Annotated in this window: 97 protein-coding genes, 1 tRNA gene, 3 rRNA genes and 2 pseudogenes (2 of these 103 running past the window's edge); 41 read left to right on the top strand and 62 right to left on the bottom strand. The window is 68.3% G+C overall.

The window, feature by feature from the left end; translation table 11 throughout:
• The 3 genes from QF027_RS35170 to QF027_RS35160 all read left to right on the top strand — a co-directional run.
• Positions 1-210 carry the final stretch of a cation:proton antiporter regulatory subunit gene (locus QF027_RS35170; protein WP_059207261.1) on the top strand. 276 nt of this gene lie to the left of the window's left edge, so the window shows 210 of its 486 coding nt (coding positions 277-486); the start codon falls outside the window, past its left edge; the stop codon is at positions 208-210.
• A gap of 4 nt (positions 211-214) precedes the next feature.
• Positions 215-1,438, top strand: a complete 1,224-nt coding sequence (locus tag QF027_RS35165) for a cation:proton antiporter (protein WP_307079149.1) — start codon at positions 215-217, stop codon at positions 1,436-1,438.
• A gap of 435 nt (positions 1,439-1,873) precedes the next feature.
• Entirely contained in the window at positions 1,874-2,869 is a 996-nt protein-coding gene (locus QF027_RS35160; RefSeq protein WP_306975525.1) for a TAXI family TRAP transporter solute-binding subunit, read from the top strand.
• Here QF027_RS35160 and QF027_RS35155 read toward each other — a convergent pair.
• Both QF027_RS35155 and QF027_RS35150 read right to left on the bottom strand, forming a co-directional pair.
• Positions 2,859-4,241: a sensor histidine kinase gene (locus QF027_RS35155; RefSeq protein ID WP_307079147.1), complete on the bottom strand. Its 1,383-nt coding sequence runs from the start codon at positions 4,239-4,241 to the stop codon at positions 2,859-2,861. The two genes, QF027_RS35160 and QF027_RS35155, sit on opposite strands and share 11 nt — an antisense overlap.
• Positions 4,242-4,706: 465 nt before the next feature.
• Positions 4,707-5,393 carry a response regulator transcription factor gene (locus tag QF027_RS35150; RefSeq protein ID WP_306975529.1) on the bottom strand — a complete coding sequence of 229 codons (687 nt, stop codon included), beginning with the start codon at positions 5,391-5,393 and terminating at the stop codon, positions 4,707-4,709.
• Positions 5,394-5,694: 301 nt separating this feature from the next.
• Here QF027_RS35150 and QF027_RS35145 point away from each other — a divergent pair, with 301 nt between their 5' ends.
• The 8 genes and pseudogenes from QF027_RS35145 to QF027_RS35115 all read left to right on the top strand — a co-directional run.
• Positions 5,695-6,471, top strand: a complete 777-nt coding sequence (locus QF027_RS35145) for an amino acid ABC transporter ATP-binding protein (protein WP_007385132.1) — start codon at positions 5,695-5,697, stop codon at positions 6,469-6,471.
• Between the two features lie 61 nt (positions 6,472-6,532).
• Positions 6,533-7,378: a glutamate ABC transporter substrate-binding protein gene (locus QF027_RS35140; RefSeq protein WP_306975532.1), complete on the top strand. Its 846-nt coding sequence runs from the start codon at positions 6,533-6,535 to the stop codon at positions 7,376-7,378.
• 108 nt (positions 7,379-7,486) lie between these two features.
• Positions 7,487-8,155 (top strand): amino acid ABC transporter permease, encoded by a 669-nt coding sequence (locus tag QF027_RS35135; RefSeq protein ID WP_306975533.1) that lies wholly within the window; start codon positions 7,487-7,489, stop codon positions 8,153-8,155.
• Positions 8,152-9,063, top strand: a complete 912-nt coding sequence (locus QF027_RS35130) for an amino acid ABC transporter permease (protein ID WP_306975536.1) — start codon at positions 8,152-8,154, stop codon at positions 9,061-9,063. Before QF027_RS35135 ends, QF027_RS35130 begins: the two co-directional genes overlap by 4 nt.
• A gap of 188 nt (positions 9,064-9,251) precedes the next feature.
• Complete coding sequence (locus QF027_RS35125) at positions 9,252-10,856, top strand: FAD-dependent monooxygenase (RefSeq protein ID WP_307079145.1); 1,605 nt, start codon at positions 9,252-9,254, stop codon at positions 10,854-10,856.
• Between the two features lie 116 nt (positions 10,857-10,972).
• Positions 10,973-11,020, top strand: coding sequence for a hypothetical protein (locus QF027_RS49740; protein WP_309506048.1), 48 nt, complete (start codon positions 10,973-10,975; stop codon positions 11,018-11,020).
• A 76-nt stretch (positions 11,021-11,096) separates the two neighbouring features.
• Positions 11,097-11,630 (top strand): cysteine dioxygenase, encoded by a 534-nt coding sequence (locus QF027_RS35120; RefSeq protein WP_307079144.1) that lies wholly within the window; start codon positions 11,097-11,099, stop codon positions 11,628-11,630.
• A gap of 535 nt (positions 11,631-12,165) precedes the next feature.
• Positions 12,166-12,315, top strand: a pseudogene (locus QF027_RS35115) (rhodanese-like domain-containing protein); the annotation flags it as partial.
• Here QF027_RS35115 and QF027_RS35110 read toward each other — a convergent pair.
• From QF027_RS35110 to recA, 3 genes are read right to left on the bottom strand one after another with little or no spacing between them, the layout of a single operon-like run.
• Positions 12,291-12,527: a hypothetical protein gene (locus tag QF027_RS35110; protein WP_306975544.1), complete on the bottom strand. Its 237-nt coding sequence runs from the start codon at positions 12,525-12,527 to the stop codon at positions 12,291-12,293. The pseudogene QF027_RS35115 and the gene QF027_RS35110 sit on opposite strands and share 25 nt — an antisense overlap.
• A gap of 46 nt (positions 12,528-12,573) precedes the next feature.
• Positions 12,574-13,548 (bottom strand): recombination regulator RecX, encoded by a 975-nt coding sequence (recX, locus tag QF027_RS35105; protein WP_307079142.1) that lies wholly within the window; start codon positions 13,546-13,548, stop codon positions 12,574-12,576.
• A gap of 4 nt (positions 13,549-13,552) precedes the next feature.
• On the bottom strand, positions 13,553-14,677 hold the full coding sequence (recA, locus tag QF027_RS35100; RefSeq protein WP_306975548.1) for a recombinase RecA: 1,125 nt from the start codon (positions 14,675-14,677) through the stop codon (positions 13,553-13,555).
• A gap of 332 nt (positions 14,678-15,009) precedes the next feature.
• On the opposite strand from recA, the gene QF027_RS35095 reads away from it, so the two are divergent.
• On the top strand, positions 15,010-15,414 hold the full coding sequence (locus QF027_RS35095; RefSeq protein WP_306975550.1) for a hypothetical protein: 405 nt from the start codon (positions 15,010-15,012) through the stop codon (positions 15,412-15,414).
• A complete protein-coding gene (locus QF027_RS35090; RefSeq protein WP_307079140.1) occupies positions 15,414-16,214 on the top strand; it encodes a hypothetical protein in 801 nt (266 codons plus the stop codon). Before QF027_RS35095 ends, QF027_RS35090 begins: the two co-directional genes overlap by 1 nt.
• 11 nt (positions 16,215-16,225) lie before the next feature.
• Here the strand turns inward: QF027_RS35090 and QF027_RS35085 are convergent, their stop codons facing one another.
• A complete protein-coding gene (locus tag QF027_RS35085) occupies positions 16,226-17,485 on the bottom strand; it encodes an AI-2E family transporter (RefSeq protein WP_306975554.1) in 1,260 nt (419 codons plus the stop codon).
• Between the two features lie 125 nt (positions 17,486-17,610).
• Positions 17,611-17,805, bottom strand: coding sequence for a DUF3046 domain-containing protein (locus QF027_RS35080; RefSeq protein ID WP_306975556.1), 195 nt, complete (start codon positions 17,803-17,805; stop codon positions 17,611-17,613).
• A gap of 80 nt (positions 17,806-17,885) precedes the next feature.
• On the opposite strand from QF027_RS35080, the gene QF027_RS35075 reads away from it, so the two are divergent.
• The gene (locus tag QF027_RS35075; RefSeq protein ID WP_307079138.1) at positions 17,886-18,830 is read left to right on the top strand and encodes a hypothetical protein; all 945 of its coding nucleotides are present in this window, start codon (positions 17,886-17,888) and stop codon (positions 18,828-18,830) included.
• Positions 18,831-19,151: 321 nt separating this feature from the next.
• Here the strand turns inward: QF027_RS35075 and QF027_RS35070 are convergent.
• The 3 genes and pseudogenes from QF027_RS35070 to QF027_RS35060 form a co-directional block, all read right to left on the bottom strand.
• Positions 19,152-19,451 (bottom strand): annotated as a pseudogene (locus QF027_RS35070) (AzlD domain-containing protein); the annotation flags it as partial.
• A complete protein-coding gene (locus QF027_RS35065; RefSeq protein WP_373430941.1) occupies positions 19,448-20,089 on the bottom strand; it encodes an AzlC family ABC transporter permease in 642 nt (213 codons plus the stop codon). The pseudogene QF027_RS35070 and the gene QF027_RS35065, both read right to left, overlap by 4 nt.
• Complete coding sequence (locus tag QF027_RS35060) at positions 20,053-21,045, bottom strand: AraC family transcriptional regulator (RefSeq protein ID WP_373432450.1); 993 nt, start codon at positions 21,043-21,045, stop codon at positions 20,053-20,055. Before QF027_RS35060 ends, QF027_RS35065 begins: the two co-directional genes overlap by 37 nt.
• A gap of 176 nt (positions 21,046-21,221) precedes the next feature.
• Between QF027_RS35060 and QF027_RS35055 the strand changes: the two genes are divergently transcribed.
• From QF027_RS35055 to QF027_RS35045, 3 genes are all read left to right on the top strand, one after another.
• Entirely contained in the window at positions 21,222-26,159 is a 4,938-nt protein-coding gene (locus QF027_RS35055) for an ATP-dependent helicase (protein ID WP_307079136.1), read from the top strand.
• Between the two features lie 113 nt (positions 26,160-26,272).
• Entirely contained in the window at positions 26,273-27,127 is an 855-nt protein-coding gene (locus QF027_RS35050; RefSeq protein ID WP_306975565.1) for an Fpg/Nei family DNA glycosylase, read from the top strand.
• 32 nt (positions 27,128-27,159) lie between these two features.
• Entirely contained in the window at positions 27,160-27,924 is a 765-nt protein-coding gene (locus QF027_RS35045; protein WP_307079134.1) for an SDR family NAD(P)-dependent oxidoreductase, read from the top strand.
• A 470-nt stretch (positions 27,925-28,394) separates the two neighbouring features.
• Here the strand turns inward: QF027_RS35045 and QF027_RS35035 are convergent, their stop codons facing one another.
• The 8 genes from QF027_RS35035 to QF027_RS35000 all read right to left on the bottom strand — a co-directional run bounded on the left by QF027_RS35035 (position 28,395) and on the right by QF027_RS35000 (position 42,180).
• Positions 28,395-28,775, bottom strand: a complete 381-nt coding sequence (locus QF027_RS35035) for a helix-turn-helix domain-containing protein (protein WP_266558798.1) — start codon at positions 28,773-28,775, stop codon at positions 28,395-28,397.
• A 109-nt stretch (positions 28,776-28,884) separates the two neighbouring features.
• Positions 28,885-29,430, bottom strand: a complete 546-nt coding sequence (locus tag QF027_RS35030) for a CinA family protein (protein ID WP_306975573.1) — start codon at positions 29,428-29,430, stop codon at positions 28,885-28,887.
• Positions 29,427-30,266, bottom strand: a complete 840-nt coding sequence (gene pgsA, locus QF027_RS35025) for a CDP-diacylglycerol--glycerol-3-phosphate 3-phosphatidyltransferase (protein ID WP_307079130.1) — start codon at positions 30,264-30,266, stop codon at positions 29,427-29,429. Before pgsA ends, QF027_RS35030 begins: the two co-directional genes overlap by 4 nt.
• Positions 30,263-31,759: a 30S ribosomal protein S12 methylthiotransferase RimO gene (gene rimO / locus QF027_RS35020; protein WP_307079127.1), complete on the bottom strand. Its 1,497-nt coding sequence runs from the start codon at positions 31,757-31,759 to the stop codon at positions 30,263-30,265. The genes pgsA and rimO overlap by 4 nt, the downstream gene beginning before the upstream one ends.
• 90 nt (positions 31,760-31,849) lie before the next feature.
• The gene (locus QF027_RS35015) at positions 31,850-32,692 is read right to left on the bottom strand and encodes a helix-turn-helix domain-containing protein (protein WP_306975580.1); all 843 of its coding nucleotides are present in this window, start codon (positions 32,690-32,692) and stop codon (positions 31,850-31,852) included.
• Positions 32,693-32,938: 246 nt separating this feature from the next.
• Positions 32,939-35,662: a DNA translocase FtsK gene (locus tag QF027_RS35010; RefSeq protein WP_307079125.1), complete on the bottom strand. Its 2,724-nt coding sequence runs from the start codon at positions 35,660-35,662 to the stop codon at positions 32,939-32,941.
• 118 nt (positions 35,663-35,780) lie between these two features.
• A complete protein-coding gene (locus tag QF027_RS35005; protein WP_306975584.1) occupies positions 35,781-36,464 on the bottom strand; it encodes a response regulator in 684 nt (227 codons plus the stop codon).
• Between the two features lie 244 nt (positions 36,465-36,708).
• Complete coding sequence (locus tag QF027_RS35000) at positions 36,709-42,180, bottom strand: HAMP domain-containing protein (RefSeq protein ID WP_306975586.1); 5,472 nt, start codon at positions 42,178-42,180, stop codon at positions 36,709-36,711.
• A gap of 396 nt (positions 42,181-42,576) precedes the next feature.
• Here QF027_RS35000 and QF027_RS34995 point away from each other — a divergent pair, with 396 nt between their 5' ends.
• On the top strand, positions 42,577-45,330 hold the full coding sequence (locus tag QF027_RS34995) for a SpoIIE family protein phosphatase (RefSeq protein WP_306975588.1): 2,754 nt from the start codon (positions 42,577-42,579) through the stop codon (positions 45,328-45,330).
• Between the two features lie 47 nt (positions 45,331-45,377).
• On the opposite strand, the gene QF027_RS34990 is transcribed toward QF027_RS34995, so the two are convergent.
• The 8 genes from QF027_RS34990 to thyX all read right to left on the bottom strand — a co-directional run bounded on the left by QF027_RS34990 (position 45,378) and on the right by thyX (position 55,645).
• A tRNA-Thr gene (locus tag QF027_RS34990) sits at positions 45,378-45,453 on the bottom strand.
• 73 nt (positions 45,454-45,526) lie between these two features.
• Positions 45,527-46,189 carry a DegT/DnrJ/EryC1/StrS family aminotransferase gene (locus QF027_RS34985; RefSeq protein ID WP_307082604.1) on the bottom strand — a complete coding sequence of 221 codons (663 nt, stop codon included), beginning with the start codon at positions 46,187-46,189 and terminating at the stop codon, positions 45,527-45,529.
• Between the two features lie 115 nt (positions 46,190-46,304).
• Positions 46,305-46,421: ribosomal RNA gene (gene rrf, locus QF027_RS34980) — 5S ribosomal RNA — on the bottom strand.
• Positions 46,422-46,491: 70 nt separating this feature from the next.
• Positions 46,492-49,614, bottom strand: a 23S ribosomal RNA gene (locus tag QF027_RS34975).
• Between the two features lie 314 nt (positions 49,615-49,928).
• Positions 49,929-51,454 (bottom strand): 16S ribosomal RNA (locus QF027_RS34970).
• The 16S, 23S and 5S rRNA genes sit together here, the layout of an rRNA operon.
• 500 nt (positions 51,455-51,954) lie before the next feature.
• Positions 51,955-53,640: a ribonuclease J gene (locus QF027_RS34965; protein ID WP_306975590.1), complete on the bottom strand. Its 1,686-nt coding sequence runs from the start codon at positions 53,638-53,640 to the stop codon at positions 51,955-51,957.
• Positions 53,641-53,793: 153 nt separating this feature from the next.
• Positions 53,794-54,693 carry a 4-hydroxy-tetrahydrodipicolinate synthase gene (gene dapA / locus QF027_RS34960; RefSeq protein ID WP_307079123.1) on the bottom strand — a complete coding sequence of 300 codons (900 nt, stop codon included), beginning with the start codon at positions 54,691-54,693 and terminating at the stop codon, positions 53,794-53,796.
• A gap of 211 nt (positions 54,694-54,904) precedes the next feature.
• Positions 54,905-55,645 carry an FAD-dependent thymidylate synthase gene (thyX, locus tag QF027_RS34955; protein ID WP_306975594.1) on the bottom strand — a complete coding sequence of 247 codons (741 nt, stop codon included), beginning with the start codon at positions 55,643-55,645 and terminating at the stop codon, positions 54,905-54,907.
• A 178-nt stretch (positions 55,646-55,823) separates the two neighbouring features.
• On the opposite strand from thyX, the gene QF027_RS34950 reads away from it, so the two are divergent.
• Together QF027_RS34950 and QF027_RS34945 are read left to right on the top strand one after the other, a co-directional pair.
• Positions 55,824-56,063: a hypothetical protein gene (locus QF027_RS34950; protein WP_306986513.1), complete on the top strand. Its 240-nt coding sequence runs from the start codon at positions 55,824-55,826 to the stop codon at positions 56,061-56,063.
• Between the two features lie 124 nt (positions 56,064-56,187).
• The gene (locus QF027_RS34945) at positions 56,188-56,742 is read left to right on the top strand and encodes a hypothetical protein (protein WP_306975595.1); all 555 of its coding nucleotides are present in this window, start codon (positions 56,188-56,190) and stop codon (positions 56,740-56,742) included.
• A gap of 70 nt (positions 56,743-56,812) precedes the next feature.
• Here the strand turns inward: QF027_RS34945 and QF027_RS34940 are convergent, their stop codons facing one another.
• The 6 genes from QF027_RS34940 to eccD all read right to left on the bottom strand — a co-directional run bounded on the left by QF027_RS34940 (position 56,813) and on the right by eccD (position 63,972).
• Positions 56,813-57,268 carry a hypothetical protein gene (locus QF027_RS34940; protein ID WP_307079121.1) on the bottom strand — a complete coding sequence of 152 codons (456 nt, stop codon included), beginning with the start codon at positions 57,266-57,268 and terminating at the stop codon, positions 56,813-56,815.
• Positions 57,268-58,020 carry a 4-hydroxy-tetrahydrodipicolinate reductase gene (gene dapB / locus QF027_RS34935; protein ID WP_307079117.1) on the bottom strand — a complete coding sequence of 251 codons (753 nt, stop codon included), beginning with the start codon at positions 58,018-58,020 and terminating at the stop codon, positions 57,268-57,270. The genes QF027_RS34940 and dapB overlap by 1 nt, the downstream gene beginning before the upstream one ends.
• A gap of 35 nt (positions 58,021-58,055) precedes the next feature.
• Positions 58,056-59,435 carry a M16 family metallopeptidase gene (locus QF027_RS34930; protein ID WP_307079116.1) on the bottom strand — a complete coding sequence of 460 codons (1,380 nt, stop codon included), beginning with the start codon at positions 59,433-59,435 and terminating at the stop codon, positions 58,056-58,058.
• Positions 59,432-61,651: a polyribonucleotide nucleotidyltransferase gene (locus tag QF027_RS34925; protein ID WP_307079114.1), complete on the bottom strand. Its 2,220-nt coding sequence runs from the start codon at positions 61,649-61,651 to the stop codon at positions 59,432-59,434. The genes QF027_RS34930 and QF027_RS34925 overlap by 4 nt, the downstream gene beginning before the upstream one ends.
• A 314-nt stretch (positions 61,652-61,965) precedes the next feature.
• Positions 61,966-62,253 carry a 30S ribosomal protein S15 gene (gene rpsO / locus QF027_RS34920; protein WP_005479656.1) on the bottom strand — a complete coding sequence of 96 codons (288 nt, stop codon included), beginning with the start codon at positions 62,251-62,253 and terminating at the stop codon, positions 61,966-61,968.
• Between the two features lie 255 nt (positions 62,254-62,508).
• Positions 62,509-63,972, bottom strand: coding sequence for a type VII secretion integral membrane protein EccD (gene eccD / locus QF027_RS34915; RefSeq protein WP_306975605.1), 1,464 nt, complete (start codon positions 63,970-63,972; stop codon positions 62,509-62,511).
• 260 nt (positions 63,973-64,232) lie between these two features.
• Between eccD and eccCa the strand changes: the two genes are divergently transcribed.
• From eccCa to QF027_RS34900, 3 genes are read left to right on the top strand one after another with little or no spacing between them, the layout of a single operon-like run.
• Positions 64,233-68,171: a type VII secretion protein EccCa gene (eccCa, locus tag QF027_RS34910; protein WP_306975607.1), complete on the top strand. Its 3,939-nt coding sequence runs from the start codon at positions 64,233-64,235 to the stop codon at positions 68,169-68,171.
• Positions 68,172-68,194: 23 nt separating this feature from the next.
• Positions 68,195-68,908 (top strand): hypothetical protein, encoded by a 714-nt coding sequence (locus QF027_RS34905; protein WP_307079112.1) that lies wholly within the window; start codon positions 68,195-68,197, stop codon positions 68,906-68,908.
• Between the two features lie 20 nt (positions 68,909-68,928).
• Positions 68,929-69,531, top strand: a complete 603-nt coding sequence (locus tag QF027_RS34900) for a hypothetical protein (protein WP_306975611.1) — start codon at positions 68,929-68,931, stop codon at positions 69,529-69,531.
• Between the two features lie 71 nt (positions 69,532-69,602).
• Here QF027_RS34900 and QF027_RS34895 read toward each other — a convergent pair whose 3' ends face one another.
• From QF027_RS34895 to QF027_RS34865, 7 genes are all read right to left on the bottom strand, one after another.
• On the bottom strand, positions 69,603-70,472 hold the full coding sequence (locus QF027_RS34895; protein ID WP_307079110.1) for a hypothetical protein: 870 nt from the start codon (positions 70,470-70,472) through the stop codon (positions 69,603-69,605).
• A gap of 25 nt (positions 70,473-70,497) precedes the next feature.
• Positions 70,498-71,619 carry a hypothetical protein gene (locus QF027_RS34890; RefSeq protein WP_307079108.1) on the bottom strand — a complete coding sequence of 374 codons (1,122 nt, stop codon included), beginning with the start codon at positions 71,617-71,619 and terminating at the stop codon, positions 70,498-70,500.
• A gap of 5 nt (positions 71,620-71,624) precedes the next feature.
• Complete coding sequence (locus tag QF027_RS34885) at positions 71,625-72,878, bottom strand: putative T7SS-secreted protein (RefSeq protein ID WP_307079106.1); 1,254 nt, start codon at positions 72,876-72,878, stop codon at positions 71,625-71,627.
• A 54-nt stretch (positions 72,879-72,932) separates the two neighbouring features.
• Positions 72,933-73,220: a WXG100 family type VII secretion target gene (locus QF027_RS34880; RefSeq protein ID WP_280862262.1), complete on the bottom strand. Its 288-nt coding sequence runs from the start codon at positions 73,218-73,220 to the stop codon at positions 72,933-72,935.
• A 110-nt stretch (positions 73,221-73,330) separates the two neighbouring features.
• Entirely contained in the window at positions 73,331-74,107 is a 777-nt protein-coding gene (locus QF027_RS34875; RefSeq protein ID WP_307079104.1) for a hypothetical protein, read from the bottom strand.
• 258 nt (positions 74,108-74,365) lie between these two features.
• Positions 74,366-74,647 carry a hypothetical protein gene (locus tag QF027_RS34870; protein WP_307079102.1) on the bottom strand — a complete coding sequence of 94 codons (282 nt, stop codon included), beginning with the start codon at positions 74,645-74,647 and terminating at the stop codon, positions 74,366-74,368.
• 108 nt (positions 74,648-74,755) lie between these two features.
• The gene (locus tag QF027_RS34865) at positions 74,756-75,475 is read right to left on the bottom strand and encodes a DinB family protein (protein WP_307079100.1); all 720 of its coding nucleotides are present in this window, start codon (positions 75,473-75,475) and stop codon (positions 74,756-74,758) included.
• A gap of 217 nt (positions 75,476-75,692) precedes the next feature.
• On the opposite strand from QF027_RS34865, the gene QF027_RS34860 reads away from it, so the two are divergent.
• From QF027_RS34860 to QF027_RS34845, 4 genes are read left to right on the top strand one after another with little or no spacing between them, the layout of a single operon-like run.
• Positions 75,693-77,423, top strand: coding sequence for a nucleic acid/nucleotide deaminase domain-containing protein (locus tag QF027_RS34860; protein ID WP_307079098.1), 1,731 nt, complete (start codon positions 75,693-75,695; stop codon positions 77,421-77,423).
• 54 nt (positions 77,424-77,477) lie between these two features.
• Positions 77,478-78,050, top strand: a complete 573-nt coding sequence (locus QF027_RS34855; RefSeq protein ID WP_307079096.1) for an SUKH-4 family immunity protein — start codon at positions 77,478-77,480, stop codon at positions 78,048-78,050.
• A 4-nt stretch (positions 78,051-78,054) separates the two neighbouring features.
• Positions 78,055-78,885 (top strand): nucleic acid/nucleotide deaminase domain-containing protein, encoded by an 831-nt coding sequence (locus QF027_RS34850; RefSeq protein ID WP_307079094.1) that lies wholly within the window; start codon positions 78,055-78,057, stop codon positions 78,883-78,885.
• Positions 78,886-78,911: 26 nt separating this feature from the next.
• Positions 78,912-80,699 carry a hypothetical protein gene (locus QF027_RS34845; RefSeq protein ID WP_307079092.1) on the top strand — a complete coding sequence of 596 codons (1,788 nt, stop codon included), beginning with the start codon at positions 78,912-78,914 and terminating at the stop codon, positions 80,697-80,699.
• 6 nt (positions 80,700-80,705) lie between these two features.
• Here the strand turns inward: QF027_RS34845 and QF027_RS34840 are convergent, their stop codons facing one another.
• Genes QF027_RS34840 through QF027_RS34825 form a run of 4 tightly spaced genes read right to left on the bottom strand, consistent with a single transcriptional unit; the run spans position 80,706 to position 83,361 of the window.
• The gene (locus QF027_RS34840; RefSeq protein WP_307079089.1) at positions 80,706-81,377 is read right to left on the bottom strand and encodes a hypothetical protein; all 672 of its coding nucleotides are present in this window, start codon (positions 81,375-81,377) and stop codon (positions 80,706-80,708) included.
• Positions 81,374-82,675 carry a hypothetical protein gene (locus tag QF027_RS34835; protein ID WP_307079087.1) on the bottom strand — a complete coding sequence of 434 codons (1,302 nt, stop codon included), beginning with the start codon at positions 82,673-82,675 and terminating at the stop codon, positions 81,374-81,376. Before QF027_RS34835 ends, QF027_RS34840 begins: the two co-directional genes overlap by 4 nt.
• Entirely contained in the window at positions 82,672-82,986 is a 315-nt protein-coding gene (locus QF027_RS34830) for a hypothetical protein (protein ID WP_306975643.1), read from the bottom strand. Before QF027_RS34830 ends, QF027_RS34835 begins: the two co-directional genes overlap by 4 nt.
• Before the next feature lie 30 nt (positions 82,987-83,016).
• Positions 83,017-83,361: a hypothetical protein gene (locus QF027_RS34825; protein WP_306975645.1), complete on the bottom strand. Its 345-nt coding sequence runs from the start codon at positions 83,359-83,361 to the stop codon at positions 83,017-83,019.
• Between the two features lie 514 nt (positions 83,362-83,875).
• Here QF027_RS34825 and QF027_RS34820 point away from each other — a divergent pair.
• Both QF027_RS34820 and QF027_RS34815 read left to right on the top strand, forming a co-directional pair.
• Positions 83,876-85,378: a hypothetical protein gene (locus tag QF027_RS34820; RefSeq protein ID WP_307079085.1), complete on the top strand. Its 1,503-nt coding sequence runs from the start codon at positions 83,876-83,878 to the stop codon at positions 85,376-85,378.
• Positions 85,378-87,102 (top strand): outer membrane protein assembly factor BamB family protein, encoded by a 1,725-nt coding sequence (locus tag QF027_RS34815; RefSeq protein ID WP_307079083.1) that lies wholly within the window; start codon positions 85,378-85,380, stop codon positions 87,100-87,102. The genes QF027_RS34820 and QF027_RS34815 overlap by 1 nt, the downstream gene beginning before the upstream one ends.
• Before the next feature lie 70 nt (positions 87,103-87,172).
• Here the strand turns inward: QF027_RS34815 and QF027_RS34810 are convergent, their stop codons facing one another.
• Genes QF027_RS34810 through QF027_RS34800 form a run of 3 tightly spaced genes read right to left on the bottom strand, consistent with a single transcriptional unit; the run spans position 87,173 to position 89,159 of the window.
• On the bottom strand, positions 87,173-87,535 hold the full coding sequence (locus tag QF027_RS34810; protein ID WP_307079081.1) for a hypothetical protein: 363 nt from the start codon (positions 87,533-87,535) through the stop codon (positions 87,173-87,175).
• Positions 87,535-88,794, bottom strand: a complete 1,260-nt coding sequence (locus tag QF027_RS34805) for an amidase domain-containing protein (RefSeq protein ID WP_307079079.1) — start codon at positions 88,792-88,794, stop codon at positions 87,535-87,537. Before QF027_RS34805 ends, QF027_RS34810 begins: the two co-directional genes overlap by 1 nt.
• Positions 88,795-88,796: 2 nt before the next feature.
• Complete coding sequence (locus tag QF027_RS34800) at positions 88,797-89,159, bottom strand: type VII secretion target (protein WP_307079077.1); 363 nt, start codon at positions 89,157-89,159, stop codon at positions 88,797-88,799.
• A gap of 159 nt (positions 89,160-89,318) precedes the next feature.
• On the opposite strand from QF027_RS34800, the gene QF027_RS34795 reads away from it, so the two are divergent.
• Positions 89,319-89,975, top strand: a complete 657-nt coding sequence (locus QF027_RS34795; RefSeq protein WP_307079075.1) for a hypothetical protein — start codon at positions 89,319-89,321, stop codon at positions 89,973-89,975.
• 212 nt (positions 89,976-90,187) lie between these two features.
• On the opposite strand, the gene QF027_RS34790 is transcribed toward QF027_RS34795, so the two are convergent.
• The 3 genes from QF027_RS34790 to QF027_RS34780 form a co-directional block, all read right to left on the bottom strand.
• The gene (locus QF027_RS34790; protein ID WP_307079073.1) at positions 90,188-91,045 is read right to left on the bottom strand and encodes a hypothetical protein; all 858 of its coding nucleotides are present in this window, start codon (positions 91,043-91,045) and stop codon (positions 90,188-90,190) included.
• Positions 91,046-91,632: 587 nt separating this feature from the next.
• Complete coding sequence (locus QF027_RS34785) at positions 91,633-92,763, bottom strand: WXG100 family type VII secretion target (protein WP_307079070.1); 1,131 nt, start codon at positions 92,761-92,763, stop codon at positions 91,633-91,635.
• Complete coding sequence (locus QF027_RS34780) at positions 92,760-93,083, bottom strand: hypothetical protein (protein ID WP_307079069.1); 324 nt, start codon at positions 93,081-93,083, stop codon at positions 92,760-92,762. The genes QF027_RS34785 and QF027_RS34780 overlap by 4 nt, the downstream gene beginning before the upstream one ends.
• A 299-nt stretch (positions 93,084-93,382) precedes the next feature.
• Here QF027_RS34780 and QF027_RS34775 point away from each other — a divergent pair, with 299 nt between their 5' ends.
• Entirely contained in the window at positions 93,383-93,508 is a 126-nt protein-coding gene (locus QF027_RS34775) for a hypothetical protein (RefSeq protein ID WP_307079067.1), read from the top strand.
• A 77-nt stretch (positions 93,509-93,585) separates the two neighbouring features.
• Here the strand turns inward: QF027_RS34775 and QF027_RS34770 are convergent, their stop codons facing one another.
• The 6 genes from QF027_RS34770 to QF027_RS34745 all read right to left on the bottom strand — a co-directional run bounded on the left by QF027_RS34770 (position 93,586) and on the right by QF027_RS34745 (position 100,871).
• Positions 93,586-94,698, bottom strand: a complete 1,113-nt coding sequence (locus QF027_RS34770; RefSeq protein ID WP_307079065.1) for a hypothetical protein — start codon at positions 94,696-94,698, stop codon at positions 93,586-93,588.
• Entirely contained in the window at positions 94,689-95,942 is a 1,254-nt protein-coding gene (locus QF027_RS34765; RefSeq protein WP_307079063.1) for a hypothetical protein, read from the bottom strand. Before QF027_RS34765 ends, QF027_RS34770 begins: the two co-directional genes overlap by 10 nt.
• 39 nt (positions 95,943-95,981) lie before the next feature.
• Positions 95,982-97,010 carry a hypothetical protein gene (locus QF027_RS34760; protein WP_307079061.1) on the bottom strand — a complete coding sequence of 343 codons (1,029 nt, stop codon included), beginning with the start codon at positions 97,008-97,010 and terminating at the stop codon, positions 95,982-95,984.
• Positions 97,011-97,135: 125 nt separating this feature from the next.
• Positions 97,136-99,379 carry a hypothetical protein gene (locus QF027_RS34755; protein WP_307079059.1) on the bottom strand — a complete coding sequence of 748 codons (2,244 nt, stop codon included), beginning with the start codon at positions 99,377-99,379 and terminating at the stop codon, positions 97,136-97,138.
• A gap of 86 nt (positions 99,380-99,465) precedes the next feature.
• Complete coding sequence (locus QF027_RS34750; RefSeq protein ID WP_306975665.1) at positions 99,466-99,900, bottom strand: hypothetical protein; 435 nt, start codon at positions 99,898-99,900, stop codon at positions 99,466-99,468.
• A gap of 263 nt (positions 99,901-100,163) precedes the next feature.
• Complete coding sequence (locus QF027_RS34745; protein ID WP_307079057.1) at positions 100,164-100,871, bottom strand: hypothetical protein; 708 nt, start codon at positions 100,869-100,871, stop codon at positions 100,164-100,166.
• A gap of 1,004 nt (positions 100,872-101,875) precedes the next feature.
• Here QF027_RS34745 and QF027_RS34740 point away from each other — a divergent pair.
• The 8 genes from QF027_RS34740 (at position 101,876) to QF027_RS34705 (ending at position 106,133) form a co-directional block, all read left to right on the top strand.
• Complete coding sequence (locus QF027_RS34740) at positions 101,876-102,151, top strand: Scr1 family TA system antitoxin-like transcriptional regulator (protein ID WP_307079055.1); 276 nt, start codon at positions 101,876-101,878, stop codon at positions 102,149-102,151.
• The gene (locus QF027_RS34735) at positions 102,133-102,342 is read left to right on the top strand and encodes a Scr1 family TA system antitoxin-like transcriptional regulator (protein WP_307079053.1); all 210 of its coding nucleotides are present in this window, start codon (positions 102,133-102,135) and stop codon (positions 102,340-102,342) included. The genes QF027_RS34740 and QF027_RS34735 overlap by 19 nt, the downstream gene beginning before the upstream one ends.
• Positions 102,339-102,515 carry a DUF397 domain-containing protein gene (locus tag QF027_RS34730; RefSeq protein ID WP_306975671.1) on the top strand — a complete coding sequence of 59 codons (177 nt, stop codon included), beginning with the start codon at positions 102,339-102,341 and terminating at the stop codon, positions 102,513-102,515. The genes QF027_RS34735 and QF027_RS34730 overlap by 4 nt, the downstream gene beginning before the upstream one ends.
• Positions 102,516-102,723: 208 nt before the next feature.
• Entirely contained in the window at positions 102,724-103,062 is a 339-nt protein-coding gene (locus QF027_RS34725) for a hypothetical protein (RefSeq protein WP_306975673.1), read from the top strand.
• A gap of 232 nt (positions 103,063-103,294) precedes the next feature.
• Positions 103,295-104,434, top strand: coding sequence for a hypothetical protein (locus QF027_RS34720; RefSeq protein WP_307079050.1), 1,140 nt, complete (start codon positions 103,295-103,297; stop codon positions 104,432-104,434).
• Positions 104,435-104,515: 81 nt separating this feature from the next.
• Positions 104,516-105,013, top strand: coding sequence for a hypothetical protein (locus QF027_RS34715; protein WP_306975679.1), 498 nt, complete (start codon positions 104,516-104,518; stop codon positions 105,011-105,013).
• Between the two features lie 48 nt (positions 105,014-105,061).
• The gene (locus QF027_RS34710) at positions 105,062-105,568 is read left to right on the top strand and encodes a hypothetical protein (RefSeq protein WP_307079048.1); all 507 of its coding nucleotides are present in this window, start codon (positions 105,062-105,064) and stop codon (positions 105,566-105,568) included.
• Between the two features lie 214 nt (positions 105,569-105,782).
• Complete coding sequence (locus tag QF027_RS34705; RefSeq protein WP_307079046.1) at positions 105,783-106,133, top strand: DUF4333 domain-containing protein; 351 nt, start codon at positions 105,783-105,785, stop codon at positions 106,131-106,133.
• A gap of 487 nt (positions 106,134-106,620) precedes the next feature.
• Here the strand turns inward: QF027_RS34705 and QF027_RS34700 are convergent, their stop codons facing one another.
• The 7 genes from QF027_RS34700 to eccB all read right to left on the bottom strand — a co-directional run bounded on the left by QF027_RS34700 (position 106,621) and on the right by eccB (position 113,806).
• On the bottom strand, positions 106,621-107,943 hold the full coding sequence (locus QF027_RS34700) for a S8 family serine peptidase (RefSeq protein WP_307079044.1): 1,323 nt from the start codon (positions 107,941-107,943) through the stop codon (positions 106,621-106,623).
• A gap of 94 nt (positions 107,944-108,037) precedes the next feature.
• Complete coding sequence (locus QF027_RS34695; protein WP_307079042.1) at positions 108,038-109,447, bottom strand: WXG100 family type VII secretion target; 1,410 nt, start codon at positions 109,445-109,447, stop codon at positions 108,038-108,040.
• Positions 109,448-109,485: 38 nt separating this feature from the next.
• Positions 109,486-109,800 carry a hypothetical protein gene (locus QF027_RS34690; RefSeq protein WP_307079040.1) on the bottom strand — a complete coding sequence of 105 codons (315 nt, stop codon included), beginning with the start codon at positions 109,798-109,800 and terminating at the stop codon, positions 109,486-109,488.
• Between the two features lie 5 nt (positions 109,801-109,805).
• Positions 109,806-111,101 (bottom strand): type VII secretion-associated serine protease mycosin, encoded by a 1,296-nt coding sequence (gene mycP / locus QF027_RS34685; RefSeq protein ID WP_373432449.1) that lies wholly within the window; start codon positions 111,099-111,101, stop codon positions 109,806-109,808.
• A 133-nt stretch (positions 111,102-111,234) separates the two neighbouring features.
• On the bottom strand, positions 111,235-111,528 hold the full coding sequence (locus tag QF027_RS34680; protein ID WP_057616722.1) for a WXG100 family type VII secretion target: 294 nt from the start codon (positions 111,526-111,528) through the stop codon (positions 111,235-111,237).
• A 67-nt stretch (positions 111,529-111,595) separates the two neighbouring features.
• Positions 111,596-111,916, bottom strand: coding sequence for a WXG100 family type VII secretion target (locus tag QF027_RS34675; protein WP_007385064.1), 321 nt, complete (start codon positions 111,914-111,916; stop codon positions 111,596-111,598).
• Positions 111,917-112,231: 315 nt separating this feature from the next.
• On the bottom strand, positions 112,232-113,806 hold the full coding sequence (gene eccB / locus QF027_RS34670) for a type VII secretion protein EccB (RefSeq protein ID WP_306975695.1): 1,575 nt from the start codon (positions 113,804-113,806) through the stop codon (positions 112,232-112,234).
• Positions 113,807-114,001: 195 nt separating this feature from the next.
• Between eccB and eccE the strand changes: the two genes are divergently transcribed.
• Positions 114,002-115,327: a type VII secretion protein EccE gene (eccE, locus tag QF027_RS34665; RefSeq protein ID WP_306975697.1), complete on the top strand. Its 1,326-nt coding sequence runs from the start codon at positions 114,002-114,004 to the stop codon at positions 115,325-115,327.
• On the top strand, positions 115,327-115,343 hold the 5' portion of the coding sequence (locus tag QF027_RS34660; RefSeq protein WP_306975699.1) for a hypothetical protein. The gene runs 811 nt beyond the window's last position; only the first 17 of its 828 coding nucleotides appear in the window; the start codon lies at positions 115,327-115,329; its stop codon lies off the right edge, out of view. The genes eccE and QF027_RS34660 overlap by 1 nt, the downstream gene beginning before the upstream one ends.

Genomic DNA, 115,343 nt, shown 5'->3' with positions numbered 1-115,343 from the left:
GTGGCGGCCGGCTCCCGCTGGAACGGCCGGGTCCTGGGCGACACGAAGATGCGCACGGACACCGGCGCGTCCGTCGTGGCGGCCCTGCGCCGGGCCGAGGCGATCCCGTCCCCCGCACCGGACTTCCGCCTGGCGGGCGGCGACATCCTCATCGTCGTGGGCACCCGCGAGGGCGTGGACGCCGCCGCGGCGATCCTCGGGCGGGAGTGAACGCGTGCACTCCGCGGTCCTGCTGATCGAGTTCGGCTCGATCATCCTCGGCCTGGGTCTCCTCGGCCGTTTCGCCGCCCGTTTCCGCCTCTCCCCCATCCCCCTCTACCTCCTGGCCGGCCTGGCCTTCGGCGAGGGCGGCCTGCTCCCGCTGGGGGCGAGCGAGGAGTTCGTGTCGATAGGCGCCGAGATAGGCGTCATTCTCCTGCTCCTGATGCTCGGCCTGGAGTACACGGCCGGCGACCTGGTCACCAACCTCAAGGCCCACTACCCCTCCGGCCTGGTCGACGGCGCCCTCAACGCCCTCCCGGGAGCGGCAGCCGCTCTCCTGCTGGGCTGGGGGCCGGTGGCGGCCGTGGTCCTGGCGGGCGTCACCTGGATCTCCTCCTCCGGCGTCATAGCGAAGGTCCTGGGCGACCTGGGCAGGGTCGGCAACAGGGAGACCCCGGTCATCCTGAGCGTCCTGGTCCTGGAGGACCTGGCGATGGCGGTGTACCTGCCCATCGTCACCGCCCTCGTCGCCGGAGCAGGCCTGCTGGCCGGAAGCCTGACCCTGGCCATCGCACTCGGAGCCGCGGGCCTGGTCCTGTTCGTAGCGGTCCGCTACGGCCGCGTCATCTCCCGCTTCGTCTCGAGCGACGACCCGGAGAAGCTCCTGCTGGTGGTCCTGGGCCTGACGATCCTGGTGGCGGGCGTGGCACAGCAACTGCAAGTCTCGGCAGCCGTGGGCGCGTTCCTCGTGGGCATCGCACTCTCGGGCGAGGTGGCAGAGGGCGCCCACACCCTCCTGAGCCCTCTGAGGGACCTCTTCGCCGCGGTCTTCTTCGTCTTCTTCGGCCTCCACACGGACCCGGCGAGCATCCCCCCGGTCCTGCTCCCCGCCCTGGCCCTGGCCCTGGTCACCGCGGCAACCAAGATCGCCACCGGCTACTGGGCGGCCCGCCGTGCCGGGATCTCCCGCAAGGGCCGCTGGCGCACGGGCGGCGCCCTGGTGGCCCGCGGCGAGTTCTCGATCGTCATCGCGGGCCTGGCGGTCTCGGCCGGCATAGAGCCCTCCCTGGGCCCCCTGGCCACGGCCTACGTCCTCATCCTGGTCATCCTCGGACCCCTCACGGCCCGCTACACGGAGCCCCTGGCGACACGACTGACGGCTCGCCGCGAGTCCCCGACGACGACGGAGAGCGGTTCGCGGGTGGCGGAGGCGTCGGTGGGGCGGGACGGCGCCTAAGGGGGCCGGGTGGGGTTGTCGGGCGGCTGCGAGCCGGTGGGGGCTGGTCGCGCAGTTCCCCGCGCCACGACGGACCGTTCGCCGCACCGCGCGCCCCGACGGACCGTTGGCCGCGTACGGCGCGCCGGGGACGGGGCGAGGGGTGTCCGCCCGCAGCGGCCGGCGTCCGTTGCCGAGTACAGCCGAAGCAACAGCAACTGCCGGACCCGGCCCCGACCCACCCACCGCACGCGCTACACCCGCCCCCACCGAACCGAAACGGGCCGCCGCAGGCACTCAGGGGCGCGGGGAACTGCGCAGAACGCCCGCCCCCACCGAGCCGACACAGGCCGCCGCAGGCACTCCCCGCCCAACCCGCACAGGCCGCCGCAGGCACCCCCGCCCAACCGCCGGAGGCACTGGTCAGCCCTCCATCCCCCTGGCAGGATCACCGGCATGCCCAAGCCGTTCCCCCGCCTCAGCCGCCGCCAGGCGCTCCAGACCGCGGCCGCCACGATCGTGGCCCTCGGCCTGCTCCTGTGGTGGCTGCTCCCGCTGGGTGAGGACCCCCCGGCCGGCACGATCACCTTCAGCACGGGCACAAAGGCAGGCGTCTACCAGAAGTACGGCGACCTCCTCCGCAAGGAGATCCGCAAGGACATGCCTGACCTGAAGGTGAAACTGGAGACCAGCGCGGGCTCCCAGGAGAACGTCAGACTCGTGGCGACCGGACAGTCCGACTTCGCCATCGCCGCGGCCGACGCCGTGGAGACCTACCAGCAGAACGGCGACCCCGGCGCCGACCAGCTCCGCGGCGTGGCCCGCCTCTACGACGACTACGTACAGCTCGTCGTCCCGGCCGACTCGGACATCCGCACCGTGGCCGACCTGAAGGGCAAGCGCGTCTCCATCGGCGTCCCCAACTCCGGCGTACGACTGATAGCGGACCGCGTGCTCGACGCCGCCGGCATCGACCCGGACAAGGACATCCGGCCCAGGGCCGCGGGCATCGACACCGGCCCCAAACTCCTCGGCCGCGGCCTGGACGCGTTCTTCTGGTCCGGCGGCCTGCCCACCGACGGTCTGAAGCAGCTGGCCGAACGCTCCGCGTTCCGCTTCATCCCGATCGAGCCCTCCCTCGTGGCGAAGCTGCACGCCGAGGGCGAGCCCACCCGCTACTACCGCGCCACCAACATGCCGGCGTCGGCGTACCCGTCCGTCCAGAACAACACGACCGTCCCGACGATGGCCGTCTCCAACCTGCTGATCACCCGCAAGGACATGGACCCCGAGCTCACCGAATGGCTCACCCGGACCGTGATCAAGAGCAGGGACGGCATCGGCCACGACGTCCACTCCGCCCAGCTGGTGGACGTACGCACAGCGATCTACACCGACCCGGTCCCCCTCCACGAGGGCGCCCGCCGCTACTACCGCTCGGTCAAACCGTAGGGCCGCTACGGGGCACGGAGACGGTCACCACCAGCCCGTGCGGCTCATGGTGGCCGTACGAGATCGCCCCGCCACCGGCAGCCAGCAGCGCCCGCGAGATGGACAGCCCGAGACCGGACCCCTTGATGTTCTGATGCCGCCCGCTGCGCCAGAACCGGTCGCCGACACGCGCGAGTTCCTCATCGGTGAGCCCGGGGCCGCGATCGGCGACCACGACCGTCGAAGTGTCCCCGTCCGCGGCGACCGTGACCTCGACGGTCTCGTCCTTCGGCGTGAACTTGATCGCGTTGTCGATGACCGCGTCGAGGGCGCTGGAGAGCGTGACGGGGTCGGCCCAGGCGGTGGTGGGCGGACAACTCCCCACCAGCCGCACGCCCTTGGCCTCGGCAGTGGGTGTCCAGGCGGCAACCCGTTCGGCGGTGAGCTCCCCGATGTCGGTGATCCTGAGGTCCGCCTCGGTGTGCTCGGCGAGCGCGAGGTCGAGGAGGTCGTCGAGGACCTGGGCCAGCCTCTTGCCCTCCGTCTGCACGGAGGCGATCTCGGTGTTCCCCTCGGGGAGTTCGAAGGCGAGCAGCTCGATACGCAGCAGCAGGGCCGCGAGCGGATTCCTCAACTGGTGGGACGCGTCGGCGACGAACGCCCGCTGCTGCTCCAACACGTCCTCGACGTTGTCCGCCATCTCGTTGAACGAGCGGGCCAGTCTCCTGAGTTCGGGCGGCCCCCCGGCCACCGCCACCCGGGACTTGAGCCGGCCGGTGGCGATGTCGTGGGTGGTGGCGTCGAGGACCCGCACGGGCCTGAGCACCCAGCCGGTCAGCCGCAGCGCGGCGCCGACGGCCAGCAGCATGGCGGCGAGTTCGCCCGCGAAGATGACGAGCCAGTCGTGCAGGATCCGCGAACGCATCGGCCCGGTGGGCGAGTCGGTGACGACGACCGCGATGACGTCGCCGTCCCGGATCACCGGCGAGGCGACGACGAGCCGGCCCCGCTGCCAGGGCCAGACCTGCTTGGGGTCCTGGCTTCGGCGGCTGAGCAGCGCCTCGCCGAACGCGTCGCGCACCTCGCCCTCCCGGGGGAGGAACCATCCGCGGGGCGCGGTGGCCATGGGCACATCACCGTCGTAGAAAACGCCGACACGAATGCCGTAGACCTTGTAGTAGCTGGCGAGTTCACTCTCCAGCGTCTCCAGGCGTTCGTCGGAGGCGTCGGTGACGAACTGGGCGAGGGCGGCGAAGTGCGCGGTGTCGTCGATCCGGTCGACGACGACCTTCTGCTGCTGGGCGGAGGCAACACCGATGGCGAGCGGCACGCCCAGGGCCATCAGCACGGCGGCCATGAGGACGATGAGCAGCGGAAGAAGACGTGTACGCACGGGCCCCGCCTACGCCGCGGTCCGAAGCCGCGAGCTCCGACGCACCCGGGCACCACCGTGGGGCACCACGGCCGCACGGCACACGCGGAGGTTCTGCTTCCGGTTCCCGCCCGCGCCCAGCCTCGGCCGTACCGCGCCCCGGCACGGCCGAACACCGTCACCCGGACCGCCCCGGCCCCCCGCGCCGAGCCGCCCCCGGCCACCACCGTCCACGCGGGCAACCGCGCCCCCGTACTCACCCGCGCCCACAACCACCGTCCCTCGCCGACCCGATTCCCTCCCCCCGAGCCTCGCACAGCTCTGGCCGCACACCTGCGCCCGGAGACTCGTCACACCCTTCGAGTCCCTGCCCCGGGATTCCCTGCCACCTCGCTCCCGCGATCGACCCGGCCTGCTCCCGGCCCGGCCCGCAAGGCCTTCGCGCCCCGGCCCGAGGCGCCACGAAGACCCCTGGGCCCCGCCCTCTCACACCCCCGGCGCCACCAACCGATACCCCACGCCCCGCACCGTCTCGATCAGTGCCGGCATCCGCAGCTTCGCGCGCAGGGACGCCACATGTACCTCCAGCGTGCGGCCGGTCCCCTCCCAGCTGGTGCGCCAGACCTCGCTGATGATCTGCTCGCGCCGGAAGACCACACCGGGCCGCTGTGCGAGCAGCGCCAGGAGGTCGAACTCCTTGCGGGTGAGCTGGACGACCGTGCCGTCGACGGTGACCTGACGGGTCGGCAGTTCGATGCGCACGGCACCGAGGACCAGCGCGGCATCCCCGCCGCCCGGCGCGTCCTCGTGGACGGTGCGCCGGCTGACGGCGTGGATGCGGGCGAGCAACTCCCCGGTGTCGTACGGCTTGACCACGTAGTCGTCGGCGCCGAGGTTGAGACCGTGGATGCGGGAGCGCACGTCGGAGCGAGCGGTGACCATGATCACCGGAGTGCTGGTGCGCTTGCGGATCTTGCCGCAGACCTCGTAGCCGTCCTGGTCGGGCAGTCCGAGGTCCAGGAGCACGACACCGAAGCCGTCCACCTCCGGGACGAGCGCCTGGAGGGCCTCCTCGCCGCTGCGGGCGTGCGTGACGTCGAAACCGTGCCGGGCGAGCACCGCGGACAGCGCGGCGGCCACGTGGTTGTCGTCCTCGACGAGGAGAAGTCTCACCCCGGCCCCCTTTGGTCCATCGGACGTACTATCTGAATGTGCAGTGAACAGGTACAAGTGTGCGTACGCACACACGCGTGCGCATCGAGCAGTCATGCTGATGGATGAGGACGGCGTCAAGGGCGTTCCGGTTGCGGCGCGGTTCCGTTACGCGGCCGATATGGGCACTGGCCGCAAGTGCTACGACACGTGTCCGATTGCTATCGGATCGTGATGCTCAGATTCCCCTCAAGACTGATGACGCTGGTCGCGTGGGGTTACTACTGTCCTCCGAAACCGAGGAGGACGGAGCCAGAGAGCGATGACCGAAGTATCGGTGGCCAAGGAAGATGTGGCCGCGACCGGCGAACTGGTCGTCCTGAAGAGCGTCAACAAGCACTTCGGCGCGTTGCACGTACTCCAGGACATCGACCTGACGATCGCCCGCGGCGAGGTCGTCGTGGTCATCGGACCCTCCGGGTCCGGGAAGTCCACCCTGTGCCGCACCATCAACCGCCTGGAGACGATCGACACGGGTTCGATCGCCATCGACGGCAAGCCGCTGCCCCAGGAGGGCAAGGAACTGGCCCGGCTGCGCGCCGACGTCGGCATGGTCTTCCAGTCCTTCAACCTCTTCGCGCACAAGACCGTGCTCGAGAACGTGATGCTGGGCCAGATCAAGGTCCGCAAGGCCGACAAGAAGCAGGCCGAGGAGAAGGCGCGCGCCCTGCTCGACCGGGTCGGCGTCGCCACGCAGGCGGACAAGTACCCCGCCCAGCTGTCCGGCGGTCAGCAGCAGCGTGTCGCCATCGCCCGCGCCCTGGCAATGGACCCCAAGGTCATGCTCTTCGACGAGCCCACGTCGGCGCTCGACCCTGAGATGATCAACGAGGTGCTGGAGGTCATGCAGCAGCTCGCCCGCGACGGCATGACAATGATCGTCGTCACGCACGAAATGGGTTTCGCACGATCGGCTGCAAACCGCGTGGTCTTCATGGCGGACGGACGGATCGTCGAGGAGGCTGCGCCCGACCAGTTCTTCAGCAATCCGCGCAGCGACCGTGCCAAGGACTTCCTGTCGAAGATCCTGCACCACTGACGTGCCACCCGGATCGACCACCGACGGCCCTCATCTCTTCACCACCCAAAGGATGTTCACCATGAAGCTCCGCAAGGTCACCGCCGCCTCGGCCGCCGTCCTCGCCCTCGCCCTGTCCGCGACCGCCTGCGGCGGCGACAGCAACGACGACAGCTCCGGCTCGGGTTCCGGCGGTGGCGGCAAGATCAAGATCGGTATCAAGTACGACCAGCCCGGCCTCGGTCTGAAGGAGCCCGACGGCTCCTTCTCCGGCTTCGACGTGGACGTGGCGACGTACGTGGCCAAGCAGCTCGGCTACGACGCGAACCAGATCGAGTGGGTCGAGACCAAGAGCGCCGACCGTGAGAACGCCCTCGCCCGTGAGGACGTGAAGCTCATCGCGGCCACCTACTCCATCACCGACGAGCGCAAGCAGAAGGTGGACTTCGCCGGCCCGTACCTGCTGGCCCACCAGGACCTGCTGGTGAAGAAGGACTCCAAGATCAGCGAGGCCACGGACCTCAACGGCGAGAAGCTGTGCTCCGTGACCGGCTCGACCTCGGCGCAGAACGTCAAGGACGACTTCGCCCCGAAGGCCCAGCTGAAGCAGCAGGCCGGCTACTCGGAGTGCATCGCCGCCCTCCAGAGCGGTGCCGTCGACGCGCTGACCACGGACGACTCGATCCTGGCGGGCTTCGCCGCCCAGGACAAGTACAAGGGCCAGTTCAAGCTCGCCGGCCTCAAGCTGAGCAACGAGAACTACGGCATCGGTGTGAAGAAGGGCGACACCGCGACCGTGAACAAGGTGAACACCGCTCTCGAGAAGATGGTCAGCGACGGCTCCTGGCAGAAGGCGGTCGACAAGAACTTCGGCCCGGCCGGCTACAAGAACGAGCCCGCCCCGAAGATCGGCGTCATCGTCAAGTAACGCAGGCACGCACCGGCGCGCCGCCGCCCGCCGCGATCAGGGCGGCGGCGCGCCGCGCCCGTCCACGTACGCCACACACACGCCACACACCCGGAAGCGCGGGAGATCGTGTTCGACTTTCTAGAAGGTTATGACGTCCTCGGGGCGTTCTGGATGACGGTGAAACTCACCGCCCTGTCCGCTGTCGGCTCCCTGATCTGGGGCACCCTGCTGGCCGCGATGCGGGTCAGCCCGGTCCCGTTGATGCGCGGCTTCGGCACCGCCTACGTCAACATCGTCCGGAACATCCCCCTGACGGTCATCATCGTCTTCACCTCGCTCGGCCTCGCCGACATCTTCGGTGTGACGATGGGCGCGGCGGACAACTTCGATGTCCAGGGCTTCCGGCTGGCGGTGCTCGGCTTCATCGTCTACACCGCTTCGTTCGTCTGCGAGGCGATCCGCTCCGGCATCAACACGGTGCCGCTCGGCCAGGCCGAGGCGGCTCGCGCGATCGGCCTGAACTTCAGCCAGACCCTGCGTCTCATCGTGCTCCCGCAGGCCTTCCGCTCGGTCATCGGCCCACTGGCCAACGTACTGATCGCGCTGACCAAGAACACCACCGTGGCGGCCGCGATCGGTGTGGCCGAAGCCGCCGCTCTCATGAAGACGATGATCGAGAACGAAGCCCAGACGCTCGCCATCGGCGCGGTCTTCGCGTTCGGCTTCGTGGTACTGACCCTGCCGACCGGCCTCCTCCTCGGCTGGCTCGCCAAGCGACTGGCGGTGAAGCGATGAGCTCGGTCCTCTACGACACTCCGGGACCCCGCGCCAAACGGCGCAACATCCTCCTGTCCATCGTCTTCACCGTCCTCCTCGCCCTCCTCCTGTGGTGGGTGTGGCAGAAGATGGACGACAAGAACCAGCTGGAGTGGAACCTCTGGGAGCCCTTCACCACCAGCGAGGCCTGGACGACGTACCTGCTGCCCGGCCTCGGTGACACCCTCAAGGCCGCGGCGATCTCCATGCTGATCGCCCTCCCACTGGGTGCGGTCTTCGGCATCGCCCGCATGTCCGACCACGCCTGGGTGCGGGGCGTGGCCGGCACGGTGGTCGAGTTCTTCCGTTCGATCCCGGTCCTGCTGCTGATGCTGTTCGCCAACGAGTTCTACGTCCGCTCCACGGACATCAGCAGCGAACAGCGACCGCTGTACGCCGTCGTCACCGGCCTGGTGCTCTACAACGCGTCGGTGCTCGCCGAGATCGTCCGGGCCGGCATCCTCTCGCTGCCCAAGGGGCAGACGGAGGCGGCCTACGCGGTCGGTCTGCGCAAGGGCCAAACGATGTCCAGCATCCTGCTCCCGCAGGCCGTCACCGCGATGCTGCCGGCCATCGTCAGCCAGCTGGTCGTCATCGTGAAGGACACCGCGCTGGGCGGCGTGATGCTGGGCTTCACCGAGCTGCTCAACTCGCGCAGCACGCTGGCGGCCAACTACGCCAACGTCATCCCGAGCTTCATCGTCGTCGGCATCATCTACATCATCGTCAACTTCCTCCTCACCAGCTTCGCGAGCTGGCTGGAGAAGAGGCTGCGGCGCAGCAAGAAGAGCACGGGCGCGGTGCTCGGTGAGGACACGGTGGAGGTCAACCCCGCCGCGGTGCGCGGCACCTACGGAACCGGCGAGAACACCGGCGGCGGATTCTGACAGTCAGTCAAGTGGGTTGAACGGTCCGCCCGGACGACACGGAGGCAGTGGCATGATCGCCACTGCCTCCGTCACTTGACGCAAGCACCGGCAATGGGTTGCATACGTTCTGTGATCGTGCACCCTGCCCCGACCTCCTGTTCACATACATCTCCCGGCGTTCCGCTGCGGGCAGGGGGCGCCGCGCCGTGGACCCGGTGATCATCGTCGGAGCGGGGCCCGTCGGGCTCACGCTCGCCCTGGCGCTGGCGCGTCAGGAGGTGCCCTCCGTGGTCCTCGACGAGGGTCCGGGCAAGGACGAACCCCGCCTGGCCCGGACCGCCGTACTGCACGAGGGCACCGCCGCTCTCGTGTCGCGGCTGACCGGAGTACCGGTCACCGAGCTCGGAGTGCACTGGGCCGGATGGCGGTCGATGCGCCGCAAGCAGGTGATGCGCGAGGTCGACTTCGGGGAGGCCGGAGACGCCCCCCTGCACCTCGCGCAGCACGTCCTGACCGGCGCCCTGCGCGCCGCTCTGGCCGAGCAGCGGCTGGTCAAGCTCACCACCGACAGCCGTCTCGACACGATCGAGCAGGAGCCCTCGGGCGTCACCGCCCACACCCGCGGCCCCAAGGGCACCTGGTGGCGCGGAAGTTATCTGGTCGGCTGCGACGGCCCGCGTTCCACCGTGCGCAAGCTCGAGGACATTCGGTTCCCGGGCCGTACGGCGGTCGAGCGCCACGCGGTCGCCGCCCTGCGCGCGGAACTCCCCTGGGAGGACCGAGCGGTGCTCCACCGGATGCCACCATGGCGGACATCCGGCCCGTCGGCCGGGGAGATCACCGCCCGCCCGCTCCCCGAGGGCGTGTGGCGCCTTGACTGGCTGCTGCCGCCGGGCAAGGACCTGGTCACCCCCGAACTCCTTGTGGCCCGTGTCCGGGAGACCCTGGCCGGCTGGACGGGCGGCTCGACACCGCCGTACGAACTCCTCGACACCGGAGTCCACACCGTGCACCACCGGCTGGCCCGCCGCTGGCGCGCCGGCCGGGTCTTTCTCGCCGGGGACGCGGCGCACTGCCTCGGGGCGCTCGGCACGCAGGGCCTCGACGAGGGCCTCCAGGACGCCGACAACCTCGCCTGGAAGCTTGCTCTGGCCTGGCACCACGGGTCGCACGAGGCGCTTCTCGACAGCTATCAGACCGAGCGGCGCGCGGTTGTCGCCGGACGGCTGCGCGCCGCCGACCAGGCGCTGCCGCTGCTCCGTGGCGGTGGGGGGCTGCGCTCGGTCGTCCCCGGCTCGGCCCGCGGCCACGACTCCTTGCTCACGGACGGTCACCTGGGGCGCGGCCCGCTCGGCGCGCCGGGGGCGTACGCCGACTCGCCCCTCGCACCCCGGCACCTCGAAGGAGAGGTGCCCGTCGACACCCTGCCGGGGGCCGCGGTCACGGATGTGCGGGTCACCGCCGAGGACGGCTCGTTCGTACGGCTGCGTGAGCGCCTGGGCCGCGGCGCGCTGCTGGTCGTGCTGGTCGCGCCGGGCACCGGAGTGTGGGAGCGCAAGCACTGGGTGACCGCCGGGATCATGCCCCGCCTGGCCGCGTCGGTGACCGCGCTGCCGCACCACGCCGAGCTCCTGGTCGCCGAGGAGTACCCGGGTGCGGCCCCGCACACGGTCCTTCTCGTACGGCCGGACGGTCACCTCGTCACAGCGCTGAGCGGAGTCCGCCCGGCCGACCTGTACTCGGCGGCCGAGACGGCGCTCGGCGGGCCGCCGGCGAAAGCCGAGGCGAGCGCGGGGGCCGGCTCGCGTTGACGTGCTCACCGTCACTGTGTGTCCACATAGTGACGGTGAGTTGAAACGCTCCGGGCCCGCATGGTGTACTCCGCATCGTGACCGACACCTGTGTGCGCCTGTGGCGGAGGGTCCATATGGACCTCGTCCGCTATGCGGGCTGCGTGTGTCGCCCGTCCTGCTGAATTCGCCTCGTCACTTCCCCGCGTGCCGTGTCTGTGCGACGGCACGCTCTCGCGAACTCTTCTCAGGACGGTGTCCGTGTCTGTCTCCCCCGCCCTCCCCTCGGTGTCCTCCGTCGCGCCCCCCACCCAGGCCGACCTCCTCGACTTCGTACGGCGCACCGCCGCCGACACCGAGCTGATCGACTCGCTCCCCCTCGACCCGGAGGGCCGCACCTGGGTGCGCCTGGAGGGGCCCGGCGGCAGCGAGGCCTGGCTGATCGGCTGGCCGCCCGGCACCGGCACCGGCTGGCACGACCACGCCGAGTCGGTCGGTGCCTTCACCATCGCCGCCGGAGAGCTCAAGGAGAACTCCCTCGCCGCCCGGCTGCCCGCCGACGGCTGGAAGACCCTCGAACTCTCCGAGGACGTGGACCGCGAGCGACGGCTGCCGGCCGGCAAGGGCCGCTCGTTCGGACAGCACCACGTCCACGAGGTCCTCAACGAGTCCACCGAGGTCCACGCGATCTCCGTGCACGCCTACTATCCGCCCCTCCCCCAGATCCGCCGCTACAGCCGCACGGGCCAGATCCTCCGGCTGGAGCACGTGGAGCGGCCGGAGGACTGGCAGTGAGCGCCCCGCCTGTCGGTCCTACGAGGCCACGGGCCACGGGCCACGGGCCACGATCTGCGTCGTGGTGGTGTGCGACGAGGGGTTGGTAACTGCTCGCCGGGGAGTGCGTACGAGGCCGAGTCAGCTCGATCGTGTGCTGGTCCGGTCGCGCGGGGCCCTGGGCCGATCGGGTTGACGTGATCGTGCGACCTGGGGACGCCGGGTACGGCGCCTGGGGGCACCCCCTCTGGCGGAGTGCGGGGCCCCTGCTCCACCAGAGAGATGGTTCAGGGCCTCCCCGTCGCCTCTGGCCGTAGCCCCATGGCCAGGTCGCGCAGGGCGGCGTCCATCAGCGGCCTCCAGCCGCAGGTGCCTCCCGGGACCGGACCACGCACAGGATCGGTCCGCCACCCGGGGTCGAGTACGCCGGGGACCTGGGGGTACCTCCCACGCCCTTGAGGCAGTGGGGGAACGCCCAAGACCGTTCCGGGCGTGCGGCTGAATGGGCTCGCTCCTGCTCAGCCCTCAGGAACGGTTGCCCCCAGCCTGGCGGCGGACCCTGCACCGGCTGGGGCTGCGCCGGGCCACGGATCTGGTCGGCGGTTTCCAGGCCTGGCGGGCGGCGGGGCTTCCGGTCACCGCCCGGGCCGTCCGGACGGCGGCTCCTGGAGTGCCGGGACGTCAGCCGATGCCGGGCGGGCAGTAGAGCGGGACCGTGTCCCCGGTCCGTTTGGTGACCAGGCACACCCGGCCGTTCGCGATCTTGCCGATGTTTTCGTCGCGCAGCAGGGCGACGGTGCCGGTGACGGCCGCGTCGCGCAGCAGGGCGACGGTGCCGGTGACGGCCGGCTCTCCCTGCTGCCCGCCGGGGAGACCCGGCCCTGGCCGGCGATGCTTCCCTTCGCGCTGGACGCCCATATCCGACCCGGCGTCTTTCCGCTCAGGGTCCTGAGAACTCCCCGTGTCAGAATCCCTCGTCGCCGAGGAACTCCGTCTCCTCGCCCTCCTCCTCCAGCGCCTGGCGGACCACCCGCAGGGCCATGCCCTCGGAGTAGCCCTTGCGGGCGAGCATGCCGGCGAGGCGGCGCAGTCGTTTGTCGCGGTCGAGGCCGCGAGTCGCGCGCAGCTTGCGGTCGACGAGCTCGCGGGCCGTCGCCTCCTCCTGCTCGGAGTCGAGCTGCGAGACGGCCGCGTCGATCAGCGTGGAGTCGACGCCCTTGGTCCGCAGTTCCTGGGCGAGCGCCCGCCGGGCGAGCCCCCGGCCGTGGTGCCGGGACTCCACCCAGGCGTCCGCGAACGCGCTGTCGTTGATCAGTCCGACCTCCTCGAACCGCGACAGCACCTCCTCGGCGGCGTCGTCCGGGATCTCCCGCTTGCGCAGGGCGTCGGCGAGCTGCTTCCGCGTGCGCGGGGTCCCGGTGAGCAGGCGCAGACAGATCGCCCGCGCCTGCTCCACCGGGTCCGCCGGAGGCTCCCCCTTCTCGGCCCTCGACAAGGAGGGGCCGCCTCCGTCCTCACCGGGCGACTCCCCGAAGCCGCGCCGACGCTGCCGACGCCCACGGGAACCGCCCGGGGCTTGACCACCTCGACGCGAGCTCCGGCCGAACGCCCCCGAACCACGCGCCACCCCGTCACCGGACTCGTCGCCGCTCGGCCCGCCATAGCCGTACGTCCCGCCGCGGTGGGACCGACCGGCGCCGTACGACAGGTCATCGCCGCCCGCCCCCTCGACGCCGTACGACGTCGCGCGGCCGAATCCCCCGTCCGCGCCGCCCGTCGGCTCATCGCCGATCCACCCCATGCCGGACGACACCGAGCGGCCGTGTCCCCCGTCCGCACCGTCTCCGTCGCCGCCCGGCCCGGCAGAACCCCCGTCGTCCTTTCCGCCCCAGCCTCGTGGAGCGTCCTCGTACTCGGCCCAGTCGGTTCGCCGTGTCACAGGATCAGCTCTTGGCGGCCGGAGCCTTGGCCTTCGTCGCCTTCGCAGCCGCCGGAGCCGGCACCTTCGCGGCATCGTCCGCGGTAGCGGACACCGCGGCGTCCGCACCCGGCTCGGCGGTCGGCTCCTGGGGCCGGACGCCGACGCCCAGCTTCTCCTTGATCTTCTTCTCGATCTCGTTGGCCAGGTCGGGGTTGTCCTTCAGGAAGTTGCGCGCGTTCTCCTTGCCCTGGCCGAGCTGGTCGCCCTCGTACGTGTACCAGGCGCCTGCCTTGCGGACGAAGCCGTTCTCCACGCCCATGTCGATCAGACCGCCCTCGCGGCTGATGCCCTGCCCGTAGAGGATGTCGAACTCGGCCTGCTTGAAGGGCGGCGCGACCTTGTTCTTGACGACCTTGACGCGGGTGCGGTTGCCGACCGCGTCCGTACCGTCCTTCAGGGTCTCGATGCGACGGATGTCGAGCCGCACCGAAGCGTAGAACTTCAGCGCGCGGCCACCGGTCGTGGTCTCCGGGGAGCCGAACATCACGCCGATCTTCTCGCGGAGCTGGTTGATGAAGATCGCGGTGGTCTTGGACTGGTTGAGCGCACTGGTGATCTTCCGCAGGGCCTGGCTCATCAGACGGGCCTGCAGACCGACGTGGCTGTCACCCATCTCGCCCTCGATCTCCGCGCGCGGGACGAGGGCTGCGACGGAGTCGATGACGATGAGGTCGAGGGCACCGGAGCGGACCAGCATGTCCACGATCTCCAGGGCCTGCTCGCCGTTGTCCGGCTGGGACAGGATCAGGTTGTCGATGTCGACGCCGAGCTTCTTCGCGTACTCGGGGTCGAGGGCGTGCTCCGCGTCCACGAAGGCGACCTGGCCGCCGGCCTTCTGGGCGTTGGCCACCGCGTGCAGCGTCAGGGTCGTCTTACCGGAGGACTCCGGTCCGTACACCTCCACCACCCGGCCACGCGGCAGCCCGCCGACGCCGAGGGCGACGTCGAGTGCGGTCGACCCGGTGGGGATGACCTCGATGGGCTCGTTCGGCCGCTCGCCCAGGCGCATCACGGCACCCTTGCCGAACTGCCGTTCAATCTGTGCGAGCGCGGCGTCGAGCGCCTTCTCGCGGTCGGTTCCTGCCATGGGTTCCACCCGATTTGCTTGAGTCGATCGCTTCACGTCAAAGACGCTAACGCCTGCCACTGACAATGCGTCCCGACGGCCGTCCGGCCTGTGGATAACTCGGACACTTCTCCATGCAAACCATGCCGAAACGCCCGCCGTTGACATCGCCGGAACTTCCATAAGAATGGACGTTCGATTTTCGTGTCAAGCGCACCACACGGCACCCGGGTCACTTCCTGCGGCACGCTCCGACGGCTTCCTCCGCCACGCCCCGGCTACTTCCCGCGGCGTACTTCAGGTGTCTTCGGCGGTACGACGACCGGGCGGGCCGTTCTCGCGAGTCTGGTGCCATGGAGACCACGACGAGCACCCCGGAGACCACCCGGAACGACACCGGCACGGCACGTTCCCCCGCCGTGGTCGCGACCCTGTCCGCGCTGCTCCTGCTGGCCGCGTCGATCGCCGGCCAGATCGCCGCCCGAGCGGACTGTCCCACCGTCCCGCCCGGACTCGTCATCCCGCTCGTGGTGGCAGGGCTGGTGGCCTGGCGCACGAACCGATGGACGCCTGGGCTCGCCCTCGGTGTGGGCCTGTTCATCGGCACGGGCGCGTTCCTGACCCCGAACACCGGCGACCACCTCTCCTCGGGGGACGCCGCGCTCATCGCTTCGACTGCTGCCGCGCTCGTCGCCCTCGCCACCCTGGTGATCGCCGGGGCCGCGGCCACCCTGCCCCGGAAGGGAGAACGGCACTGATGGACCCGGTCCCGACGGAAGCGCCCGCGGTGCCGACACGGACGTCGGCGCCGCCGGCCCGCGGTGCACGCCGCGTGGAGCGTCTCTGCCACGCCACCGGTGTCCTCCTGGTCCTCTCCGGGCTCACGCACCTGGTGGTGTTCGCTGTGTACGGGGGCCCCTGGGACGGGCCGGTCTCCTGGCGCAAGCCGGTGACGTTCGGGGTGTCCTTCGGGGTGATCCTGATCGCGGTCACCTGGGTCACGTCGTATCTGCGCGTCGGCCCCCGGCTGCGCGCCCTGCTGCTCGGGGTCTTCGCGGCCGACTGTGTGGTGGAGGTCGGCGGCATCACCCTCCAGGCGTGGCGCGGGGTGCCCTCGCACCTCGACATGGAGACGCCCTTCGACACGGCGGTGTCCATGACGCTCGCGGTGGGCGGCGTCGTCCTGGTACTGCTCCTGACGGTCTTCGCGGTCGTCTCCTTCCGCCACCGGCCCTCGGGCCCGGCGGGGATGGACCTCGCGGTGCGGTCCGGGTTCGCGATCCTGCTCGTCGCGCTCGCCTCGGGTGCCGCGATGATCGCGCGCGGTGTCGTCCTCACCCGCACCGGCCACCAGGAGGCGGCCTACCACTCGACCGCCCCGCTCAAGCCACTGCACGGCGTGAGCCTGCACGCGGTCCTGGTCCTGCCCGCCCTGGCCTGGCTGCTGTCCCGCACGCCCTGGAGCGAACCGCTACGGCGACGGATCCTGTACGCGGCGATCGGCTCCTACGTCACGGCCGTCGTCGGCGCCGGGGCGTGGGCCGCCCACGCGTACTGAACCCGGCGCCCTCAGGACGAGTCGTCACCGTCGCCGGATGCCTGCGTTCCCGGCCGCCGCCGCTCCCACAGCGCACGCACGCGTGTGACCGGCGAGGGTCCCTCGCCCCGCTTCCGGTGCCCGTGGACGCGAGGGTCGTCGGTGACGGCGTACCGCTTCACGTACGCCCCCAGGAACGCCTGCAGCGTGGCGACCGCCGGGATGGCGATCAGGGCGCCGACCGCGCCGAGGAGGGCGGTGCCCGCGATGACCGAGCCGAAGGCGACCGCGGGGTGGATGTCGACGGTCTTCGAGGTCAGCTTGGGCTGCAGCACGTAGTTCTCGAACTGCTGGTAGATCACTACGAAGACCAACACCCACAGCGCGTACCAGGGGTCGACCGTGAAGGCGATCAGCATGGGCAGGGCGCCCGCGAGATAGGTGCCGATGGTGGGGATGAACTGCGAGACCAGGCCGACCCAGACGGCGAGCACGGGCGCGTACGGCACGTCCAGGGCCTGGAGCAGGACGAAGTGCGCGACTCCGGAGACGAGGGCCATCAGACCGCGCGAGTAGATGTAGCCGCCGGTCTTGTCCACGGCGATCTCCCACGCGCGCAGCACCTCGGTCTGGCGGGCGGGCGGCAGGACGGAGCAGATCGCACGGCGCAGGCGCGGGCCGTCCGCGGCGAAGTAGAAGGAGAACAGCCCGATCGTCAGCAGTTGGAAGAGCCCGCCGAGGACCTGGGCGGAGACGTCCAGGACGCCGGTGGCGCTGTTCTGCACGTAGTTCCGCAGCCAGTCGGAGCGCAGCAGCCCCTCCTGGACGTCCACACGCTTCAGATCGGTGTGGAAGTGTCCGTTGATCCAGGCGATGACGGAGTCGAGGTAGTTCGGGAAGTCCTCGACGATCTTGATGATCTGACCCGCGAGCATCGACCCGAGCAGCGTGACGAAGCCGGCGGTCACGATCAGCACCGCGAAGAAGACGAGGAAGGTGGCGAGCCCCCTACGCATGCCGCGCGCGGCCATCTTGCTCACCGCGGGTTCGATGGCCAGGGCCAGGAAGAACGCGATGAGAATGTTGGTCAGCAGGCCTATCAGCTGGTGGAACGCCCAACTGCCGAGCTGGAACACGGCGATGAGAGCGAGCGCGAGCACCATGGCGCGCGGCAGCCAGCGCGGCATGCGGGCGTTCGGCCCGGCGCCGTCGGCCGGGGGCCGGGTGGGCGGCGTCGTGCCGAGCGGAGATGCGTGCTGGGCTGCCTGCCCGGACTCGTCAGTGGGTGCCACGGAGCAAGTCTCGCCCACGCGACTGACAATCGGCTGCCGTCCTGCGATCTTCGTGACCGGTCAGTGCCTGTTTCGTGAGATGTTCACGCCCGGTCGGCACTTCTCCTCGGAACGTCCACGCCGTCTCAGTGCCGCTCGCCCGGAACGTTCATGACGGTGCAGACCACGCGCCACACGTCCTTGGCGTCCCAGCCGGCGTCCAGCGCCTCGAACACCGTGCGCCCGCCGAGCTCCGTCATCACGTGATCGCGCGCGAAGGTGTCGGAGTACCCCGGACCGAAGTGTTCCGCCATCCGCTGCCAGAAGACCGTCAACCGCATGACTCCAGTATCCCGCCCCTGAGGGTGGGCCTCGGCCGGGACCGCCTGCCGAGACCGCTTTCCGTCCTACGGTCTGACGCATGTCCGAAACAGGAGCTTCCCCACTCCCCCAGACGCCACCGGCGCACTCCCCGCTCTTCCGCGCCGAGCACCACGTCTGGCTCACCGCGCGTGTGCTGGAACAGCGTCTGTTCGCCTACCACTTCCTGAACGCCGGCCCCGACCCGGTGGAGACGGCGCTGGAGGCGTACCGCAACGCGGACGGCGGGTACGGTCACGCGCTGGAACCTGATCTGCGTGGCCCGGTCAGCCAGCCCCTGCACACCGGTCACGCCCTGCGGGTCCTGGACGCCGTCGGACGCTGCGGCGGACAGCGTGTGGAGCGCGTGTGCCGTTATCTCACCTCGGTGTCCACCCCGGACGGCGCCCTCCCGGCGGTCACTCCCGCTCAGCGCGGCTATCCGACGGCCCCTTTCATGACGGTCGTGGACGGCCCGCCGAGCGATCTGCTCACCACCGGTCCCGTGGTCGGTCTGCTGCACCGCAACGAGGTCTGGCACGCCTGGCTGTTCCGGGCCACGGACTTCTGCTGGCAGGCGGTGGATTCCCTCCAGGTGTCCCACCCGTACGAGATCCAGTCCGCCGTGACCTTCCTGGACTCCGTCCCCGACCGCCCGCGCGCGGAGGCGGCCGCCGACCGCCTCGGCCGACTGGTGCGCGAACAACGTCTGGCCGCGCTGGACCCCTCGAATCTCGACGCGTTCCCCGTCTCCCCCGGCTACGCCCTGGGCGAGCACCATTTCCCGCACGACTACGCGAAGACGCCGGGCTCCCTCGCGCGCGCGTGGTTCACGGACGCCGAGATGTCCCGTTCGCTGGACCACCTCGCGGCCGAGCAGCAGGAGGACGGCGGCTGGCCGATCCGCCGGCGCCGGTGGGCACCGTCCACGGCCCTCGAAGCGCGCCCCATGCTGACGATCGAGGCCCTGCGCACACTGCGGGCGTACGGCCGCGAAGTGGGCTGAGCCGGTACGACGACCACGCCGGCACACGCGTGACGGCGGCCTCTCGCGTCCCTGCGCTCCGAACCTCCGCCGTCTCGCCCCCGTGGCCAGGCCTCCCCCGTCACACCCCGATGGCCCGCCCTCACCCTCACACCGCTGGCCTGCACCTCCGCCCTCACGCCCCCATGCCCGCACTCCCGACTTCGACGCCCCATAACCGCAGCCGCCGTCACGGGCCCACACCCCGGCCCTTCACGCCCCGATGGCCCGCACCCCCCGCCGCCACACCCCGATGGCCCGCACCCCCCGCCGCCACAACCCCATAACCCGCACCCCCGCCATCACGGCCCGCACCCCCGCCGTCACAACCACCGCAGCCGCGACCACGAGCAGGAACGGCGCCCGCAGGAGCAGCGCCACGGCGGCGGCAGCGAGTCCCGCGGCCCGCGCGTCGAGCACCGGCACCCGCCCGTCGGCGAAGGTCTGCTGCGCGGTGAGCGCGGCCAGAAGTGCCACCGGCAGCAACGCGGCCAGACGCTTCACCAGGGGCCGATCGAGAACGCCGGCGGGCACGAGCAGCCCGAGGAGCTTGACGGCGTAACAACCGAGCGCGGTGGCACCGATGGCGATCCAGACGTTCACCGTCCCTCGCCCCGCATCCGCTCACGACGTCCCCGCACCCACAGGACAAGAGGCGCGGCAAGAGCGGCCGCCAGCACCGGCACCCCGGCGGGCAGCACAGGCAGCAGCCCGAGCCCCAGCAGCACGGCGAGCCCGGCCACAACCCGCTCGGTGCGGCTCTTCACCATGGGCGCCAGCAGCGCCAGAAAGACGGCGGGCCCGGCCGCGTCCAGGCCCCACGCACGCGTGTCCCCGATCGCGTCGGCTCCCAGGGCTCCCAGCAAGGTCGTCAGATTCCACAACAGGTACAGACTCAGCCCCGTGACGGCGAACCCGATGCGCGCACTGCGCCGCGTGGGCTGAGCCAGCGAGACGGCCGCCGTCTCGTCGATGACCCACTGGGCGGCAAAGGGACGCAGCACGCGCGGGAGGGCCAGCAACTGCGACAGCCGCAGCCCGTAGAAGGCGTTGCGCGCCCCCAGGAAGAAGGCTCCGGCGGCCGCCGCAAGAGCGCTTCCACCGGCCGCGAGCGCTCCTACGAGCGCGAACTGGGACGCACCGGTGAACACCAGGAGGCTGAGCGCACAGGTCTGCGTCAGCGTGAGCCCGCTGCCGGCCGAGGTCACCCCGAAGGCGAACCCGGACAGTCCGACGGCCACCCCGACCCCGAGGGCGTCTCGGACGACGGCGGCGTCCGGCCTGCCTCCACCGTCGGCGTGCGTATCTGCGAGCGCTGTCTGTTCGTCTGCCACGCCTCGGACGCTAGGAGCAGCCGCCCGGGCGAGTCTTGTACGTTCTTGCGCTCCCGCTGATAGGACCCCGGAGGCACACCGACGATCCGCGTGAAATGCCGGTTCAGATGAGACTGGTTCGTAAACCCCACTTCGACGGCGGCCGAGGCAGGGCCGGCCCCCGCATCCAGCAACTGCCGAGCCCGCCGCACCCGGGCATCGGTCAGCCACGTGTGTGGCGGCATCCCGTAGACACCCCGAAAAGCACGCAACAACGCGAACGGGCCGACCCCGAGATCGGCGGCCAACTGCTCCAGCGTCGGCGGGGCGGCCATCCGCTCCTCCAGCACGGCACGCGCACGTACGGCGATCCGAGCGCCCGCGCTCCGCACATCCCGTTGCGGCAACGCCCCGCCGTTCTCCCGCAGCAACCGCGTCACGGCGACCCGCAACAACGTGTCGGCGGCCAGCGCGTTTCCCTCATCTGCGGCCCGCAGCACTTGATGCACCAAGGCCACCGCATACGGGTCGTCGAGCACCGGCCGCACGAAGCCGGGCGTACCCCGCAGCGAAGTCGTCTCAGCCGCGATCCCGGCCACCACCTCGGGTGACGGATACACGGCCCCGTACCGCCACCCCTCGGGCACCCCGGCCCGCCCCGTATGAGCCGTATCGGGATTGACCAACGCAAGCGCACCGGCCCCCGCGTACTGATCGGCCCCCCGATGGTGAAAGACCTCCACCCCGTCCGCGATGGCCGCGATCACGAAGTGCTCATGCGTATGCCGCACAAACGTCTTGCGCACATACCGGGCCCGCAGCAGATCGACCCCGGGCAACTGGGCATACCGCCAGTGTCGCGCCCGCTCCCCGAAACCCGCCATGCACCCATTGTCACGCGGTTCCCCGCGCCCCGGAGTGGGCCAAGCCGGTGAGGACGGCCACCCCTACGCGTAGGCGCTGTGCACACCCCCACCGGACCCGCAGGCATCCCCGCTCAACCGCCGGAGACATCCCGCAGGTCAGGGGCATTGTCAGTCCCCGGGTGCAGGATGGACGCATGGTCAGCCCAGCACACCGAGCCCTGAACGGCTTCTCGCCCGCCACCCGCGGCTGGTTCACGGGTGCGTTCGACGCGCCCACCACCGCCCAGGCCGGAGCATGGCAGGCCATCGCAGAGGGCTCGGACGTACTCGTCGTCGCCCCCACCGGCTCCGGCAAGACCCTGGCCGCCTTCCTCGCCGCCCTGGACCAGCTGGCCTCCACATCCCCACCCGCAGACCCCAGGAAGCGCTGCCGAGTCCTGTACGTCTCCCCCCTCAAGGCGCTCGCCGTCGACGTGGAGCGCAACCTCCGCAGCCCCCTCACCGGCATCCGCCAGGAATCCGTCCGCCTCGGCCTCCCCGAGCCCGAGGTCAAGGTCGGCATCCGCTCCGGCGACACCCCCGCAGCCGAGCGCCGAGCCCTCTCCACCCGCCCCCCGGACATCCTGATCACCACCCCGGAATCCCTGTTCCTGATGCTGACGTCGGCGACCCGTGACGCACTCACCGGCATCGAGACAGTGATCCTCGACGAGGTCCACGCCGTGGCCGGCACCAAGCGCGGGGCACACCTGGCCCTCTCCCTGGAGCGCCTGGACGAACTCCTCCCGAAGCCGGCCCGCCGCATCGGCCTCTCCGCCACGGTCCGCCCGGTGGACGAGATCGCCCGCTACCTCTCCCCCCAGCGCAAGGTGGAGATCGTTCAGCCGAAGTCCGGCAAGGAGTTCGACCTCTCGGTCGTGGTCCCGGTGGAAGACCTCGGCGAACTCGGCGGATCCCCGGTCGCCGAGGGCAACGAAGGCGCGGAACGTCCCTCCATCTGGCCCCACGTGGAAGAGCGCATCACCGACCTCGTCCAGTCCCACCGCTCCACGATCGTCTTCGCGAACTCCCGCCGTCTCGCGGAACGCCTCTGCAACCGCCTCAACGAGATCGCCTACGAGCGCGCCACCGGCGAGCCCCTGGACGAACACCACGCCCCGGCCGAACTCATGGGTGGTTCAGGCGCGGCCCAGGGCGCTCCCCAGGTCATCGCCCGCGCCCATCACGGCTCGGTCTCCAAGGAACAGCGCGCCCTGGTCGAGGAGGACCTCAAAGCGGGCCGCCTCCCCGCCGTGGTGGCCACCTCCAGCCTCGAACTCGGCATCGACATGGGCGCGGTGGACCTCGTCATCCAGGTCGAGTCACCTCCGTCCGTGGCCTCCGGCCTGCAACGCGTCGGCCGCGCCGGCCACCAGGTCGGCGCGATCTCCACCGGCGTGGTCTTCCCGAAGTACCGAGGCGACCTGGTCCAGGCAGCGGTCGTCACGGAACGCATGCGCACCGGCTCCATCGAGTCCCTCAAGGTCCCCGCCAACCCTTTGGACGTCCTCGCCCAGCAAATCGTCGCGATGACCGCGATGGACACCTGGCAGCTCGACGACCTCCTCGCCACGGTTCGAAGGGCGGCCCCGTTCGCCTCCCTCCCCGAGTCCGCCTTCACCGCGGTCCTCGACATGCTCGCCGGCCGCTACCCCTCCGACGCCTTCGCCGAACTGCGCCCGCGCGTGGTCTGGGACCGCATCGCCGGCACCATCACCGGCCGTCCCGGTGCCCAGCGCCTCGCCGTCACCTCCGGCGGCACCATTCCCGACCGTGGCCTCTTCGGCGTCTTCCTGGCCGGCTCCGACCCCAAGAAGGGCGGCGGAAGGGTCGGCGAACTCGACGAGGAGATGGTCTACGAGTCGCGCGTCGGTGACGTCTTCACGCTCGGTACCAGCTCCTGGCGCATCGAGGACATCACGCGCGACCGCGTCCTGGTCTCCCCCGCCCCCGGCGTCCCCGGCAGGCTCCCGTTCTGGAAGGGCGACCAGCTGGGCCGCCCCCTCGAACTGGGCCGCGCGGTGGGCGCGTTCCTCCGCGAGGTCGGCTCCCTGTCCAAGGAGGACGCCCGCCTGCGCCTCCTCGCCGCGGGCCTGGACACGTGGGCGGCGGACAACGTCCTGTCCTACCTGGACGAGCAGCGCGAGGCCTGCGGCCACGTCCCGGACGACCGCACCATCGTCGTGGAGCGTTTCCGCGACGAACTCGGTGACTGGCGGGTCGTCGTCCACTCCCCCTTCGGCGCCCAGGTCCACGCCCCCTGGGCCCTCGCCCTCGGCGCCAAGCTCTCCGAGCGCTACGGCATGGACGCCCAGGTCATGCACGCCGACGACGGCATCGTCCTACGGCTGCCCGACGCCGACCTGATGAGCCTGGACCTCCTCGACCGGGACCCCAACAGGAGCGGCACGGAGTACGACGCCGACCAGGCTCCGGTGGGCGCCGCGGATGTCGTCTTCGACAAGGGCGAGGTCGACCAGGTCGTCACCGACCAGGTCGGCGGCTCGGCTCTGTTCGCCTCCCGCTTCCGCGAGTGCGCCGCCCGCGCGCTCCTGCTGCCGCGCCGCAACCCCGGCAAGCGCACCCCCTTGTGGCAACAACGCCAGCGGGCCTCCCAACTGCTCCAGGTGGCGAGCGAGTTCGGTTCGTTCCCCATCGTCCTGGAGGCGGTTCGCGAATGCCTCCAGGACGTCTTCGACGTCCCCGGGCTCGTCGAGCTGATGGGCGACCTGGAGTCCCGCAGGGTCCGCCTGGTCGAAGTCACCACTCCCGAGCCCTCCCCCTTCGCCCGCTCCCTCCTGTTCGGCTACGTCGCCCAGTTCCTCTACGAAGGAGACTCGCCGCTCGCCGAGCGCCGCGCGGCGGCCCTGTCGCTGGACTCCCGTCTGCTGGCCGAGCTGCTCGGCCAGGCGGAGCTGCGCGAGCTGCTCGACGCCGAGGTGCTGACCGAGCTGGAGCGGGAGCTCCAGTGGCTCGCCGAGGACCGCCGGGTGAAGGACGCCGAGGGCGTCGCGGACATCCTGCGCGTCCTCGGCCCGCTCACGGACGCCGAGCTGGCCGAGCGGGGCGCCGAGCCGCAGTGGGCACAGGACCTCGCCGGATCCCGCCGCGCGATCAAGGTTCGTGTCGCCGGCGCCGACCACTGGGCGGCGATCGAGGACGCGGGCCGCCTGCGCGACGCCCTCGGCACCGCGCTGCCGGTCGGCGTCCCGGAGGCCTTCACCGAGCCGGTCAAGGACCCTCTCGGTGACCTCCTCGCGCGCTATGCCCGCACCCACGGCCCCTTCACCTCGGCGACGGTCGCCGCCCGCTTCGGGCTGGGCACGGCGGTCACCGAGGGCGCTCTGCAGGGCCTGGCCGCGAGCGGACGGGTCGTACAGGGCGAGTTCCACCCGGCGGGCATCGGCCAGGAGTGGTGCGACGCCACGGTGCTCCGCCGCCTTCGCCGCCGCTCCCTGGCGGCCCTGCGCCACGAACTCGAACCGGTGCCGCCACCGGCCCTCGCCCAGTTCCTGCCGCAGTGGCAGCACATCGGCAAGGGCCATTCCCTGCGCGGCATCGACGGACTGGTGCGTGCCGTCGAGCAGTTGCAGGGCGCGTCCGTGCCCGCGTCCGCCCTGGAGAAGCTCGTCCTGCCGTCACGCGTCACGAACTACACCCCGGCCATGCTCGACGAACTCACCGCCGCCGGAGAGATCGTGTGGGCCGGAACGGGCGCCCTGCCCGGAAAGGACGGCTGGGTCTCCCTGTACCTGGCGGACGCGGCCCCCCTCCTGTTGCCACCGCCCCACCCCCTGGAGCTGACGGCCCTGCACCAGTCCGTCCTGGACGCCCTCACCGGCGGCTACGGCCTGTTCTTCCGCCAGATCGCCGACCAGGTGCGCGCTACCACCCACCCCGACGCCACCGACCCCCAACTGGCCGACGCCCTATGGGACCTGGCCTGGTCCGGGCGGCTCACCAACGACACCCTCACCCCCATGCGCTCCCTCCTCGGCTCCGGCCGCACCGCCGGCTCCACCGCCCACCGCGCCAAACGCACGATCCCCCGCGGCCGCTACGGCTCCCTCACGGCCGCGGCCCGCCCCGCCTCCCGCACCGGCCCGCCGACCGTCGCCGGCCGCTGGTCCCTGCTCCCGCCACGCGAGGCCGATCCGACCGTGCGCGCCCACGCCCTGGCCCGCACTCTCCTCGACCGGCATGGAGTGGTCACCCGGGGAGCCGTCTCGGCGGAAGGCGTGGAGGGCGGCTTCTCGGCGACGTACCGCATCCTCTCCGCCTTCGAGGACAGCGGCCAGGCCCGCCGCGGCTACGTCGTGGAGGGCCTCGGCGCCGCCCAGTTCGCCATGGACGGCGCGGTCGACCGTCTCCGCGCGGTGTCCAACGCCCGCGACCGCGGGGAGCCGGTGCCGGCCAGCGGCACTCCCGACCTCTGGGGTTCCGGCTCGGTACCCGAGGCACCCCACGGCCCCGCGCAAGGCGACCCCGCGACCGAGGACTGGGACTGGACCCGCGCCTTCGACGACCCCGACGGCCCCGGGCCCGAGGCAGGCCCCGTCGCTTCAGGTTCCCCGTACCCAACTTCCCGCGACGAGTACATCTCACCGCGCGACTACCCACCCCAGCCCACCCTCCAGCACTGGCAAGCCACCCCCGGATACGGTTCCGGCTTCGGCAGTCGCAGGAACAACGCATCCGACGCCTCCCGAGCCGTGGTCCTCGCCGCCGCCGACCCCGCCAACGCCTACGGCGCCGCCCTGCCCTGGCCCGACCCCCCGACCGAGGCCGGCCACAAGCCGGGCCGCAAGGCGGGCTCCATCGTGGTCCTCGTGGACGGCGAGCTCACTCTCTATATGGAGCGCGGCGGCAAGACCCTCCTGGCCTGGCCCTCCACCCCCGACACCGCCCCCACCGACGACCCCCGCCTGCACACAGCCGCGGAGTCCCTCGCCGCGGCCGCCAAGGCCGGTTCCCTCGGCACGGTCACGGTGGAACGCATCAACGGCACCTCGGCCCTGACCTCCCCCCTGGGCGCCCTCCTGGAAACAGCGGGCTTCATCGCCACCCCTCGCGGCCTACGCCTGCGCGCATGAGGCCGCCTCCGGCCGCCGGGCCAGGGCCACCCGCCCCGCCCCCGCCGCCGAGCACGCCCCACAGGAGCCGCCCGCACCCTCCCATGCCCCCTCCCTCATGCCACCCTTGACCCATGCCCGAAGGAGACACGGTCTGGCAGTCCGCGAGACGCCTGCACAGCGCCCTCGCGGACAAGGTGCTGACCCGCAGCGACCTGAGGGTGCCGAAATACGCCACAGCCGACCTCACAGGCCGCCGAGTCCTCGACGTCACCCCACGCGGCAAGCATCTCCTCACCCGCATCGAGGGCGGCCTGACCCTCCACTCCCACCTCCGCATGGACGGCTCCTGGAAGGTGTACGCAGAAAACCAGCGCTGGACCGGCGGCCCCACCCACCAGATCCGCGCGATCCTTGCCAACGCCGACCGCACAGCCGTCGGCTACCGCCTCCCCGTCCTGGAACTCCTGCGCACCACAGACGAGCACAAAGCCGTCGGCCACCTCGGCCCCGACCTCCTGGGCCCGGACTGGAACCCCGAGGCGGCGCTGGCGAACCTTCTCCAGGACCCCGTCCGCCCCCTCGGCGAAGCCCTCCTCGACCAGCGCAATCTCGCCGGCATCGGCAACGTCTACAAGAGCGAACTCTGCTTCCTGCTCGGCGCCACCCCCTGGCTCCCCATCGGCGCCCTCCCCGCGGACCGCGCCGCTCAACTCCCCGCGCTCGCCAAGAAGCTCCTGGAGGCCAACCGCGACCGCCCGGTCCGCAGCACGACCGGCCGCCGCGGCCAGGACCTGTTCGTCTACGGCCGCGCACCCCGACCCTGCCTCCGCTGCCACACCCCCATCCGCGTCGCCGACCAGGGCGACGGCTCCCGCGAACGTCCCACATATTGGTGCCCGAACTGCCAGACCGGCCCCGCCCCGAGCCCCCACCGCAGGACACCGAGCGGAACACACCCCAGAACCTCACGCCGTACGACCAATTGACGCTCCGTCAGAAACGCTCGTACCGTCGCTCCATGGCCGTCAGCGCGTACGACCTCACCGGACGCACCGCATTCGTCACCGGCGCCGCGAGTGGCATCGGCCGTGCAACCGCCGTCCTGCTCGCCGAGGCGGGCGCCACCGTGCACTGCGCCGACCTCGACGCGTCGGGGCTGCACGAGACGGCGACCCTGATCAAGGACGGGGGCGGCACCGCCCGCACCCATCCCTTCGACGTCACCGACCGCGAACAGCTCCACCAGGCCATCACCTCCTGCGAGCGCCTCGACGTGCTGGCCGCGGTCGCCGGAATCATGCACAGCAGCCCGGTCCTGGAGACCAGGGACGAAGACCTCGACCGCGTCCTGAACGTCAACTTCAAGGGCGTGCTCCACGCCTGCCAGGAGGCGACCCGCCTGATGCTTGACCGGGAGACGAGAGGCAGCATCGTCACGATGGCCTCCGGCGCCGTGGACACGGGCGGACCCGGGCTGCTCTGCTACGGCGCGGCCAAAGCAGCCGTGGTACAGCTCACGAAGACCCTGGCCACCGAGGTCGGCCGCTACGGCATCCGGGTCAACGCGGTCGCGCCCGGCTGGATCCGCACTCCCATGACCGACCGCCACGACGAGGAAGCACAGGCGCACACCGAGGCACTCATGTCCCGCATGTCACCGCTCAGACGCGTCGGTGAACCGGAGGACATCGCCCACGCCGTGCTCTACCTGGCCTCCGACGCGTCGTCCTTCACGACGGGCCAGATCATCCGCCCGAACGGCGGGGTGGCGATGCCGTGGTAGCCGCACCCGCCCCACCGGGGTGCCCGGCCCCCACTGGTCTCCCCGCCCGCCACGCCTGACGCCATCGCCCGGCGCCCACGGCTCCCGCGGCCCGCCCCTTCGGCACACAGTGCACCGGCAGCAGGCTCAGGCCCCACCCACCCGCCGCGATCGCCCCTTCGAGCCCCCCGGCGTCCGGCGTCAGCACCAGCCGCGCCACGGCCCACCACCACAGCGCCCCGAGTCCGAGAGTCACCCCCCGGCGTACCGTCGGCCCCGACATGCAGCCACCTCCAGCCCGGACGCTAGACCGCCGCCGCACCCACAGGGAGGGCGCACCAAGGGCACACGGACGCACCGAAGCGGCCGTCGCTCCAACATGCACGAAAACCCCGACCGGCGCCTCTCCAGTCCCGCTGGAGAGGCCCGTCCGGGGCCTCGCAGACTTCCTCTCGGCGTGCCGTCAGCTCATGGCACACCAAGCGTGAGCATCACGCCGCTACGACGTCCACCGCTTCGCTGGGCGCCTTGATGGTCACCCGTTCCGGTGGCACACCCTTAACCGAGACGGAACCCAGCATCGGGCGCACCGCTGCCGGTACCGGCGCGCTGGGCGTGGCCGCAGCGGACTGGGCCAGCTCGGCGAGGGCGAGCTCGTCGCTCACTTCCCGCATGAGTTCGGACATCCGTACGTCCAGCGCGTCGCAGATCGCGGACAGCAGCTCGGAGGAAGCCTCCTTCTGCCCCCGCTCCACCTCGGAGAGATAGCCGAGTGAGACTCGGGCGGACGAGGAGACTTCGCGCAGAGTACGGCCCTGGCGTTGGCGCTGCCGACGCAGCACGTCACCCAGCAGGCGACGGAGCAGAATCATCGGTGGCTCCCTCCTCGGACCGCGTAGCCGCATCCTTCACGCCCCACCGTACCGCCTTGCGCCGCGGCCGTGCGGGGAGCGATGTCGTGTTCACTCAGGGCTGCAAACATCAAAACCCCCCGTTCCGTTCCGTATCCTGTGCCCGCTCATTCCCGGTCTGTTCGCCCGCAAGCTCCTCCAGGAGCAGTGCGAGTACGCTCCGTACACTCTCCATACGAATTTCCGCGCGGTCGCCGTTCAACCGCAGCGCGGTCACTTTCCCGCCACCCGCTGCGTCGGAAGCGCCCGCGGTGGGCCCGTCGACGGCCACGAAAACCGTTCCGACGGGCTTGCCGTCCTGCGGTTCCGGGCCCGCGACTCCGGTGGTCGCGATGCCCCAGTCGGCGCCGAGTGCCTTGCGCACTCCGGCCGCCATCTGGGCCGCGACCTGCGGATCCACTGCGCCTCGCTGGGACAGCAGGGTGGCGTCGACACCCAACAGCTCATGCTTCAGTTCGGTGGCATAGGCGGTCACCGACCCCCTGAACGCCTGGGACGCCCCGGGGGCCGCTGTGATTTCCGCCGCAACCAGTCCGCCGGTGAGCGACTCGGCGACCGCGAGCGTCTGACCCTTCACGGTGAGTAGTCGCACCACTTGGGCGGCCGGGGAATTCACGCTTCCGTCTCCTCCAACGCCGCCTTGCGCTCGGCGATTCCCTGCCTGCGCAGAACAATGGCCTGTCTCACATAGTCGAGCCCGGTCACAACGGTCAGCACGACCGCCACAGCCATCACCCAGAACCGCGCCGTGGCCAGCCACCCCGTGAGTGCCAGGATGTACATCCCTACGGCGATGCCCTGGCTGAGGGTCTTGAGCTTGCCGCCACGGCTCGCCGGGATCACGCCGTACCGGATGACGAGGAAACGCAGCAGGGTGATCCCGAGTTCCCTGCCGAGGATGACGATCGTGACCCACCACGGCAGGTCGCCGAGCCCGGAGAGACAGATCAGCGCCGCCCCCATGATCGCCTTGTCGGCGATGGGGTCGGCGATCTTCCCGAAGTCCGTGACGAGGTTGTAGGCGCGCGCCAGGTGTCCGTCGAACAGGTCGGTGATCATGGCGATCGCGAAGGCCGCCCAGGCGAACGAGCGCCACGCCGGGTCGTACCCGCCGTCGGCCAGCATCAGGGCGACGAAGCCCGGCACGAGGACCAGCCGGAGCATGGTCAGCAGATTGGCGACGTTCCAGACGCTGGCCTGGTTGACCGCCGCGGCCGCGATCTTCCCACCGCGCGCGGTCTTCGAACCGGAATCGACGCCTGCACCGGAAGCCACGCCGGCAACGACACCCGCCGCGGGGACGGCACTGGCGCGTACCTCGGCAGCCGTACCGGAGACCGCGTCCGACGAAGCGCTGGGAGCCACACCGGAGGCGGCACCCGAGACACGGCCCGCCGGTCCGCCCTTCGCGGCGGAGGGGCCACCCGCAGCGGACGCCGGAACTCCGGTCATCTGCCCGCCTCCTCACTACACGCGAGCGAGCCGTCGAGCGGCTCGGCCACCAGGTCGACACCTTCCGTACCGACCACCTTCGCCTCGACCATACGACCGACGCTCAGCCCTTCGCCGCTCGTGAGCAGCACCTGGCCGTCGGTCTCCGGCGCCTGGTGCGCGCCTCGGCCGTACACGCCCTCGTCGTCGACGGACTCGACCAGCACGTGCACGGTCTCGCCGACGCGCTCCTCGGCGCGCTGCGAGACGAGTTCTTCGGCAAGCCGGGAGACACGTGCCAGCCGCTCGGCGACGACGTCCTCGTCCAGCTTGTTCTCGTACGTCGCCGCTTCGGTGCCCTCCTCGTCGGAGTACCCGAAGACGCCGATGGCGTCCAGTCGCGCGCCGGTCAGGAACCGCTCCAGCTCCGCCAGGTGGGCCTCGGTCTCACCCGGGAAGCCCACGATGAAGTTGGAGCGCACACCGGCCTCGGGGGCCTTGCCGCGGATGGTGTCGAGCAGCTCCAGGAAGCGGTCGGTGTCGCCGAAGCGGCGCATCGCGCGCAGCACGTCGGGGGCGGAGTGCTGGAAGGACAGGTCGAAGTAGGGCACCACCTTGGGCGTGGACGTCAGCACGTCGATCAGGCCCGGCCGCATCTCGGCGGGCTGGAGGTAGCTGACACGTACGCGTTCCAGGCCGTCGACCTCGGCGAGCTCGGGCAGGAGCGACTCGAGGAGACGGATGTCGCCGAGGTCCTTGCCGTACGAGGTGTTGTTCTCGGAGACCAGCATGATCTCCTTGACCCCCTGCTCGGCCAGCCAGCGCGTCTCGTTGAGGACGTCCGAGGGGCGACGCGAGATGAAGGAGCCGCGGAAGGACGGGATGGCGCAGAAGGAGCAGCGCCGGTCGCAGCCGGAGGCGAGCTTCACCGAGGCCACCGGGGCGCCGTCCAGACGGCGGCGCAGGGGCGCACGGGGGCCGGAAGCCGGAGCGAGCCCCTCCGGGAGGTCGGCGGGAGCCGCCTCGGGGGCTTCCGCGGCCGGCCCGTGCCCGGGCAGCGCGACGGAGGCCGCCGACTCCTGCCGCTGGGCCGGGCTGATCGGCAGCAGCTTGCGCCGGTCACGCGGGGTGTGCGCGGCGTGGATGCCGCCGCTGAGGATCGTCTGCAGCCGGTCGGAGATGTCGGCGTAGTCGTCGAAGCCGAGCACCCCGTCCGCCTCCGGCAGCGCCTCGGCGAGGTCCTTGCCGTACCGCTCGGCCATGCAGCCCACCGCCACGACGGCCTGGGTTCTGCCGTGCCCCTTGAGATCGTTGGCCTCGAGGAGGGCGTCGACGGAGTCCTTCTTGGCGGCTTCGACGAAGCCGCAGGTGTTGACGACGGCGACGTCCGCGTCGGCGGCGTCCTTCACGAGATCCCAGCCGTCCGCCTCCAAACGGCCTGCGAGCTCCTCCGAGTCCACCTCGTTGCGGGCGCAGCCAAGAGTGACGAGTGCGACGGTACGGCGTTCAGGCATGGGCTCAAGACTACTTCGTCCCACTGACACCCCACGTCGACGGGGTTGGCCGATCTTGGCCAACCCCGTGACGGCAAAGCGAACGGATCACTATCCGACCTGCGGGTCGCCCTTCGTGTACGTCAGGCGCTCCACGGCCCCGGGCTGCCAGTCGTCGTCGATCTTCTTGCCGTTCACGTACAGCTGGATCGCCCCGGCGTCACCGAGGACGAGGTTGATCTTGTCGCTGTCCTGGAAGGTCTTCGTGTCGCCCTGCTTGAGCAGTCCGTCGAAGAGGGTCCGGCCATTGTGGTCCTTGGCGAGGATCCAGCTCTTTCCGTCGGCAGCGCTGACCTGAACGGTCACCTTGTCCTGGGGTGCCGCCGCGATGGCGCTGTCGGTCGGCGTGGGCGTCGGCTTCGGGTCCTTGGTGGTCTTGTCGGACTTGGGCGTCGGAGACTTGCTGGTGGCGGACGTGGTGCCGTCGGCGACCTGTGTCGTCCCGCCGTCGTCGCCGCCCTTGAACGCGGTGAACCCCACGAAGCCGACCACGGCGACGATCGCGGCGACCATGGCCGCGGTCCAGTTGGGCCCGCGGCGCTCGGGACGGATGCGTTCCGCCTCGAACAGCGGAGCGGCCGGGGTCGGGGCCGGACGCCCGCCGCCGTGATCGGCGGCGAACTGGTCCAGCAGCGGGGCCGGATCCAGGTGGACGGCTTTGGCCAGGGTCCGGATGTGGCCCCGGGCGTACACATCACCCCCGCAGGGGGCGAAATCGTCCGCCTCGATGGCATGCACGATGGCGATGCGGACCCTGGTGGCGTTGCTGACGTCGTCGACGGTCAACCCGGCCGCGATCCGCGCCTGTTTCAGGGCGTGGCCGACGGAGAGGCGGTCTTCCTGTCGGTCGTCTTCGAACGGACGCTCGTCTTCAGGGGAGTTGCCGATGGACACGGGGGCGCCTTTCGAGCGTTTAAGCCACCTGTGCTGGAGGTTCAGTCTAGGGGGGGTGCGAAAGGGTGGGGCAACCGGGCGGTGGGACTTTGTACGCCATCGGTATGGCCGGGCACGCCGATGGTGGAGCAGGAGCTTTTCGCTTCCCTCAACTTGACGTCCATCGAAGGGAAACGGTTGCTCAATGATCCCTTACGGGTGAGTCACAATCGAACATCGGTGGCCGCACCCGCTCCGGAACTCCCTTTAAGCCTCCCCGCGGATCACCGCGAGCACTCCGTCCAGTTCGTCAGCCTTCACAAGAACGTCACGAGCCTTGGATCCCTCGCTCGGCCCGACGATGCCCCGGGACTCCATGAGGTCCATCAGACGCCCCGCTTTCGCGAACCCGACCCGCAGCTTGCGCTGGAGCATGGAGGTCGACCCGAACTGTGTGGAGACGACCAGCTCGGCCGCCTGGCACAGCAGGTCGAGGTCGTCGCCGATCTCCTCGTCGATCTCCTTCTTCTGCTTGGTGCCCACGACGACGTCGTCCCGGAAGACCGGCGCCATCTGGTCCTTGCAGTGCTGGACGATCGCCGCGACCTCGTCCTCGGTCACGAAGGCGCCCTGCATACGGGTGGGCTTGTTGGCCCCCATCGGCAGGAAGAGCCCGTCACCCTTCCCGATCAGCTTCTCGGCGCCGGGCTGGTCGAGGATGACCCGCGAGTCGGCGAGCGAGGAGGTGGCGAAGGCGAGTCGTGAAGGCACGTTCGCCTTGATCAGACCGGTGACGACGTCCACCGACGGCCGCTGCGTGGCGAGCACCAGGTGGATGCCGGCCGCGCGTGCGAGCTGCGTGATCCGCACGATCGCGTCCTCGACGTCCCGCGGGGCGACCATCATCAGGTCGGCGAGCTCGTCGACGATCACCAGCAGATACGGGTAGGGCTGGAGCTCGCGCTCGCTGCCCTCGGGCAACTTGACCTTGCCGTTCCTGATGGCTTCGTTGAAGTCGTCGATGTGCCGGAAGCCGTACGCCGCCAGGTCGTCGTAGCGAAGGTCCATCTCCCGTACGACCCACTGGAGCGCTTCGGCGGCCCGCTTCGGGTTGGTGATGATCGGCGTGATCAGGTGCGGGATGCCCTCATAGGCCGTCAGCTCCACGCGTTTGGGGTCGACGAGGACCATGCGCACGTCCTCCGGGGTCGCGCGGACCATGATGGAAGTGATCAAGCAGTTAATGCACGACGACTTACCGGAACCGGTGGCTCCGGCGACCAGCACATGCGGCATCTTCGCCAGGTTGGCCATGACATAGCCACCCTCGACGTCCTTGCCGAGCGCGACCAGCATGGGGTGCTCGTCCTCGGCGGCCGCCGCGAGCCGCAGCACATCACCGAGGTTGACCATCTCGCGGTCGGTGTTCGGGATCTCGATGCCGACCGCCGACTTGCCGGGAATCGGGCTGATGATCCGCACATCCGGGCTGGCGACGGCGTACGCGATGTTCTTGGCCAGAGCGGTGATCCGCTCGACCTTCACGGCGGGGCCGAGCTCGACCTCGTAGCGCGTGACCGTCGGCCCGCGCGTGAAGCCGGTGACGGCGGCGTCGACCTTGAACTCCGTGAAGACGGTCGTCAGCGAGGCGACTATGGCGTCGTTGGCCGCGCTGCGCGCCTTGCCGGGGCCGCCGCGCTCCAGGAGGTCGAGCGAGGGCAGCGCGTAGGTGATGTCGCCGGACAGCTGGAGCTGCTCCGCGCGCGAGGGCAGTTCGCCGGGGGCCTCGGGAGCGGGCTTGGTGAGGTCGGCGACCTCGACCTTGAGCTTCTCCTGCTTCGGCCGCGCGTCCTGCTTGGGCCGCGCGGCCGGGACGGAGGTGGGTACCGGTGTCGTCTCCACCCGGTCGCCCACGCTGACGCCCTGGGTGAGGTCGGCGACCAGCGCCGAGGGCGGCAGGCCATGCATGACGACGCCGTCCAGATCCGCGGCGGCGGCCGCGGCGATGTCCACGGCGTCCATCCGCCGGTCCATCGCGGGCTGCGGCACCGCGGAGCGCCTGGGGCGCCCACGACGCTGCGAGAGGGCCTCCTGCTCCGCTCCGTCGGGGTCGTACGACTCGGGCGCTGGACCACGCCTGCGGCCGCGCGCGGGCAGTGCCTCGCGCCACTGCTCGTCGTAGCGCTCGTCGTCCTCGCCGAGCTCGTCCTCCGCCGGGTCGGGGAGGATCCCGAGCCGCACACCGAGCTCCCGCAGCCGCCGCGGGATGGCGTTGACCGGGGTGGCCGTGACGACGAGCAGCCCGAAGACCGTCAGCAGCACGAGCAGCGGCACGGCGAGAACCTCGCCCATGGTGTACGTCAGCGGGGTGGCCGCTCCCCAGCCGATGAGGCCGCCCGCGTCCCTTATCGCCTGCATGCCGTCGCTGCGGGCGGGCGCGCCGCAGGCGATGTGGACCTGGCCGAGCACGCCGATGACGAGCGCCGACAGGCCGATCACGATGCGGCCGTTGGCCTCGGGCTTCTCGGGGTGCCGGATGAACCGCACGGCGATGACCGCGAGCAGTATCGGCACGAGCAGGTCGAGCCGGCCGAAGGCGCCGGTCACGATGATCTCGACGAGGTCGCCCACCGGACCGCGGAGGTTCGACCAGGTACCGGCGGCGACGATCAGGCCGAGACCGAGCAGCAGGAGCGCCACGCCGTCCTTCCGGTGCGCGGGGTCGAGGTTCTTCGCGCCCTGCCCTATCCCGCGGAACACCGCGCCCACGGCATGGGCCAGGCCGAGCCAGACGGCCCGGACGAGACGGTAGACCCCCCCGGTGGGGCTGGGCGCCGGCTTCGGCGGCGCGGCCTTCTTCGCCGCGGCCTTCTTGGCGGGCGCCTTTTTTGCCGGTGCTTTCTTCGCCGCAGCCTTCCTCGCCGGACCCTTCGCGGGAGCGGCAGCCTTCTTGGCGGGCTGCTTCTTGGCTGCGGAGGGACGTGAGGCCATAGGTGCGAGGTTACCGGTGGAGACGACCGCGGACACGTGTGTCCACCGCTTCACCCGTTCGTGTCGCTCCTGGAGAGGTGCCGAACTGACGCGGGCTCAAGGGATGCGGCTGCGAGCGTCAGCTCTGCGAAGGCACCGACGGCGAACTCCCGGTGCCCGGCTCCAGCGCGTCCAGCGCCCGCCGCAACCCCGTGAGTTTGCGTTCGAGATGGGCCGCGGTGGCCACCGCGGCCGCGTCCGCGGACTCGTCGTCCAGTTGCTTGGAGAGCGCCTCGGCCTGCTCCTCGACCGCGGCCAGACGCGCGGACAACTCGGCGAGCAGACCCGCCGGCTCCTTCGCGTCCCCTGCCGCCGCCTTGCCTCCGCCGCCCTCCAACTGGAGCCGAAGCAGCGCCGCCTGCTCGCGCAGCTGGCAGTTCTTCATATAAAGCTCGACGAAGACCGAGACCTTCGCACGCAGCACCCACGGATCGAACGGCTTGGAGATGTAGTCCACCGCCCCGGCCGCGTACCCCCGGAACGTGTGGTGCGGACCGTGGTTGATCGCGGTGAGGAAGATGATCGGGATGTCCCGGGTCCGCTCCCGCCGTTTGATGTGCGCCGCGGTCTCGAAACCGTCCATGCCCGGCATCTGGACGTCCAGCAGAATCACCGCGAAGTCGTCCGTGAGCAGTGCCTTGAGTGCTTCCTCCCCGGACGATGCCCGCACCAGTGTCTGATCGAGCGCGGAGAGGATGGCCTCCAGCGCGAGCAGATTCTCCGGCCGGTCATCGACCAGGAGGATCTTGGCCTTCTGCACCATGGCCCGCCCTCCTCGCCCCGGATGTGCACCGGGCGCCGCCGCTGGGGACGACTCCCTTTCGCCGCCCGTCCTTGTGCCGGTCATCGTAGCCGCACCCTGTCTGTCGCCACACCCTGTCACCGTGATGTCACTGTGCTCATAGCAGAAACGTAGCGGGAGACCAGAAGGTTCCCCGAATCCCGTACTTCTACACGGCGTCGGGCACACTCAGTCAGCAACTCCGCGTGCCCTTCGCTGATTCCCATCACTCCCCCCGCATCCACTGTTCCATCACCGACAGCAGATGATCGGGATCGACCGGCTTGGTCACGTAGTCGGAGGCGCCCGACTCGATCGCCTTCTCGCGGTCGCCCTTCATCGCCTTGGCGGTCAGCGCGATGATCGGGAGCCCGGCGAACTGCGGCATCCGGCGGATCGCATTGGTCGTCGCGTACCCGTCCATCTCGGGCATCATGATGTCCATCAGGACGACCGCCACGTCCTCGTGCTGCTCCAGCACCTCGATACCCTCACGGCCGTTCTCCGCGTAGAGCACGGACAGTCCGTGCTGCTCGAGGACGCTGGTGAGCGCGAAGACGTTGCGGATGTCGTCGTCGACGATCAGCACCTTCTCGCCGCCGAACCGGATGCCCCGGCGTGGCTGCGGCGCGGCCTGGTGCTCCACCGCCGACCACTGGTCCGGCTGTCCGATCCGCTGTTCGAGGGCGGGCGCGGTCCTGCGACGGCGCCGGAAGAGCGCCGCGGCACCGTTCTGTGTCTCCTGGTACGACTTCACCTCGGCCGGCGTCTCGACCTCGACCCCGGTCCGCCCGTGCTCCGACGTGGACGCCACCAGATCGCCGGCCTCCAGGGCGGGCACGGACTGCTGGTAGCCCTGCGGCGGCAGTTCGCTGGGGTGCAGCGGCAAATACAGCGTGAACGTCGATCCGCGACCGGGCTCACTCTGCGCGTAAATCTCGCCGCCGAGCAGTTGCGCGATCTCCCGCGAGATCGACAGCCCGAGACCGGTGCCGCCGTACTTGCGGCTGGTCGTGCCGTCGGCCTGCTTGAAGGCCTCGAAGATCACCCGCATCTTGCTGGCCGCAATGCCGATCCCGGTGTCGGTCACCGAGAACGCGATCAGGTCGGCGCCCGGGTCGCGCAGCGAACCGGCCTCGAGCAGCTGCTCCCGGATCGCCACCGGTACGTCCCGCCCTGCGGGTCGGATGACCAGCTCGACGGCTCCGGAGTCGGTGAACTTCACCGCGTTGGACAGCAGGTTGCGCAACACCTGGAGCAGCCTCTGTTCATCGGTGTGCAGCGTGGCGGGCAGTTCGGGCGAGACCCGTACGGACAGGTCCAGGCCCTTCTCCGCGGTCAGCGGCCGGAAGGTGGCCTCCACATAGTCCACGAGCTGCACGAGCGCGATGCGCGTCGGGGAGACGTCCATCTTGCCCGCCTCGACCTTCGACAGGTCGAGGATGTCGTTGATCAGCTGCAGCAGGTCGGAGCCGGCCCCATGGATGGTCTCGGCGAACTCGACCTGCTTCGGGGTGAGGTTGGAGTCCGCGTTGTCGGCGAGCAGCTTGGCGAGGATCAACAGCGAGTTGAGCGGTGTACGCAGTTCGTGCGACATGTTGGCCAGGAACTCGCTCTTGTACCGCATGGACACGGCGAGCTGTTCGGCACGCTCCTCCAGGACCTGCCGCGCCTCCTCGATCTCGGTGTTCTTGACCTCGATGTCGCGGTTCTGCTGGGCCAGCAGCTCGGCCTTCTCCTCCAGTTCGGCGTTGGACGCCTGGAGGGCTTTCTGCCGGTTCTCCAACTCGGCCGAGCGCTCCCTGAGTTGCTCGGTCAGCTCCTGGGACTGCTTCAGCAGTACCTCCGTCTTGGTGTTGACGGAGATGGTGTTGACGCTGGTCGCGATCATCTCGGCGATCTGGTTGAGGAAGTCCTTCTGGATCTGCGTAAAGGGTGTGAAGGAGGCCAGCTCGATGACACCGAGCACCTTGCCCTCGAACAGCACCGGAAGGACGATCACTTGCGCGGGCGGCGCCTCTCCGAGACCGGAGGAGATCTTCAGGTAGCCGCTGGGCGCGTTCTCCACCAGGATCGTGCGTTTCTCCTCGGCGGCCGTCCCGATGAGCGCCTCACCCGGCCGGAAGGACGTCGGCATCGAGCCCATCGAGTAGCCGTACGACCCGAGCATCCGCAGCTCGTACTGGTCCTCGGCCTCGGCGCTCATGTCCTTGCCGTCCAGGAGCGGCATTGCGACGAAGAACGCGCCGTGCTGCGCGGTCACCACCGGCGTCAGCTCACTCATGATCAGCGAGGCCACGTCCTCGAGGTCCCGGCGGCCCTGCATGAGCGCCGAGATACGGGCCAGGTTGCCCTTGAGCCAGTCCTGCTCCTTGTTGGCGATCGTGGTGTCGCGCAGGTTGGCGATCATCTTGTTGATGTAGTCCTGAAGTTCCTGGATCTCGCCGGACGCGTCCACGTCGATCTTCAGGTTCAGGTCGCCTCGGGTCACCGCGGTCGCCACGCGCGCGATGGCTCGCACCTGCCGGGTAAGGTTTCCTGCCATTTCGTTCACGGACTCGGTGAGGTCGCGCCAGGTGCCGTCGACGTCACGCACGCGTGCCTGGCCGCCGAGCTGACCCTCGGTACCCACCTCGCGGGCGACTCGGGTGACCTCCTCGGCGAAGGAGGACAGCTGGTCGACCATGGTGTTGATGGTGGTCTTGAGTTCGAGGATCTCACCGCGGGCGTCGATGTCGATCTTCTTCGTCAGGTCGCCCTTGGCGATGGCCGTGGTCACCATGGCGATGTTCCGCACCTGACCGGTCAGGTTGGACGCCATCTGGTTCACGGACTCGGTGAGGTCCTTCCAGGTACCGGCCACACCGGGCACCCGCGCCTGGCCGCCCAGGATGCCGTCCGTGCCCACCTCTCGGGCCACCTTGGTGACCTGGTCGGCGAACGAACTCAGCGTCTTCACCATGGTGTTGAAGGTGTCGGCGAGCTGCGCGACCTCGCCGCGCGCCTCGATCGTCACCGTCCGCGTGAGGTCGCCGTTGGCGACCGCGTTCGCGACCTGGGAGATATTGCGCACCTGCATGGTCAGGTTGTTGGCCATCAGGTTCACGTTGTCGCTGAGGTCCTTCCAGATGCCCGTGACACCCGGAACCCGCGCCTGACCGCCCAGCTGGCCCTCGGTGCCCACCTCACGGGCCACCCGGGTCACCTGCTCGGCGAAGGACGACAGCTGGTCGACCATCGTGTTGACGGTGGTGACGAGTTCCAGGATCTCGCCCTTGGCGTCGACGGTGATCTTCTTCGAGAGGTCGCCCTTGGCCACCGCAGTGGTGACCTCGGCGATGTTGCGCACCTGGATCGTCAGGTTGTTCGCCATGAAGTTCACGGACTGCGTGAGGTCCTTCCAGGTGCCGGAGACACCCTGTACCTCGGCCTGGCCGCCGAGGATGCCCTCGGTGCCCACCTCACGGGCCACCCGCGTCACCTGGTCGGCGAAGCTGGAGAGCTGGTCCACCATCGTGTTGAGGGTGTTCTTCAGCTCCAGGATCTCGCCGCGCGCATCGACGTCGATCTTCTGCGACAGGTCACCCCGGGCCACCGCGGTGGCCACCTGGGCGATGTTGCGCACCTGGGCAGTAAGGTTTCCTGCCATTCCGTTCACGGAGTCGGTGAGGTCGCGCCACACACCGGCGACGCCGGGCACCTGCGCCTGGCCTCCGAGACGTCCTTCGGTGCCCACCTCACGGGCCACCCGCGTCACCTGGTCGGCGAAGGCGGAGAGCTGGTCCACCATCGTGTTGATGGTGTTCTTCAGCTCCAGGATCTCGCCGCGCGCGTCCACGTCGATCTTCTGCGACAGGTCACCCCGGGCCACCGCGGTCGTCACCTGGGCGATCTGCCGCACCTGAGAGGTGAGGTTGCCACCCATGAAGTTGACGGAGTCGGTGAGCTCCTTCCACGTACCGGACACCCCCGGCACCACGGCCTGACCGCCCAGCCGTCCCTCGGTGCCCACGTCCCGGGCCATCCGCGTCACCTGGTCGGCGAAGGCCGACAGCTGGTCCACCATCGTGTTCACGGTGTTCTTCAGCTGGAGCATCTCGCCGGAGACGTCCACGGTGACCTTCTGCGACAGGTCACCGTTGGCCACCGCCGTGGTCACCTGGGCGATGTTCCTCACCTGTCCGGTGAGATTCCTGAACGCCGTGTTGACGGAGTCGGTGAGGTCCTTCCAGGTACCGGCGGCTCCGGGCACCTGCGCCTGGCCGCCCAGCTCACCCTCGACACCGATCTCGCGCGCCACACGCGTGACCTCGGCACCGAACGCCGACAGCTGGTCCACCATCCCGTTGACGGTGTTCTTGAGCTCCAGCATCTCGCCGGCCACGTCGACGGTGACCTTCTGCGACAGGTCACCGTTGGCCACCGCCGTCGTCACCGCGGCGATGTCCCGCACCTGCGTGGTGAGGTTCCGGAAGACCGTGTTCACCGAATCGGTGAGGTCCTTCCACGTTCCCGCCGCGCCCGGCACGTTCGCCTGCCCGCCGAGCTGTCCCTCGGCACCGACCTCGTTGGCCACGCGGGTGACCTCGTCCGCGAAGATCCGCAGCGTCTCGGTCATCTGGTTGATGGTGTCGGCCAGCTGCGCGACCTCTCCGCGTGCGGAGACCGTCACCTTCTGCGACAGGTCACCGCTGGCGACCGCCGTGGTCACCTGGGCGATCCCGCGCACCTGAGCCGTCAGATTGCCGGCCATGAGGTTCACCGAATCGGTGAGGTCCTTCCACACCCCGGCCACACCCGGTACCTGCGCCTGGCCGCCGAGCTCGCCCTCGACGCCCACCTCGCGCGCGACGCGGGTCACCTCGGAGGAGAAGGAGGAGAGCTGGTCCACCATCGTGTTGACGGTGTTCTTCAGCTCCAACATCTCGCCGGCCACGTGAACCGTGACCTTCCGGGACAGATCACCCTTGGCGACCGCCGTGGTCACCAGCGCGATGTCCCGCACCTGGGCCGTGAGCCGGTACGCCATCGTGTTGACGGACTCGGTCAGGTCCTTCCACGAACCCGACATGCCACGCACGCGTGCCTGTCCGCCGAGCTTGCCCTCGGTGCCGACCTCGCTGGCCACCCGCGTGACCTCGTCGGTGAACGTCGACAACTGATCGACAAGGTTGTTTACAGTCCGCCCGACCTTCAGGAACTCCCCGCGCAGCGGATGCCCTGTCCCGTCCGGTGCCTGTGTCCTGAGTTCCATACGGGGTGACAGATCACCCTCCGCCACCGCGGACAGCACCCGGCCGACCTCGGAGACGGGCCGTACGAGATCGTCCACGAGCGCGTTGGAGGCATCGATGGCGGACGCCCAGGAGCCCTCGCAGGCGCCCGTTTCCAGCCTTTCCGTGAGCTTGCCCTCTCGGCCCACCATGCGCCGCACCCGCGACAGCTCACCCGTCAGATGGAGATTGCGGTCGGCCACCTCGTTGAAGACCGCCGCGATCTCCGACATCACGCCATCGCCGGACACCGTGAGCCGCTTGCGGAAGTTCCCGTCCCGCATCGACACCAGTGCCGCCAGCAGCCGGTTCAGGGCGGCCGTGTCCACCACGGTGGTCCCATTGCGCGGTTTGCGCTGGTTGCTCGGGGACTGTCCGCCTTTCGCGCGCGTTTTAGTGCCCCGCGTCGCTGCGCCAGACTCCACTGTGTCCCTCCCGCAGGGGTCGACCGTTACTGCTGTGCTCAGGTGCTACTGCGCGGCGCACCGGTGGCTGCCGCGTGCTTCTGCTTACTACAGCGTTATTTCAACCGGGCATACAAAGCCGCACCACGGGCTGCTGCCCGCCGTACACGTAAGCCACTCGGCCTGCCCGAATCTTCTTCAGGAGCCTGCCCAGTGTTTCACCCTGGTTGAACCCGGCCATAACAGTTCGGCAGCTTCGCACATCGTCCGCACACCCTCCGGACGGAAACACTGCAGACCGGCATCCGCATGGCCGTCGAAGGTAAGTAACCTTGCATGCGGCTGTCCAGCCGAGCCGGTCCGTCCGGCCTGGACGGTGGCACGAGCACAAGCGGGCATCGGAGGGCGGCCGCACACATGACCACCGGACTGGTCCCCGGGGGACAGACCCCGGACCCCCGGCCGACGGGCGGCCTGCCGCAGCAGCGGCACGAGCCGGTCGGCCAGGCAGCCCTGCACGTCGACAACCGGCCGAGGAGTTCTGTGATCACCGCGCGCGCGGCCGCCAGCTTCGAGCCTGTCGGTCGATCGGTAGCGACCGCCCGCTCCTTCGTCCGCGACACCCTCCAGGGATGGGGCTTCTCCGACATCGTCGACGACGCCGTGGTCCTCACCAGCGAACTCGTCACCAATGCCGTGGTGCACGCGGGCACCTCCGCGGATGTTCTGTGCCTGCGCAGTGACGACGGTGTACGGATCGAGGTGGGCGACCGCTACCCCGAGCGCGAGATCCCCCTCCAGGGTCAGGCCGTCAACATGGGCAACCTCGACCGCGAGGGCGGCCGCGGCCTCCAGCTCTGCGCCGCGCTCGCCGACCGGTGGGGCGTCGAGTACACGCCCACCCACAAGCAGGTCTGGTTCCAGCTCGATCTGCCCGAACGCACGGTGGGCACCCGCACGGCAGGCCCGTCCCTGCCCGCGGACCTCCTCCCGCTGGCGGACGGCCGCGTCCGCGTCGCCGTCGTCCAGATCGACCGTGCGTGCGCCATCAGCTCGTGGAACGAGGACGCCGAGGAACTCTTCGGTTACGCCGCCGAACAGGTCATCGGCAAGCCCCTGACCGACCTCGCGGCCTGGCCGCACACCCCCGGCACCAGCACCGGAATCGCGGAGGCCCTCCAGCTCTCACGCTGGGAGGGCAGTTACGGCATCAGGGCGGCCAACGGTCGCGTCACTTCTGTCTACGCCTCCCACCTGCGTGTCCGCGACACCGGCGGCGAACCCTCCACGGTCTGCCTCCTGGTGCGCGACCACGAACGCGCCGTCCTGCAGACCCCGTTGCGCGTGCCCGCCTCCGACTCGAACGCCTCCTCCGACGGCCAGAGCACCGATCCCTTCGAGGTGTTCATCGGCTCCCCGGCCCCGGACGACCTCGACGGCCTCCTCCAGCGCACTGTCGAACGCGCGCGCGACATGCTCGACGGCGACTCCGCCTTCCTGCTCCTCGCGACCGACGACGAGACCGAGCTGGAGGTCCGCGCCTCCACCGGCCTGCCCTCCGCCCGCCAGCGCTTCGCGCGCGTGCCCGTCGAGGCGGGCCCCGGCCGCTACGGCTCCGCCCGCATGCCGGCCGTCCACGACGACCTCCACGCCGTACCCGGCGCCGTACCGCTCCTGAACGGCACCGGCATGCGCTCGGTGGTCACGGTCCCGCTGAAGGTCGAGGGCCGCCTCACCGGCTCCCTCGGCGTGGCCGCCGAAGGCCCCGGCAGATACTCGAACGAAGAGGCCCTTCGCCTCCAATTCGCCGCCGACCGCATCGCGTTGGCGGTCGAGTCGGCCCGCCTGGGCGAACTCGAACGCCTGCGCCGCGGCTCCCTGAGTTTCCTCGTCGAGGCCTCCGACCTCCTCGCCGGCACCCTGGACCGCGACCAGACCCTGGCCCTCATGGCCCAGATGACCGTCCCCACCCTGGCCACCTGGTGTGCCGTCTACACGATCGCCGACCAGGCCTCGGATCCCTATCTGTCGTACGTCCTCCACGAGGACGAGGAACTCATCGACGGCATCAAGTCGTTGCTGTCGAAGATCCAACCCCCGGACCCGGTCCCGACCCCCGGTGCCCGCGTCTGGTCGGCCCCCGGTGAGGCAGCGCACCAAGCGGCTCTGCGCAGCTCCATGCGCAGCCTCGGACTCAGCGGCGGCCCCACCCGCCAGATCGCCTCCGGAATCGGTCCCACGCTCGCCACAGCCTCCGCGGTGGGCGGCGAGACCGTCGTCCTCCCGCTGGTCGCCCGCAACCGCGTCATCGGCATGCTGACCCTCGGCAAGCCCGCGGACGAACACTTCCGCCAGGAAATCCTGGAACTGGCCGAGGACTTGTCCCGCCGGGCCGCCCTCGCCCTGGACAACGCCCGCCTCTACTCCGAGCGCACCGCCATCAGTCAGTCCCTCCAGCGCAGCCTCCTGCCGCCCGAGCTTCCCGAGATCGACGGCGTGGAGGTCGAGGTCATCTACCGCGCGGCCGGCGAGGGCAACGAGGTCGGTGGCGACTTCTACGACGTCTTCCCCATCAGCGACGGCGCCTACGGGTTCGCCATCGGCGACGTCTGCGGTACAGGCCCGAACGCGGCGGCGGTCACGGGCCTCGCCCGGCACGCCCTCAGGCTGCTCGCTCGCGAGGGCCTCAGCGGCCCGGCGGTCCTGGAGCGCCTGAACTCCGCGATCCTCGACGAGGGCGCCCGCAGTCGCTTCCTGACCCTCCTCTACGGCGAGCTATGGCCGCAGGAGGACGGCAGCGCCCGCCTGAAGGTCGTCTGCGCCGGCCACCCCCTCCCGCTCCGCCTGCGCCAGGACGGCACCGTCGAACCGGCCGCCGAACCCCAGCCGCTTCTCGGCGTCATGGAGGACCTGGAGCTCTACGAGCAGACGGTCACGCTCGACCCGGGCGATGTCCTCCTCTGCGTCACGGACGGCGTCACCGAGCGACGCGAAGGCACCCGCATGCTGGGCGATGACGGCCTCGCCGATGTCCTCACCACCTGCACGGGCCTGACGGCCGGAGCGGTCGCGGCCCGCATTATGCGCGCAGTCGAGCGCTTCGCCTCCGACGCCCCGTCCGACGACATGGCGATCCTGGCGATGCGCGTTCCGGGCCTGCACACGGACTGAGAAAAGGCACGAAAAAGGCCCCGCCCGAATGGGCGGGGCCTTTTGACTGGAGCCCCCAAACGGAATCGAACCGTTGACCTTCTCCTTACCATGGAGACGCTCTACCGACTGAGCTATAGGGGCCTGTCGCTTTTGAGGTTCCCCTCGCGGCAACGGAATAGATCATACCCCCAACAGACCCGTGCTCCCAACTCGCTCAGAAGGCAGGCTGAAGCAGTCCCCCGAGCGCATTGCACGCGGCCACGACCCGCTGCATGTCCCGCTTGGTCAGCGAAGCGTCCACCGGCAGCGCGAGCGTCTCGTCGGCCGCCCGCTCGGTCTCCGGCAGCGACACACAACGCCGGAACTCGGGCAACCGGTGCACGGGTGTCTTCACCGGTACCCGGCAGTCAACCCCCTTGCCCCGCAGGGCCCGAGCGAACGCGTCCCGGTCCGGCCGCCCGTTACCGGGCACCCGCACCACGTACTGCTGATACGTGTGCCCGTCTCCGCCATCGGGCGTGCGCACCCCGCGCAACTTCCCGTCGAGGTAGCAGGCCCGCTCCCGACGCTGAGCGACCTCGTCGTACGGCGCCTCGGACTCGCCCTCCTGCAGCACCAGCAGCCCGCGCCGCTGCCCGAGCCCGAGCAACCGCGCCATGTCGGCCGGTCGCCCGAATCGGTGTACGACAACGACGGCCGCCGTCCGCGGAGTTACCGCCGCTTCGACAGCGGAGGCGTCAAGGCAGTAGCTGACCGGATGTATGTCCGCGAACACCGGAAACGCACCCGTGAGTGTCACCGCCTCGGCGACCTCGACGTTCCCGAAGGCCGGCACGACGACCTCGTCACCGACTCCGACGCCGGCGGCCCTGAGCATTGCAGCAGTACTCATGCCTCGGATGGTGGTTGCGCAACGTGAACTTCAAGTGACGCACAACAAAAAAGGGTTGGACCCCGAACCGAAGTTCAGGATCCAACCCTTTTGAATAATTGTTCGGCGGTGTCCTACTCTCCCACAGGGTCCCCCCTGCAGTACCATCGGCGCTGTAAGGCTTAGCTTCCGGGTTCGGAATGTAACCGGGCGTTTCCCTCACGCTATGACCACCGAAACACTATGAAACTCAGACCGGAAAACACACAGTCGTTGCCTCAGAACTAACACAGTGGACGCGAGCAAATATGGACAAGCCCTCGGCCTATTAGTACCGGTCACCTCCACCCATTACTGGGCTTCCAGATCCGGCCTATCAACCCAGTCGTCTACTGGGAGCCTTAACCCCTCAAAGGGGGTGGGAATACTCATCTCGAAGCAGGCTTCCCGCTTAGATGCTTTCAGCGGTTATCCCTCCCGAACGTAGCCAACCAGCCATGCCCTTGGCAGAACAACTGGCACACCAGAGGTTCGTCCGTCCCGGTCCTCTCGTACTAGGGACAGCCCTTCTCAATATTCCTGCGCGCGCAGCGGATAGGGACCGAACTGTCTCACGACGTTCTAAACCCAGCTCGCGTACCGCTTTAATGGGCGAACAGCCCAACCCTTGGGACCGACTCCAGCCCCAGGATGCGACGAGCCGACATCGAGGTGCCAAACCATCCCGTCGATATGGACTCTTGGGGAAGATCAGCCTGTTATCCCCGGGGTACCTTTTATCCGTTGAGCGACGGCGCTTCCACAAGCCACCGCCGGATCACTAGTCCCGACTTTCGTCCCTGCTCGACCCGTCGGTCTCACAGTCAAGCTCCCTTGTGCACTTACACTCAACACCTGATTGCCAACCAGGCTGAGGGAACCTTTGGGCGCCTCCGTTACTCTTTAGGAGGCAACCGCCCCAGTTAAACTACCCATCAGACACTGTCCCTGATCCGGATCACGGACCCAGGTTAGACATCCAGCACGACCAGACTGGTATTTCAACGACGACTCCCCCCGAACTGGCGTCCGGAGTTCACAGTCTCCCAGCTATCCTACACAAGCCGAACCGAACACCAATATCAAACTGTAGTAAAGGTCCCGGGGTCTTTCCGTCCTGCTGCGCGAAACGAGCATCTTTACTCGTAGTGCAATTTCACCGGGCCTATGGTTGAGACAGTCGAGAAGTCGTTACGCCATTCGTGCAGGTCGGAACTTACCCGACAAGGAATTTCGCTACCTTAGGATGGTTATAGTTACCACCGCCGTTTACTGGCGCTTAAGTTCTCAGCTTCGCCCGACCGAAGTCGGACTAACCGGTCCCCTTAACGTTCCAGCACCGGGCAGGCGTCAGTCCGTATACATCGCCTTACGGCTTCGCACGGACCTGTGTTTTTAGTAAACAGTCGCTTCTCGCTGGTCTCTGCGGCCACCCCCAGCTCGAGGAGCAAGTCCTCTCACCAGTGATGGCCCCCCTTCTCCCGAAGTTACGGGGGCATTTTGCCGAGTTCCTTAACCATAGTTCACCCGAACGCCTCGGTATTCTCTACCTGACCACCTGAGTCGGTTTAGGGTACGGGCCGCCATGAAACTCGCTAGAGGCTTTTCTCGACAGCATAGGATCATCCACTTCACCACAATCGGCTCGGCATCAGGTCTCAGACTATTGCCAGGCGGATTTACCTACCTGACGTCCTACACCCTTACCCCGGGACAACCACCGCCCGGGCTGGACTACCTTCCTGCGTCACCCCATCACTCACCTACTGCAAGTCTGGTTCGCCGGCTCCACCACTCCCCTTTGCCCGAAGGCTCCGGGGCGGCTTCACGGACTTAGCATCGCCTGGTTCAGTGTTTGACGCTTCACAGCGGGTACCGGAATATCAACCGGTTATCCATCGACTACGCCTGTCGGCCTCGCCTTAGGTCCCGACTTACCCTGGGCAGATCAGCTTGACCCAGGAACCCTTAGTCAATCGGCGCACACGTTTCCCACGTGTGTATCGCTACTCATGCCTGCATTCTCACTCGTGAACCGTCCACCACTGCCTTCCGGCGCGGCTTCACCCGGCACACGACGCTCCCCTACCCATCACAGCCGCCGTTGGGCGTATTGCTGCAATGACACGACTTCGGCGGTACGCTTGAGCCCCGCTACATTGTCGGCGCGGAATCACTAGACCAGTGAGCTATTACGCACTCTTTCAAGGGTGGCTGCTTCTAAGCCAACCTCCTGGTTGTCTCTGCGACTCCACATCCTTTCCCACTTAGCGTACGCTTAGGGGCCTTAGTCGATGCTCTGGGCTGTTTCCCTCTCGACCATGGAGCTTATCCCCCACAGTCTCACTGCCGCGCTCTCACTTACCGGCATTCGGAGTTTGGCTAAGGTCAGTAACCCGGTAGGGCCCATCGCCTATCCAGTGCTCTACCTCCGGCAAGAAACACACGACGCTGCACCTAAATGCATTTCGGGGAGAACCAGCTATCACGGAGTTTGATTGGCCTTTCACCCCTAACCACAGGTCATCCCCCAGGTTTTCAACCCTGGTGGGTTCGGTCCTCCACGAAGTCTTACCTCCGCTTCAACCTGCCCATGGCTAGATCACTCCGCTTCGGGTCTTGAGCGTGCTACTCAAACGCCCTATTAGGACTCGCTTTCGCTACGGCTACCCCACCCGGGTTAACCTCGCAACACACCGCAAACTCGCAGGCTCATTCTTCAAAAGGCACGCAGTCACGAGACACCAAGCAAGCTTGATGTCCGACGCTCCCACGGCTTGTAGGCACACGGTTTCAGGTACTATTTCACTCCGCTCCCGCGGTACTTTTCACCATTCCCTCACGGTACTATCCGCTATCGGTCACCAGGGAATATTTAGGCTTAGCGGGTGGTCCCGCCAGATTCACACGGGATTTCTCGGGCCCCGTGCTACTTGGGTGTCTCTCAAACGAGCCGCTGATGTTTCGACTACGGGGGTCTTACCCTCTACGCCGGACCTTTCGCATGTCCTTCGCCTACATCAACGGTTTCTGACTCGCCTCACAGCCGGCAGACTGTGAAAGAGAGATCCCACAACCCCCACGACGCAACCCCTGCCGGGTCTCACACGTCGTAGGTTTGGCCTCATCCGGTTTCGCTCGCCACTACTCCCGGAATCACGGTTGTTTTCTCTTCCTGCGGGTACTGAGATGTTTCACTTCCCCGCGTTCCCTCCACATACCCTATGTGTTCAGGTATGGGTGACAGCCCATGACGACTGCCGGGTTTCCCCATTCGGAAACCCCCGGATCAAAGCCTGGTTGACGACTCCCCGGGGACTATCGTGGCCTCCCACGTCCTTCATCGGTTCCTGGTGCCAAGGCATCCACCGTGCGCCCTTAAAAACTTGGCCACAGATGCTCGCGTCCACTGTGCAGTTCTCAAACAACGACCAGCCACCCATCACCCCGGAGCTTCACTCCGAGTTCACTGGGGCCGGCATCCGAAGGACGAGCAACGCTCGCACCCTCAGACACCCAACAGCGTGCCCGGCACCCCCGCCACTCGTGATCAGCGTTCCACGCTCCGAAGAGCAGTACTTGCAGCCCGAGATGACTGAGAGTGCCGAATAATCAACGTTCCACCCATGAGCAACCACCGTCGAACGTGTGCCGACGTAATGGCCCTGGACCACCAAGCACGCTCGGCGGCCTAGATGCTCCTTAGAAAGGAGGTGATCCAGCCGCACCTTCCGGTACGGCTACCTTGTTACGACTTCGTCCCAATCGCCAGTCCCACCTTCGACAGCTCCCTCCCACAAAGGGTTGGGCCACCGGCTTCGGGTGTTACCGACTTTCGTGACGTGACGGGCGGTGTGTACAAGGCCCGGGAACGTATTCACCGCAGCAATGCTGATCTGCGATTACTAGCAACTCCGACTTCATGGGGTCGAGTTGCAGACCCCAATCCGAACTGAGACAGGCTTTTTGAGATTCGCTCCACCTCACGGTATCGCAGCTCATTGTACCTGCCATTGTAGCACGTGTGCAGCCCAAGACATAAGGGGCATGATGACTTGACGTCGTCCCCACCTTCCTCCGAGTTGACCCCGGCGGTCTCCTGTGAGTCCCCATCACCCCGAAGGGCATGCTGGCAACACAGGACAAGGGTTGCGCTCGTTGCGGGACTTAACCCAACATCTCACGACACGAGCTGACGACAGCCATGCACCACCTGTACACCGACCACAAGGGGGGCACCATCTCTGATGCTTTCCGGCGTATGTCAAGCCTTGGTAAGGTTCTTCGCGTTGCGTCGAATTAAGCCACATGCTCCGCTGCTTGTGCGGGCCCCCGTCAATTCCTTTGAGTTTTAGCCTTGCGGCCGTACTCCCCAGGCGGGGAACTTAATGCGTTAGCTGCGGCACCGACGACGTGGAATGTCGCCAACACCTAGTTCCCACCGTTTACGGCGTGGACTACCAGGGTATCTAATCCTGTTCGCTCCCCACGCTTTCGCTCCTCAGCGTCAGTAATGGCCCAGAGATCCGCCTTCGCCACCGGTGTTCCTCCTGATATCTGCGCATTTCACCGCTACACCAGGAATTCCGATCTCCCCTACCACACTCTAGCTAGCCCGTATCGAATGCAGACCCGGGGTTAAGCCCCGGGCTTTCACACCCGACGTGACAAGCCGCCTACGAGCTCTTTACGCCCAATAATTCCGGACAACGCTTGCGCCCTACGTATTACCGCGGCTGCTGGCACGTAGTTAGCCGGCGCTTCTTCTGCAGGTACCGTCACTTTCGCTTCTTCCCTGCTGAAAGAGGTTTACAACCCGAAGGCCGTCATCCCTCACGCGGCGTCGCTGCATCAGGCTTTCGCCCATTGTGCAATATTCCCCACTGCTGCCTCCCGTAGGAGTCTGGGCCGTGTCTCAGTCCCAGTGTGGCCGGTCGCCCTCTCAGGCCGGCTACCCGTCGTCGCCTTGGTGAGCCATTACCTCACCAACAAGCTGATAGGCCGCGGGCTCATCCTTCACCGCCGGAGCTTTCAACCACCACAGATGCCTGCGGTAGTGGTATCCGGTATTAGACCCCGTTTCCAGGGCTTGTCCCAGAGTGAAGGGCAGATTGCCCACGTGTTACTCACCCGTTCGCCACTAATCCCCACCGAAGTGGTTCATCGTTCGACTTGCATGTGTTAAGCACGCCGCCAGCGTTCGTCCTGAGCCAGGATCAAACTCTCCGTGAATGTTTACCGGTAATCCGGTCGACACCACGAGAGCGGAACAGTCAGGCGGAATAAGCCCGACCGTTCACAGCGTCCTCGCTGTGTTTTACTTCAAAGGAACCTCGCCCCAGCAGATGCTGGAGACGGGGTATCAACATATCTGGCGTTGATTTTTGGCACGCTGTTGAGTTCTCAAGGAACGGACGCTTCCTTTGTACTCACCCTCTCGGGCTTTCCTCCGGGCTTTCCCTTCGGTCTTGCGTTTCCGACTCTATCAGACCGTTTCCGGTTCCGATTTCCTCGGTGCTTTCCAGGTTCCCGCTCTCGCGTTTCCCTTTCCGGCGGCTCCGACTTTATCAGAAGTTCTGAGTCGGAATTCCCGCCCCCCGGAGGCTGGCTCCGGAGCACGAAGCTGCCGGGTTCCCCCTCGGGCGGAGCCGTAAACGTACTGGAGCGGGGCGCCTCGATGCAAATCGAGGCGCCCCGCTCCCGGTTCACTCGGACGAGTGTCCGACGGTCCGTCAGACCTCCACCACCACAGGGAGGATCATCGGCCTGCGGCGATAGGTGTCGGAGACCCACTTGCCCAGGGTCCGCCGCACCAGCTGTTGCAGCTGGTGGGGTTCGACCACGCCGTCCTGCGCCGAGCGCTCCAGAACCTCGGTGATCCTCGGGATCACGTCGCTGAACACCGAGTCGTCGATGCCGGAGCCGCGGGCCTGGATGTGCGGGCCGCCCGTGATCTTGCCGGTGGACGAGTCCACCACCAAGAAGACCGAGATGATGCCCTCGTCGCCGAGGATCTTGCGGTCCTTGAGGGCCGGCTCACCGACATCGCCGACCGAGAGGCCGTCAACGTAGACGTATCCCGCCTGGACCTTGCCCGAGATCTTCGCCTTGCCCTCTACCAGGTCGACGACCACACCGTCCTCGGCGATGACGATCCGGTCGTGCGGGACGCCGGTCAGGGCGCCCAACTCGGCGTTGGCGCGCAGGTGCCGCCATTCGCCGTGGACCGGCATCAGGTTCTTCGGCCGGCAGATGTTGTAGAAGTACAGGAGCTCGCCCGCGGACGCGTGGCCCGAGACATGCACCTTGGCGTTGCCCTTGTGGACGACGTTGGCGCCCCAGCGGGTCAGGCCGTTGATCACGCGGTAGACCGCGTTCTCGTTCCCGGGGATCAGCGAGGACGCGAGGATCACCGTGTCGCCGTTGACGATCCGGATCTGGTGGTCGCGGTTGGCCATGCGGGACAGGGCTGCCATCGGTTCGCCCTGGGAGCCCGTGCAGACCAGGACCACCTCGTGGTCCGGGAGGTCGTCGAGTGTCTTGACGTCGACGACCAGGCCCGGGGGGACCTTCAGATAGCCGAGGTCGCGCGCGATGCCCATGTTGCGGACCATCGAGCGGCCGACGAAGGCGACCCGGCGGCCGTACTCGTGGGCCGCGTCCAGGATCTGCTGGATGCGGTGGATGTGGCTGGCGAAGCTCGCCACGATGATCCGCTTGCGGGCGTTGCCGAAGACCTGCCGCAGGACGTTCGAGATGTCCTTCTCCGGCGGGACGAAGCCCGGGACCTCGGCGTTCGTGGAATCGGAGAGAAGGAGGTCGATGCCCTCCTCGCTCAACCGCGCGAACGCGTGCAGGTCCGTGAGACGGCCGTCCAGCGGGAGCTGGTCCATCTTGAAGTCGCCCGTGTGGACCACCATGCCGGCGGGCGTGCGAATGGCGACCGCCAGGGCGTCGGGGATGGAGTGGTTGACCGCGACGAACTCGCAGTCGAAGGGTCCGATGCGCTCGCGGTGTCCCTCCGCCACCTCGAGGGTGTAGGGGCGGATGCGGTGCTCCTGGAGCTTGGCCTCGATGAGCGCGAGGGTCAGCTTGGAGCCGATCAGGGGGATGTCCGGCTTCTCGCGGAGGAGGAACGGGACACCACCGATGTGGTCCTCGTGGCCATGTGTGAGGACGATGCCCTCGATGTCGTCGAGGCGGTCCCTGACGGACGAGAAGTCCGGCAGGATCAGGTCGATTCCGGGCTGCTCCTCCTCCGGGAAGAGCACACCGCAGTCGACGATCAGCAGGCGGCCGCCGTACTCGAAGACCGTCATGTTTCGGCCGATCTCACCGAGACCACCGAGTGGGGTGACCCGCAGGGCGCCTTCGAGAAGCGGCGGGGGCGGGGCCAGTTCAGGATGCGGATGACTCAAAAGACTCTCCTCACCACACACGCCACGTACCGGTGGGGCACATGGCGTGCGTGACGTTCGTGCGTGTAGCAGTTGTCGTTGTGGTGCGGGCACCGGTGGCCCGCGTATTCAGTTGTTGAGTCCGGTTGCGCGCCGGGCGCGCGAAGTCTGGTGCTAGAGCTGTACCCCGCCGGCGGCAAGATCGATCTTGAGCTGCTCGATCTCGTCGGTGGAAAGCTCCACCATGGGGGCGCGCAGGGGCCCGGCGGGCAGGCCCTGGAGGGCGAGCGCGGCCTTGGTCGTCATCACGCCCTGGGTGCGGAACATGCCGGTGTACACGGGGAGCAGCTTCTGATGGATCTCGGTTGCCTTCTGTACGTCGCCGGAGACGAACGCCTCGACCAGGGCGCGCAGGTCCGGGGTGACCACATGGCCGACGACCGAGACGAAGCCGACCGCGCCGACGGAGAGCAGCGGGAGGTTCAGCATGTCGTCGCCGGAGTACCAGGCGAGGCCCGAGCGGGCGATGGCCCAGCTGGCGCGGCCGAGGTCGCCCTTGGCGTCCTTGTTGGCGACGATCCGTGGGTGCTCGGCGAGCCGGACCAGGGTCTCGGTGCTGATTGGGACGCCGCTGCGGCCCGGGATGTCGTAGAGCATGACGGGCAGCTCTGCGGCATCGGCGACGGCCTTGAAGTGCCGGTACAGGCCCTCCTGCGGGGGCTTGTTGTAGTACGGCGTCACGATCAGGAGGCCGTGCGCGCCCACCTTCTCGGCGGCCCGCGCCAGCTCGATGCTGTGGTGGGTGTCGTTGGTGCCGACGCCGGCGACGACGTGGGCGCGGTCGCCGACCGCCTCCAGTACGGCTCGTACCAGGTCCGATTTCTCCGCGTCACTGGTGGTGGGGGACTCGCCGGTGGTGCCGTTGATGATCAGGCCGTCGTTGCCTGCGTCCACCAGGTGGGTGGCGAGCCGCTGTGCGCCGTCGAGGTCGAGTGCGCCGTCCGCCGTGAACGGCGTGACCATGGCGGTGAGGACCCGCCCGAAGGGGGTCTGCGGAGTGGAGGTCGGAGCCATGGGTAACACGCTACTCGTTGCTCAAGGTGGGGTCTGCCCTAGGGGGACGCGACAAGTGCTGACAAATGCGGAGCCCGGCACTGCCTGCTCGGGGGTTCAAGCAGTGCCGGGTCCGTTTGATCAGGCTAGATGAACTTCTCTAAATGCCGCAATACGGACACTTCGCCGGGAGGACCCGCACATCTGTGCTCCGCGGGGAAACAGGCGTCCGTTACGGCGCCACACGGCCGTTCGCATTGAAGGCGGCGTAGGTGAGCGGCATGAGCTTGGCCCATTCCGCCTCCATCTTCTCGCCGACCATCTCGATCTCCCGCTGCGGGAAGGACGGCACCTTCGCCTGCTCGTGCTGGGTGCGCAGACCGAGGAAGTGCATGAGCGAGCGGGCGTTGCAGGTGGCGTACATCGAGGAGAACAGGCCGACGGGGAGCACCGAGCGGGCGACCTCGCGGGCGACGCCCTGCGCGAGCATCTCCTGGTAGGCGCGGTACGCCTGGCGGTACGACTCCTCCATGGCGCTGCCGACGGACTCGTGCTGCTCGGGGGTGCCCTCGACGAAGACGTACTTGCCCGGGCGGCCCTGCTGGACGAGCTTGCGGTCGGGGCCGGGGACGTAGAAGACGGGCTGGAGCTCCCGGTAGCGGCCGGACTCCTCGTTGTACGACCAGCCCACGCGGTGCCGCATGAACTCGCGGAAGACGAGGATCGGGGCGTTGATGAAGAAGGTCATGGAGTTGTGCTCGAACGGGCTGCCGTGCCGGTCCCGCATCAGGTAGTTGATCAGGCCCTTGGAACGCTCCGGGTCCTTGGTCAGCTCTTCCAGGGACTGCTCTCCGACGGTCGACACCCTGGCGGCGAACAGCACGTCGGAGTCGGCCGCGCTGTGCTTGACCAGTTCGACAGTGACGTCGTCGCGCAGCTCGATCTTGAAATCGTCGTCGGGGGTGGGGGTCACGGTTCGGGGGGTCCTTCCCAGCTCGTCGTATGGCGACGCCACTCTACGACCCGCCAAACGGGACTTTCACTGTCGTGACCGAGTTAAGTCGGCGAAACCGGGCACCTTTTGCGGCAACCGCTCGTCTGTACAGACAGCAGCGATTCGTTCGATCCCCGAAGGGAGAAGTACCCCCATGCTGTTGCGTCGGCGCGAGCCCGTACCGTTCGCCTTTCTCGCCGAAGCCGACAGGTTCCGCAGCAATGTCACCCCTCCACCCCGCCAGAGGGCGTCCGCCGGTGAGATCGCCGGACGCTGGTTGACGGGACTCACCATCGTCGCCGGACTCGTCGGATCCCTGGTCCTCGGGATGCCGGCGCTGTCACAGGATCAGGCGCCCGTCCAGAACCAGCAGTCGCAGGCCTCCCAGGGGCGCTGACGCTCCCCCACTGCCCGAATGGCGTGGGAGGTACCCCCCTGGCCCCCCTGAGGTGGCCGACAGGGTTACCGGCGGATAGCCTCACCGGGCACAGCCCACCGCATGGATCGAGTGAGGACCCGCCGTGCCCCTGCCCTTCCTGACGGCCGACCGCGCATTCGAGACGACGGACGACGTCGCGCTGCCGTTCGACAACCGTGACCACTGGCGCCGGCCCTACCGGCCCGGTCCGTGGCGGGTGGGCGTAGCCGCGATCCTGCTGCTGCTCGCCTCGTACGTGCTGTTCGCGGCGGTGATCATCGCGCTGACGGACTCGCCGTCCGAGGCCGGTGTGGTGTTCGGCATCGCGGTCCTCGTCATCGTCGGTGCGCTACGGCTGCTGCGCATGGGTGTGTGGGTCAGCGCTCGCGGGGTGCGCCGAGTGGGCTTCCTCCTCACTCGTACGGTGTCCTGGGAGCGGGTCGTCGCCGTGCGGACGGCACAGCAGCCGGTGCGCTGGCTCGGACTGCCGCGCACGGTCCAGGGGCAGGCCCTGACCCTCGTACGGCAGGGCCAGGCACCGCAGGACGTGTCGCCGCTGCTGACCACGCACAACGCGGACTTCCTCGCGCGCGGCCAGGCGTTCGAGCGGGCCGCGGACGCGGTGGAGGCCTGGGCCGCGGAGTACGGGCGGGTATGAGCCCGACAGGGATGCATGGCGAAGGGGGCCGGTCCGCACCAGGACCGGCCCCCTTCGCCATGCCGGGGCTTCAGAGCTGCTGGACGGGCCTGCCGTCGTGCAGGGCTATCGCGCGCTGCATCGCCTTGCGCGCCCGGGGCGTGTCGCGGGCGTCGTGGTAGGCGACGGCGAGGCGGAACCAGCTGCGCCAGTCGTCGGGAGCCGCCTCCGTCTCGGCCTTGCGCTTGGCGAAGACCTCGTCGGCCGAGTCACGGTCGATCCGGCCGCCGGGCGTGCGCTGAAGCTCGTCGACGGGCAGGCCGCCCTCGGCGTCGAGCTCCGCGGCGAGAGCGTTGGCCCTGCGGACGAACTGGGTGCTCTTCCACAGGAACCACACGCCGATCACCGGCAGGATCAGCACCGCGCCGCCGAAGGTGACGGTGATGAGGGTGCCGGACTGGATCAGCATGACGCCTCGGCTGCCGACCAGGACGAAGTAGAAGACCAGGACGGCGGCCGTGACGGCGTAGGACAGCTTGGCGCGCATCAGCCCAGGTCCAGGAAGTTCTCCAGGCCGAAGGTCAGGCCCGGGGTCGTGACCACTCGGCGGGCGCCGAGCAGGATGCCCGGCATGAAGCTGCTGTGGTGGAGGGAGTCATGGCGGACCGTCAGGGTCTCGCCCTCCCCGCCGAGCAGGACCTCCTGGTGGGCGAGCAGACCGCGCAGGCGGACGGCGTGGACGGGGATCCCGTCGACGTCCGCGCCGCGCGCCCCGTCCAGGGCCGTCTCCGTGGCGTCCGGCGCCGGGGCCGTGCCCGCCGCGCGCCGGGCCTCGGCGATGAGCTGGGCCGTGCGTGTGGCGGTGCCGGACGGGGCGTCGACCTTCTTGGGGTGGTGGAGCTCGACGACCTCGACGGACTCGAAGTAGGGCGCGGCGATCTGCGCGAACTTCATCGTCAGGACGGCCCCGATGGAGAAGTTGGGCGCGATGAGGACGCCGGTCTGCGGGGAGGCGTCCAGCCAACCCCTCAGCCGCTCGAGGCGCTCGTCGGTCCAGCCCGTCGTACCGACGACGGCGTGGATGCCGTGGCCGACGCAGTACTCGAGGTTGGCCATCACCGAGGCCGGCGTGGTCAGTTCGACGGCGACCTGCGCGCCGGTCTCGGCCAGGGTCTGCAGTGTGTCGCCCCGGCCGAGGGCGGCCACCAGCTCCATGTCCTCGGCGGCCTCGACGGCCTTGACCGCCTCGGCGCCGATCCGGCCCTTGGCTCCGAGGACCGCCACGCGCAGCTTGCTCATCTTCTTGCTTCCTTAACCGATGCAACCGGGGTGGATTAGGCGACGGCCTCGTGCAGTCGGGCCGCCTGCTTGTCCTTCAGCGGGCCGATGACCGACAGCGACGGACGCTGTCCCAGGATCTCGCGGGCGACCGCACGCACGTCGTCCGGGGTGACCGACGCTATCCGGGCCAGCATGTCGTCGACGGACATCTGCTCGCCCCAGCACAGCTCGCTCTTGCCGATGCGGTTCATCAGCGCGCCGGTGTCCTCCAGGCCCAGGACCGTGGAGCCCCTCACCTGGCCGATGGCACGGCCGATCTCGTCGTCCGAGAGGCCGTGTTCGGCGACCTGGTCGAGTTCGTCGCGGCAGATCTTCAGCACGTCGTGGACCTGCGAGGGCCGGCACCCGGCGTACACACCGAACAGGCCGCAGTCGGCGAAGCCGGAGGTGTACGAGTAGACGCTGTACGCCAGTCCGCGCTTCTCCCTGACCTCCTGGAAGAGGCGCGAGGACATGCCTCCGCCGAGGGCGGTGTTGAGCACGCCGAGGGCCCAGCGGCGCTCGTCCGTGCGGGCCAGGCCGGGCATACCGAGGACGACGTGGGCCTGCTCGGTCTTGCGGCCGATCAGCTCGACGCGGCCCGCGGTGCGCAGGGCGCGCCTGCCGTCGCGCGGGGCGATGGGCATGGCGTCGGGGCTCTTCAGGGCGCCGGCCTTCTCGAAGGCTGCGCGCACCTGTCGTACGACCTTGTTGTGGTCGACGTTGCCGGCGGCCGCGACGACGAGATGGGTCGGGTCGTAGTGCTTCTTGTAGAAGCGGCGGATGCGGTCGGCGGTGAGGGCGTTGACGGTGTCCACCGTGCCGAGGACCGGGCGGCCGAGGGGGTTGTCGCCGAACATGGTGTGCGCGAACAGGTCGTGCACACAGTCGCCCGGGTCGTCCTCGGTCATGGCGATCTCTTCGAGGATCGCGCCCCGCTCGACGTTGACGTCCTCTTCGAGGATGAGCGAGCCCGTCAGCATGTCGCAGACGACGTCTATGGCCAGCGGCAGGTCGGCGTCGAGCACGCGCGCGTAGTAGCACGTGTACTCCTTCGCCGTGAAGGCGTTCATCTCGCCGCCGACCGCGTCGAGGGCGGAGGAGATGTCCAGCGCGCTACGACGAGTGGTGCCCTTGAAGAGGAGGTGCTCCAGGTAGTGCGTGGCGCCGTTCAGGGACGGTGTCTCGTCGCGGGAGCCGACGTGCGCCCAGATGCCGAAGGTCGCGGAGCGGACCGAGGGGAGGGTCTCGGTGACGATGCGCAGGCCACCGGGGAGGGTGGTCTTGCGGACGGTGCCGATGCCGTTCTCGCCCTTGATCAGGGTTTGGGTACGGGCGACGGCCCGCGCCTCCGAAGAGGTGCGGGCCGTCGCCGTGGAGCTGCTCGACGTCACTTGTCGGTGTCGTCCTTCTTGTCGTCCTCGGCGTCTTCGCCCTCGATCACGGGGATCAGGGAGAGCTTGCCGCGGGAGTCGATCTCGGCGATCTCGACCTGGACCTTGGCGCCCACACCGAGCACGTCCTCGACGTTCTCCACGCGCTTGCCGCCGGCGAGCTTGCGGATCTGCGAGATGTGCAGCAGACCGTCCTTGCCCGGGAGCAGCGACACGAACGCACCGAAGGTGGTCGTCTTGACGACCGTGCCCAGGTAGCGCTCGCCGACCTCCGGCATCGTCGGGTTGGCGATGCTGTTGATCGTGGTGCGGGCGGCCTCGGCGGAGGGACCGTCGACCGCACCGATGTAGATGGTGCCGTCGTCCTCGATCGTGATGTCCGCGCCGGTGTCCTCCTGGATCTGGTTGATCATCTTGCCCTTGGGGCCGATGACCTCGCCGATCTTGTCCACGGGGATCTTGACGGTGATGATCCGCGGGGCGTTGGGGGACATCTCGTCCGGCGTGTCGATCGCTTCCATCATCACGTCGAGGATGTGGAGGCGGGCGTCACGGGCCTGCTTGAGAGCGGCGGCCAGGACGGAGGCGGGGATGCCGTCCAGCTTGGTGTCGAGCTGGAGGGCGGTGACGAACTCCTTGGTGCCGGCGACCTTGAAGTCCATGTCACCGAAGGCGTCCTCCGCACCGAGGATGTCGGTGAGGGTGACGTAGTGGGTCTCGCCCTCGATGTCCTGGGAGATCAGGCCCATGGCGATACCGGCGACGGGGGCCTTCAGCGGCACACCGGCGTTCAGCAGCGACATGGTGGAGGCGCAGACCGAGCCCATGGACGTCGAGCCGTTGGAGCTCAGCGCCTCGGAGACCTGGCGGATCGCGTAGGGGAACTCCTCGCGGGTCGGCAGGACCGGGACCAGGGCGCGCTCGGCGAGGGCGCCGTGGCCGATCTCGCGTCGCTTCGGGGAGCCGACGCGGCCGGTCTCGCCGGTGGAGTACGGCGGGAAGTTGTAGTTGTGCATGTAGCGCTTGCGGGTCACCGGGGAGAGGGTGTCCAGCTGCTGCTCCATGCGGAGCATGTTGAGGGTGGTGACGCCCAGGATCTGGGTCTCGCCACGCTCGAACACCGCGGAGCCGTGCACACGCGGGATGGCCTCGACCTCGGCGGCGAGCGTACGGATGTCCGTCACGCCACGGCCGTCGATGCGCTTCTTCTCCTTGATCACGCGCTCGCGGACGAGCTGCTTGGTCAGGGAGCGGTACGCGGCGGAGATCTCCTTCTCGCGGCCCTCGAACTCCGGCAGGAGCTTCTCGGCGGCGAGCGCCTTGACGCGGTCCAGCTCGGCCTCGCGCTCCTGCTTGCCCGCGATGGTCAGCGCGGAGGCGAGCTCCGGGCGGACGGCGGCGGACAGCGCCTCCAGGATGTCGTCCTGGTAGTCGAGGAAGATCGGGAACTCGCCGGTGGGCTTGGCGGCCTTCGACGCGAGGTCGGCCTGGGCCTTGCAGAGCACCTTGATGAAGGGCTTCGCGGCGTCCAGACCGGCGGCGACGACCTCCTCGGTCGGAGCCTCGGCGCCGCCCTTGACCAGCTGGATGGTCTTCTCGGTGGCCTCGGCCTCGACCATCATGATCGCGACGTCGCCGTCCTCCAGGGTGCGGCCCGCGACGACCATGTCGAAGACCGCGTCCTCGAGCTCGGAGTGCGTCGGGAAGGCCACCCACTGGCCGTTGATCAGCGCGACGCGGACGCCGCCGATCGGGCCGGAGAAGGGCAGACCGGCCAGCTGCGTGGACGCGGAGGCAGCGTTGATCGCCACGACGTCGTACAGGTGGTCGGGGTTGAGCGCCATGATCGTGGCGACGACCTGGATCTCGTTGCGCAGGCCCTTCTTGAAGGACGGGCGCAGCGGGCGGTCGATCAGGCGGCAGGTGAGGATGGCGTCCTCGGAGGGGCGGCCCTCACGGCGGAAGAAGCTGCCGGGGATCTTGCCGGCGGCGTACATCCGCTCCTCGACGTCCACCGTCAGGGGGAAGAAGTCGAGCTGGTCCTTGGGGTTCTTGGAGGCGGTGGTGGCCGACAGCACCATGGTGTCGTCGTCCAGGTACGCCACGGCGGAGCCGGCGGCCTGCTTGGCCAGGCGGCCCGTCTCGAAGCGGATGGTGCGGGTGCCGAAGGAGCCGTTGTCGATGACGGCCTCGGCGTAGTGGGTCTCGTTCTCCACTAGCGTTTTCTCCGTTACTTTTCGTCTGCGTTGCGTCTTTTGTCCCGATCCGCCCGTGTGGCGGGGGGACGTGAGCGGAGAAGCGCTCCATCTGGTGCGGGCCGGTCTTCGATCGAAGCACCCGGGTTCGCAAGGCCCGGGGGCCACTACCGAGGACCGGCGGCGGCGAGGTGCACTTCTCCTCGTGATACTGCGTTGTGCTACCACACTACAAAGTGGGTGTGACACTGCGCACGTTTCCGCACGTACGTCGAGCACGTACGGCAAAGGGAGCGGTCCCCGATCGTTTCGGGAACCGCTCCCTTCACGGCGTCCTACTTGGCGCCCGCCGCACCGCGGCGGATGCCGAGGCGGTCGACCAGCGCACGGAAGCGCTGGATGTCCTTCTTCGCCAGGTACTGGAGAAGGCGGCGGCGCTGACCGACGAGGATCAGCAGACCACGACGGGAGTGGTGGTCGTGCTTGTGCGTCTTGAGGTGCTCGGTCAGGTCCGAGATACGGCGCGAGAGCATCGCGACCTGGACCTCGGGGGAGCCGGTGTCGCCCTCCTTGGTACCGAACTCGGTGATGATCTGCTTCTTCGTAGCGGCGTCGAGCGACACGCGTACTCCTCGTAGTCTCTTGGGTAGCCACCGAGTGCCCCTGGTCCACTTCTCAGGGGAGCTTCCGTAACTCGGGAGGCGGGGATCCGCTGGGCGCGGCCTCCAGAGCGGTGAGCTCCGGGGGTGCGTACACAAACGGCCGTCAGCCAGCGTATCAGCCCTACGGCAGTGCCCCGGCCCACGCCGGCGTCGTACACATGCCGCGGCGGCTGCCACCCGTGCGGGTGACAGCCGCCGTGAGGTGTGGGCGGGGCGTCAGCTGGTCATGCCGCGGGCCGCCGCGTACAGGTCGAGGACCGCGAGGCACAGCGGGACCAGGGAGAGGAGCACCGCGCCCTCGCTCAGGTCGAGCATCCGGCCCCAGAAGGGGGTCACGCCCTTGCGCGGCACGATCAGGGCGATGGCCACCAGGAGCGTGGCACCCAGGGCCACCGCGGCGGACAGCCAGACGGTGCGGATGTCCAGCGGGGCGCTGTTGTGGTCGTAGATGAGGTCCTTGATGATGTCGGCCGGCGGGTTCAGGGCGAGGCCGAGGACCAGCAGGCTGACGGTGATGATGCCGGAGATCATCAGGGTCACGACCTGGGACGTGTACAGGAAGAGCCGGGCCCGCATCAGCATGGCGAGGCCGGCCGCCAGCGAGAGCAGCTGGGCCCAGCCGCTGCTGGAGAAGCCGAGCACCACACCGGCGGAGGCGACGCCGGTGACCGCGGAGCCGCCGACGAGGCCGAGCAGCAGCTCGTGGCCGCGGCGGGCCTGGTCGGTGATGAGCTGGTAGTCGACCGGCTCCTGCTCCTGCTGGTCCTCGGCGCGTCCGCGCTTGGCGATCTGGTCGGGCGAGCGGAAGCCGATGGGCAGCCGGGAGAAGCGGGCGGACCAGCCGGGCAGGAAGCCGATGACGGCGACCATGACGACGGCGGTGACGGCGGCGGCCTCGCGCGGCTCGGCCTCGGAGACGATCGCGGCGAAGGTGGCGAGGACGCCGATGCCTGCGCCGAACGCGGCGGCGATGAAGGGCGCGTCCTTCTGGGGCAGCATCAGGACGAGCAGCACCGCGGCGACGAGGACGACGGCGAAGCCGACGAGGAGGTTCAGCCGTCCGGGGCCCTCGCCCGCGTCGAGGGCCATGATGCCGGAGCCGCCGACCATCAGGTGCGGCAGCGAGGCGAGGCCGAGGGCCACGGCCGCGTGGTGGTCGTCGTAGACCCGGGCGCGGACGGAGGCGAGCGCGACGAGGACGACACCGGCGACCCCGGCGATGACGCCCGGCAGTCCGTGCATGTCGTGGCGCAGCGGCTCCGAGAACCACAGGGCCAGCGCCATCATCGTCAGCAGCAGCGCGCCGGCGGTCAGGCCGACGACACGCATCATGCCGTCGTTCCAGCTGCGCCGGTCGGCCTCGACGACGGCGGCCACCGCGTCGACGACATCGTCGAAGACGGCGGGCGGCAGGGAGTCCGCGAACGGCCGCAGGAGCAGCAATTCGCCATCGCGTATCTGCTGTTCGGCGAGCGAGCGGCCGTCGTCGAGGACGGAGCCGTCCCTGCGTACGAGGTTGTACCCGGTGGGCGCGGCCTCTTCGGGTGTCTGTCCCGACAGCCGCAGGATCTCCGGGTAGACGTCAGAGAGCGGCACGTCCTCGGGAAGTGCCACATCGATCCGGCTGTTCGGTGCCGCCACCGTGACCCGGCAGAATCCGGTTGCTGAAACCGTACTCACCTGACGGTTCCCCCTAGTCCAGTACTCGGTGATTCGTCGCGGTTTGCCAGGGCGATTCCCGCTCCGCGCTTCGTTTGGAGCGTCACCCTACCGTCCTCTTGCGGCTTCTCCCCATCCCCTCCCGGGTCAAGGGGCCCGCAGAACAGTAGGATCAACGCCCGGCTCATGTGTTGGCAAAGCCCCATGAGTTGACGAACATACGGGGGCCGTCACGACGGGGGCGGTTCGACATTGCGATTGCGTGAAGGACTGGTGGATCGGTGAGCGTCGTCATCGTCAAGCGCCCGCCGCGGGTGTTCCCGCCGGAGGTGCCGAGTGAGGAGGTCAAGCTCGAGTCCCCTCCCGAACTCCCTCGTACCGAGGACGACAGCCTCCTGATGAACCTGCTGCCCATGCTGGGCATGGGTTCGTCGGCGGCGTTCTTCTTCATGCCCGGCGCCCAGGGCTTCATGAAGATCATGGGCGGACTCATGATGGTGTCCACGGTCGCCATGCTGGTCGCCCAGATCGTGCGGTCCCGCAAGGGACCCTCCGGTCAGATGGCCGAGGCCCGGCGCGACTACCTCAAGTACCTGGCGCAGAAGCGCCGTGAGGTGCGGCGCACGGTGCACAAGCAGCGCGACGCCCAGTACTACCTGCACCCGGCGCCGGAGCAGCTGTGGGCGCTGGTCGCCGAGGGGTCGCGGCTGTGGGAACGGCGGGCCATGGACCCGGACTTCGTCCAGGTCCGGATCGGCCTGGGCCCGCAGCAGTTGGCGACGCCGCTGGTCGCGCCCGACACCGCGCCGGTGGACGAGCTGGAGCCGCTGACCGCGCACGCGATGCAGCAGTTCATCGCGAGCTACGGCACGCTCGGTGAACTCCCGCTGGCCATCGGGCTGCGCTCCTTCTACCACGTGACGATCTCCGGGGACGCGGAGACGGTCTACGGCCAGACCCGGTCGGTCATCGGTCAGCTGGCCTCGCTGCACTCGCCCGAGGACGTGGTGATCGCGGTCGTGGCCTCGCCGGGTGCGGCGGTGGACTGGGAGTGGACCAAGTGGCTGCCGCACATGCAGCACAAGGAGTCCGACGGCGCCGGCAGCCGCCGTCTGCTCTGCTACGACCTCGGCGAGCTGGAGGAGATGATCGCCCACCAGCTGGAGGGCCGCCCCCGCTGGAGCCGGGACGGCTCGCCGGTGCTCGACCAGCCGCACGTGGTCGTCGTACTCGACGGCGGCGGTGTCCCCGCCGACTCGGTCCTCGCCTCGGCGGAGGGCCTGCAGGGCGTGACCATCGTCGAGGTGGTGCCCGGCGAACTCGACGAGGCGCGTGGCTCGCTGTCGGTGCGGGTGTGGCCCGACGGCATGGAGCTGGAGGCGGGCACGGGTGTCTTCACCGGTGTCCCCGACGTGCTGTCGCAGGCGCAGGCGGAGTCGCTGGGACGCCAGTTGGCGCCCCTGCGGCTCGGTGCCGCCGATGCGGACGAACCGCTGCTGGCGAACCTGGACTTCACCGACCTGATGCAGATCGGTGACGCGGCGAGCGTGGACGTCTCGCGCACCTGGCGGCCGCGCACCCTGCACGAGCGGCTGCGCGTGCCGATCGGTCTCGGCGAGAGCGGTGAACCGGTCATGCTGGACCTCAAGGAGGCCTCGCAGGAGGGCATGGGCCCGCACGGCCTGTGCGTCGGCGCCACCGGTTCCGGCAAGTCGGAGCTGCTGCGCACGCTGGTCCTCGGCCTCGCGGTGACGCACTCGTCCGAGACGCTCAACTTCGTCCTCGCGGACTTCAAGGGTGGTGCCACCTTCACCGGCATGGGCAACATGCCGCACGTCTCCGCGGTCATCACCAACCTGGCCGACGAGCTCACGCTCGTGGACCGGATGCGCGACTCCATCACCGGTGAGCTGACCCGCCGCCAGGAACTTCTGCGGCAGGCCGGCAACTACGCCAACATCACCGACTACGAGAAGGCGCGCGCCGCCGGTGCCGCGCTCGACCCGCTGCCCTCGCTCGTCCTGATCATCGACGAGTTCAGCGAACTGCTCGCCGCCAAGCCCGACTTCATCGAGATGTTCATCCAGATCGGTCGTATCGGCCGTTCACTGGGTGTGCACATGCTGCTCGCCTCGCAGCGCCTCGAGGAGGGCAAGCTGCGGGGGCTGGACACCTTCCTGTCGTACCGCATCGGTCTGCGCACCTTCTCCGCGGCCGAGTCCCGTACGGCGATCGGTGTGCCCGACGCCTACCACCTGCCGAACGTCCCCGGTGCGGGCATCCTCAAGTACGACACCGAGACGATGGTGCAGTTCAAGGCCGCCTACGTGTCGGGGACCTACCGGCCGAACGGGCCGACGGTCCAGGGCGGCGGCCGGATCGACCGCTCCCCCGTGCTGTTCACCGCCGCTCCGGTGCCGGTGCGGATCCTCGCCGAGCCGGAGCCGGAGACCCGGAGCAACCAGGTCGACGACGCGCTGGCCGACACCGTCCTCGATGTCATCGTCAGCCGCCTGGACGGTCAGGGTCCGCCCGCCCACCAGGTGTGGCTGCCGCCGCTGGACGAGCCGTTCAGCCTCGACCAGGTGCTGCCGGCCCTCAACATCAGCGCTGAGCGCGGTCTGCACGCCGAGGGCTACCACGCCCAGAGCAAGCTGATCGTCCCGGTCGGCCTGGTCGACAAGCCCTTCGAGCAGCGCCGTGACGTGATGTACGCGGACCTGTCGGGGTCCGCCGGTCACGCGCTGATCGTGGGCGGTCCGCAGTCCGGCAAGTCGACGCTCGTGCGCACGATGGTCACGTCGTTCGCGCTCACCCACACCCCGGCCGAAGTGCAGTTCTACGCCCTCGACTTCGGTGGCGGCGGCATGCTCGCGCTGGAGAACCTGGCCCACATGGGCGGCGCGGCCTCGCGACTGGACCAGGAGAAGGTCCGCCGTACGGTCGCGGAGGTGCACGGCATCCTGGGCGCCCGTGAGGAGTTCTTCCGCTCCAAGAGCATCGACTCCATGAACACCTTCCGCTCCCGCCGGGCCCAGGGGCACTACCCCGACCAGCAGTGGGGTGACGTCTTCCTGATCATCGACGGCTGGGCGACGTTCAAGAACGACTACGAGATGCTCGACCCGGTCATCGCGGACATCGCTCAGCGTGGTCTCGGTTTCGGCATCCACCTGATCATCACCGCGACCCGCTACACGGAGATGCGGCCGGCACTGCGCGACCAGATCCTCAGCCGTCTCGAACTGCGCCTCGGTGACGCGATGGAGTCGGAGTTCGACCGCAAGCGCGCCGAGAACGTGCCGATGGGCAAGCCCGGCCGCGGTCTGTCCCCGGACAAGCTGGACTACCTGGCCGCCACCCCCCGGATCGACGGGTCGACGCAGGTGGAGGACCTCGCCGACGGCATGGCGAACCTCGTGCAGAGTGTCAACAACGCCTGGCAGGGCCCGGCGGCCCCGAAGGTGCGGATGCTGCCGACGATGCTGCACGCGTCCGAGCTGCCCGGCGGCGGGGACTTCGGCAGCCGCGGTATCGCGGTCGGCGTCGACGAGCTCACCCTCTCGCCGGTCTTCGTGGACTTCGAGACGGACCCGCTGTTCGTCGTCTACGGCGAGAGCGAGTCCGGCAAGTCCTCGCTGCTGCGGTTCATGGCCAAGCAGATCTCCGAGCGGTACGCCCCCAACAAGGCGCTGTTCGTGGTCTCGGACTTCCGGCGCGCGCTGCTCGGCCAGATGCCCGAGAGCCACATGTACAAGTACTGCGCCTCGGGTCCGCAGCTCCAGGAGGTCATGGAGTCGCTGGCCGGCTCGATGAGCCGCCGGATGCCCGGCCCGGACGTGACGCCGGACCAGCTGCGCAACCGCTCCTGGTACAACGAGCCCGACGCGTTCATCTTCATCGACGACTACGACCTCGTCGCCACGTCGATGGGCAACCCGATGTCGGTACTCCTCGAGTACCTGCCGTTCGCGCGTGACCTGGGCCTGCGCATCATCCTGGCCCGCTCCACCTCCGGTGCCTCGCGGTCCTCCTTCGAGCCGGTCCTCACCCGGATCAAGGAACTCGGCGCGCAGGGCATCGTGCTGTCCGGTGACCCGTCGGAGGGCCCGGTGTTCAACAACATCAAGGCCACTCCGCAGCCGCAGGGCCGTGGCCAGTTCATCTCGCGCCGGTCGAGCGGCCAGCTCGTCCAGACGGGATACCTGCCGGAGAGCTGACCGTGTTCGGTGGAGGGGCGGCCGTGTCTGCGGGCCGCCCCTCTTTGCTGTGGATGCGGGAAGTGTCGGCGGAGGGCATCGGCACCAAGGAGCTAGGTGACGCCCGTGCCGAGTTTCACGAGCACTGGCGGTACGGCTCCGAGCAGATCGAGGAGCTGACAGGGAAGTTCGCGGACAGCGTGGGCGAGTCGCTCCTCGAACTGGTCCCTCATGAGCAGCAGGCCGGCTTCCTGGAGCAGCTCGCCCAGGCCAGGGCCCTCACTTCGGAGATGCAGCGGGAAGGCGTGGTGAGCTTCGCCATCGGCGCCCACGAGGGGGACGACGGCGCCCTGCTGGAGTCGGTCGTCATGCTCGCCCGTCGCGAGATCCCCTGGACCCCGCCGAAGCTGGCGGCGGCGCAGGCGGCGACCGCGCGCAAGAACGCGCTGCCGATCGCCGTGGTGGACCTGCCCTGCGGGCCCGGTGCTTTCACCGAGTCACTGGTGGAGCTGCCGGAGCAGGCCGACTCCCGGCAGCGTTCCCTGTACGAGGTGACCGCGTATCTGCCCTTCCCGGATGGGCGGAACCTCGGGGTCCTCACGCTGACGACGACGGCCGTCGACGCTCGCGAGAACTACCGTGACATCCACCGCGCCATGGCGGAGATGGTGAGCTTCGACAACCCGCTCCCTGAGGAGTTCAAGGCCCAGATTCCCGAGTCCGAGATCGAGGCGTCCGTGCGCGCGGTCTTCGGCTGACCTCGATGGAGCGAAACGCAGTGGACGTTCCCCTGACGAAGACGGCTTACGAGGACCCGGCCACCCGGCGGGCCTGGCGCCGCACGGCCGCGCTCCGGTTCAGTGCCTTCGTGCTCTCTCTCGGGTCCTTCGTGGCCTGGTTGTACGCGGTGCTCCTGACACCGGTGTGGACTCTCTGGGTCCTCTTCCCGGCCCTGTTCGTGCTGATCTACCTGGCCATGCTGAACACGGCGAGGGTCCTGGGCATCCGGTCACTGCGCCGGGTTCTGCGGGTCTATCCCTGGCAGTCGGTCCCCGGGGCCGCCTCGATCGCGAAGAACGGCACCACCCGGTTCTCCTTCGCGGATCCCGAGCGCCCGGACAAGACCGTCTCCCTCGGTTACGGCAGCTTCCTGGGCAGCGGATACACCTTCTGGGTCCGAAAGGTCAGGTCCGGCGAGGTGGGCGAGGTCTGGTTCGCGGGCGACCCCCGCTTCCTGGGCGTCGTCGCCGTACCGGGCCCGCGCCGGCTGTTCGGAGTCGCTCAGCGTACGGCGGTGGACGACCGGATGTCGGCCCGCAAACGCGGCGTCAGCCCCGAGGCGCGGGAGCGGGCCAAGGCGGCGGGGGCGCGGGTCGGTTGAGGGGCTGAGTGCGGGTACGGCGGTGGCGGCGCCCGGGGAGGGTGCCGCCACCGCCGTATGCGTGCTGCCTGTCAGAGCCGTGTGTCCAGGAGCTTGCGCAAGGGTGGCGAGAGCTCGTGCACGGGTGCTCCCGCGGCCTGGGACCTGGTCAGCTCGTCGAGGTAACGGAGGGCCTCGCCGGACAGTTCCCTCTGGCGTCTGCCGAGGCGGTGTCCGGCCAGCCAGGTCCAGATACCGAGGGGGATGAGCAGTACGGCCGCGTACGCCGCGGGCAGGTCCTTGACCACGGCGTAGCCCACCCCGACGGCTCCGGCGACGACGAGGATCCAGCCCGCCTCGTCGTGCCAGCCGCCCTGGTCGGCGATCCGCTCGTACTCCTCGACCTCGGCCGGCTTGGGCGGCGGGGCCACCGGGGTGGCTCGTACGCCGGTGGCCGGCGCCCCGGCCGGTGTGGCGTACGACGGCAGCGGGGCCACCTCGAGTTGACCACCGCCGCGGCCCGTCAGCCACGCGGGCACGTAGGTCACGGGGGCGCCGTGCGCGCGCGCCGCCGCGAGCACGTGCCGGTATCCCTCCAGGAAGGGGTGCCGGAGCTTGCGCCTGCCCTGGAGGTTGACCTGGACGAAGGCGGCGAGCGCCAGGACCAGGAGAGCCGCCGGAGGTGCGGCTGCCACCGCCATGTTGTCCGGCTTGCCGGCCGCGGCCCATACCAGCCAGACGATTCCGACGGCGGTGGCCAGGGATCCGGACCAGACCAGTCCTCCGCGCCCGAGCCGTCGTAGGGCGGCCACGTGTTCGGAGAGGGTCTTTCTGACCGCCCCGTCGTCGAAGTAGTCGTAGCCGTACGTGCTGCCGATCTGCCGTACGGCATCGGCGAGTCGCGGGTCCGCGGACAGTGAGTGCGCGCCGACCGGCAGGAGATCACTGGTGGTTTTGTCCATGATGCGGCCGCCTCCTCGGGCCGGCCTATCCGAAGGCGGAGTCGACCGGCCCCCGCACGACACGTGTGCAGGGGGCGATCACCTCGATGACGAGTCGTTGGCGGCCGGAGATCAGCGTGATGTTGACGCGGTGTCCCGAGTCGCCGTCCGCGGCCAGGGACACGCTCTGGCCCTGTGTGCCCGACAACTTGAACCAGCCCTGCCCCTGGAAGGTCTCTTCGAGCCGTCCGACGGCGACCGCGAGCTCCGCGTCTTCGACACCGTCGATCTGCCAGTGGTGGCGTGCCGTGCACACCGACCTCAGCCCCTTGGACCAGCAATCGACACACGTGACCGCGGACACCGCGTTGCCCTCGTCCATCCGCCCGCGCACGCCGAGGGCGTCCAGGACCCGGCTGGAGTGGGCATAGAGCTCTTGGACGACGGCCGGATCGGGAGCCACGTCCGGGACCGGCTGAGCGTGCGAGAGCGCGGAGGCCATCTCGGCCTCCTCCTCCGTGGCCCAGTCCAGCGTCCGGACGATCGTCGCGAAGAGTTCGGAGTAGAGGTCCCAGTCCTCCATGGAAGGCGTGGAGAGCTCGAACACCAGCATGTCGGCGTCGTTGGGCAGGGGGATGTAGACCTGGATCTGGCCGCGGGGCACTTCCAGCGGCTCGCCGGTCGGGGACGCCTCGGCGGTGATCGTGAACGGCGCGCCGCCGATCCTCACGACGGCCTGGCTGTCCCCCTTGCCCGACGGCAGGGTGCTGATCTGGACGTCGTCGTCGGGGTAGGCCCGGCGAAGCGCGGAGTAGGCCTCCGACAGGGCCTCGCCGGCCGTGATCTTCTCCAGCGACATACGGTAGACCGCGACGGTGGCGGTGCTCCGGCGCCCGTCCATGTCCATGAGGCAGAAGCCAGCGTACTCGGCGCCCGCTTCCGCCAGTTGGGCGGTGATCTGGAAGTAGAGGGCGAACATCGTGATCTGGTCGTCCTCGCTGCCCTCCGCGAGGATCGTCCTGACCAGTTCGCCGAGCCGTTCGCCGACCTCGTCGGCGTCCTCAGCGTCCACGGGAAGCTCGTGGAAGAACGGCGGCATGATCCAGCCGACGTGGAGGTCGCCGCGCCGGCCCTCGGGGTCTGCCGTGACGGTGGTGACTTCGGTCATCTCGCTCAGGCCGCCAGGGTCTGGAGGAACTTGTCACCCGTGGCGGGGTACGGCATCGTCCGGACCGGAGCGGGCTGGCTCGGGTTCGCCGGGGTCGGGTGAGTCGACACCGCGGGCTGGCTGCCACCGTCGTCGCCGCCGAAGATGAGCTTTCCGGTGCCGAAGAGGGCGCTGCCCGCCTTCGTGGGAAGCGAGATCTTCCAGACCTCCGACTCGGGCAGGGCCTTGCCGAGCGGACCCAGGATCCGCTTGTTGATCTGCGTCGACATGACACCGTTCTTGATGCCCTGCATCAGGCCCTTGCCGCCCTGGGTGAGGCCGGCGGCGAGCTTGGCGCCCTTCGCTCCTGCCTTGATGCCGGTGAACAGGCCCTTGGCCGCGCCGATGCCGGGAAGCATGCCGAACGCGTCCATACCGATCTTGAAGGGCGAGGCGCCGCCCATCCAGTGGCCGGCCATGGCAGCCCCGGAGAAGGCGATGGCGCCCGCGCCCAGGATCGCGGAAGCGACCTGGCCACCGACCGGAATGACGTTGACGACGATCGCGGCTGCGGCCAGCGCGCTGGAGATGGTGGAGAACAGGTCCGCGTTGTCGATCAGGAAGTTCTTGAAGCCGTCCCAGGCGCCCTTCAGGCCATCCGTGATCTTGTCCCAGATGCTGATGTCCGGCGGCCGGTTGTTCGCGGCCTCGCGGATGGCCTTCTCGGCCTTCGCGGCCTGTTCTTCCCAGTACTTGCGCAGCGCCTCGCCGTTCTCGATGAGAAGCTTGAGGTCGGTCGCGGCGTCCTGGGCGGCTCGCGAGGCGGAGTCTGCCTCCTCGGAGAGCGCCTTCGCCTGGTGCTCGGTGAGCTGCTGGAACTGTGCGCCCTCGATCTTGACATTGACCTTGTCGACGTCGGCGTTCTTCTGGTCGAGCCGCTTGCGGGCCTCGACCGCGCGCTCCTCGAGGTTCTTGGCCTGGCGCTGCATGGTCTCGAGTTCGTCGTGCCAGCCCTTGAGCGCCCTGGAGCAGGCGTTCATCGACTCGTGGCCCTGCTGAAGGTACTTGGGCAGTTCGCCGACCTTCTCCTGGAACTTCTTGGCCGCCTCGCCGTCCCAGACGCCGTCCGTCTTGCCGACGCCCACCAGCATCTCGCGCATCTCGTCGAGCTCGTCACCGACCGTCTTCACGTCGTACGCCAGTGACTCGATCGTGTGCAGGTCGCCCTTGGCCGGGTTGAACGTCAGTCCGGGCCAGTTGGGGTCGTCGAACATTCCCATCGTCTTCTCCCCGTTGTGTGCGTGTGCGAGTTGTCGGACCGGCGGTAGCCGGTACTACTTCTGGCTGAAGCCCTTCTGCAGCTCCTTGTCGGTCGACTCGTACGACTCGAGCGTCTTCTTGAGCCCCTCGTGCAGCTGCTTGGCACCGTCGGCGATCCGCTTGATGCCGTCGCCCCAGTCGTCCTGGAAGTCGTCGCAGGCATTGTCGAGACCATCCGTGCCAAGTCCCTTGGGACCCACCTTGTTGAGCCGCTCCTGGGCGCCGCGCATACGGTCGTCCACTTGGTCCAGCCGGTTGATCAGGGTCTTCATGCGATCGACATCGATCTGGAAGTCAGCCATCCCCGTGTCTCCCCGTAGTCGTGATCCAGTCACCGGCGCACAGATTATCGGAGGGGCAATCTCTGGGGTACCTGAGGATGTTCGCGGTCGCCAACATGTGACGGTCGCGCTCAGACGCCGTCCCACACGTGCAGCACGGCCTGCGCGTACGCCAATCGCCTGTCCAGCCGGGCCGACACGATGTGGAAGATACCGCCGCCCCGATAGTCGACGACGACGTCGGCATCACCCGACGGGCGCCACAGCGCGCGGCTCGGAAGGCCGAGGTCCCAGGCCGACTCCTTCTTCGCCTCGTCCTTGTCGCCGAACAACAGCGGCACCAGCCCCTGGAGCGCCCCAAGCGCCCAGATGACGAGGTAGACCGGGGAGAAGACGGTGAAGAGCGCCCACCCGACCGGGGTTCCGCGCTTGGCGGTGAGAGGCTCGCCGCCGGTAACCGCCTGCACGGTCCAGCGCGGGCGGCGCGGCCATGGCAGGGCCCGTCCGTCCAGACGCGTGATCCGGCCGATCGGTGCGCCGTCCCCGCCGTACACCTCGTACGCACCCGAGCCGACGGACCGGACCGAGCACAAGGGTTCGGCGTCCGGGCCGCTCACGGTGAACGGGGGCCGCGCATGGCGCCCGCCGTTCGGGGCGTCCTGGGGCACGTTGACGTAAGCGACGGGATTGCCCTTCGTTCCCTCGCCCGCCGACCGGATGGCGACGGTCTGTTCCCCGGCCTTGACCCGGGCGTACGCCCGCAGTCTCTTGCTCTCGATCTCGATCCTGGTCTCGGCCGCGGGATGCGGATAAGACGCCGGAACGGGGGGCCGGCCGTACGGTCCCGGGGCCTGCGGCCGCCCCGGCTGCTGCCCCTGCGAGGCCCATTCCTGGCTGCTGTGGTCCATGGCCGCCCAAACTGTCGATGCCGTTGACGATGACGAGCGTCAGAATCTCAAAGGTCGGTCGGCCGCGTCGCGGGGTGGTCGGCGTCAGCCGATTCAACGACGACTTGTTCACGTGAACTTCACAGGATTTCCCCTGGAAGGTTTCCCCGTGGAGGGGTCGCCAGCGGCTGTCGAGCCACGGCAGGACCCCGCGCAAGACCGGTCCGCCGGCAGCGCATACCTCCCTGCTCAGCACGCCCCGTCCGACACGGCGGGCGCTCAGCCAGGTCCCACCGGTCTGCTGCCCAAGCCCTTGGTCGTGGTCAGGAGCGAGCAGTGCGCGGCTGCTTCCACCACGGCAAGTTCCAGTTTCCCGTCCGTGAGATGTCGCCGGAGTCCGGGAAAGGCGTCCGTCTTCTCGACCTTGAGGGTCACCCACGCAACTCGTTCCAAAGCGAGCATCCCGGCCGCACCCGCCTCCAGCCGAGCAACCGGTCCATGGAACCAGCCGGGCGCGGACGCATTGAGATCGCCGACCACCCGCATGGGCTGTCTGGCCATGGTCTCGGGACTGTGACGAGAAGAGCTGCACGACGGAGGCCCCATCCGCCCAGAACCGCTCACGCGGCTCGCGCCCGTTTCATGGCGCTCAGCCCTCGGCGGGTGCAACTACCCAGCAGCGTTGAAGCGGGCCTGCCACAAGTCGCGGAGCAGCGCGATCTCAGCCATGTGGTGGATGAGTTCGAGGTTGGACCCCCACAGCACGGAGATGTACGGCTCGTCGGGCGCGGAGCCGTAGGGGTACTGGGAGAAGCCGATCGTGTCGAGCTGTTCCTCGGTGACCCGGCCGACGGCTTCGCGCCAGCGGTCGAGCAGGGACCAGAAGCGTTCCTGGGCCAGGGCCGCGGAGGGGGTGAAGTCGACCAACTGGTGGGGATCCGTGCGGCGTTCGCCGAAGGTCCACTCCCACTCGCCGGCGAAACAGGAGTGCAGATGCCCCAGTCGCCAAGCGATGGTCGTGACCGGCATGATGTCGGGTTCCACCGGGCCGGTGTGGGCGAGGACCTCCTCGACCCGTTCGACGCTCACGCTCCAGTCCTCGGCGATCTTGGCGACGCTCATGCCGTCGGCGGCCTGGCGGGCGACCTCGGCGTACTCGCCCGAGGGGATGTCCGGGGCGCCCTTGTCGAGGACCCACTCGCCGGGACCGTACGCCCGGGGCGTCACCGCCTCGCTCCGGCGCCGGATCGACCAGCAGTCGGGGACCGGCTCCCACAGGTACTCCTCGTCGCCGAGCCCCTCGAGCCGTACCTGCGCCCGCTCCCTGACGCAGTCGAACTGGTCCAGCAGTACGCCCAGTCGGTCGGTGCGTACGCGGTCGTTCTCCATGCCCGGCTCCCCCTCACGGTCGCGTGCGTCGCCACGCTCACGCGGAGGCTAACGGCCGGCCCGCTCGGAGCGCGACGGATTTCCGCGCCCGGAGGCCGCCCGTCCGGAAGGTCTGCGCCAACTGAGCTCCAGATCAAGACATGTGAACGAGGGTCAACTTGTTCCATGATTCGATCAAAGTTACGTTCTCCCGAGTAACTTTCGAACGGGGGTTCTCGTGGGTGTTGTCCTGCCGAGCGAGCTGGATGCGGCCCTGGACCTGATAGGCATCAGCTGGCCCAACGTCGACGAGGACGACTACCGCGACATGGCCCAGGCCATGCGGGAGTTCGCCGACGACATCGACCACGGAGCCGCCGACGCCCATGCGGCGATCTCCGATCTGATCGGGACGAATGAGGGCCTGGCGATCCAGGCGCTGGAGAAGCACTGGGACATCGTCAAGGGCACGCACCTGACCAACCTCGCCGAGGCGGGACGGCTCGCGGCCACCGCCCTGGACGGGGTGGCCGTACTGATCGAGGGCGCCAAGCTGGCGGCCATCGTGCAACTGGGCATCCTGGCGGCCGAGATCGCGGCCGCGATCGCCGCCGCCCCCGTCACCCTGGGCCTGTCGACGCTGGGTGGCATCGCGGGGACCCAGGCCACCCGGATCGCGGTCAAGCGCATCTTCGAGGAGGTGTGCGAAGAGGTCGTCTCACGGGTGATGGACGTCGCGATGGGGCCGGTCTACCAGGCGCTCGGCAACATGGCCGGAGACCTGGTGGTCCAGATCGGCGGCAACGCCCTGGGCACCCAGCACGGTGTCGACCTCGGCCAGACCGCGAAGGCGGGCCAGGAGGGCTTCGGCGAGGGCGTCGACGCCGCGAAGTCGGGCGGAATGCAGCTGGCCAGTGCGGGCGGGAGCTCGGGCGGGTCGATGCAGCTGGCCGGCGCGGACGGCGGCGGAGGGCCCAGCGGCTCGGGCGGCGGAGGCGGCGGTCAGTTCAGCATGGACCTGGAGTCCTACGACCGGGCCGGCACGCAGCTCAAGGGCGCGGGCGGCAAGATCCGCGACGGGGCCGGCAGCAAGCTCTCCCGCGCCAAGTCCACGCACGGCCGCACCAAGGGCAAGGACGCGATCGCCGACGCCGCCAACGCCATGCTGGACCAGGTCATGGACGGCATCGAGAAGGGCGTCAAGCGGTCGGCCTCGCACCTCGACGAGAACATGACCGGCGGCCTGAAGCAGATGGCCAAGCGTCACCGGGACAACGACGACGAGACCGCCCTGTCCCTCAGGCAGCTCCAAAAGAGCAATGACGGCAAGACGCCCATGTACCTCATGGGCGACGACGGAACGCTCAGGCGGCTGAGGACGGACGGCGGGACCGACAAGCTGAGCCAGGAGGACCGCGACCGCATCGGTCTGAAGCTCGACGGCGACAATGCCGGACGACCGCTGCCGGGCGAAGCGAACCTCAAACTCCAGGGCAAGGAGAGGCCGCGTCCTCTCAGCAATTCGACACAGGTGGAACTCGGGAGCACGCCGCTGTCCCAGGCCGTCCAACTGGCCCGCCACTCGGACAAGAGTTACGGCAATCACAAGCAGGTGAACGGGCAGGACAAGTTCGAGAGCAACAACTACGCCGCGGCGCGCTTCAACAGCAACAAACAGGACGACGGCGACTTCATCCTGGTCGCGCGCAGTTCGGGATTCCGTCACTCCGAGCGCATGATCGGCTTCCCGGTTCTACGGGACGGGGCGGGCGGCCGTATGACCGAGCTGTATACGGAACGAGCCCCCTGTTCGTCCGCACCGAACTGCAGCGCGTGGATGCGGGAAAGACTTTCACATGTCGATGTCACCCACAGCATCGATTACGGAAACACAAAAGAATCCAGAGCGCAGGGCAACGCGGAAATGATGGATTATCTGGACCGCCTCAAGGCGAACCGGAACAAATAGCGTACGTGCTAACATCGGGCACTCCTCTCATTCGCAAGGCAGGCAGGTCACTGGATGACACCCCCCATCGACCGGGAAACCCTGGAGTCCGAGTTCGGCCCGGAAGAGCTCACCACGTATTCGGCGGTGGTGGTGGCGAACATCCAGCACGAACCGAGCGCGCGCTTCCTTCGTGACGTCGGCATTCCGGCCCGCCCGAATCCCTGGTTCGACCTGGTGGACGGGACTCCGGAGCAGGTGAGGGCGCTCGGCGACTGCTACGACGACCTCCGCGAGCGGTGGACCAACCTGCCCGAAGGGGCCGAGGGCTGGCTTCTCCTCGGCATGGTCCCGTACGACGACATCGCTCTGGACGGAGTCACCGGAACCGTTTACTGCCTCCCCGGTGACGAGTCCGAGATCTATCCGCTGAACAAGGATATCAATTCCTTCGCCCATTTCCTGTACCTGCTGGAGAAAGAGCGTCCCCATTACGACTTCGAGTCGGAACAGGAGTCGCTCGACCCAGAGGGGGCGGCGGGGCGGCTCTCCGAGCAGATGAGGGAAATCGACCCGGCCGCGCTGGAAGTGGGCCATTCCCGGTGGCACGACATCCTCGAATATGTCGCCGAACCCGAGGCGAGGTAGGGCGATGAACGACAGCGATATTCGGCAATTCGGGAGCGGCGCGGTCACCGACCCGGCCGGCACCCCCGAGAGCGTCCGGCGGCTCGCGCACATCGCCGTCCCCCTGGCGGTCGGACCGTACTTCGCGACGGCCGAGTCCGACCCGGTCCCGCTTCAGGAGTTCGCTCAGTCCGTCGGCCGTACGGTAGTGCGGGACGAGTGCCGGCAGTGGGCGCGGCTCGGGTCCGACCGCGGGTTCGAGCTCTGCGCCGACCACGAGGGCGTCGTCCGTGCCGTACTCCTCGACTGGGCCGAGGAGTCGAGGTTCGTGAACGCGACTCCCCAGGCGTTCGCCCAGTCGCTCGCCGCGCTCGACCAGGGCCTCGCCGCGATCCTTGGCACCGACGTGCCGCAGGAGGCGTCCGCCGCGTACGCGGAGCTGGAGCAGCGGCTGCGGGCCCTCGATCCCCGGGCGTTCGAGGGCCGCGAGCACTGGTGGCCTCTCGTCCTCGACGACATCCGGGACACCGCGAGCGCAGAATGGTTCACCGCCTTCGAGATCGTGAACGACCGGGGTGAGAAGCAGATCGTCACGCAGGCCGGCGACATCGCTGTCCACCCGGAGGAGCGGTTGTGGGCCCGGCTGCGGGCCGCGGGCGTCGAGCCCGAGCAAGTGCTGCGGATCCACACCGAGTTGGAGGCCTGCTTCATGCCGGGGCACTACTGCTCGTTGTGGCTCGGGCAGGTCTTCCCCGAGGCACAGCTGACCCACAACTTCCCCTACGGGGAGACGGCGGAGTCCCGTGCGGAGGGCATCCGGCAGCTGCGCGAGGCGGCCGCTCGGCAGCCTCAGTAGAGCGAAGACGGATGCAGGACGAGGGGATGCAACACGCCATGACCGTCGGTGCCGTCACTTCGGACATCACCTCCTGGCCGCCGATCGACGAGGAGACACGGCCCTTCGGGCAGCGTTTGCTCGACTGGGCGGCCGACGGAAACGGGGCCGGGCCCCGGCTGTGCCTGGTGCGGGGCGCCGAGGGCAGCGGCAAGAGCCGTCTGCTCGCCTGGTTCCTGGCCGGGACGATCGACCGGCCGGGGATCACCGTCCATGCCACCGTCCCGTCGGAGGGGCTCACAGCCGAGAGCTTCGCCTGGGAGTTGGGACGGCAACTCGGCTACGGTCCGCTGTCCCCGGTCAGGCTGCTGGACCAAGTGACCCTGGACGAGCGGCCTTTGCTGCTCCTTGTACCCGATCTGCACCGGGCCGGGGCGGGACCCGCGGATCTGCCGACGGGAGCGCCCGAGACCCTGGTCGCCGAGGTGCTGGAGCCGTTGCTGACACTCCCCCACGTGCGTGCGGCCGTTGAGGTGGGCGAATCGGGGCTGCTGACCGCCGACCACGCGGAGGTCGTCGACCTGGGCAACAGCGCCGGGGCGCCGCGTGCGGGCGAGGCCCCGTACCCGGAACTCCTCGCGGCGGTCCCCCACACCTCCGACGACCGGCCGGACTGGTCCCAGGCGCCCGACGCGGTCCGCCGCCACATCCTCGACGCGGCGCTGCGCGCCGACGACGAAGGGGCCACCGTACGCGACCTGTTGACCGACCCCGGCTTCCTCGTCCACGGCTCTGCCGCCGCGCTGACCGCCACTCTCACCGACGCACGCATCCCCGTTCCCGGGCGGCTGCGCGAGGTGTGGAGGCGTGCCGCACCCGAACTGACGGCGTATCACACCGACAGCGCCGAGCGGGCCGCCCTGCTGCACACCGCCGCCGTGGGCACGGACCCGGCGCTGACCGAGTACCTTCAGCCCCTCGCCGAGCGCCATTGGTGGACCGCGGTGTGGGCCCGGCCCGGCCTCGCGGTGACCGCGCTCGCCCTGGTGCCGGGCGAGGAGCGACGGGTTCTGGCGGCCGACGCCACGGGGCGGCCGCGGCTGTACGACCTGGACAGCGGTGCGTCGGCCGGGGCTCTCGGCGGGGGTGCCGGTTCCCCGTCATCCTTCGTACGACCGCGCTCCATCGCCCCGCGCGACGCCCGCTCGGTGCTGATGTTCGACCGGTCCGACGCGCTGCTGCCGCTCGTGCCCGAGGACGACCCGAGCGCCGCGATCGTGCTCGGGCACATCGCCGAGCACCACGGTTCGGCTGCCCTCGCCGAGGAGGAGTCCCAGGTCAGCGCTCTCGGCAGCGGTGGCCCGCAGACGCCGTACGCCGTCGTCGGCGACCGGAGTGGCGCGGTTCACGTGTGGTCCCTGAGCGAATATCAGGACACTCCGCGCTCCTGCCACGTCCACGAACAGCCAGTCACCGCCGCCACCTGCGTCGGCACCGTCGACGGACTGACCCTCACCTTCAGTGCCGCGTCGGACGGCTCGGTGCGGCTGTGGGAGACGGCCTCCGACGAGCCGATGCCCGTCCCGGTGCAGCAGCGCCGGTATCTGGTCACCGCCCTTGCCGCGGCCGACACCCCGGTCGGTCCGGTGCTCGCCGTGGCCTGGAGCGACGGTGAGCTGCACCTGTGGCACGTGCTCTCCGGCGAGGTGCGCGTCCTGCCCCTGCTGCGGCCGTGCGATGCCCTCTCGCTCACCGCCGGGGGCCTGCTCCTGATCGGGGATCCCGAGGGTCTGTACGCGGTACAGCTGCGTCTGGACGCGCTCCGGGAGCTGTGAGACGCCCTATCCGAAGGGGCTCGCAGCGACGGGGGCACTCTTCGGGACCGGGTCCGGCTTCGGGGCCGTGAAGGAGATCCCGGCGGCCACCAGCGTGGCCAGTTCCAGGAACTCGTCCTGCGCCTCGAAGACCTCGGTGGACAGGGACACCACCACCGCCTGCGGGATCCGCGGGAAGGCGAGGTGGAACGTGGCGGTGCGGACGGCCGAGGTGCTCTCCCCCTCGACGCCGAAGAGCGCTCCGGGGACCGTGACGGCCTGATCCGCCACCACGACGGCGGCGAGCCCCGACGGCAGTTCGACGACCCCCTTGTGGGTGTCCGGCTGGTCCGGGTGGGCGCGCAACGCGCTGTGCGGGTAGAGGTGGGGGTCTCCGGCGGGCCGGTCGGTCACGGAGATCTGGCAGATCCCCGTCAGGAGCAGATCGTCGTCCGTGCGCAGCACGAAGGAGCTGAAGTGGACCAGGCCGTCCTCGACCAGTCTGCCCAGCGCGGCCTCGAAACCGAGGGCGCTCGCGACCAGTTGCCCGGTCGTCGCGTCGGGGCAGAGCTCGGCGAGCGCGGTGTAGTGGGCTTCCAGGCGCTCTTCGGGATCGGCCGAGAGTTCCACCGGCCGGAAGCCCTCCGGCAGGGTGTACCAAAGGGGCAGGGGCCGGCCCTTGTCGGCGGTGGCCGTCACAGGGCCCTGGCCACGGCGAAGATCTTCTGGAGGGGTTCGACGGCGAGCCCGCCCGCCATGACGCCGTCGCCCGCGACGGTCGCGTTCGTGGCGGGTGTGGCCCACCTGTCGGTGTAGTCGGGGTCGAGGGTGATGGCGGTGGGCAGGGCGAGGGCTCCGGTCGCCACGGCCTGCGTGACGTCGGCGGCCATCGCGCCGGCGGCCGACGAGGAGCCGAGCTTCGCGGCGGCCCACTCGACGGGCCTGGCGATGAGGGGGTTGGACGGATCCGCTGCCTTCGCCGCCCAGTTGAAGGCCTCACCGCCGTCTTTCACGGCCTGCGAGACGGTCGCACCGGTGCGGGCCAGCGTCTCGGCGCCCCGTGCCGCCTCGAAGGCGGTCCTGCCTCCCTCGATGGCGGCCTTCGTACCGTCGATGGCGGGGCCCACGCCCGGGACGGCACCGAGCAGGTCGCCGCCGAGCGTGGCCCACTCGCTCAGGTTCTTCGACGTCGGCGGCCACATGTCCTTGCCGCTCTGGACGTACTGGTAGGTGTGCTGGGCCGCCGCGGCCAGGCTGAGGCCGATGGCGATGGGGGCGAGGACGGGGCAGAAGATCGCGGCGATGCCGACGACCGTGGCCGCGACCGTCAGCAGGTCGCCGCCGTGCTCGTTCCACCAGTCCTTGAACTTCTCCCAGGCCCCGCCCTCGGGCGCGTACTCGCTCGCGTAGTTACGGATCGCGTCGGCGTACTCCTGGGCCCGTTCCCCGTGCTGGCTCTCCAGCTTCCTGGCGTCGTCGATCAGGTCCTGGAGCCGGTTGCGGGCGCCGTCCAGGGTCTTGCCGGCGCTCTCCAGTCGGCTGTTGGCGCTGTCCAACCGCGCCTGGGCATCGGCCAGTTGGGCCCCGTCGGTGAACATCCGGCCGGCCAGGCGCAGATCCGGGTCGGAGCGGGCCGTGTCGTAGTCCCGCTCGGCCTGGTCGGCACTGCGGCGCGCCTCCTCGGCGTCCGCCTCGTAGTGGCCTGCCCTGACCTTCAGGTCGTGCAGGGTGTCGCTCCACTTGGCGATCTCGCCGCCCGCGGCCTTGAGGGAGTCGTGGGCACGCTGGAGATAGTCGGGGAGGTCCGTCACCTTCTCGGTGAACGCCTTGGCCGCCTCCCCCGACCACCAGGTGCTCTCCTTGGAGAGGGAGTCCAGCAACTCGTAGGTGGTCTGCAGTGTTTCGGCGGTGCGCAGCAGGTTGTTGGACAGGTTGGTCGCCAGGTGGGGGTGACCAGGGGTCGGGTTCCAGCCGAGGCCGCTCCAGTCGTCGCTCACTTCGCCGCCCCTCCGGTGTGGGCTCCGGTGTGCTGGAACGCGCCCTGGATCTCCTGCTCGGTCTGCTCGTAGGCCTTGATGATGGCGGGAAGGGCGTCGTTGAGGACCTTGATGCGCTCCTGCGTCTTGCCGAGTCCGAACTCCCAGCCGTCCTCGAAGTCCTCGCAGGCCTTGTCGAGCACGCGCTTGCCCAGGTCCTTCGGCCCGGTGTCCTTCATCCGGCGCATCGCCTCGTCGAGTTGGGCCTGGCTGTCCTCGAGCTTCTTCTTCAGCTTGCGCAGTTCGTCGAGACTGACCCTGAAATCGGCCATGTTCCTTCCCCCGTGTTCCGGTCCTGCGCGTCAGTCGGAGACCCGGCGCAGGAAAAGCCACATTCCCTTGGTGCCGTGGGTCTGCCGGGCGAATCCCTCTTCCCCGGCGATGGTCTCGGCCTCTCCGGCGGAAATCCCGGGGTACCGGGCGGGATTGACCCGGATGTGCCCGCGCACGTTCGGGGCGCCGTTGCGGATCTCCCCGCGCAGCTCTTCGCGGAGCCGCCCGGGTGGGACCTGCCTGCGCCGACGCCGCGACCCGAATGCGATGAGGAGGTTCACGAGCACCAGCGCGGCCACGCCGGCACCGATCCACCCGAGAGTGACCGGGCTGACGACACCACCGGGCGGGGCCGCGAGCGGAACACCGGCCATGTGCATCGAGGAAGAACCTCCAGGTGACAACGGCAGAGGGCCCGCACCCTAGCGATCCCTGGTAAGGATTCGGCCAGGCGGACGGCCGCCGGATCGCCGCGGCCACACGTCCCTTCTGTGACCGTACCGGCACTGTTGTACCCCCGGAGGCCATGGTTCCCTCACGGACCTTCACACCATCATCCCAACCGGCCCACACCACCCCCATCGGTCTTTTCCGCATGGATCACCATCATTTTCCGCCCGGATGACGAAGGCGGCGAGCAGCGGCACCACCGGAAACCGGCAAGCTTGTAGGGTGTCATGAGCATTTCGGGGGAGCTTTTGATCACTTGAGCGGCATGCTCCATTTCGCTGTGGGCTCCCACGCATCATCGAGACTCACGGGGAGAGGGAGTTCATGTCGTACCCTCCGCCGCCCGGAGGGCCGGGCGGCGCGTATCCACACGGGCAGGGAGGGTGGGCACCACCTCCGCAGCCGCCGCAGCCGCAGCCGCAGCCGCAGCCGGGTGGCGTGCCCTACCCGACCCAGACCGCGCCGGGCCACTACGGCTACCCACCGCAACCGCCCACCACGGCGCCGGGTTGGCCCACAGCACCCCACAAGCCGTATCCGCAACAGCAGCCCCCCGGCGGAGGCAGCGGAGGCGGGGGTGACCAGGGCGGCGGGAGCGGCCTGAAGAAGGTCGTCATCGGTGTCGTCGTCCTTGCCGTGCTCGCCGTGCTCGGAACAGCTGGCCTCGCCGCCTACCAGGCCCTCGGCGGCGGCGCGTTGCCCACCGCGACCGACGACGCGCAAGACGAGCAACTGCTCAGCCCGGACGACATCGAGGAGCTGCTCGACGGCCGTAGCCAGGCGTTGAAGAGCGGTGACGAGGACACGTATCTCGCGCCCTTCGCCGGCGAGGCCAAGGACACGCAGAAGAACCTCTTCGAGAACCTGCGCAAGATCCCCTTCGCCCAGGCCGAGTACTCCGTCCTCAAGACAACCGGATCGAGCACCGACGAGTACGGCGACGGGGCCACGATCGCCCTCGACGTCGCCTTCGTCCACAAGATCCAGGACGTGGACGTCCGGCCGGTGTCCGAGTGGTACCGGTGGATCATCAAGCGGGAGTCGAAGGACGCCGAACCGCGGATCACCAGGGTGGGTCCCGCACCCGGCGCCTTCGGTGCCAAGAGCTATGTGTTCTACCCGGCTCCCTGGGACCTCTACGAGGACATGCACGTCGTCAAGAAGGCCCACACGCTGACGATCTCGGACAGGAAGCACGCCGCCGACACGGACCGCTACGCGCCGTACATCGAGAAGGCGGCGAAGGACGACATCGAGCTGTGGAGGGCGAAAGGTCCCGAGGACACCGAGACGCCCACGGGCTTCGTGACGGTCCTCGAACCCGACCGCAAGACCTACTCCTCCCTGTACGGCTCGCCGTACGTCGACTGGGAGGCCGGCCAGAGCGTGGCGATGCCCACCTTCGACGCCGGATTCGGCGGGGACAAGAAGGACCTGGAGTACGGCGGTGCCCGGGTCAAGATGGACATGTCCGGGAACCGCTTCACCAACGCGACGTACTGGCCGAAGCTCGTCCAGGAGATCTCCCACCACGAGTTCGCGCACGCCATCGTGCAGCCGCTGGAGGCCGCCTCCGGCGGGTTCGCCACCGAGTCCAACACCCGCTGGTGGGTCGTGGAGGGTTTCGCCGACTACGTGGCGTTCCGCTTCGACCGTGAGCTCGGCGCGTGGAACATCCGCAACGACGTCACCGGCAAGGAGTTCAGCGGCACGCTGCCCGAGGATCCCGGGGCCGGGGACGAGGTCTCCACGAACTACACGGTCAGTTACCTGGCCATCCGGTTCATGGCCGAGAAGAACGGCGAGGCCGCGGCCCTTCGGTTCGTCACCGACCAGTACCGCCACCCCGGGCAGCTCGACCAGCAGTTGCGCGAGGCCACGGGCATGGGGGAGAGCGAGTTCCAGGCCGCCTGGGCGGGTTACGTGAGGAGCAACAGCTGATGAGCACAGACGGCAGTCAGAGCTCCGCCGGCCCGTACGGACAGCAGCCTCCGCCCGTCCCCCCGCCGGGGTACGGGTACCCGCAGCAGCCCCCGACGCCGCCGCAGGGCCCGCCACCACAGGGCCCTCCGCCGCAGCCGTACGGCTATGGGTACGGCGGACCGCAGCAGGCCCCGCAGCCGTACGGCTATGGGTACGGCGGACCGCAGCAGGCGCCCCCGCCGGGGTACGGGGTGCCGCAGGGCTACGGACACGCTCAGCAACCCGGGCAGCAGGGTTACGGTCATCCCCAGCAACCCCAGGAACCCCAGCAACCGGGCTACGGGTTCCCGCCCCAGCCCCCGCAGCCGTACGGGTACCCCGGGCCGGGCGGCCCCGTCGGCCCGGCCCAGCCCGGAACCCAGCGCAAGAAGCCGGTCGGGATGATCGTGCTGCTCGTCATGGCCGTGCTCGTGCTGAGCGGGGCCGGTTTCGGTGCCTGGTACATGCTCGTCGGCTCGGCGAGCAACAACGTGCTGTGGAGCGTGGCCTCCAAGCAGGAGGGCGAGGACGTCGACGCGGTCCTCGGGGCCAAGACGCGGGGCACCTGGTTCACCGACAAGGCGGTGGTCCAGACCCTGCCCAACGGTGTGAAGGCGTACGACCTCGACAGCGGCAAGCAGCTGTGGGCGAGTGCGCTCCCCGGCGACAGCAGCGAGGCGTGCGTCGCGCCCGAGAACTCCTCCGGCGACATCGGCATCGTCGCCTACGGCGAGGGGAAGGCCTGCGACCACCTCGTGGCCTACGACCTCGGCACCGGCAATCAGCTCTGGGACAGGGACCTCAAGCCGGGTGGCACCACGTCGAAGGACGAGGTGTCGGTCGCCCGGGCCGGCGATGTGGTCGTCGTCAGCGCCGCGAAGGTGACGCTGGCGCTGAAGGCGGCCGACGGCACGGCGGCCTGGGACCCGAAGAAGTTCGCGACCGAGGACTGCGGCAGCGGCCAGTTCACCGGCGGCAAGGCGCTGATCCGGGTCCGCGGGTGCCAGATCAACGACTTCGACGACCCCGACTGGGGCCAGAACTGGGACGAGGTCTCGCTGATCGACCCGGCCACCGGACAGCCGCGTTGGACCTACCACCACAAGGTGCCCAAGGACAGCTTCGGCGAGATCGAGGGCGGCGACGTCGTCTCGACCTCTCCCGTCGTCCTGATCCGGCACGGCGACGACGGGGACGCGCTCTTCTCCCTCGACGACGAGACGGGCAAGGTGCGCAGCCAGTTCTCCCCCGCCACACCGTCCGAGTACGTCAGGACCGACGACTCGCTGGGCGGCCCCTGGTCCGAGGCGGGCGTCTTCGGCGACACCTTCGTCATCGGTGTGGCCGGCGAGAAGAGCAAGGAGCTGCTGGCCGCCTACGACCTGGACAGCGGCAAGCAGCTGTGGAAGACCGACGCGGTCGAGTTCAGGTCGTTCTATCCGCTGCCCGCGGCCGGAGGTGACCGGATCCTCGCCTACAAGACCAGCAACGACACCGACAAGGGCCCCGAGCTGGTGGAGTTCGACGCGAAGGACGGTTCGACGAAGACCGTAGTCGAGTACCCGACGGACGTCCGCAAGGGCATGTCGATATCCGCGAGGCCCTACTGGCACGAAAACCGGCTCTACGTGTCCGAGCCGAACCCTTCCGTCATCTACGGGGAGACGCCGTACACCCTGGTGGCCCTCCCCACCACCGACTGACCGAGGGGCTGTTGCCCAGAAGGCTCCCGTCCGCCCGCGTACCGGTCGACGGGAGCCTTCTGTTTCCAGGTCAGTACCGCGCGGCGGCCCTCGTCAGCCCGGAACAGTCCTGCCCGCCGGCGGGGTCCGGCTCGTACACCCAGTACAGGGCGGCGAGTTGGGCCAGCAGCAGGACGGGTACAACGCACCCGGCGGCCATGGCGAGGGCCCCCGGCCGCTGTCCCCGGCGCCGCAGGGACAGCAGGAGGAACAGGGCCGCCAGGGCGCACGCGGGCGCGGCCCAGGCGGTGACGTACATGCGGGTGGACGGGCCCAGGTAACGGCAGTTCTGGAAGGTGTCGCCGTCGAAGGAGAAGTGGGCCGCGAGAAGGCCCGCCGAGGCGACGACGAGGGCCGGGACCAGCAGCGACCGGCGCGGCGTGGAGCCGGCCATCAGTACCAGTCCGGATTGGGTCGGACGATCCGGATGTTCTGCTGCCCCTCGTGCTGCTCGGTCGCGGGGAGCCTGCCCTCCAGACTGACGTTCTGGTACGAGTCGCTGTGCTGCGTGTACTTGATCTCGCCGTCCGGCATCACCGCGGTGACGATCGCCGCGTGGTGCGTGTTGCCCTTCTCGATGGAGTCGTTGGGCCCGGACTGCTCGTAGTAGATGATGTCGCCGGGCTTCACGTCGGAGCGCGGGACCTCGCTGCCGCCGTGCTCCAGCATGAAGTTCTGGTTGTTCTCGGCGGCGGCCCAACTGTCGGAGTAGGCAAGCCGCTTGTCGACGCCGTCGACGCCCGTGCGGTTGCCGATCATCCAGGAGTCGTCGTCGGACGTCCCCCAGATGCTGGTCTTCTCCTTCATCCCCGCGTGCAGCAGGGCGTTGGAGACGAAGTTGGTGCAGTTGTTGCCGAAGTCGGTGGGGTCGCCCTTGTCCCAGTTGGCGAGGGCGTACTCGACCAGCTTCACGCGGTCGTACTTGCCGTTGCCGCGCAGTTCCTGCCGTACGCCGGGCGGTATGCCGTCGAGGTTGGCGAGGGCGACCGGCTGGGCCAGCATCATGTCCTTGCGCTGCCGGTCGGTCAGACCGTTCCACCACTGACGGACGGTGGTCGGGTCCTCGTCGACCGGGATGTCGTTCGCGAGCATCTGCATCTGGACGTGCGAGGCGTGCGTCTGGAGGTCGTTGAGGGCCTTGCCCGGGTCGGTGAGCCCCGTCTGGCCGGCGAGCTCGGCGAACTCGGCCGCCGCCAACCGGTCGGCGGCGGTGACCTGTTGGACGGCCTGGTCGACAAGGTCCTGCACCTGCGCGCGGTACGGCCCCATCTCCTCGGCCTCGGTGCGGCTGCGCGGAGGCGGTCCGGTGACCGTCCCGTCGACGCCGATCTCGAGGCCGTACTGCGTGGCGAGGTCCACCGCGGCGCGCATGGTGCTGTGCGCGGTCTCGATGGTCGTCGTCATCCCGTCGGCGACCATGTTGACCGACAGGAGAATGTCGTAGGCAGCCTCCAATTGGTCGGACAGCTTGGCGAACTCGGCGGCCGCGGTGGCACCGACCTCGTCGGTCCAGTTGTCCTTCAGCGGCTTCGCACCGTACTCGCGCAGGTCCTTCGCCGCGTCCAGGGAGTACTTGGCGAGGGCGTGCCACTCGTCGGCGGCCGTCGCCCAGGTCTTGGGGCGGGCGTTGTTGATTCCCTCGTACGACACCATGGTCAGCCCCTCCCGAGATCGTGCAGCCCGGTTCGTAGCCGCGACTCGGCCTCGGCGTCCGCACTGTCGTAACCGTCGGCGGACTCCCGCAGCTTCTGGCTGAGTTCGCCCATCCGCTTGGCCAGGGAGACCATGTGCTCCTCCCACTTCTCGGCACACACCTTGAGCTGCACCGGGCTCTCCCAGCCGTTGCCGTAGTGCGCGCCGTACACCTCGTCGCTGGTGTCGAGCGAATGACTGAGACGCTTCATCGTCTGCTGGGACAAGGATTCGGTGTCATCAGCCGCGGCGCGTACGCGCGCAGCGTTGATGTCGATGTCGGCCATGGACGACTCCCCCGATGTGAACTGGCTGTCGGTGATCATCGTACGGGGGGTATGGGGGGCCTTCGCGGAACCTTCACAGGCGTCTCACGCGTCGCGGACAGCGCTCTTCACAGTGCCTGCTCCGGCCCCCACGGTGGTCTTCGGATCTCGCTGATAACTTGCTCCCGCCGCCAGTTCTTTCTTTTCTTCGGGGGATCCATGAGCCAGCCGCCGCCATACCCACCGCCACCACAGCCTCCGCAGCAGCCGCAGGGCGGCTACAACCCGTACCTGCAGCCCGCGCCACCGCAGCAGCAGCCGGGGTTCGGCCCGTCGCCCGTCCCCGGGCAGCCCCCGATGCACCCGGCACCTGCCTTCCAGCCCCCGCAGCCCCTCGCTCAGCGCCCGGCCACCAGTGGCAACCCGGTCGGCGCGATCGTTCTCGGCCTCGCGGCCTCGGTCCTCGTCGCGCTGCTCTACACCGGGCTCATCGCAGCCACGTACAAGGAACAGTCGGTCACCGTGGCCAACACCCTGTACCTGGCCCACGCGCTCATCAACGGCGCGGTCGTGGGGGCGTTGATCGGCCGGATGGCCGGCCGCAACACGGGCGCGACCATCGGTGCGGCCGTCATCGGCGCGCTCGGCGCGTTCTTCGCCTACGTCAATGCGCTTCCGGTGATCTTCGCCGTTGAGCAAACCCCCCTCGCCTCCTGGCACTTCCTCCAGGCCGAACCCTTCTTCCCGGCCAAGGCCTGGTGGAACGACGAGGCGTCCGGCGGAGTCGACTGGTTCTCTCCGCTGGGACTTGTGGTTGCCGCAGGTGCCGCGTGGGGGCTCGCCTACGCGATCGGCAACAAGCGTCGCGAGACGTGATGCCGAGGCCGTTGACGACTGGCCGGACTCCCGTGTCTCGGTAGAGCACGATGGCTTTCTCGTGGTGAAGGCAGTGCCCGGCAACTTCTCGGACCCGGCCCCCGACAGGTGGGCGCTCCGGCTTCCTGGAGCGCCCACCTGTCGGGGGTGTCTTTCATCCGGTCAGGGCCTCTCCCCGGTGTGCCGGTGAGAGGCCTGTTCACCGGCGTCTCTCAACCCGCCGCGTGGCCATCGCCGTGGTCCATCCTCGCCACCACCTGCGCGATGAAACCGACGAGGGGAGTCAACACGCCCGCCGCGGCCGTCCACAGCCGCCAAGCGCCGCTGTCCGGGATGAGCAGCAGGGCGGTCAGGCAACCGAGCGCCACCGCGAGTCCCACGACGACCGGTGCGGACGCGGTCACGAGCCAGCCGGCGCCGAGGTCCAGAGTCTGCACTCGCCGCTCGGGATCCGGTTGCGCGGGTGCCATGACGCCTGCCTCCTCGGCCTGCTCGGCAACCTGGACCGGGACGGCGCCCGGCAGTTGCCAGCCGTCGTCGCCCACGAGTTCGGCGAGGACGTCCCGGCCACGACGTTGTTGCGGATGCCAGAGCAGCCAGCCGTGCACGCCGGCCAGGGCGGTCCCCGCGGCTTCGCCGTCCATCTGGGAGTGGAAGGGAACCTGCCGTCCACCGCCCTCCAGCACCAGACACCGCAACGTGCGGGTGTTCTCCCGACGCTTCTTCTCGTCGGCCGCCTCCGGGCTGCCGGGCGGCGGCACGTCGGTGTGCTTGCCGGCTCCGGTGACGGTGACGCGCAGCGCCTTCCAGTCGGGGCCGACGGTGCGCTTGGGGCGCCGCGGGCTCTCGTTCTTCCACCAGTAGCCGAGCGGGGCGAGAGTCGCCAGGGCCCAAAAGCCCCCGATCGTCCACGAGTCACCGAACTGCACGGCCCGCCCGGCGAGTTGACGCTCCACGTCCTCACGCTGGTCGTCACCGATGGCGCCCAGTTCGGGGTGGGTGGGGACGTAGGCGACGAAGAGGTCGCTGCCGACTTCTCGGCGGAAGTTCGTGGTCGCTTCGAATCTCACAGGCACACCCTCACCTGTCGGTGAAGGAAGCAGAACGGTGAAGTCCGCTGTGGCATCGGCAGTGCTGTGACGACTGTCGGCAACCTCATTCTCGATCTTCACGATGGGACGCTGCTCGATCACCGCACCAGCCTCGGCCAGTACCGCACTCGTACCGGTTCCCCCAGCATCGACGACGGCGAGCGTCACCCAGAGAGCCAACATCGCGGGAACGGCGACCATCCCGCCGACGAAGCGCGCCGTCAACCAACGCCTGCCTCCCAGCTGCAACGGCACGGTGCCTTCGCCACAGTCCCGGGCAGTCGAAGCGATCCTCACACCCCATGCGTAGGTCTCGCGACGGGAGGGGCCGCCCGCACGCACCACCGCCACGCCCAGGACCACCCCACATGTGGCCAACAGCCCCAGCGAACACCACAAGACAGCTGTGCGCACCGGCGTGGCTCCCAGGAAGAGCCACGCTGCAGTCAACGCCGCAAGGGCGAGCGGAGCAACTGCGGCGACGAACCTCCCGCAGCGGAGGAAGAGACGAGGACCGATGACGTCGGCTGCGCCGTTCGCGTCCTTGTCCATGGTCCATTCACTGCTCACCCGAACGCTCCATACCTCTGTGGATCGGGCCGCCCCCGCAGGGCGCCGGCGTCCTCGCTCGCGTCCCTCTTCGCGTCAGCGACCGCGCCGGGCTTGTCCTTACCCTCTTCGGCATTGGGATTGCCGTTGGCCACCCCGTCGATGTCCTTGGAGATGTTGCCTCCTGCTCCCAGTCCGATGCTGATGGGAGCATTGGTGGCCACATCCCCTACGAGTTGGTGTGCCGCCGAGAGCGTCCGTCCATCCGTGGCTCGGTGGACGGCAACGCTCCCGGAGCCCCCGGTCAGCCCTCCGGCCACGGCTCCGAGCGCCATCTGAGAGGCATCGAACCGATCCCTGCTGTGAAGGTTGGTCAGGGTGTCGCCGACGACCGACGAGGCAGCCCCCACCGCCGCACCGTCGGCGGCGCTCGCCCACATACCTCCACCCAGCCTCTGTGCCAACAGGCCAGACCCGTACTTCCCGCCCAGCGCTCCCACCACTCCGTTGACGGCGTTGTTGGCGAACTCGGCGTCCTTGCCCATGGCCAGGTTGGTCGCGATCCCCGTGCCGGTCCCCGCACCCCACTGCGCGCCGAGCTCGACAACCAGCCGCCACCCCTTCCCCTCCCTGGCCAGCCCGCGGACGTACCGAAACACACGAGCGGCAGCGCTGAGAAGCCGGCCCAACTTCGACGCGGCATCGGCGGCCTGCGCGGCCAGGCGAAGTGCGTTGGCAGCTCCGGCAGCCGCAGAAAAGCCCAGCGTGACAAAGGAGAGCGCGGCGGACGCGGCGATGGATACACCGATCTCAAGGTAGATCTGATGAATCTCATCATTGATCTCCTCGATGTTGTCGGCCGCCTCCTCAAGCCCCTTGGCCGCCTGCTCGAAAAGCGGCAGAGTCTCCTCGACCGCTCCCCCGACCTTCTCCCAATACTCACGGAAGGCCTCGGCGGATTCCCCCCGCCAATGCTCACCGAGTACGCCCCGCGCCCTCCTGTCGAGCCCGCCGTAAGCCTCCCCGAGCTCCTCCCCCATGGTCCGCCACCCCTTGGCCGCCGCACGCAGCACATCCGGACGGCCACCGGGATTCACGACCTCGATCCCGGCCTCGTAGACCTTCTCGGCGACGCTCTCCTCGCTCATGTCTTCCCACCCTTGAACAGACCGGCGAGTGCCTCGTCCGACGCTTGGGAATTCTTCGCGTTGTCCTTGAGAGCCTGGCTCACCGCATCGAAGTGGCGAGCCAGATTCCCCAACGATTCGACCATCCCTACGGCCAACTCCACATAGGCAGACGTGACCACTTCGGACTCCGTCAAGAACCCGAAGCCGTCATGGATCTGCTCCGCGCCCGTCGTACCCTGAAATGCCCTGACCTCACTCGCCAGGTCATAAGCCCGCGTATCGAACGCGCCGGCCAGCTTCGCCAGTTCCTGCGGATCTAAATAGAAGTCACCAGACATACGCCGCTCCGTGCACTCATCCCTCGACGACCTTGGACTTGCACTTCCGCAACCGCACGCCGATCGAAGAGTCACGTACCAGCACACGATGGAGGGACGGCGTCAACTCCCTGTCAGCTGGACCCACTTCTTTCGGATCCGCGGTGTGGACCGTCGACCGCAGGCACGTGCAGGGAGCCTGGGAGATCCTCCCCGACGGTTCAAGGGGAGAAGGGATGGCCAACCCCCACTACGAACCGTCGCCCCGAAAACACCTCCCAGTCCCCCACCCACCTTCCCCCTTCCCCTGGATGGAGCCGATGAGCGGCTACCTGGTCCCCGACCGTTTCCATGTCACCGCCTACAACGGCGATCATCAGGCGTCCGCGATCCTGCGCTGGGAGGGTGAGAACCACGACTGCACGATGACCGCCGTCGGCCCCTGAGGCCAGGTGAGCGGCATGGGAGCCGGCACTGCGGCAGATGGGCAGCAGCTGACCCGGCCCACCCGGAGAAAACGTCGTCAGGACCTGACCGGAGCGGAGCAGCCGTGGGCTTTCGCCGAGCGCTCGGCGAAGGCAGTCAACGCGGCTCGCTCGTAGGCAAGTCCGGACGAACTCACAGTCTCGTCGGGCCCGTCGCCGTCGCGCCCGTCGGCGACCTCAAGGGTGAACAGGGCCTGGCCGTCGGAGCACTTGGCCGTCGTCCAGCCGGTCCGGTCGCCGGGTCGGCGATCATGCGCAGGAGTGTCGGGGGACGGCACGTCCTCCCCGTCGTACTCCTGGTTGTCCGCGAACTCCTCCTCGGCGTAAGGGCCGAATCGGGCCACCAGGACGTAGCGCATGCCGAGGTCCGCGTCCGCCAGCCGGCACATTTCGTACGGCGCTCCCCCGCGCTCGGTCTCGATGGCAACCGACACGCCCTGGCCGACGTTGATGCCGGAGCAGGTCCCGTCCGCCGTGCCGAGCGGCCGGTACTCGGTCTCGTTCACCGGCAGGCCGAGACTGCGTACGGGCTTCCCGAGTCGGGCACCGCAGCGGCGTGCCGTCGACGCCTTCGCCGCAGTGGACGTGGCGATCCTGGCGAACTCCGGTCGGTTCGCCGGGTCGTCCAGGGTCTTGTCGAGCGTGGTCTCGACGGTGACGGACAGGCCTTTGGTACGGCTGGCTCCGGCGCACCCGAGGACCAGGCTCACGGTGACGTCCTCGGCCTCGTTCGTGTCGAAGGGGTCGCCGACATGTTTCGGCCGCGCCCCGAAGAGTCCTGTCCAGCCCTGCCCGACCGGCACGGCGAGTGCCGCCTCTCCGGGTGGCCCCGTGTAGAGGGAGGCCAGGCGGTCCCGACCCACGTAGGCGGTGTCGAGGACTCGGATGTCGGCGCTGCCGCCACCGTCGATCTGCACCTCGCACCGCACCAGGCCCATGTCGGTCCGCTCCGTGTTCTCGACATCGACCGCTCCCGGCCCGAGGACGTCACGCACCACATCCCGGTCGAGAAGACCGTCGCAGGCGCCGTCGAGCGCCGACTCGTCCTTCCATCGCTGGAAATCCCCGTGCACGAACAGGAATCCGGCGACGGCGACGGCCGCGGCGGCCAGACTGGCCACCACCCGGAGGACGATCCGTCTCACTGCCATCCCTCCACCTCTCCCAGCATCTCGCTGTCGTGGCACCGCTGTTGTCGGGGCCAGCCGTCGGGATCGGTGAGATAGGCGTCCATGAGCTTGCGGGCGTTGTGCGAGTAGGCGGTCCGCTGCGCTTCGCTGAGCGTGCGCTCGTCGAGTGCGCCGGTCTTCATGTTCACCGTGACACGGTGGTAGGTGCTGCCCGCGGCGCACGTCGACCTGGCCCACAGAGCGAGTTCGCTCGGCTCGCCCTCACTGATGGTCTTCGTACGGCGCCCTTCCTGGAAGCCGTAGCTGTCGCCCGTGTAGTCATACTGCTCGACGGCTGACCGGCCCACTCCTCCGGCCCAACTCGCGGCCGAGACGTCGGTGACCGCGTCCCGCGGCATCGGATCGGTCTCCGTCCAGTCCTTACGGTCCAGGGTGGTGGCCGTGCAGACGTTCAGCAGCCGGGAGTTCTGAAGGTCGCCGACGGCGGTCCAGTTCCCCGGGAAGCCGGTGCGCCTGCCGAGCCCACGGCACTTCTTCGCACCCAGTCCCGGCTCGTCGACCCGTACGGTCCTGATGTTGCTGCCGTCAGGATCCGCGGTGACGTCGGCCTCGTAGGTGTCGATGATCCGCGTGGGCTCCGCGAGCGGGGAACCCCCACACTTCTGTCTGCCGGTGATTCCGTTAGCGACATGAACGGCGGTACGGAAGCCCATGAGGTCCCGGCCCTGCTTCCCCTTGCCGGATACGGACAGGTCGACATCGGCGGTGACATACATCTGGGACACCTCGCGCACCTGGCTGTCGAGCCCACCGGCACACTCGGCGACGATCCACGCATTCCCGTCCGCACCCGCTCTGCCCGTGACGCCGGGCACCTCGTACGACTCCTCCTCGGCGCCCGCCATGATGTCCTCGACCTTCACCGACATCGGCATCGGCGACACGAGCGCGGCAGCCCGCACCCGCACCGACCCGTGCCCCGGCCACGTCACGGCACAGTTCACGAGCGAACGGCTCTCCTCGCCGGGCTCCAGCACGGTGCCGTACTGACTCACCTCGCCCTCGACCTCGTCGGGTACGAGACTCCGCAGATCGCCGTACGGCAGCAGTCCGCCGCAGGCACTCTTCAACTGCGCCCGATTCGCCGCCTTATGTCCGCCGCCGGGGCCCTGGGCGAGGAAAAGACCGACCACTCCGCCGACGAACAGCACGAGCGGCAGCCCTATGAGCAGCGGCTTGCCCGGCCGCCAAGAACTCTGGACCACTGAAATCCCCCGTAATGCCTGTGATTCAACGTCCGTGCTTCAAGAGGGCAGGGCCGCCGGTGCGCCACACCCATGGCGAGCCGCAGACTGCTTCGCGAAGTGCTCCAGATCCGCGCGCTCCTCTTTCGTGAGCGGGTCCGAGGTGAACTTCCGGTCGCTGCCCTCGACCGGCGAAGCGTGGTAGTAACCGATGCCCAGGGCGCCCTGGCAGGTGGCCGACGTCCAGGCCGTGGACCTGTCGACCCCCGAGGGGGTGTCGTGGCCGCCGTACTTGCCGTTGACGACCGCGTCGGACCTGTCGCTGAAGGGGCCGTATTCGGCGGTCAGTTGCAGACCGCCGACGAGTACGCACTCTTCCACTGGTGACCTTGCCGCGTCGGTCTCCTGCACCTTGGACTCGGACGTCATTCCCTTGCAGGTCCCGGTGGCATCGTCGGCCAACACGGTCCGGGCGGTGGCAGGGGGAGCGGTGAGCTTTCCCTCGTCACCGAGTTCCGTCACGCAGCCGGTCTTTTCCGCCGCGCGCTGTGCTGTCCCGGTGACGGCACGGGCAAGCTTGAGGCGTATGGCCTCCGTGACCTCGACGTCGTACGGCGAGTCAGCCGCAACGAGAATTCCGCTGCCTTCTTTCTGCGTCCAGTTCTTACAGCTGAGGAGCACCGACGCAGTGGCTTCGTCACGATCGGTGGCCATGAGGCCCTGCCAACCCGCGTTCAAGGGCATGGAAAAGGAATTCTGGTCGCGCTGGAAGGTGTAGACGCCATACGCGTTGTGGGCGCCGGCCGTGGTCTCGATGGATATCTCGACGCCATCGACGATACACCTCGTCGCCAGGCCGGCTGGCTCCTCCACATCGTCCGAAACATCGAATTGCCAACTGGAAACATCGAAGCCCAGACCGAGCAGGGACAGCTGCGACTTCCCGGCAAGGTCCAGTACCGGGTCGACCGAAAGCATCCCGCTACAGGCTCGCCCGGTTTTGGCAGCTGGGTACTGGAGCTGAAATCCGTACCAACCGGCCCCCAGCACGGCGAGCGTCACGGCGAAACCGATCAGTCGACGCTTCACGTTCCCTCGGAGAAGAGACCGATGTTCCCATTTCATTTTCCGCAATCCCTATCTGCGCTACGAACGGCCGAACCTGAACGCACTGTCGGTGGCCCTCAGGTCACGCCCGAGCACCCCGGTCAGCCTTACGATGCACCCCTCTTGTCCTGACCGTATCCATCCAAATTGCTGTCGGCCGAATGGAAACCTACCTCGACCTCGTTGGCCAAGATATTCTGGTAGTCGGCAACATGACCTTGCCCCTGCGCCTCTGCGGAACTTCGGTAGGCATCCTGCAGAACCGCCGTGGCGGAAGACTTCGCGTTTTCCCAGTCACCGCCGCTGGCATACACCGTGTCCCCCTTGGTGTCCCGTTCGGTTCCCTGGACGATCTGGTTGATGAGATCACCGGTGACCGTGGTTGCGATACCACCGACTCCGGCACCGACGGCCGGCGTGGCGATGAAGGAGGTGCCGACACCGATGCCGGTGCCCACGATGCCCGCCGCATAGCTGCCCGCACGCCCCATGGCGTCGTTGTATGCCTTGTCGGCCTCCGCGCCGGCTCCGATATCCGATTCCCGTCTGCCGATCGCAATGCTGCCCTGGACCTCGCCGGAGGACCTAGCGATCTCCCTGAGTGCGGTGTCTGTGGTCCCTTCGAAGGCCTCGGGGTGCTGGAGGTGGTAGTCGATGAGGTTGGATGTGTACGCGCTCTCGCCGAGGTTGATTGCCGCATAACCGTCCGGGTCCTTGCCAACAGTCATGAGGAAGCGTGAGATGTCCCGCTCTTCGAAGCCAGCCGCAGTGCCCGAGATCGGATAGATCTGCTCCTTGTTGTCGGGCCCGTCAGGATTGTGAGACTGGTCATTTGTCATTGTCTGGTGAATGTCCGGCATGTACTCACCGGCCATCCGGCCCAAACTGTCCTGCATCCCGTCGTGAGCCAACGCGTCGTCCCTGGAAACGGCATGGACGATCTCATTCATGAGGGCGGCCTGCTTCTCGTTGTGAGCCGGGGTGTCCGCCGAGGGGCTGGCGTCGTACGCGTGGCCAGTGGTGGCGGATTCCAGAGCATGACCGAGATTGTTGTAACCGCTGGGGTTCTTCGAGTCACCCGTGTAGGCCGCGCCGTCGGGCCAATGCCGGTCCTTCATCAGGTAGTCGAGGTGATCGACCTTCTCGCCATTGACTGAAGTCTCCGAGCCGAAGAACTCAGTGGAGGCTTCCGGGTTGTGCCCCAGGGCGTCCATGTACCCCGCCATCGGGTCGAGCGCCCCGATGTTGGTCGTACCCAGCGTGCGCGGGTACCCCCAGTACGCGTCCGGGTTCTGCCCCGCGTTGGCGCCGTTCTTCTCCGCGGTGATCAGCGCGTCGCCGTAGTCCTGGAGGAAGTCCTTGTCCCACTTGCCCTCGCTCATCAGGCTGCTGGTGAGCTGGTAGCCGCTGAGGCCGTACGGCGACTCGGTGGGGTTGGCGTTGAAGTCGCGCTGGCCCGCCTTGAGCAGGTCGTTCTGGAACTTGGTGATGTCCTTGTCGGGCTTCCCGTTGTCGTCCGACGTGGTGGCCGTGCCGATGGTGGTGCCCAGGTTCGCCTTGAGCTCTTTGAGTTGGGCCAGCTGCGCCTTGGAGAGGGTGGTGCCGGCCGGCGGGCTCATGAGCTCGTTGTACTTGCTCAGCATGTTCTCGCCGCCGGTCTTGACCGCGAAGTCCCTTGAGAACTCCGGGTCGTTCTTGTTGGCGGAGAGGAGCAGGTTGAGCTTGGTGATCTCGGCGTCGGAGAGCCGGCCCTTCTTGTTCATCAGGGCGGCCGCCTGGTCGGCTTCGACGGAGTCGAGGGTGGTGTAGACGCTGGTGTTGAAGGACTGGCTGTCACCGTTCGCGTCACGTTCCAGAGCCGAACTGGCGGCCTCGTCCGCGGCGGTGGCCACTTCCAGAACCCGCGTCAGCCGGGAGACGAGCGAGTCCAGCTTCTTCTTGCGTTCCTCGGCGAGACCCGGCGAGGCGGAAGCGGTCGGGCTGTCCTGCCGCGGATCGACGTCCTCGACGCGCCCGTCGTCGTAGACCTTGTAGTGGTCGTTGCGGGCCTCGTCGAGCAAGGCGTGCAACTGCTTCTGGGACGCGGCGAATTCGCCGTGGGCGTCCAGCAGCAGCTTGGCAATGCGCTCCGCCTCGGTGGCGGCGTTCTCGTACTCCGTACGAGCCTTGCCCATGGTGACGAAGGCCGCCTCGGCCGCGTCACCCTCCCAGTGGCCCTTGAGGTGGTTGATGACCCGCTGCTCGAACTCCCGCTGCAACGCGTCGTACTTGGCCGGCAACGCTTTCCAGGACGCGGCGGCGTCGGCCAGCGGGCCGAGGTCGGCCTTGTCGAGGTAGGGGATGGACACCATGTGCGACTGCTCCTTGTGAGGTGGTTCCGGTCCGACTCGATGGGCTCACCCGGGCGGTGCGACGACGTCGGCCCGGGCGGCCCCATTCACCCGAAGGGCGTGCTGATCGAGCGCTGCCGGGCCTGTTCCTCCTGCTCGGTGCTGGTGTAGTGGCCCGAGGTGGTGTGGAGCTTGTCGCTGATGTCCTGGAGCAGGCTCTTGAGGTTGAGGACCTGGGAACCCCAGCGGACGTCCATGGTCACCAGGGAACCGGCGGTGGCCCAGGAGCCCGCCTCGGCCATGCCCCCGGCACTGTGCTTGTTCAGCCCCCGGGATGCGCTCAGGCAGTCGTCGTCGGCGCCGTTGTCGACGTTCTCGGTGTCACCGCGCAGTTCGACGAGGGCGTTGGCAGCCTGGTCGAGACGCTGGGTGTCGACGTTCGTACCGCCACCGCCGCCCCCGCCACCGCCCTCTGCGGGCACGGAGTTCAGCCGCGTCTGAGTGGAGCCGCCCTGGTGTGGCCCATCGAAGGGAGTACTCATCCCTTGTCCCATCCCCGTTGTGAAAGTGGTGGGCATGCCCGGTCCGCTCACTCACACACGGATTTCGTTGCATCCGTACGACGTGAGGCGCCCACTCCGGCCGAGTCTCGCGCTCGGCGACGTAGGCAAGGACATGCCAATCAAGCAGGGCGAAGATACCGGATCTTCCTTCGCGTGGACCACCGTTCACCGGACCGTAAGACGCGAACGCGAAACGGCTCGGCGGGCAGCTGCCCACCGAGCCGTTCACCGCTCCCCGAAGGTCAGGCCGCGGGCGCCTCCACGACCGCCCCGGACGGCGCCTTCGCCCCCACCGACCCGCCGAAGTCAGAGTCCGTGAGGTCCTGCATGTCGTCCCGGGTGCTGTCCTGCTTGATGAAGTACGGCTTACCGGTGGTCGCCACGTACCACGTGACGGACTCCCCCTTCTCCGTCAGGACGACCGGCACCGCCTGCTGACCGTCCACTGTGGCGGCCTTGCCCTTGGTCACCTTGCTGCCGGCGTCGAGCGTGTCGGGGGCGCTGAGCTGCTCCTGGTGACACCAGCTGGCGAGCTTCGCCATGAGCGCGTTGCTCGACGTGCCATGGGTCCACTTCTCGGTGGAGAACGCGCTCTCCCCGAGCGCGGAGTTCAAGCCCTTGGCGAAGGCCGAATCGGGCTTCGCCCAGATGTCGTTGCCCTTGCGGATGATCTCGAAGGAACCCTTCTCCGAGATTTCGACGGTGCCGACACATTCCGTGGCGGAGAGCCGCAGATCACTCTTGGTGCCCTCGCGCTCCATCTTCTCGTGGAAGGATCCCGCCTGGGCATTGGTCTTCATGCCGGTGTCGTAGATCTCCTTCGCGGAGAGCTTCTCGATACCGTTCGCCTTCGCGGCGGGACTGGCGTCGGCCCCCTTGGACGGCGTGGACCCGGCAGCCGCGGACTGCGCGGTATCGCTGTCGTCATTACAGGCCGTGAGCGACGTCAACGCGAGTGCGCAAACCAGCGCAGCAGTGGCACGCCGAACGGACTGGACATGCATGCGCATGAAAACCCCCGTGATGAATTTCAATTGCGGACGAACATGGTTTGACCATTCAAGCAAGGGGGCGCTCTGCACCCCAACTCGGCTCCAGTTGGGCGGACTTGCAGCCCGAGCACCTCGGGGCGTCACACCTGGGACCCGATCAGCCGTCGCAGCCTAGCGGAATCCCCTCACACGATCCAAACAGCGAAAGACAAGCGAAAATCCGGCAAGGAAAGACATCGCAGCGGATCCTTCACCCTTTCGACACGGACACTCCACCCAACCCGTCGCGATTGCCGCCCGCTGCGGAGACGAGCACCGACATGCCGACGTGCGCGGCCACCTGTATCCGGTGCGCTTCGGGCGTGCAAGTGTGCGAGCGCAGGCGCGAATCCGCCGGCGGCGACGCCACAGCGACCCGGAGATCATCGGGGGAGGTACGGCACACCAGCACTGCTGGGAGATGTACCGACTGCACAGCCAGAACGCGGACGTCGAGACGCAGTCGCTGCTGGTCCACCCAGATACGACGCCGCCAACGCGGTCTGCGTTTCCCCGGCCTCCCGCAGCTTCGGCGTCCGCCGCTCAGCGGTCCCTGGAATGCAGAACGGCTTGGGCGTAGGCGATACGGAAATCCACGCGCTGAGGGTCAAAGTGGAAGACCTTGTTGACACCCCGGTATTCTGCTCCACAAGTGTCGGCACCACCTGGTCGAGCGCGCCGCCGAGCTTTCTGCTCGCGGCCCGGTACAGGTTGGCGTCGCCGGAGTGCCGGGGCACGGAAACTCCCAGATCGTCGATCTTGCCTCCAGCGACACCGAAGGCTCGCATGCCTTGTTCCTCGACGGTCCTCACGGCGCTGCCCCCGACAGCGGCGACGATGTCGTCGGCTCGCTTGAGCGAGTCAGCGGCCTTCGATCCCGCTTCTAACACGTTCAGCGGGATCTTGACGACTTTCAAGGCAAGTTGGAAGCCATCTGCGAGCGCGGTCGGACGTACGAAGTCCAGCTCGTTCCCTGGCTCTTGCAGACGGCCGAGTACGGGCGCGCGGTGACAGTCGCGTCTCGCGCTTGGCAGACGGCAGAGCAGATCGACCAGTTCGTCGAGGTACGGCTTGCCCGTCAGCGACGCCTGACAGACACGGCCGCCCCTCGAACTCTGGGCGGTCCTGGCCGAAGGGGTTCTACGCCAGCAAGTTGGACGCGCGCGGCGCACACTCAGGTATGTTCGGTCCGTATCTAGTGCTGAGCTTCCCACGAGTCGCTTCGCTCGATCTCGTACTCACAGAGATCCCGTCGGGCAACATCTGGGGGGAGCAGGAGCCTGAAGTAGCCTACTGCCGCGCTCTCTTCGACGACGCACGCACCACTGCACTGCCGCCAACGGAATCACTCGCGCTGATCCATCGCATCGCGAAGGAGTACCGGACTTGAGCCGTGAAGACCACATGCCGACCGCCTTCGCAGAAGCAGTGTGGCGCGCGAGCAGCTACAGCGGCGGGCAGGGAAACCGCGTGGAGGTCACCTACGGCTTCGCCGCCGCACTCCCCGTCCGCGACAGCAAGCTCCCGGCCGGCTCCGCGCTTATATTCAGCCACAACGCCTAGAACGCCTTTCTCTGCCAACTTCGGTGACCAGTCGTACACAACAGCGGGCCCGGCGTGCCAGCGGGCTTGAGGAATCTGCTTCGGCTCCACTCGCGGAAAAGCACCGAGCATTACCGTAATAGCTTCACCCATTCGCCACTGACAAATCCGCACCACTTGACTAGATTTTTTGCACCATCTTTAAAAGAGTCGACATTAGGGATAGATCATGTCAATCGGAACGGGCATCGACGATCCGGTAGCCCTGAATCGTGCTGGCGTCGGCGCGCACGAGATGGCGAGTCGAACACGAACCGTCGGCGCTCACCCCGTGGACGAAACCCGCTCGGCGTCCAGGGACTTCGACAGCGGCAACTGGGATGGTGGGTTGGGCGGAACCCTGACCGGACTGGCGGAGGTCTGGTCAAGTCAGGTATCTGCGCTCGCAACCAACTGCGACAGCCTCGCCAGTCAATGCGGCGGTACAGGCATGCTCTATCAGCGCACCGAAGAGACGAACACGCAGGCCATGCACTCGCTGTCCAGCAAGCCCTCCCCGTTCGGCTGAGCCAGCCCCAGATCCATCAGCCACCAGAGCCACCGGTCCGACAAACACATAACGCCACGGGGGAATCGCCGCAGCAATGCCCACCTATGAGCAGCTGTACCACCTCAACCTCAGCAACCTCAAAGCCGCCGCTGGCCGCTGGCAGGAGACGGCCACCAAGTTCAAAGATCTGCACACCTCGTACGGTGACCAGGTGGTTCGGCCCTTCCGAAGGGCCGGCTGGACCCAGCCCGTGCTGACGGCGGGGAAGGCGAACAACGACGTACGCGTCGCCCACCAGGAGTTCGAAGACGCTCACAACGAGGCGAAGGGCATCGCCGGTGTCCTTGCCTCACTCCATGCAGAGCTCCAAAGAGCCAAGGCCGACCTCCATCATCTCGCCGACGTCGACGCCCCGAATCAGGACTTGCACGTCAGCGCCACCGGCGTCGTCAGTCCACGCCACAACCTCTCCCAGGACGCCGGTGCCCGTCACGACCCCGAAGGCCAGGCCCTCATCCGCGAACAGCAGCAGGCATGCGACGCCTTCGTCCGCCGTATCGAAGCCGTCCTACAGCGTGCCGCCGACGCCGACGAGACAGCCTGTTGGGCGCTGCGCCGCGACCTCGGCACAAGCCGAAGTGACTTCAACTCGAAGGTCGTCGTCTCCCTCGATGATGCCGCCACGACCCGCGCGGCCGAACTGAAGAAGAAGGACGCCAAGGTGAAGACCGACGGCTGGATCGCTGAGGGCAAGGCCGAAACTTCTGGCCTCGGCGTCGGAGCATCGGCCAACGGCCCCGACACCGGGGCTGGCAGCCTGGGTGAGGCCGAGGCGCATGCCGACCTCGGCCGCGCCAGCGCGGAGGGCTCGCTCACCAACGGCATCTTCAAACTCGCGGGGGAGGCCGAGGCGTACGCCGGAGCCAAGGCAGGGTTGAACAGCGGCTTCAACAACGAGGGGGGCCAGGGCGGCGCCAGTGCCTTCGCAGGCGGTGAGGCCTCGGCCAAGGGCAGCGCCTATGTCGGCCCCGTCGGTGTCTACGGCCGGGCAGAAGGCAAGGCGGGCGCCGAGGTGACGTCCACTGCAACTGCCAATCGCGAGGGACTGACCCTGACCACGGACGCGTTTGCCGGGGCGAAGGGCGGCGGCGCCGTGGGAGCGGATGTCGGCGGTATCGCAGCGGGCGCGACGGCAGAGGGCTGGGCCGGTATCGGCTATGAAGCGGAGGCGGCCCTCGGTAAGACCGAAGACGGCAAGTGGAAGATCGATACGCATTACGGTGCCGCTCTGGGCCTGGGTGGCGCCGTGGGCTATGAGTTCACCGTCAACCCGGGGAAGGTCGGAGACACGATTGGTGACATCGCCGACGGGCTTGGCCGTCTGTTCTGACGCCGGATTCCGCAGCCCCACTCAGCCTGGGCACACCGGTGATAGCCCCCAGGTACCCAGCAGTAGCAAGGAGAGACCGAGATGGCCACGACTCTGCCCGTAGCGATCGAGTTCGAGCTGCCGCACGGCTGGCGTGCTGCACCGCCCGACGAGGTGGGTGCGCCTGATACGGCGTTCATCGCCTTGCATCCCCAGCCGGACGCCGGGTTCACCGCGAACATCACGATCGACGGCGAGTATCTCCCGGACTCGGCGACGCTTCGCGAAATCGCCGACGGTTCGGTGGCACGGGTGCGGAAGGCCGGTGCAGTGGTCGAAATCACCGATCGGCGCGAGATGGGCTCTAAGGAGGTACCCGGCCTCATCCAGAAACTGGCCATCGCTGCCACTGTCAGCGGCGTGCCTCGCGACCTCGTCCAGACTCAGGCGTACTTGTGTCTGCTGGACGTCGCAGATCCACACAAAAGGGCAGTGATCCGGCTGGTCTTGACATCCACCGCGGCCCAACACCAGGCCGTGGTGGGTGACTTCGAAGACTTCGTGCGCACGGTCCGGCCGGGAACCAGGGCGGTATCGTAGCCGCAGTCGACCTTGCACCTGCAATCCGCACCCTCATAGATTGACATCATGGGACTTTTCGACAAGCTGACCGGAACGATGCGCCCCGCCGACGGCATCACCCCGCTTTCCGCCGATGAGGTTCACGCGGCTCTGCTCAGCCTCAACGGTCCTGACGTTCCATACGTCGTCCGGGCCGGCCACGAGGAGGGCGCGGACCTGGTGGCCGAATGGCGTCTCCTGGAACCCGCCTGGCGAACCTTCTTCGTTCGCACTCAGCTGAGCCGGGTGTTCAAGGTCCATATGCGTCTGGTCCCGGAGAAGAACGAAGTTCGTACCCTCGACCAGCAATTCGAGGTCGACTGGGTCGGCGACACACCCCGGCTCGCCGTGGCAGCCGAGGTGCAGCGTGGTCAGGTGAGGACCGTCTCAAAGCAGCGGACGCTCAGCAGAAACGAGGAAGGCAACCGAGAAGAGGCGTTCAGTTTCGACAGCAACGACCTGAAAGATCCCCTGCAGACTGTCGTCCTGAAGTCCGGCTGGATCTGGCGGGCTGTCATCTCCGGCAAGCTGTGAGAATTCTGGAAGCATCCGCTTTCTCGTAGAAGCACCCTTCGCCGTAGGCGGCGTTTTCACAAAAATAGGCGCCTTTGGTGGAATCCAGGCTGCCGATGTCAGGTCAGCTCAAGTGAAGAGCGCATGGAGCAACTCCTCCGTTCAGTCTAATTCTCAACTGACAAGTATGCTTCTCGCGCCTCTTTCTTCCTCGATCACCTATATCGGAGCCCCCATGACCATGCCCCGACTGTTCGTAGCAACTTCAGTCATTTCGGCCGTAACCTTCAGCATGCTGCTCGTCGGCTGCTCGGCCTCGGTCAACGTCGACAAGTCTGAGCCAAAGCTGTCTGCGGACAAACTGGCCACCACACTCGCAAAGAAGCTCGCTGCCACAACAGGCCAGCCGACGCCAGACGTCTCCTGCCCCGAGGATCTCACTGGTAAGGCCGGAACCACCACCCGGTGCACACTGACGACGGGCGATGGAAGCACCCTGGGCGTGACGGTCACCGTCTCCTCTGTTGACGGAGACCAGATCAACTTCGGCTTTGAAGCCGACGACAAGGCTTCCCCTGCGAGTTGACCTATCTTCAGAATTGCACAGCCTCATTCCAAGACTTCGTAGCGGAGATCACCACTCCTGCTGCCAATGAAGTTGGGTCAGCGACGGGGATTCGACCTCCAGGGGGCCGGCGCTGCCCGGCATGCGCCGAGCACTGCCCACCACAGTCCAAGGTCCTCACTCACCGTCCTCCCGCCTCCCGGCGATCCAGAGGCGAGCGCTGAGCGCGCGTCACGTCGTACGACCGGGTACACGAGAGCTGTCACCCGAGCGCACACTTGCGCGACGGCCGGGATAGGAGGACGTACATACTGAGCGCCGTCCGGTGATAACAACAGCACCGCCATAGCGAGCACGGAGATCACGAGGCCCGCCTCGCATGGATCAGCCGGCGCACGATACGAAGTCTGACCGTCCTGCGGCATGACAGCACCGTGGGCGCAATGACGAACTGGTCGTCATTGCGCCCACGGATATTCGGATCAGATGGGGCCGCTGATGCCCGGGCCTACTGCTGCGGCGGCCAATCGCTGTGAGGCGGGGTGGGCTGCTGCTGGTACGGGTTCTGCTGAGGCTGAGCGGCCTGTTGGTATGGGTTCTGCTGGGGCGGGAAGGGTTGCTGACCATATTGCTGGTAGGGAGCCGGTCCCGCCGGCCCTCCGTTGTTGTTCTTGTTTCGCCGGGACAGCTTCCCGATCAGGAGAACGATGAGGCCGAGCACTACCAGGGCGACGACAGCGAGGGCGACAAAGAAGAGCATTTGCTTCTGGTCTGCCTTTTCGTTTTCTGCGGCGGAGCCGACGTCGGACTCATCAGTGCTCGATGCAGCGGAAGAGCTCTCAGACCCTGGAACCTTGAGCGGTCCGTACTGAGAGCCTGCGGGGATATCCTTCGTCAACGCCGCCAGCGGGTTGACGATACCGTAGCCGTACTTCGGGTCCGGGAGGGAAATACCCTTGGCCGATGCGGGGATGACAGCGGTCTTCACAAGTCGGTTAGCGATTTGTCCAGCTGTAAGGTCAGGGAACTTCGCCCGGATCAACGCCGCAGCGGCAGAAACAAAGGCGGTGGCATCCGAAGTTCCATCTCCGATGCTGAGCTTATCATTACCAGGCCACCCTGCATGCACGATGCGAGCAGCGGGCGCAGCGAGAAGGACCTCCGGCCCATAGTTGGATTTTGCCCAAATCTTTCCGCTACTGTCCACTCCCCCGACAGCTACTACGCCCGGATATTTCGCAGGAAACTGAATATTGGTGTTCCCATTATTACCCGAACCTGAGACAATCAAGACATTGCGCTTGAGTGCATACGCCACGGCATCTCGGTCTTGCGGGAGATCTTGGGTCTGAAATTCGGATACGTTGATGACTGAGGCGCCTTGGTCCACCGCATAGCGGATTGCGTCCGCATAACCATCAGTACCCGACCGAATAGGGAGAACCTTCGCATCCGGCGCTAGCCCCTTGATGCCATCTTCTTCTCCTTGGCCATGACCATGACCAGCAATAATCGAAGCCATTGCCGTGCCGTGACCTGCCCCCGAATTGCTCCCCTCAGGACTTGGATCATCGTCACCATCCTTGAAATCTCGACCCTTGAGCACGTTGTTTTTTAGGTCGATGTGATCGGAATTCACCCCATTGTCAATAAGGGCAACAATGACACCCTTGCCCGTTGAAACCTTCCAGACTGATTCGGCCTGCAATGCTTCGAGCGCCCACTGGTCACGTCTGGTCTGGTCAGCAGAGGCAGCAGGAGCCGCCGTCAGGATCAGCGCGCCAGTCAGTGCCGTGGCGCTCAGCGCGCTCATCGCTTGCCTGAAGGCCATTCCGTCTTCCCTCTTCCAGTACCGAACATGGGCGTGGCCCGGAAGCCACGCCCACGCATCCTGTCACGTGCTGGTGAGCACTGAGCAGAAGGAACTACTCGATGACCCGCGGCGCTGCGTTGGTCTCCGGAGTCCAGGTCTCCTCGTCCTCTACCAGGTAGTCGGGGCGCTCGCCCTCGCGCTGCTCGCCTTCCTTGCGACGGCCGGTGCGTGAATTGGGGGCACCTGCGATGCCGCCCTTGCGGACAGCACTGGCCCCCTTTCCTGCAGCACCGCGACTACTGTGCAGTCCCGTGCCGCCAGCAGTGCCCCTGCCCGCGCCTGTGCCGGACTTCGGTGTGCCACCCACTACGCCACCACGAGTCGTGCCCCCGACACGTCCGGCAGCGCCCTTGGCAGCGCCTGCGCCGCCCACGCCGCCAGCACCGGCGCGGCCTGCCGCGCCCGCACCACCGGCACGAGCGGCACGACCGATCATGCCGCCGCGAGCAGCACCCGCTCCCGCTGTCCCGCCGACTGCGCCGCCGACGAAACCAGCACCGCCACCGATGCCACCGCCCGCAGCGGATCCGCCGCCGACAGGGCCCCCGCTACCGACTGTCGGCGTACCAACGCGTCCACCGGCGATGCCATCAATCGCTGTTCCTACATTCGGGGTCTGCGGCGTTGCCTTATGCGCCCCGCCGGTAATGCCCGAAGGGGGAGCCACAGACTTGGAGGAGCCGATGGTGCTCGTCTGGCCACTGCTGTGAGCGCTGCCTGCCGAGACTTTCCGCGGGCTTCGCGTGGCGGTTCCTGTAGGCACGATCACGGGAGCCGGGGCAACGCCGCCACTAGGATCACCAGGATAGTCCTGGGACTCCTCAATGCTGCCCTTCCATTTCCCCATCTCCATGGCTCGACTGTTATAAGCCGCCCCCAAAATCTCCATCTGCTCAGCCATCTTGAGCTGAGCCTCTCGCCCCGCCGACAGGCTGCCCTCATTATTGGCGAGGACATCTCCCGAACTGGCTCCGCTCTTAAGGGCGTTGTCGGCAGCTGGACCGCCGTCCCGGTCGCCAAGATCGCCGAGGTAGTCCGCCGCGCTGGAGAGCTTGCCCGGCTTCTCCATCGCCATGACCGTGTCCTTGACACGCGAGAGGATCGCAGCCGCGCCACGGAGGGACGCCGCGACGTTGTCCGCATACCCGGCACTGTCGGTGAGCGTTTTACTGATCTCCTTGGCCCGCTCCCTGAAAAGATCTGCGCTCTGACCTTCCCAATGGCCCAGGACGTGCTGGACAGCGGTATCAAGAGCCTCCTTGATACCGCCGCTGCCGACGAGGTCATTGCTGAGATCTGCCCAGCCCTGTGCGACCGAACGGACCGTTCCCGCGTCTGCGCCCTGGACCATCGCCTTCATCTGGTCCATGTCACACTCAAGCCCAAATTTCGTGGTGGGCTTTGCCGCAAAGCACTGGTTTGCCGGCACGTATTGCAGGTCGCCGATGCCCTTGTCGCCCATGGCTACTGCCCCCTCATCTCCATGTAGCAGAACACCTGTCACTTCCCTCGGAACGCGGAGTAATTCTCCGCCTCAGCGTCGCTGAACGCGTCATGCGTCTTCTTCGTCTTTTGCCCGAAGTCGTCCAGCAGGTCCTCGAGGTATTGGACGACACCCTCAAGGACCGTCTTCATCTGATCATGCGCTGTGTACAGCGTCTCGGCTTCCCCGAAGCCCGTTCCGAGCGCCCCCTTCGGCAGATACGTCTTGTTCTGGCAGCTCGCCTTGGACGTCGACATGTCCTTCAGGACACCGTTCAACTTCGTGATCGTGCCTTCGATCTCACTCAGATCGACCCTGTACTGCTCAGCCATAATGCTCAGCTCCCCGTTGACTCCACGTTGTTACCCACACCCTGCTTACGTCGCCAGTCGCTCAGAACCCGCCCGCCCCCGAACAGCAGCAGCACCAACGCGAACCCGGCGGCCAGGACGTACAGCGCGTAGCGTTCCGTCCGTTGTTGTTCGGACTCACCGAGGACCAGTGTCGCGGCCTGGACGTTGGCCGAGTCGCCCGCGGGGCCAGCCGAGTCCGGCTTCGGGCCGTCGGCCGAGGGCGCCGTCGTGTCGTCGTTGACCGCGGCGGCCGGGTCGATGACGCCCCAGCCCACGAAGTTGTCGCGGCCCGCCTTGGTCCGGTCCGCCGTCTGCTCGATCTGGGTGATGACCTGCTTGTAGCTCCACTCGGGGTGCTTGGCGCGGATCAGTGCCGCGACACCCGAGACGTACGGGGCCGCGAAACTCGTGCCCTGGTCGACGCAGTTGCCGCCCACCGGGACGGTCGAGACCATGTCGATGCCCGGTGCCGCGACGCCCACGAACGGGCCCGACTGAGAGAAGGGGGCACGGGCGTTGTTGCGGTCGGAAGCCGCGACCGCAAGCACGCCCGGGTACGCCGCCGGGTAGGTCTCCTTGATCTTGCCGTCCGCACCGTCGTTACCGGCCGCCGCGACGATCAGGGCGTCCTTCTCCTGGGCGAACTTGATGACCGCCCGGAAAGCCGCGTCGACCGTCGGGTCCATCTTCGAAGCGGTGTCCTGCGAGATGTTGATGACCTTGGCGCCGGCTTTGGCCGCGTACTCGATCGCCCGGATCATCGTGCCGACATTGCCGCTGCCCTGGTCGTCGTTCTGGCGGATCGGGATGATCGTCGCTTCCGGAGCGAGGCCGACGAATCCGGTGCCGTCGAGCTTCCGGGCCGCGATGATGCCCGCCACCTTGGTGCCGTGGCCCACCTTGTCGGTCCTGCCGTTGCCGCCCGGGTGCAGGAAGTCCTTGCCGTTGGCGACTGCGCCGCCCTTGAGCTGCGCGTTGACGGTGTCGACACCGGTGTCGATGACGGCGACCTTGACGTTCTTGCCCTTGGTGTCCTGCCACAGCTGGTCCAGGACGACACGCTGCAGCGACCAGGGCGTTCCCTTGATGACGTCGGACGGGAACGAGCAGCTGGTGTCGTCGACCTGGAAACGCACGTCGTCGTCGGCCAAGGTGGTCCGCACGCGCTCCGCGGCGGCAATCGGTGTGGCCCCCGCCAAGGGCAGCCCACAGGCCAGTACCGCGACGGCGGCGGTGCCTGCGGCGCTTCGACGCGCGGTGCGCGATGCCCCTGATCCCACTGTCTTACGTCCTCCCGTTTTGTTCCTGTACGGGCCGCATGGACCAGCTTTGAGCAGAAAAGTCCATACGCCCCGTGAACCGCCGATGGGGGCGAGTGCGCGACAGCGCACTCGCCCCCATCAAGCGATCACGTCAGCCGCCCCAGATCTGGGCGTTCTTCGACTCGGTCGCCTGGTAGTTCTGGGCGGCGCTGTCGAGGGCCTTGGCGATGGCCTCCAGCGTCTGCTGCATGGAGGCGGCACGCTGGTCCCACTCGGCCTGCTTGGCGCGGTAGGACTCCTGCGCCGTGCCTTCCCAGCTGGCGGAGATGCGCTTGACACCGCTCTCCAGCTCGTCAAGCTGCGTACGGATCTTGCCCGCAGTGCTGCGGACGTCCTGCGCGGCCTGGGAGATCGTGGCGAAATTTACAAGAATCTGCCCGGACATCTCTTCTATGTCTCCTCGGATGTGTGGATGGTCGGTCACGGACGTGCGCCGCGGCGCACGGGTCCGATCATCCGAAGGGGGACGAGGCCGCGATGTTCTGGATGGACGCGCGCTGCTCCTCTTCCGAAGCCGCGTAGGCCTTGGTGCTCTGGTCGATCGCTTCCTTGATGTCGTTCAAGATCTGGTTGATCTTGTTGGCATCCTGGTTCACCTGCGACTGCAGGTTGTTGTACGCGGTGGCCGCCGAGCCCTTCCAGCCGCCCGTGATCGTGTCGATCACGGTCTGCAGGCGGGAGATTTCGCCCTGGATCGAGGAGTTGACCGAGGAGATCTTGCCGCTGAACGCGACCATCTCCTCCTCGGTCATGGTGAACTGCTGTCCAGCCATGTTGTGTCCCCCATGAGACGTAGGAGTTCTGAGTAGACCCGCACGCGGCACACCGCCGCCGAGGGGCCGCAGGCGTAGCCAGTCTGGTCTGGCACCACTCTAGACGCATCCGCCGACAGAACGAACATCCGAAGAGTTCTGTAGCAAGATCGCGATGAACTCAACTCACCTTTTTCACAAGTTGTTTGCTATGCGCGCGCGACGCGCGCGGCCAACAAAGCAGCCAACGAAGGCGACCGAGGAAGACACCACGAGGACCCTCCCCCAGCCCCAACAGCCTGGAGGAGAGCCCTCGTTGCGGTGCGGACGCCTGCCCTACGACCCCTGCGCCTGCTCCGCGTTGCCACTGCTGAGCTCCGGCCCCGCCGCCAGCAGATCGGCCCACGCGGCCGGCACCGCGACCGGCTTGATCTTGCCGTAACCGAGCCTGACCTGGGCGGTGTTGGTCTGCTGCTGGGTGTTGTTGTCGGCCTTCTCGCCGCCGGTGACCGAGCTGTCGTTGCGTGCGGGGACCGAGTAGCGCAGGCCGGTGTCGGTGACGAGGAAGGTGCTGCCGCCACCGGCGTCGGCACCCGTGAGTCGCTTGAACAGGAGGCCGCTGCCGGGCGAGACGTAGGTGCTCGAACCGCTCTGGGAGACGTCCTTCGGGTAGTCCTGGCCGGTCCAGACGGTCATCTGGTCCTGGCCGGTCCGCGGGTCGTCCTTGCCGCCGTGCCAGATGCTGCACGCGACCTTGTTCCCGCCCTTCTCCCAGTGCGTGTTGGCAGGGGTCACCGGCTCCTCGGGCCAGTTCTTCTCGCTCATCCACTCGCCGCCCGACGGCTGGACGTCGTTGAACCTGACCTCCACCGGTGCCGGCTTCTGGGAGCCGTACGCGCCGTCCACCCAGGTGCTGTGCAGCCACATCTGCGCCGTGAAGTCCGACACGGCCTGGACCTTGTCCTTCAGCACGATGTACTGCTGCTTCTTGCCGCCGATGGAACCATCGGCCTCGAGGATCAGGCCCACCTTGGAGTAGTTGGGATCGAGGCCCTCGACGTGCGCCACCGATCCCACGTCCCCGCCCAGGTCGGGGAAGTCGAGGTCGCCCGCGACATGCAGCGTCTTGATGAAGTCCGCGCTGACCTTCTGCGGTGTCGCGGCTCCGAACACCGCGCGTTCCAGCGTCTGCATCGACTCCTCCCCCCGGAGCCTCCAGCCCACACCGCCCAGCAGGTAGGCCTGCCCGTCCCTGGTGACCATGTACCGCGGACCACTGGTGTCGCCGGACGCGGCGGGGCCCTCGACGTACAGGGCCTCCCGCTGGTTCAGCTCCTTCTTCCCCTTGTGCAGCAGGTCGTCGTAGTCGCCCTGGTCCAGCACGTACGTCGCGCGCACCGGTTGCCCGTCCGAGCCCGGCGCCTCGCACAGCGCCCAGACCTTGGCCTTCTCCGCGTCCGAAGCCGACGGCAACCGGTCCGGCGCGAACGGAATCCCCACGGTCGCGCCCATCGGGTACTTGCTGTTGTCGAGCACCGACTCCTTGATCTTCATGACCTGGGGGTTCTCGCCGTTCAGCAGCAGCTTGGCGGACGCCAGGTTGAGGACCGGGTGCAGGCTGAGCTTGTTCTCGCCCTTGGTCTTCACCAGTACATAGCGCGTCGTCGACTCGCTGCCGACGAGGATGTTCTTGCCCTGTTGGTCCCAGCCCTTCGGAGCGGTCGGGCTGAGCATGCCCCAGGCGCCGAATCCGATGAGGACCAGCGCCGCCACACCGAGACTCGGCAGGACGGTCTTGAGGGGCCGCGGTGCCGCCTCTTCCGAACCGTGCGGTGACGGCTGAAGAAACGCCGCCACCGTGCGCCTGCGCGCGAAGGAGTAAGCGTTCAGCTCATCCCGACGTGTCGCCATCGATGGGTCAACTCCCCGTTATTTCGCTTTGCTGCCGAATGCGGAACTCCCCAGGGCCGCCCGGTAGTCCGTGGCGTTTGCTCCTGCAGGGGCCTCTACTATGCCGTGTGACGATCGCACCGTACGGTACGGGGTACGGTGATCCGCCGCCAGCTCAAGTCGCGGCCAGACAATGCAAAGGGGTTGTACCGGGGGATGAGCACTGCGACCAGGTCCCGGCGCCGTAACGGCAGCCGTCGTACCCAGGAGAACCAGGGGCCGGGGCCGGAACCGGCACAGCCGTCCACGCGCCCGAGTCCGGCCTCGCCGTCGCTCGCCAGGCGCCCCGGCAGCATCGGCCCCATCCGCGTCCAGCACCTGGTCGGCTTCGAACTGGCCGCCGCGGTCCTGCTGATCGGCTGGCTGCTGCGCCCCATCGGTCTCACCGTCGGCATCGTGCTGGCCGTACCGCTGGTCCTGGCCGGACTGCTGCGCCGGCGTGGGCGTCCGCTGCCCGAGTGGTTCAGCACCGCCCGCGCGCTCCGCGACCGCCGCAAGCGCAACGCCGAACCCGTGCCCCCCGGCACCGACCCCGGCTTCGCCCCGGCCGTCGAGTGCGACCCGGCGCTGCGCACCTACAGCTTCCAGGATCGCGAGCAGCGTGAGGTCGGCATGCTCGGCGACGGCACCTTCCTCACCGCGCTGGTGCAGGTGCAGGCCGCCGACACCCCCCTGCGTCCGTCCTACGGCACCGGGGACATCCCCCTCGATCTGCTGCAGGGCCTGCTGGAGGTGGACGACATCCGGCTCGCCTCGGTCCAGGTCGTCCAGCACACCCAGCCCGCGCCCGCCCCGCATCTGCCTCCGCAGGCCATGGCGGTCCGCTCCTACGGGCCACTGCAGGCCCAGAGCATGACACCGGGGCTGCGCATCACCTGGGTCGCGCTCAAGTTCGACCCGGAGCTGTGCCCCGAGGCCGTGGAAGCCCGCGGTGGCGGTATGCAGGGGGCCCGGCGGGCGCTGCTGCGGGTCGCCGACCAGCTGGCCAGCCGTCTCATGGGAGTCGGCATGCAGGCCAAGGTGCTGAGCGAGTCGGACATCTGCGGCGCCATCGCGACCTCCAGCTGCGTCAACCCGATGGCCACGACCGGCGGTGCCGCGCTCGACGGGAGCCGCTCGGGCCGCCGTACGGCCGAGAGCACCCGTACCTGGCGCTGCGACGACCGGCTCCACACCACGTACTGGATCTCCCGGTGGCCGCAGTTCGGCGGCAGCGGTCCGGCGTTCCCCCGGCTGATCGGCGCGCTGACTTCCGCGCCCACGCTGGCCAGCACCTTCTCGCTCACCATCAGCAGGCGCCGGGGCAAGGTCCTCGCCCTGTCCGGGCACGTGCGTCTGACCGGCCGCGGTGAGAACGAACTGGGCGAGGCGGCCCAGCACCTGGAGCGGGCCGCGTCCGCGTTCAAGGTCGGTCTGGTCCGGCTCGACCGTGAGCAGCTGCCCGGAGTTCTGGCCACCCTGCCGCTGGGAGGTACCCGCTGATGTCCGCTCCCACCGT

This window comes from Streptomyces canus (assembly GCF_030816965.1).
Classification (GTDB): Bacteria; Actinomycetota; Actinomycetes; order Streptomycetales; family Streptomycetaceae; genus Streptomyces; species Streptomyces canus_E.
This window is presented reverse-complemented; position numbering and strand designations above follow the sequence as displayed.

Bases quoted from the DNA above. Each gene is read 5' to 3' on its own strand.
- QF027_RS35055 (WP_307079136.1), top strand. From the start codon at position 21,222: ATGGTCAGCCCAGCACACCGAGCCCTGAACGGCTTCTCGCCCGCCACC.
- QF027_RS34810 (WP_307079081.1), bottom strand. From the start codon at position 87,535: ATGGCCGGCTCCACGCCGCGCCGGTCGCTGCTGGTCCCGGCCCTCGTC.
- QF027_RS34675 (WP_007385064.1), bottom strand. From the start codon at position 111,916: ATGGCTGGACAGCAGTTCACCATGACCGAGGAGGAGATGGTCGCGTTC.
- dapA (WP_307079123.1), bottom strand. From the start codon at position 54,693: ATGGCTCCGACCTCCACTCCGCAGACCCCCTTCGGGCGGGTCCTCACC.
- QF027_RS35045 (WP_307079134.1), top strand. From the start codon at position 27,160: ATGGCCGTCAGCGCGTACGACCTCACCGGACGCACCGCATTCGTCACC.
- QF027_RS35080 (WP_306975556.1), bottom strand. From the start codon at position 17,805: ATGCGGTTGACGGTCTTCTGGCAGCGGATGGCGGAACACTTCGGTCCG.
- QF027_RS34690 (WP_307079040.1), bottom strand. From the start codon at position 109,800: ATGGCTGAGCAGTACAGGGTCGATCTGAGTGAGATCGAAGGCACGATC.
- QF027_RS35145 (WP_007385132.1), top strand. From the start codon at position 5,695: ATGACCGAAGTATCGGTGGCCAAGGAAGATGTGGCCGCGACCGGCGAA.
- dapB (WP_307079117.1), bottom strand. From the start codon at position 58,020: ATGAGCAAGCTGCGCGTGGCGGTCCTCGGAGCCAAGGGCCGGATCGGC.
- QF027_RS35110 (WP_306975544.1), bottom strand. From the start codon at position 12,527: ATGGGCGTCCAGCGCGAAGGGAAGCATCGCCGGCCAGGGCCGGGTCTC.
- QF027_RS34735 (WP_307079053.1), top strand. From the start codon at position 102,133: ATGTTCGGTCCGTATCTAGTGCTGAGCTTCCCACGAGTCGCTTCGCTC.
- QF027_RS34845 (WP_307079092.1), top strand. From the start codon at position 78,912: ATGCAACACGCCATGACCGTCGGTGCCGTCACTTCGGACATCACCTCC.
- QF027_RS34850 (WP_307079094.1), top strand. From the start codon at position 78,055: ATGAACGACAGCGATATTCGGCAATTCGGGAGCGGCGCGGTCACCGAC.
- QF027_RS34995 (WP_306975588.1), top strand. From the start codon at position 42,577: ATGACCACCGGACTGGTCCCCGGGGGACAGACCCCGGACCCCCGGCCG.
- QF027_RS34805 (WP_307079079.1), bottom strand. From the start codon at position 88,794: ATGGTGTCGTACGAGGGAATCAACAACGCCCGCCCCAAGACCTGGGCG.
- QF027_RS34870 (WP_307079102.1), bottom strand. From the start codon at position 74,647: ATGGCCAGACAGCCCATGCGGGTGGTCGGCGATCTCAATGCGTCCGCG.
- pgsA (WP_307079130.1), bottom strand. From the start codon at position 30,266: ATGACCGGAGTTCCGGCGTCCGCTGCGGGTGGCCCCTCCGCCGCGAAG.
- QF027_RS34725 (WP_306975673.1), top strand. From the start codon at position 102,724: ATGTCAATCGGAACGGGCATCGACGATCCGGTAGCCCTGAATCGTGCT.
- QF027_RS34880 (WP_280862262.1), bottom strand. From the start codon at position 73,220: ATGGCTGACTTCCAGATCGATGTCGATCGCATGAAGACCCTGATCAAC.
- QF027_RS35035 (WP_266558798.1), bottom strand. From the start codon at position 28,775: ATGATTCTGCTCCGTCGCCTGCTGGGTGACGTGCTGCGTCGGCAGCGC.
- eccE (WP_306975697.1), top strand. From the start codon at position 114,002: ATGAGCACTGCGACCAGGTCCCGGCGCCGTAACGGCAGCCGTCGTACC.
- QF027_RS34750 (WP_306975665.1), bottom strand. From the start codon at position 99,900: ATGAGTACTCCCTTCGATGGGCCACACCAGGGCGGCTCCACTCAGACG.
- QF027_RS34780 (WP_307079069.1), bottom strand. From the start codon at position 93,083: ATGTCTGGTGACTTCTATTTAGATCCGCAGGAACTGGCGAAGCTGGCC.
- recA (WP_306975548.1), bottom strand. From the start codon at position 14,677: ATGGCAGGAACCGACCGCGAGAAGGCGCTCGACGCCGCGCTCGCACAG.
- QF027_RS34985 (WP_307082604.1), bottom strand. From the start codon at position 46,189: ATGCTCAGGGCCGCCGGCGTCGGAGTCGGTGACGAGGTCGTCGTGCCG.
- QF027_RS34800 (WP_307079077.1), bottom strand. From the start codon at position 89,159: ATGATCACCGACAGCCAGTTCACATCGGGGGAGTCGTCCATGGCCGAC.
- QF027_RS35010 (WP_307079125.1), bottom strand. From the start codon at position 35,662: ATGGCCTCACGTCCCTCCGCAGCCAAGAAGCAGCCCGCCAAGAAGGCT.
- QF027_RS35075 (WP_307079138.1), top strand. From the start codon at position 17,886: ATGTCCGAAACAGGAGCTTCCCCACTCCCCCAGACGCCACCGGCGCAC.
- QF027_RS34695 (WP_307079042.1), bottom strand. From the start codon at position 109,447: ATGGGCGACAAGGGCATCGGCGACCTGCAATACGTGCCGGCAAACCAG.
- QF027_RS34865 (WP_307079100.1), bottom strand. From the start codon at position 75,475: ATGGAGAACGACCGCGTACGCACCGACCGACTGGGCGTACTGCTGGAC.
- QF027_RS35090 (WP_307079140.1), top strand. From the start codon at position 15,414: ATGGACCCGGTCCCGACGGAAGCGCCCGCGGTGCCGACACGGACGTCG.
- QF027_RS34855 (WP_307079096.1), top strand. From the start codon at position 77,478: ATGACACCCCCCATCGACCGGGAAACCCTGGAGTCCGAGTTCGGCCCG.
- QF027_RS34885 (WP_307079106.1), bottom strand. From the start codon at position 72,878: ATGGGAATGTTCGACGACCCCAACTGGCCCGGACTGACGTTCAACCCG.
- QF027_RS34775 (WP_307079067.1), top strand. From the start codon at position 93,383: ATGAGCGGCTACCTGGTCCCCGACCGTTTCCATGTCACCGCCTACAAC.
- QF027_RS34815 (WP_307079083.1), top strand. From the start codon at position 85,378: ATGAGCACAGACGGCAGTCAGAGCTCCGCCGGCCCGTACGGACAGCAG.
- QF027_RS34680 (WP_057616722.1), bottom strand. From the start codon at position 111,528: ATGTCCGGGCAGATTCTTGTAAATTTCGCCACGATCTCCCAGGCCGCG.
- QF027_RS34895 (WP_307079110.1), bottom strand. From the start codon at position 70,472: ATGGACAAAACCACCAGTGATCTCCTGCCGGTCGGCGCGCACTCACTG.
- QF027_RS34785 (WP_307079070.1), bottom strand. From the start codon at position 92,763: ATGAGCGAGGAGAGCGTCGCCGAGAAGGTCTACGAGGCCGGGATCGAG.
- QF027_RS34830 (WP_306975643.1), bottom strand. From the start codon at position 82,986: ATGGCCGATTTCAGGGTCAGTCTCGACGAACTGCGCAAGCTGAAGAAG.
- QF027_RS34890 (WP_307079108.1), bottom strand. From the start codon at position 71,619: ATGACCGAAGTCACCACCGTCACGGCAGACCCCGAGGGCCGGCGCGGC.
- QF027_RS34705 (WP_307079046.1), top strand. From the start codon at position 105,783: ATGACCATGCCCCGACTGTTCGTAGCAACTTCAGTCATTTCGGCCGTA.
- QF027_RS34700 (WP_307079044.1), bottom strand. From the start codon at position 107,943: ATGGCCTTCAGGCAAGCGATGAGCGCGCTGAGCGCCACGGCACTGACT.
- QF027_RS35130 (WP_306975536.1), top strand. From the start codon at position 8,152: ATGAGCTCGGTCCTCTACGACACTCCGGGACCCCGCGCCAAACGGCGC.
- QF027_RS34875 (WP_307079104.1), bottom strand. From the start codon at position 74,107: ATGGACCACAGCAGCCAGGAATGGGCCTCGCAGGGGCAGCAGCCGGGG.
- QF027_RS35095 (WP_306975550.1), top strand. From the start codon at position 15,010: ATGGAGACCACGACGAGCACCCCGGAGACCACCCGGAACGACACCGGC.
- QF027_RS34755 (WP_307079059.1), bottom strand. From the start codon at position 99,379: ATGGTGTCCATCCCCTACCTCGACAAGGCCGACCTCGGCCCGCTGGCC.
- QF027_RS35005 (WP_306975584.1), bottom strand. From the start codon at position 36,464: ATGGTGCAGAAGGCCAAGATCCTCCTGGTCGATGACCGGCCGGAGAAT.
- QF027_RS34825 (WP_306975645.1), bottom strand. From the start codon at position 83,361: ATGGCCGGTGTTCCGCTCGCGGCCCCGCCCGGTGGTGTCGTCAGCCCG.
- QF027_RS35140 (WP_306975532.1), top strand. From the start codon at position 6,533: ATGAAGCTCCGCAAGGTCACCGCCGCCTCGGCCGCCGTCCTCGCCCTC.
- QF027_RS34715 (WP_306975679.1), top strand. From the start codon at position 104,516: ATGGCCACGACTCTGCCCGTAGCGATCGAGTTCGAGCTGCCGCACGGC.
- eccB (WP_306975695.1), bottom strand. From the start codon at position 113,806: ATGGCGACACGTCGGGATGAGCTGAACGCTTACTCCTTCGCGCGCAGG.
- QF027_RS34795 (WP_307079075.1), top strand. From the start codon at position 89,319: ATGAGCCAGCCGCCGCCATACCCACCGCCACCACAGCCTCCGCAGCAG.
- rimO (WP_307079127.1), bottom strand. From the start codon at position 31,759: ATGCCTGAACGCCGTACCGTCGCACTCGTCACTCTTGGCTGCGCCCGC.
- QF027_RS35160 (WP_306975525.1), top strand. From the start codon at position 1,874: ATGCCCAAGCCGTTCCCCCGCCTCAGCCGCCGCCAGGCGCTCCAGACC.
- QF027_RS34940 (WP_307079121.1), bottom strand. From the start codon at position 57,268: ATGCGCGCCAAGCTGTCCTACGCCGTCACGGCCGCCGTCCTGGTCTTC.
- QF027_RS35050 (WP_306975565.1), top strand. From the start codon at position 26,273: ATGCCCGAAGGAGACACGGTCTGGCAGTCCGCGAGACGCCTGCACAGC.
- QF027_RS34710 (WP_307079048.1), top strand. From the start codon at position 105,062: ATGGGACTTTTCGACAAGCTGACCGGAACGATGCGCCCCGCCGACGGC.
- QF027_RS34770 (WP_307079065.1), bottom strand. From the start codon at position 94,698: ATGGCAGTGAGACGGATCGTCCTCCGGGTGGTGGCCAGTCTGGCCGCC.
- QF027_RS35060 (WP_373432450.1), bottom strand. From the start codon at position 21,045: ATGGCGGGTTTCGGGGAGCGGGCGCGACACTGGCGGTATGCCCAGTTG.